Annotated in this window: 109 protein-coding genes and 1 riboswitch (1 of these 110 running past the window's edge); of the genes, 62 read left to right on the top strand and 47 right to left on the bottom strand. The window is 68.2% G+C overall.

Annotated features, from left to right (window positions below; genetic code table 11):
- Positions 1-483, top strand: the end of a protein-coding gene (locus MKD38_RS24475) for an enolase C-terminal domain-like protein (RefSeq protein ID WP_252680875.1). Its footprint begins 615 nt before the window's first position; the window shows 483 of its 1,098 coding nt (coding positions 616-1,098); the start codon falls outside the window, past its left edge; its stop codon occupies positions 481-483.
- 48 nt (positions 484-531) lie between these two features.
- Here the strand turns inward: MKD38_RS24475 and MKD38_RS24470 are convergent, their stop codons facing one another.
- On the bottom strand, positions 532-1,962 hold the full coding sequence (locus tag MKD38_RS24470; RefSeq protein WP_252680874.1) for an aldehyde dehydrogenase family protein: 1,431 nt from the start codon (positions 1,960-1,962) through the stop codon (positions 532-534).
- 45 nt (positions 1,963-2,007) lie between these two features.
- Complete coding sequence (locus MKD38_RS24465) at positions 2,008-2,994, bottom strand: NAD(P)-dependent oxidoreductase (protein WP_371925741.1); 987 nt, start codon at positions 2,992-2,994, stop codon at positions 2,008-2,010.
- A 260-nt stretch (positions 2,995-3,254) separates the two neighbouring features.
- Between MKD38_RS24465 and MKD38_RS24460 the strand changes: the two genes are divergently transcribed.
- Positions 3,255-4,556, top strand: a complete 1,302-nt coding sequence (locus tag MKD38_RS24460) for an MFS transporter (RefSeq protein WP_252680869.1) — start codon at positions 3,255-3,257, stop codon at positions 4,554-4,556.
- 68 nt (positions 4,557-4,624) lie between these two features.
- On the opposite strand, the gene MKD38_RS24455 is transcribed toward MKD38_RS24460, so the two are convergent.
- Together MKD38_RS24455 and MKD38_RS24450 are read right to left on the bottom strand one after the other, a co-directional pair.
- Entirely contained in the window at positions 4,625-4,903 is a 279-nt protein-coding gene (locus MKD38_RS24455; protein WP_252680866.1) for a hypothetical protein, read from the bottom strand.
- A gap of 249 nt (positions 4,904-5,152) precedes the next feature.
- Complete coding sequence (locus MKD38_RS24450; protein WP_252680864.1) at positions 5,153-6,019, bottom strand: LysR family transcriptional regulator; 867 nt, start codon at positions 6,017-6,019, stop codon at positions 5,153-5,155.
- 175 nt (positions 6,020-6,194) lie between these two features.
- Here MKD38_RS24450 and MKD38_RS24445 point away from each other — a divergent pair, with 175 nt between their 5' ends.
- The 3 genes from MKD38_RS24445 to MKD38_RS24435 all read left to right on the top strand — a co-directional run bounded on the left by MKD38_RS24445 (position 6,195) and on the right by MKD38_RS24435 (position 8,828).
- Complete coding sequence (locus MKD38_RS24445; RefSeq protein WP_252680892.1) at positions 6,195-7,484, top strand: DUF3422 family protein; 1,290 nt, start codon at positions 6,195-6,197, stop codon at positions 7,482-7,484.
- Between the two features lie 40 nt (positions 7,485-7,524).
- On the top strand, positions 7,525-7,710 hold the full coding sequence (locus MKD38_RS24440; protein ID WP_252680862.1) for a hypothetical protein: 186 nt from the start codon (positions 7,525-7,527) through the stop codon (positions 7,708-7,710).
- 191 nt (positions 7,711-7,901) lie between these two features.
- Complete coding sequence (locus MKD38_RS24435) at positions 7,902-8,828, top strand: LysR family transcriptional regulator (RefSeq protein ID WP_252680860.1); 927 nt, start codon at positions 7,902-7,904, stop codon at positions 8,826-8,828.
- A gap of 44 nt (positions 8,829-8,872) precedes the next feature.
- On the opposite strand, the gene MKD38_RS24430 is transcribed toward MKD38_RS24435, so the two are convergent.
- From MKD38_RS24430 to MKD38_RS24400, 7 genes are all read right to left on the bottom strand, one after another.
- Entirely contained in the window at positions 8,873-9,853 is a 981-nt protein-coding gene (locus MKD38_RS24430; RefSeq protein ID WP_252680858.1) for a Bug family tripartite tricarboxylate transporter substrate binding protein, read from the bottom strand.
- A gap of 77 nt (positions 9,854-9,930) precedes the next feature.
- The gene (gene tcuB / locus MKD38_RS24425) at positions 9,931-11,142 is read right to left on the bottom strand and encodes a tricarballylate utilization 4Fe-4S protein TcuB (RefSeq protein WP_252680856.1); all 1,212 of its coding nucleotides are present in this window, start codon (positions 11,140-11,142) and stop codon (positions 9,931-9,933) included.
- The gene (tcuA, locus tag MKD38_RS24420) at positions 11,126-12,556 is read right to left on the bottom strand and encodes an FAD-dependent tricarballylate dehydrogenase TcuA (protein ID WP_252680854.1); all 1,431 of its coding nucleotides are present in this window, start codon (positions 12,554-12,556) and stop codon (positions 11,126-11,128) included. The genes tcuB and tcuA overlap by 17 nt, the downstream gene beginning before the upstream one ends.
- Positions 12,557-12,719: 163 nt before the next feature.
- Positions 12,720-13,181: a RidA family protein gene (locus tag MKD38_RS24415; RefSeq protein WP_252680852.1), complete on the bottom strand. Its 462-nt coding sequence runs from the start codon at positions 13,179-13,181 to the stop codon at positions 12,720-12,722.
- A 44-nt stretch (positions 13,182-13,225) separates the two neighbouring features.
- A complete protein-coding gene (locus MKD38_RS24410) occupies positions 13,226-14,674 on the bottom strand; it encodes an aminotransferase class V-fold PLP-dependent enzyme (RefSeq protein WP_252680850.1) in 1,449 nt (482 codons plus the stop codon).
- Between the two features lie 231 nt (positions 14,675-14,905).
- Entirely contained in the window at positions 14,906-15,577 is a 672-nt protein-coding gene (locus MKD38_RS24405; protein WP_252680848.1) for a response regulator, read from the bottom strand.
- Positions 15,574-17,052 (bottom strand): cache domain-containing protein, encoded by a 1,479-nt coding sequence (locus MKD38_RS24400; RefSeq protein ID WP_371925742.1) that lies wholly within the window; start codon positions 17,050-17,052, stop codon positions 15,574-15,576. Before MKD38_RS24400 ends, MKD38_RS24405 begins: the two co-directional genes overlap by 4 nt.
- 559 nt (positions 17,053-17,611) lie before the next feature.
- On the opposite strand from MKD38_RS24400, the gene MKD38_RS24395 reads away from it, so the two are divergent.
- Positions 17,612-19,624: a hypothetical protein gene (locus MKD38_RS24395; protein WP_252680844.1), complete on the top strand. Its 2,013-nt coding sequence runs from the start codon at positions 17,612-17,614 to the stop codon at positions 19,622-19,624.
- 39 nt (positions 19,625-19,663) lie between these two features.
- Here MKD38_RS24395 and MKD38_RS24390 read toward each other — a convergent pair whose 3' ends face one another.
- The 3 genes from MKD38_RS24390 to ampC form a co-directional block, all read right to left on the bottom strand.
- Positions 19,664-21,055 (bottom strand): YncE family protein, encoded by a 1,392-nt coding sequence (locus tag MKD38_RS24390; RefSeq protein ID WP_252680890.1) that lies wholly within the window; start codon positions 21,053-21,055, stop codon positions 19,664-19,666.
- Positions 21,056-21,110: 55 nt separating this feature from the next.
- Entirely contained in the window at positions 21,111-21,548 is a 438-nt protein-coding gene (gene copM / locus MKD38_RS24385) for a CopM family metallochaperone (RefSeq protein WP_252680842.1), read from the bottom strand.
- Positions 21,549-21,684: 136 nt separating this feature from the next.
- Positions 21,685-22,875 (bottom strand): class C beta-lactamase, encoded by a 1,191-nt coding sequence (gene ampC, locus MKD38_RS24380; protein WP_252680839.1) that lies wholly within the window; start codon positions 22,873-22,875, stop codon positions 21,685-21,687.
- A gap of 191 nt (positions 22,876-23,066) precedes the next feature.
- On the opposite strand from ampC, the gene phnC reads away from it, so the two are divergent.
- From phnC to MKD38_RS24360, 4 genes are all read left to right on the top strand, one after another.
- Positions 23,067-23,921, top strand: coding sequence for a phosphonate ABC transporter ATP-binding protein (phnC, locus tag MKD38_RS24375; RefSeq protein WP_252680837.1), 855 nt, complete (start codon positions 23,067-23,069; stop codon positions 23,919-23,921).
- 49 nt (positions 23,922-23,970) lie between these two features.
- A complete protein-coding gene (gene phnD, locus MKD38_RS24370) occupies positions 23,971-24,972 on the top strand; it encodes a phosphonate ABC transporter substrate-binding protein (protein ID WP_252680835.1) in 1,002 nt (333 codons plus the stop codon).
- A gap of 99 nt (positions 24,973-25,071) precedes the next feature.
- Positions 25,072-25,884, top strand: coding sequence for a phosphonate ABC transporter, permease protein PhnE (phnE, locus tag MKD38_RS24365; protein WP_252680833.1), 813 nt, complete (start codon positions 25,072-25,074; stop codon positions 25,882-25,884).
- 5 nt (positions 25,885-25,889) lie between these two features.
- Positions 25,890-26,351: a GNAT family N-acetyltransferase gene (locus tag MKD38_RS24360; protein WP_252680832.1), complete on the top strand. Its 462-nt coding sequence runs from the start codon at positions 25,890-25,892 to the stop codon at positions 26,349-26,351.
- A gap of 2 nt (positions 26,352-26,353) precedes the next feature.
- Here MKD38_RS24360 and phnN read toward each other — a convergent pair whose 3' ends face one another.
- The 3 genes from phnN to phnF all read right to left on the bottom strand — a co-directional run bounded on the left by phnN (position 26,354) and on the right by phnF (position 28,527).
- A complete protein-coding gene (gene phnN, locus MKD38_RS24355) occupies positions 26,354-26,944 on the bottom strand; it encodes a phosphonate metabolism protein/1,5-bisphosphokinase (PRPP-forming) PhnN (protein WP_252680830.1) in 591 nt (196 codons plus the stop codon).
- Positions 26,941-27,666, bottom strand: a complete 726-nt coding sequence (locus MKD38_RS24350; protein WP_252680828.1) for a DUF1045 domain-containing protein — start codon at positions 27,664-27,666, stop codon at positions 26,941-26,943. The genes phnN and MKD38_RS24350 overlap by 4 nt, the downstream gene beginning before the upstream one ends.
- Before the next feature lie 126 nt (positions 27,667-27,792).
- The gene (phnF, locus tag MKD38_RS24345) at positions 27,793-28,527 is read right to left on the bottom strand and encodes a phosphonate metabolism transcriptional regulator PhnF (RefSeq protein ID WP_252680826.1); all 735 of its coding nucleotides are present in this window, start codon (positions 28,525-28,527) and stop codon (positions 27,793-27,795) included.
- Between the two features lie 178 nt (positions 28,528-28,705).
- Here phnF and phnG point away from each other — a divergent pair, with 178 nt between their 5' ends.
- From phnG to MKD38_RS24310, 7 genes are read left to right on the top strand one after another with little or no spacing between them, the layout of a single operon-like run.
- Positions 28,706-29,218 (top strand): phosphonate C-P lyase system protein PhnG, encoded by a 513-nt coding sequence (gene phnG / locus MKD38_RS24340; RefSeq protein ID WP_252680824.1) that lies wholly within the window; start codon positions 28,706-28,708, stop codon positions 29,216-29,218.
- A gap of 1 nt (position 29,219) precedes the next feature.
- Positions 29,220-29,837 (top strand): phosphonate C-P lyase system protein PhnH, encoded by a 618-nt coding sequence (gene phnH, locus MKD38_RS24335; protein ID WP_252680823.1) that lies wholly within the window; start codon positions 29,220-29,222, stop codon positions 29,835-29,837.
- Position 29,838: 1 nt separating this feature from the next.
- Positions 29,839-30,999, top strand: a complete 1,161-nt coding sequence (locus MKD38_RS24330; protein ID WP_252680821.1) for a carbon-phosphorus lyase complex subunit — start codon at positions 29,839-29,841, stop codon at positions 30,997-30,999.
- Positions 30,996-31,898: an alpha-D-ribose 1-methylphosphonate 5-phosphate C-P-lyase PhnJ gene (locus tag MKD38_RS24325; protein WP_252680819.1), complete on the top strand. Its 903-nt coding sequence runs from the start codon at positions 30,996-30,998 to the stop codon at positions 31,896-31,898. The genes MKD38_RS24330 and MKD38_RS24325 overlap by 4 nt, the downstream gene beginning before the upstream one ends.
- Positions 31,895-32,671: a phosphonate C-P lyase system protein PhnK gene (phnK, locus tag MKD38_RS24320; RefSeq protein WP_252680817.1), complete on the top strand. Its 777-nt coding sequence runs from the start codon at positions 31,895-31,897 to the stop codon at positions 32,669-32,671. The genes MKD38_RS24325 and phnK overlap by 4 nt, the downstream gene beginning before the upstream one ends.
- A gap of 5 nt (positions 32,672-32,676) precedes the next feature.
- Positions 32,677-33,414, top strand: a complete 738-nt coding sequence (gene phnL / locus MKD38_RS24315; protein WP_252680815.1) for a phosphonate C-P lyase system protein PhnL — start codon at positions 32,677-32,679, stop codon at positions 33,412-33,414.
- A gap of 27 nt (positions 33,415-33,441) precedes the next feature.
- Positions 33,442-34,668 carry an alpha-D-ribose 1-methylphosphonate 5-triphosphate diphosphatase gene (locus tag MKD38_RS24310; protein WP_252680813.1) on the top strand — a complete coding sequence of 409 codons (1,227 nt, stop codon included), beginning with the start codon at positions 33,442-33,444 and terminating at the stop codon, positions 34,666-34,668.
- Between the two features lie 4 nt (positions 34,669-34,672).
- Here the strand turns inward: MKD38_RS24310 and MKD38_RS24305 are convergent, their stop codons facing one another.
- On the bottom strand, positions 34,673-35,518 hold the full coding sequence (locus tag MKD38_RS24305) for an IclR family transcriptional regulator (RefSeq protein WP_252680811.1): 846 nt from the start codon (positions 35,516-35,518) through the stop codon (positions 34,673-34,675).
- Positions 35,519-35,699: 181 nt separating this feature from the next.
- Between MKD38_RS24305 and MKD38_RS24300 the strand changes: the two genes are divergently transcribed.
- Together MKD38_RS24300 and MKD38_RS24295 are read left to right on the top strand one after the other, a co-directional pair.
- Positions 35,700-36,695, top strand: coding sequence for a Bug family tripartite tricarboxylate transporter substrate binding protein (locus MKD38_RS24300; RefSeq protein WP_252680809.1), 996 nt, complete (start codon positions 35,700-35,702; stop codon positions 36,693-36,695).
- Between the two features lie 29 nt (positions 36,696-36,724).
- Positions 36,725-39,064 (top strand): cytochrome P450/oxidoreductase, encoded by a 2,340-nt coding sequence (locus MKD38_RS24295; RefSeq protein ID WP_252680807.1) that lies wholly within the window; start codon positions 36,725-36,727, stop codon positions 39,062-39,064.
- 11 nt (positions 39,065-39,075) lie between these two features.
- Here the strand turns inward: MKD38_RS24295 and MKD38_RS24290 are convergent, their stop codons facing one another.
- The gene (locus MKD38_RS24290; protein ID WP_252680805.1) at positions 39,076-39,582 is read right to left on the bottom strand and encodes a GNAT family N-acetyltransferase; all 507 of its coding nucleotides are present in this window, start codon (positions 39,580-39,582) and stop codon (positions 39,076-39,078) included.
- 166 nt (positions 39,583-39,748) lie between these two features.
- On the opposite strand from MKD38_RS24290, the gene MKD38_RS24285 reads away from it, so the two are divergent.
- Complete coding sequence (locus tag MKD38_RS24285) at positions 39,749-40,321, top strand: hypothetical protein (RefSeq protein ID WP_252680803.1); 573 nt, start codon at positions 39,749-39,751, stop codon at positions 40,319-40,321.
- A gap of 10 nt (positions 40,322-40,331) precedes the next feature.
- On the opposite strand, the gene MKD38_RS24280 is transcribed toward MKD38_RS24285, so the two are convergent.
- Positions 40,332-41,237: a LysR family transcriptional regulator gene (locus MKD38_RS24280; protein ID WP_252680801.1), complete on the bottom strand. Its 906-nt coding sequence runs from the start codon at positions 41,235-41,237 to the stop codon at positions 40,332-40,334.
- A gap of 197 nt (positions 41,238-41,434) precedes the next feature.
- Here MKD38_RS24280 and MKD38_RS24275 point away from each other — a divergent pair, with 197 nt between their 5' ends.
- From MKD38_RS24275 to MKD38_RS24255, 5 genes are all read left to right on the top strand, one after another.
- Positions 41,435-43,426: an FUSC family protein gene (locus MKD38_RS24275; protein WP_252680799.1), complete on the top strand. Its 1,992-nt coding sequence runs from the start codon at positions 41,435-41,437 to the stop codon at positions 43,424-43,426.
- Positions 43,427-43,448: 22 nt separating this feature from the next.
- A complete protein-coding gene (locus tag MKD38_RS24270; protein WP_111521606.1) occupies positions 43,449-43,667 on the top strand; it encodes a DUF1656 domain-containing protein in 219 nt (72 codons plus the stop codon).
- Positions 43,664-44,572, top strand: a complete 909-nt coding sequence (locus MKD38_RS24265; RefSeq protein ID WP_252680797.1) for an efflux RND transporter periplasmic adaptor subunit — start codon at positions 43,664-43,666, stop codon at positions 44,570-44,572. The genes MKD38_RS24270 and MKD38_RS24265 overlap by 4 nt, the downstream gene beginning before the upstream one ends.
- Positions 44,569-46,062, top strand: coding sequence for an efflux transporter outer membrane subunit (locus MKD38_RS24260; protein WP_252680795.1), 1,494 nt, complete (start codon positions 44,569-44,571; stop codon positions 46,060-46,062). Before MKD38_RS24265 ends, MKD38_RS24260 begins: the two co-directional genes overlap by 4 nt.
- A 171-nt stretch (positions 46,063-46,233) precedes the next feature.
- On the top strand, positions 46,234-46,569 hold the full coding sequence (locus MKD38_RS24255; RefSeq protein ID WP_018004579.1) for a cupin domain-containing protein: 336 nt from the start codon (positions 46,234-46,236) through the stop codon (positions 46,567-46,569).
- Between the two features lie 6 nt (positions 46,570-46,575).
- Here the strand turns inward: MKD38_RS24255 and MKD38_RS24250 are convergent, their stop codons facing one another.
- Positions 46,576-47,460: a LysR family transcriptional regulator gene (locus tag MKD38_RS24250; RefSeq protein ID WP_252680793.1), complete on the bottom strand. Its 885-nt coding sequence runs from the start codon at positions 47,458-47,460 to the stop codon at positions 46,576-46,578.
- Between the two features lie 123 nt (positions 47,461-47,583).
- Here MKD38_RS24250 and MKD38_RS24245 point away from each other — a divergent pair, with 123 nt between their 5' ends.
- Complete coding sequence (locus tag MKD38_RS24245; RefSeq protein WP_252680791.1) at positions 47,584-48,015, top strand: VOC family protein; 432 nt, start codon at positions 47,584-47,586, stop codon at positions 48,013-48,015.
- Positions 48,016-48,036: 21 nt separating this feature from the next.
- Here the strand turns inward: MKD38_RS24245 and MKD38_RS24240 are convergent, their stop codons facing one another.
- The 5 genes from MKD38_RS24240 to MKD38_RS24220 all read right to left on the bottom strand — a co-directional run bounded on the left by MKD38_RS24240 (position 48,037) and on the right by MKD38_RS24220 (position 53,006).
- Complete coding sequence (locus tag MKD38_RS24240; RefSeq protein ID WP_062803140.1) at positions 48,037-48,360, bottom strand: thioredoxin family protein; 324 nt, start codon at positions 48,358-48,360, stop codon at positions 48,037-48,039.
- A gap of 126 nt (positions 48,361-48,486) precedes the next feature.
- Positions 48,487-50,817, bottom strand: coding sequence for an ATP-dependent DNA helicase (locus MKD38_RS24235; RefSeq protein WP_252680789.1), 2,331 nt, complete (start codon positions 50,815-50,817; stop codon positions 48,487-48,489).
- Positions 50,818-50,967: 150 nt separating this feature from the next.
- Positions 50,968-51,441: an RES family NAD+ phosphorylase gene (locus MKD38_RS24230; protein WP_252680787.1), complete on the bottom strand. Its 474-nt coding sequence runs from the start codon at positions 51,439-51,441 to the stop codon at positions 50,968-50,970.
- Positions 51,438-51,953: an Xre family toxin-antitoxin system antitoxin gene (locus tag MKD38_RS24225; protein WP_252680785.1), complete on the bottom strand. Its 516-nt coding sequence runs from the start codon at positions 51,951-51,953 to the stop codon at positions 51,438-51,440. Before MKD38_RS24225 ends, MKD38_RS24230 begins: the two co-directional genes overlap by 4 nt.
- Positions 51,954-52,046: 93 nt before the next feature.
- Positions 52,047-53,006, bottom strand: a complete 960-nt coding sequence (locus MKD38_RS24220) for a DNA-binding protein (RefSeq protein WP_252680783.1) — start codon at positions 53,004-53,006, stop codon at positions 52,047-52,049.
- A 112-nt stretch (positions 53,007-53,118) separates the two neighbouring features.
- Between MKD38_RS24220 and MKD38_RS24215 the strand changes: the two genes are divergently transcribed.
- Both MKD38_RS24215 and MKD38_RS24210 read left to right on the top strand, forming a co-directional pair.
- Positions 53,119-54,240 carry a site-specific integrase gene (locus MKD38_RS24215; RefSeq protein ID WP_252680781.1) on the top strand — a complete coding sequence of 374 codons (1,122 nt, stop codon included), beginning with the start codon at positions 53,119-53,121 and terminating at the stop codon, positions 54,238-54,240.
- 242 nt (positions 54,241-54,482) lie between these two features.
- The gene (locus MKD38_RS24210) at positions 54,483-54,908 is read left to right on the top strand and encodes a hypothetical protein (RefSeq protein ID WP_115700426.1); all 426 of its coding nucleotides are present in this window, start codon (positions 54,483-54,485) and stop codon (positions 54,906-54,908) included.
- Positions 54,909-54,958: 50 nt separating this feature from the next.
- On the opposite strand, the gene MKD38_RS24205 is transcribed toward MKD38_RS24210, so the two are convergent.
- From MKD38_RS24205 to cls, 4 genes are all read right to left on the bottom strand, one after another.
- Positions 54,959-55,141, bottom strand: coding sequence for a hypothetical protein (locus MKD38_RS24205; RefSeq protein ID WP_111521592.1), 183 nt, complete (start codon positions 55,139-55,141; stop codon positions 54,959-54,961).
- Between the two features lie 77 nt (positions 55,142-55,218).
- Positions 55,219-55,539, bottom strand: a complete 321-nt coding sequence (locus tag MKD38_RS24200) for a hypothetical protein (protein WP_252680779.1) — start codon at positions 55,537-55,539, stop codon at positions 55,219-55,221.
- Between the two features lie 331 nt (positions 55,540-55,870).
- Complete coding sequence (locus MKD38_RS24195; protein ID WP_252680777.1) at positions 55,871-56,515, bottom strand: TetR/AcrR family transcriptional regulator; 645 nt, start codon at positions 56,513-56,515, stop codon at positions 55,871-55,873.
- A 124-nt stretch (positions 56,516-56,639) separates the two neighbouring features.
- Positions 56,640-58,076: a cardiolipin synthase gene (gene cls, locus MKD38_RS24190; RefSeq protein WP_252680775.1), complete on the bottom strand. Its 1,437-nt coding sequence runs from the start codon at positions 58,074-58,076 to the stop codon at positions 56,640-56,642.
- A 453-nt stretch (positions 58,077-58,529) separates the two neighbouring features.
- Between cls and MKD38_RS24185 the strand changes: the two genes are divergently transcribed.
- On the top strand, positions 58,530-59,267 hold the full coding sequence (locus tag MKD38_RS24185; protein WP_252680773.1) for a response regulator transcription factor: 738 nt from the start codon (positions 58,530-58,532) through the stop codon (positions 59,265-59,267).
- A 6-nt stretch (positions 59,268-59,273) separates the two neighbouring features.
- Here the strand turns inward: MKD38_RS24185 and MKD38_RS24180 are convergent, their stop codons facing one another.
- Complete coding sequence (locus MKD38_RS24180) at positions 59,274-61,124, bottom strand: EAL domain-containing protein (protein WP_252680887.1); 1,851 nt, start codon at positions 61,122-61,124, stop codon at positions 59,274-59,276.
- A 245-nt stretch (positions 61,125-61,369) separates the two neighbouring features.
- Between MKD38_RS24180 and MKD38_RS24175 the strand changes: the two genes are divergently transcribed.
- The 3 genes from MKD38_RS24175 (at position 61,370) to MKD38_RS24165 (ending at position 64,328) form a co-directional block, all read left to right on the top strand.
- Complete coding sequence (locus tag MKD38_RS24175; RefSeq protein ID WP_252680771.1) at positions 61,370-62,995, top strand: methyl-accepting chemotaxis protein; 1,626 nt, start codon at positions 61,370-61,372, stop codon at positions 62,993-62,995.
- 185 nt (positions 62,996-63,180) lie between these two features.
- A complete protein-coding gene (locus MKD38_RS24170; protein ID WP_252680769.1) occupies positions 63,181-63,777 on the top strand; it encodes an HAD domain-containing protein in 597 nt (198 codons plus the stop codon).
- Between the two features lie 182 nt (positions 63,778-63,959).
- The gene (locus MKD38_RS24165; RefSeq protein WP_252680767.1) at positions 63,960-64,328 is read left to right on the top strand and encodes a 5-carboxymethyl-2-hydroxymuconate Delta-isomerase; all 369 of its coding nucleotides are present in this window, start codon (positions 63,960-63,962) and stop codon (positions 64,326-64,328) included.
- A gap of 247 nt (positions 64,329-64,575) precedes the next feature.
- Here MKD38_RS24165 and MKD38_RS24160 read toward each other — a convergent pair whose 3' ends face one another.
- Positions 64,576-65,034, bottom strand: a complete 459-nt coding sequence (locus MKD38_RS24160) for an HU family DNA-binding protein (RefSeq protein WP_092317021.1) — start codon at positions 65,032-65,034, stop codon at positions 64,576-64,578.
- Positions 65,035-65,381: 347 nt separating this feature from the next.
- On the opposite strand from MKD38_RS24160, the gene MKD38_RS24155 reads away from it, so the two are divergent.
- Genes MKD38_RS24155 through MKD38_RS24145 form a run of 3 tightly spaced genes read left to right on the top strand, consistent with a single transcriptional unit; the run spans position 65,382 to position 67,791 of the window.
- Positions 65,382-65,732 (top strand): PepSY domain-containing protein, encoded by a 351-nt coding sequence (locus MKD38_RS24155; RefSeq protein WP_252680765.1) that lies wholly within the window; start codon positions 65,382-65,384, stop codon positions 65,730-65,732.
- Positions 65,733-65,748: 16 nt separating this feature from the next.
- Complete coding sequence (locus MKD38_RS24150; protein WP_252680763.1) at positions 65,749-66,423, top strand: response regulator transcription factor; 675 nt, start codon at positions 65,749-65,751, stop codon at positions 66,421-66,423.
- On the top strand, positions 66,424-67,791 hold the full coding sequence (locus MKD38_RS24145) for a sensor histidine kinase (RefSeq protein WP_252680761.1): 1,368 nt from the start codon (positions 66,424-66,426) through the stop codon (positions 67,789-67,791).
- On the opposite strand, the gene MKD38_RS24140 is transcribed toward MKD38_RS24145, so the two are convergent.
- Positions 67,792-68,289 carry an Mpo1 family 2-hydroxy fatty acid dioxygenase gene (locus tag MKD38_RS24140; RefSeq protein WP_252680759.1) on the bottom strand — a complete coding sequence of 166 codons (498 nt, stop codon included), beginning with the start codon at positions 68,287-68,289 and terminating at the stop codon, positions 67,792-67,794.
- Positions 68,290-68,490: 201 nt separating this feature from the next.
- Between MKD38_RS24140 and MKD38_RS24135 the strand changes: the two genes are divergently transcribed.
- The 5 genes from MKD38_RS24135 (at position 68,491) to MKD38_RS24115 (ending at position 73,835) form a co-directional block, all read left to right on the top strand.
- Positions 68,491-69,192 carry a Crp/Fnr family transcriptional regulator gene (locus MKD38_RS24135; protein WP_371925740.1) on the top strand — a complete coding sequence of 234 codons (702 nt, stop codon included), beginning with the start codon at positions 68,491-68,493 and terminating at the stop codon, positions 69,190-69,192.
- Positions 69,193-69,219: 27 nt separating this feature from the next.
- Entirely contained in the window at positions 69,220-70,086 is an 867-nt protein-coding gene (locus tag MKD38_RS24130; protein WP_252680757.1) for an arylamine N-acetyltransferase family protein, read from the top strand.
- A gap of 249 nt (positions 70,087-70,335) precedes the next feature.
- The gene (locus MKD38_RS24125) at positions 70,336-71,100 is read left to right on the top strand and encodes an SDR family oxidoreductase (RefSeq protein ID WP_252680755.1); all 765 of its coding nucleotides are present in this window, start codon (positions 70,336-70,338) and stop codon (positions 71,098-71,100) included.
- Positions 71,101-71,197: 97 nt separating this feature from the next.
- Positions 71,198-72,946, top strand: a complete 1,749-nt coding sequence (locus MKD38_RS24120; protein ID WP_252680753.1) for a class I adenylate-forming enzyme family protein — start codon at positions 71,198-71,200, stop codon at positions 72,944-72,946.
- 46 nt (positions 72,947-72,992) lie between these two features.
- Entirely contained in the window at positions 72,993-73,835 is an 843-nt protein-coding gene (locus tag MKD38_RS24115; RefSeq protein ID WP_371925739.1) for an acid phosphatase, read from the top strand.
- A 20-nt stretch (positions 73,836-73,855) separates the two neighbouring features.
- Here MKD38_RS24115 and MKD38_RS24110 read toward each other — a convergent pair whose 3' ends face one another.
- The 3 genes from MKD38_RS24110 to MKD38_RS24100 all read right to left on the bottom strand — a co-directional run bounded on the left by MKD38_RS24110 (position 73,856) and on the right by MKD38_RS24100 (position 75,326).
- A complete protein-coding gene (locus MKD38_RS24110; protein ID WP_252680751.1) occupies positions 73,856-74,338 on the bottom strand; it encodes a CreA family protein in 483 nt (160 codons plus the stop codon).
- A gap of 21 nt (positions 74,339-74,359) precedes the next feature.
- Entirely contained in the window at positions 74,360-74,845 is a 486-nt protein-coding gene (locus tag MKD38_RS24105; protein WP_012355963.1) for an acyl-CoA thioesterase, read from the bottom strand.
- A 199-nt stretch (positions 74,846-75,044) separates the two neighbouring features.
- Positions 75,045-75,326, bottom strand: coding sequence for an HU family DNA-binding protein (locus MKD38_RS24100; protein ID WP_010814166.1), 282 nt, complete (start codon positions 75,324-75,326; stop codon positions 75,045-75,047).
- A 508-nt stretch (positions 75,327-75,834) separates the two neighbouring features.
- On the opposite strand from MKD38_RS24100, the gene MKD38_RS24095 reads away from it, so the two are divergent.
- Positions 75,835-77,037: an ammonium transporter gene (locus MKD38_RS24095; protein WP_252680749.1), complete on the top strand. Its 1,203-nt coding sequence runs from the start codon at positions 75,835-75,837 to the stop codon at positions 77,035-77,037.
- A gap of 214 nt (positions 77,038-77,251) precedes the next feature.
- Positions 77,252-78,121 (top strand): mechanosensitive ion channel family protein, encoded by an 870-nt coding sequence (locus tag MKD38_RS24090; protein ID WP_252680747.1) that lies wholly within the window; start codon positions 77,252-77,254, stop codon positions 78,119-78,121.
- 18 nt (positions 78,122-78,139) lie between these two features.
- Here the strand turns inward: MKD38_RS24090 and MKD38_RS24085 are convergent, their stop codons facing one another.
- On the bottom strand, positions 78,140-79,363 hold the full coding sequence (locus tag MKD38_RS24085) for a Bcr/CflA family multidrug efflux MFS transporter (protein ID WP_252680745.1): 1,224 nt from the start codon (positions 79,361-79,363) through the stop codon (positions 78,140-78,142).
- Positions 79,364-79,751: 388 nt separating this feature from the next.
- Between MKD38_RS24085 and MKD38_RS24080 the strand changes: the two genes are divergently transcribed.
- Positions 79,752-80,339 (top strand): hypothetical protein, encoded by a 588-nt coding sequence (locus MKD38_RS24080; RefSeq protein WP_252680743.1) that lies wholly within the window; start codon positions 79,752-79,754, stop codon positions 80,337-80,339.
- A gap of 67 nt (positions 80,340-80,406) precedes the next feature.
- Here the strand turns inward: MKD38_RS24080 and mdoH are convergent, their stop codons facing one another.
- The 3 genes from mdoH to MKD38_RS24065 form a co-directional block, all read right to left on the bottom strand.
- Entirely contained in the window at positions 80,407-83,031 is a 2,625-nt protein-coding gene (gene mdoH, locus MKD38_RS24075; RefSeq protein ID WP_371925738.1) for a glucans biosynthesis glucosyltransferase MdoH, read from the bottom strand.
- Positions 83,004-84,602: a glucan biosynthesis protein G gene (locus MKD38_RS24070; RefSeq protein ID WP_116380249.1), complete on the bottom strand. Its 1,599-nt coding sequence runs from the start codon at positions 84,600-84,602 to the stop codon at positions 83,004-83,006. Before MKD38_RS24070 ends, mdoH begins: the two co-directional genes overlap by 28 nt.
- Positions 84,603-84,969: 367 nt before the next feature.
- Positions 84,970-85,341: a hypothetical protein gene (locus tag MKD38_RS24065; RefSeq protein ID WP_252680741.1), complete on the bottom strand. Its 372-nt coding sequence runs from the start codon at positions 85,339-85,341 to the stop codon at positions 84,970-84,972.
- A 199-nt stretch (positions 85,342-85,540) separates the two neighbouring features.
- Between MKD38_RS24065 and MKD38_RS24060 the strand changes: the two genes are divergently transcribed.
- Positions 85,541-85,966 carry an RT0821/Lpp0805 family surface protein gene (locus MKD38_RS24060; protein ID WP_252680739.1) on the top strand — a complete coding sequence of 142 codons (426 nt, stop codon included), beginning with the start codon at positions 85,541-85,543 and terminating at the stop codon, positions 85,964-85,966.
- Positions 85,967-86,002: 36 nt separating this feature from the next.
- Here MKD38_RS24060 and MKD38_RS24055 read toward each other — a convergent pair whose 3' ends face one another.
- Positions 86,003-86,590: a surface-adhesin E family protein gene (locus MKD38_RS24055; protein WP_252680737.1), complete on the bottom strand. Its 588-nt coding sequence runs from the start codon at positions 86,588-86,590 to the stop codon at positions 86,003-86,005.
- 106 nt (positions 86,591-86,696) lie between these two features.
- Positions 86,697-87,329, bottom strand: a complete 633-nt coding sequence (ribB, locus tag MKD38_RS24050) for a 3,4-dihydroxy-2-butanone-4-phosphate synthase (protein WP_252680877.1) — start codon at positions 87,327-87,329, stop codon at positions 86,697-86,699.
- 242 nt (positions 87,330-87,571) lie between these two features.
- Positions 87,572-87,730, bottom strand: a riboswitch (FMN riboswitch).
- A 357-nt stretch (positions 87,731-88,087) separates the two neighbouring features.
- On the opposite strand from ribB, the gene MKD38_RS24045 reads away from it, so the two are divergent.
- Positions 88,088-88,612 carry an acyloxyacyl hydrolase gene (locus MKD38_RS24045; protein ID WP_252680735.1) on the top strand — a complete coding sequence of 175 codons (525 nt, stop codon included), beginning with the start codon at positions 88,088-88,090 and terminating at the stop codon, positions 88,610-88,612.
- Here the strand turns inward: MKD38_RS24045 and MKD38_RS24040 are convergent.
- On the bottom strand, positions 88,587-89,480 hold the full coding sequence (locus tag MKD38_RS24040; RefSeq protein ID WP_252680733.1) for a helix-turn-helix domain-containing protein: 894 nt from the start codon (positions 89,478-89,480) through the stop codon (positions 88,587-88,589). The two genes, MKD38_RS24045 and MKD38_RS24040, sit on opposite strands and share 26 nt — an antisense overlap.
- Positions 89,481-89,488: 8 nt before the next feature.
- On the bottom strand, positions 89,489-89,647 hold the full coding sequence (locus MKD38_RS24035) for a hypothetical protein (protein ID WP_252680731.1): 159 nt from the start codon (positions 89,645-89,647) through the stop codon (positions 89,489-89,491).
- 26 nt (positions 89,648-89,673) lie between these two features.
- On the opposite strand from MKD38_RS24035, the gene MKD38_RS24030 reads away from it, so the two are divergent.
- From MKD38_RS24030 to MKD38_RS24020, 3 genes are all read left to right on the top strand, one after another.
- Complete coding sequence (locus MKD38_RS24030; RefSeq protein ID WP_252680729.1) at positions 89,674-90,987, top strand: hemolysin family protein; 1,314 nt, start codon at positions 89,674-89,676, stop codon at positions 90,985-90,987.
- Positions 90,988-91,290: 303 nt separating this feature from the next.
- Positions 91,291-92,619: a GGDEF domain-containing protein gene (locus tag MKD38_RS24025; protein WP_252680727.1), complete on the top strand. Its 1,329-nt coding sequence runs from the start codon at positions 91,291-91,293 to the stop codon at positions 92,617-92,619.
- A gap of 144 nt (positions 92,620-92,763) precedes the next feature.
- On the top strand, positions 92,764-92,895 hold the full coding sequence (locus MKD38_RS24020) for an entericidin A/B family lipoprotein (protein WP_010814145.1): 132 nt from the start codon (positions 92,764-92,766) through the stop codon (positions 92,893-92,895).
- An 84-nt stretch (positions 92,896-92,979) separates the two neighbouring features.
- Here the strand turns inward: MKD38_RS24020 and MKD38_RS24015 are convergent, their stop codons facing one another.
- The 3 genes from MKD38_RS24015 to MKD38_RS24005 are packed head-to-tail and all read right to left on the bottom strand — an operon-like array spanning position 92,980 to position 95,893.
- On the bottom strand, positions 92,980-93,624 hold the full coding sequence (locus tag MKD38_RS24015) for a bifunctional 4-hydroxy-2-oxoglutarate aldolase/2-dehydro-3-deoxy-phosphogluconate aldolase (RefSeq protein ID WP_252680725.1): 645 nt from the start codon (positions 93,622-93,624) through the stop codon (positions 92,980-92,982).
- Between the two features lie 51 nt (positions 93,625-93,675).
- Entirely contained in the window at positions 93,676-94,611 is a 936-nt protein-coding gene (locus MKD38_RS24010) for a sugar kinase (RefSeq protein ID WP_115700364.1), read from the bottom strand.
- Positions 94,612-94,624: 13 nt separating this feature from the next.
- Positions 94,625-95,893, bottom strand: coding sequence for an amino acid deaminase (locus tag MKD38_RS24005; protein ID WP_252680723.1), 1,269 nt, complete (start codon positions 95,891-95,893; stop codon positions 94,625-94,627).
- Positions 95,894-96,123: 230 nt separating this feature from the next.
- Here MKD38_RS24005 and MKD38_RS24000 point away from each other — a divergent pair, with 230 nt between their 5' ends.
- The 14 genes from MKD38_RS24000 to MKD38_RS23935 all read left to right on the top strand — a co-directional run.
- The gene (locus MKD38_RS24000) at positions 96,124-97,029 is read left to right on the top strand and encodes a MurR/RpiR family transcriptional regulator (protein WP_252680721.1); all 906 of its coding nucleotides are present in this window, start codon (positions 96,124-96,126) and stop codon (positions 97,027-97,029) included.
- Positions 97,030-97,031: 2 nt separating this feature from the next.
- Positions 97,032-98,486 carry an N-acyl-D-amino-acid deacylase family protein gene (locus MKD38_RS23995; protein ID WP_252680719.1) on the top strand — a complete coding sequence of 485 codons (1,455 nt, stop codon included), beginning with the start codon at positions 97,032-97,034 and terminating at the stop codon, positions 98,484-98,486.
- A 52-nt stretch (positions 98,487-98,538) separates the two neighbouring features.
- Positions 98,539-98,931, top strand: coding sequence for a RidA family protein (locus tag MKD38_RS23990; RefSeq protein ID WP_012355941.1), 393 nt, complete (start codon positions 98,539-98,541; stop codon positions 98,929-98,931).
- 225 nt (positions 98,932-99,156) lie between these two features.
- Positions 99,157-100,518: a GntP family permease gene (locus MKD38_RS23985; RefSeq protein WP_252680717.1), complete on the top strand. Its 1,362-nt coding sequence runs from the start codon at positions 99,157-99,159 to the stop codon at positions 100,516-100,518.
- 224 nt (positions 100,519-100,742) lie between these two features.
- Positions 100,743-100,949 (top strand): type II toxin-antitoxin system VapB family antitoxin, encoded by a 207-nt coding sequence (locus tag MKD38_RS23980; RefSeq protein ID WP_252680715.1) that lies wholly within the window; start codon positions 100,743-100,745, stop codon positions 100,947-100,949.
- Positions 100,946-101,326: a type II toxin-antitoxin system VapC family toxin gene (locus MKD38_RS23975; RefSeq protein WP_252680713.1), complete on the top strand. Its 381-nt coding sequence runs from the start codon at positions 100,946-100,948 to the stop codon at positions 101,324-101,326. The genes MKD38_RS23980 and MKD38_RS23975 overlap by 4 nt, the downstream gene beginning before the upstream one ends.
- Positions 101,327-101,411: 85 nt before the next feature.
- Entirely contained in the window at positions 101,412-102,329 is a 918-nt protein-coding gene (locus MKD38_RS23970) for an aldo/keto reductase (protein WP_252680711.1), read from the top strand.
- Between the two features lie 11 nt (positions 102,330-102,340).
- Positions 102,341-103,708, top strand: a complete 1,368-nt coding sequence (locus tag MKD38_RS23965) for an NTP/NDP exchange transporter (RefSeq protein ID WP_252680709.1) — start codon at positions 102,341-102,343, stop codon at positions 103,706-103,708.
- A gap of 150 nt (positions 103,709-103,858) precedes the next feature.
- A complete protein-coding gene (locus tag MKD38_RS23960; RefSeq protein ID WP_252680707.1) occupies positions 103,859-105,322 on the top strand; it encodes an MFS transporter in 1,464 nt (487 codons plus the stop codon).
- Complete coding sequence (locus MKD38_RS23955) at positions 105,319-106,869, top strand: FGGY family carbohydrate kinase (protein ID WP_252680705.1); 1,551 nt, start codon at positions 105,319-105,321, stop codon at positions 106,867-106,869. The genes MKD38_RS23960 and MKD38_RS23955 overlap by 4 nt, the downstream gene beginning before the upstream one ends.
- Before the next feature lie 18 nt (positions 106,870-106,887).
- Positions 106,888-108,567: a glycerol-3-phosphate dehydrogenase/oxidase gene (locus MKD38_RS23950; protein WP_252680703.1), complete on the top strand. Its 1,680-nt coding sequence runs from the start codon at positions 106,888-106,890 to the stop codon at positions 108,565-108,567.
- Entirely contained in the window at positions 108,564-110,114 is a 1,551-nt protein-coding gene (locus MKD38_RS23945; protein ID WP_252680701.1) for an FAD-binding oxidoreductase, read from the top strand. The genes MKD38_RS23950 and MKD38_RS23945 overlap by 4 nt, the downstream gene beginning before the upstream one ends.
- 5 nt (positions 110,115-110,119) lie before the next feature.
- Entirely contained in the window at positions 110,120-110,704 is a 585-nt protein-coding gene (locus MKD38_RS23940; RefSeq protein ID WP_252680699.1) for a glycerol-3-phosphate responsive antiterminator, read from the top strand.
- Positions 110,705-110,881: 177 nt separating this feature from the next.
- A partial coding sequence (locus MKD38_RS23935) for an alcohol dehydrogenase catalytic domain-containing protein (RefSeq protein ID WP_252680697.1) occupies positions 110,882-111,098 on the top strand: 217 nt, incomplete at its 3' end.

The following is a 111,098-nucleotide window of genomic DNA, read 5'->3' as shown; positions in this document are numbered from 1 at the left end:
TCGCTTGATGACGGTCTGCGCCGCTGCCATGCCCTCGACAACGAGCGGCTGTACTGGTTCGAGGAGCCCCTCGCCTACAACAACACCAGCGGTCATGCGCAACTGGCCCGCGAGATCAAGACGCCGATCCAGCTAGGCGAGAACTTCTATGGCCCGCGCGAGTTATTAAAGGCAGTGCTGGCCGAGGCGTGTGACTGCGTCATGCTGGACATGATGCGGATCGGCGGCGTGTCGGGGTGGCTGCGGTCTGCGCCGATCGCTTCGGCGGCGGGAATCCCTGTCTCCACGCATCTGTATCCGGAAGTCTGCGCACACCTGATGCGCATCACCGAAACAGCGCACTGGCTGGAATGGCAGGACTGGGCCTATCCCGTGCTGAAGGAGCCCTTTGCGCTTGCAGATGGACAACTGGTGGTGCCGGACAGGCCCGGATCAGGCATCGAGTGGGACGAGAGCGCGGTGAGGCGGTTTCAGTACGACTAACGCTGTCGAGCAGGGTCCGTCTGTCCGAGACCCCCATCCTCAAAGACACTACAGCCGAACGATTACCGACTTCAACTGCGTATAGTGCGCAAGCGCCTCCATGCCCTGTTCGCGCCCATAGCCGCTCTGCTTGAAGCCGCCACATGGGGTCTGCACGAAGCCGCCACTGTACTCGTTCACGACGATCCGGCCGGCGTCAAGGGCAGCGGCGACGCGATGGACGCGACCGATGTCGCGGCTCCAGATACCGGCAGCCAGCCCATAGTCGGAGTCGTTTGCAATGTGGATGGCGTCCGCCTCGTCCTCGAACCTGATGACACAGAGTACAGGTCCAAAGATTTCTTCACGCGCAATCTCCATGTCATTGGTGACACCCAGGTAAACGGTCGGCTCGATGAACCAGCCCTCCCCGGCTTTCGGTGCCTGCGCCATGCGGCCGCCAACGGCCGGTACAAGCCCGAGGCGGTGTGCCAGGTCAAAGCTTTGCTGGACCTTGTCGAACTGGGCGCGGGTGGTCATGGGTCCATAGGACGCTTCGGAGTCGGCCCCAACGCGCACACCAGCGACCGCAGCCAGCAGCTTGTCGACAAAGGCGTCGTGGACCGACGACTGGACCAGCAAGCGCGTGCCTGCCGCGCACCACTGTCCGCCATTCCAGGTGAAGGCCGTGGTGCATCCCTTTGCCGCGGCATCCAGATCGGCGTCCGCGAAGACAATATTGGCCGATTTTCCGCCCAGCTCGAGCGTCAGCGGCAGGATGCGGTCAGCGGCGATCCTGCCCAGCTCCCGGCCCGCGCGCGTGCTGCCCGTGAATGAAATCTTGCGCATGTCGCGATGTCCGGCCATTGCTGGTCCGAGCGCTGGCCCGGTCCCGACCACGACGTTCAGGACACCAGGCGGCAATCCGGCCGCTTCAGCCAGCTTCGCGAAGGCAATCAGCGAACCGGAAGTGAATTCCGATGGCTTGGCAACGACCGCGTTGCCAGTGGCAAGCGCGGGCGCGATGGCGCGGGCGGCCTGATGCAACGGTGCATTCCAGGGGAGGATCACGCCGATCACGCCGAACGGATCGCGTCGCGTGTAGACATGATAGTCCGGTCCGGCGTTGATCACTTCACCGTCCATCGCATTGACGATGCCACCGTAGTACTCGAAGTACTGCGCGATCAGGGCCATCAGTTGCGACATCTCCCGCCCCGGCTTGCCGGTCTCCGCGCTTTCGATGCCGCCCAGCGTGTCGATGCTGTTGCGCACCGCACGGCCGATCTCGACCAGGATGCGGCCGCGCTCGGCGGGTCGCATCGCACGCCAGGCCGGCAGCGCTGCCGTCGCCGCGGCAACGGCGGCGTCGACATCTGGCTTGCCGCTATCCGCCACCTCGGACAGCGCGATGCCAGTGCGCGGGTCTGTCTTCTCGATATACCGGCCGGTCGACGGCGGCACTTCGTTTCCGTTGATGTAGTTCAGCACTCTGTTCATACGCTTCCTCGATAAAGACTCAGGCGGGTTGGTGTTGGTGGCGTTTCAGCGCTTCTCATGGCTGCCCTGGACCTTCCCGATCGTGGCGCCGGCCAGCTTCTCGAGCTGATGGACGACGCGGGTCATGTCGTCGCCACCGGCACCGTCGGCAACGGCCGTATCGAAGAACTGCTTGACGACGGCGGACGCGAACATCGGCGCGCCTGCGGCCTCGGCTTCGCCGAGCGCCAGCCGCAGGTCTTTGCGCATCAGGTCCATGCGAAAGCCGAAGTCGAATTTGCGCGACAGCACCTTGTCGGCAAGCAGGGTCTGGACCGCAAAGCCACGCGCCGTGGCGCTTTTTGAGAGGACGCGGAGGATGGTGTCCGCAGGGATGCCCGCCTTCACACCGAACAGCACGGCCTCTGCCGCCGTCACCAGCGCCGAACCGGCGATCATGTTGTTGACCAGCTTGAGGGTCTGGCCCAGCCCCGGCTGCGCGCCGAGATATGCGATGTCGCCCGCGAATGCCTCGAGCGCCGGCCGCGCAGTGGCGAAGGCGCTGGCATCGCCGGACACCATCACGCTCAGCGAACCCGACTCAGCCCCCGCCACGCCACCGGCCAGCGGCGCGTCCAATGCCTGGATGCCATGCTGCGCCATTGTGGCGGCGAGCCTGCGCGTCACGGTCGGTCCCGTGGTCGAATGGTCGACGAACACTTTCACGGCGCTTGCGCCCGCGATCCCACCTTCACCGGTGGCTACCCGTTCGACGATATCCGGCGTCGGCAAGCAAACCATCACCACCTCGGCGTGGTCGCCAACATCGCGGGCGCTGACACCGCGCGCGGCGCCGATACGCACCAGTTCATCGACCGCCTGGACATTGCTGTCGAATACCGTCACGGGCAATCCGTGCTGCACCAGGTGCCGCGCCATATGCCTTCCCATGGCGCCCAGGCCGATAAAACCGAACGTTGTCATGCCGAGTCTCCTTGCCGCTGCCGCGCGGCCCTGTTGTGGTAATGGCGTGAGGCGCCACCTGCGTGCCACCGATACTAGGAGCCCTGCCGCGCCGCTTCAATCGACATTTCTTACCGGCTCGATTGAGTTCTCCTCAAGCTGGCTTAGCCCGGCTTGGTGGGTTACATCGGTTGCAGAAAACTCAAGCGTCCCGTCAAAAAAAGTCGTTTGAGCCGGTCTCGTCCCGCCACCTACGATGCCCAACGTGCCGGGCTCTGTCGATCCGGACATGCGAGTGCGCCAAGCCGCTGGCGGCGCGAGAACCACAACAGATGATTCAAGGAGACGGCATGGAAACGACCCTGCCAGTAGATGTAGTCGAGCGCCCGCTTCCCCTCACCCGTGCGCAGAAAAAGGCAATTGCAGCGGCGACACTCGGTACGATCGTGGAATTCGCCGACTGGGTGATCTACGCCACCTTTGCCTCATTGTTCTCGCGGCACTTCTTTCCCGCCAACAATGAAATGGCGTCGCTGCTGTCCGCGTTCGCCGTGTTCGCGGTCGGCTTCATCATGCGGCCGGTCGGTGGCGCCGTGCTTGGTGCGTACGCCGACCGGCAAGGACGCAAGAAAGGCCTGACGCTCTCCGTGGCGCTGATGTCGGGCAGCACCGTGGTGATAGCGCTATGCCCGACCTACGCCACCATAGGCATGATCGCGCCCGTCATTCTGGTGATGGCGCGACTGGTGCAGGGATTCGCGGCCGGGGGCGAATTCGGCTCGGCCTCGACCTATCTCGTCGAGACGGCGGCGGCATCGCGCCGGGCCTTCGCCGGGTCATGGCAGTACTTCGGCATCAATGCCGGCGTCCTGGTGGCAGCCCTGATCGGATACGTGATGACGCGCTGGCTCGATACCGAGCAAATGGCGGCGTGGGGCTGGCGGCTCGGATTCGCAGTCGCCGGCCTCATGGGCGTGGTTGCGCTGTGGATCCGGGTGTCGGTGGCGGAAACCGGGGCCTTTCAGCGCAAGGTCGCCCACCGCGCTGCCGCGCATCCCTCGCTGCTGGTCGTCACCAGGCACTGGCGCGCGTCGTTGCGTGTGATCGGCATCGCCATGGCGGGCAACCTTTCGCTCTACCTCTGGCTGGTGTTGTTCCCCACCCTCGCCCATGTACGAACCGGGCTCAGCCTGCAGGCCGCCTTCAGTGCCAGCGTGATATCGATCGTCCTGTCGCTGGTGGCGATCCCGTTGCTTGGCAAGCTGGCCGACAGGATCGGACGCAAGCCTGTGCTGGTGGCATTCGCGGGCGGTTCCGCACTGTTCGCCTGGCCCGGCTTGCATTTCCTCGCCAACGACTTCTGGCTGGCGACCGCGATCGTCAGCGTGGGGATGCTGCTGTCGTGCGGTTTTTCCGCCACGGCGGCGGCGGTCATGGCGGAGCAGTTTCCCGCCGAGGTGCGCGCAACCGGCGTGGCGCTTCCCTATGCCATCTCGGTGACGTTGTTCGGCGGCTCGCTGCCGTACATCATGACATCGATGTCGAATGCGGGCTGGGCACACTATAGCTGGGCCTATATCGCCGTGGTCTGCGCAGCGGGTTGCCTCGTGTACGCCTTCATGCCGGAGACCAAGGGAAAAGCCCTGGACTAGGCCATGCCGGCAAACCTGCCAGCCCGTCGCGCACCGGGATATGGATGCGATGACGGGCTGCGCTGGCGTCAGATGTGGTCGGTGAATGAATCGGGCTTGCCGATGTGGGCACCGTCCGCGTAGGGATCGTACTTGCCGCTGCGGGCGCCATCGGTGTAGAGATCAAATGTCCTGGCACGCGCACCGTCCGCGAACACGTCGAACTGGCGGGCGGGCGACGCGGAGACACCTGTGCGGTCCCTGCCAGCGATCACGACATCTGCTGCGTGGGCGTAGCCAGGCAGCGCGGCACCAGTGGCCAGCACCATCGACGCAACAACAGCAGCACGGGCGAGTTCGGAAATCATGATTGGCTCCTAAGCTTGATGAGAGAACGCTCTTTTTCGGCTTCGCTGGTTGGGGTGCGTCGCCGTTGAGTCCAATGTAGGAGCCTGCCGCTCATCGCACTAGAGTGATGAACCGAGATTGAATATTAACTTTCCGTTGTTAATTCAGGAATCGGCATGGCAAGCCGAAGTCAAGCTTTAGCCGGCGTGCCCGGCGATCCAGCGCCGGGGCCTGAATGGGCCAGCACGCATCCGATGAGACGGTAGACGCTAGGGCTGCACCGTCCCGGCCCGCAAGTCCGACATGATCTGCTCGGCAAGGAAATCGCAGGGCGGCCGCTTCGACTTCGCGCTGCGGGCGAGGATCAGTTCGAGCGGCGGCAGGTCAGGCAGGCCATGAGCCTGGCCGAGCACGGTCAGTTGCGGCGGGATCGCGCAGCGGGCCAGCGCGGCGACGGCCAGGCCGGCCTCGACCATGCTGAGCAGGCCAAGCAGGCTCGGGCTCTCGTACGAGGTTCGATGCGCGATCCGCGCGCGGTCGAGGCTGCGTATCGCGTTCTCGCGCGCCACGCTGCCCGGCATGAACACGGCGATGGGCAGGGGCCGGTCCTCCCACACTTGCGGCCCGTTGGTCATGGCGGCCCATGCCATCGGCTCATGGCGAATGAAGTCGCCGGACAGGCCCTTCACGCGCGTGCCGCAGACCAGGTCGACGGTGCCGTCCTTGACCAGTGGCGCGAGCGCGCTGCTGGGCAGGCCGACGACCTGGATCTCCACTTTCGGGTACGTGGTCGAGAACTTCTTCAGCACCGACGGCAGCAGCGACGACGCGTAATCGTCGGGCACGCCGATCGCCACCTTGCCCGTCACCTCGGGCCGCACCACTGCCGCCCAGGCTTCGTCCCGCAGCGCCAGCATGCGCCGGGCGAAGCCCAGCAGCACTTCGCCCTCGTGCGTCAGCACAATGCTGCGCGGCCGCCGCACGAACAGCGGCCGGCCCAGCGCTTCCTCGAGTGCCTTGATCTGCATGCTGACCGCGGATTGCGAACGGTTCACGGCCTCGGCAGCACGCGTCATGTTGCCGGTCTCGGCGACGGCGATCACCGTGGCCAGTACATCGTGGTCGAGCATCTTCATGGCTATCAGGAAAACTGAACGTAACAATCAATATTATGCGTTTTTCTTCTTGAAAACGGCGTGCGATATTCGCCGGCAACGAACAAGAAAACCTGGACAGCAAACCGGTGCCGCGCCCTGAACGCGGGATTCCGGCATCCGCCCTTCTCGCATGGACAACAACGCCGCTTCGCTACTGGTCGACCACCCGCTGCGCGCCTCCCTCGTCGCCGAACTGCATGCGCGCCCTTTTCTCCGGCTCAGCGGCAGCGTGTCACTGACCCACTACGCCGTCTACTCGGACGGGGATGCTGCGATCCATGAATCTCTCGTTCGCACCTTGTGCGAGCAGACCGGCATGGAGCTGCCCTCGGACGGGGTCACGCACTACGCCGTGCAATCCCCGTTCGGCTGGCATCTGAAATGGGAGCGCCACACCGAGTTCTCCACCTTCACCTTCGTCAGTCCGCGCGACGACACCGATTACTTCAACGACCTTGCCATCGAAGGTGTTCCGGCGGACTGGCTGAGCTTGCTGGCCGGCAAACGCTTCCATGCGGTGCGGATGGAATTGCTGTCGGGACAGGCTGCGGCTGCCGTCAGCGCCAACTTGCGCGACTGGCTCGACGGGCCTGTTCTGGTCGGCAGCGACGTGCTGGGCGGCGGCAAGGTCTATTGCGACTGGCAGGTGCGCGCCGACGGCCATATCCGCATCCTGGCGATCGATGAGGACTTCCGCGAGGAACAGGGCGGCAGGCTGCTGCAGCGGCTCTACGAGATCGAGACCTATCGCATGATGGCATTGCTGGCGTTGCCGGTTGCTCGCAGCCTGGGGCGGGAGCTCGACGACATCCACGCATCGCTGCAGGAACTGATGCGGGCCATGGACACTCGCCGCGCCGGCGAAGACGATGCCGAACTGCTGGACCGGCTTACCGAGCTGGCCGTGCGCGTGGAATCGCTGTCCGGGCACAGCGGGCGCTTCAGCGCATCGCGCGCCTATGAGCGCATCGTGCTGGCGCGCATCCAGGAGTTGCGGGAACAGCGCATCGAAGGCATGCCGACCATCTCCGAATTCATGGAGCGGCGTTTCGGTCCCGCCATGGAGACATGCCGCAGCGTCTGGTCGCGCCACGAACAGATCGCGGCACGGGTTGCGCGCGCGGTCGACCTGCTCCGCACCCGCGTCAACCTGGCGCAGGAGCGGGACGTCACCAGGCTGCTGGCCGGGCTGGAGCGTACCGCGCGCAACCAGCTGCATCTGCAGCATGCGGTCGAGGGGCTATCGGTCGCCGCGATCTCGTATTACGTGTTGTCCATCGCGGCAGCGGGATTGAAGGCACTGCATGTCATCAAGCTGCCGGTGGATCCCGAACTGGCCGAAGGCCTGTTGATCCTGCCGGTGGTGCTGATCGTGTTCGGCGTCATCAAGCGCAGCCGGACCCAAAAGGCCCACGATGGCGCTGTCCACGCAGGCCAAGCCTGAACAGTCGTCGACCTGAAGTGCTTACCATCGAGAAACACCCATGAACGCCATCACCAGCATTGACCCGTCTCCTGCATCTTTGCCTCGAGTTGTCCGCCAGGCGCCGCAGCTTGGCTCGCATCGGGTGATCCGGACCGGCAAGCAAAAGACACCCACGCAAGTGCTGACCGACAACTCGAACGACCGGCCGGACGTCGCAACGATCGCGGTGCTGGGCTACAACTGAAGCAGAAATATCCACTTGGATCTCGGGCGGGTACCCTACTGCAAAACCCGCCCGGACAGTTCCGTTCCCTGCTCCCATCCGCCCAGCCATCCTGCCAGGTGCTACCATTCGGCGGCATGCCGCAGGCAACGACGGCCAGCCAATGGTCCGTCGCCGCGGCGCTCGCATAGTGCGATGCCACCGAATACTCCATGGAACTGCGTCAACTCCGCTACTTCACCAAGGTCTGCGAACTTGGCAGCTTCGGCAAGGCAGCGCTCGAACTGGATCTCGCGACCTCCGCGCTCAGCCAGCAGATCAGCAGGCTCGAGCGCGAACTGTCGACGCGCCTGCTGCAGCGCCAGTCCACGGGCGTGGTGCCGACCGATGCCGGACTTGCCTTTCTGCGGCAGGCCCAGCTGACGCTGCGCCACGCCGACGATGCGGTTCGGGCCGCGCAGCAGGCGCGGCTATCCGGCCATGTCAGCATCGGCCTGGCCTCGACCACCGCCGCGGTGCTGGGCGTGCCGCTGCTGCATGCCATGGCTGCGCGCTATCCCGACGTGCGCGTCCACGTGGTCGAGGCGCTGTCCGGGCATCTGAGCGAGATGCTCAATGCGCGGCGGCTGGACCTGGCCATCGTGTTCCGCACCGAGACCGCGCGCCGCTGGAGCGTGACGCCGCTGCTCGATGAAAAGCTCTATGTGCTCGGGGCTTCAGGCCTGCCAGGACTGCCGAAAGGCCAGCGCGCCCGGCTCGCCCAGCTGGGGGAGCTGCCCCTGATCCTGCCGAGCGCGAGCCACGGCCTGCGCGCCCTGCTCGATGCGGCTTTCGCGCGGGTGCGCGTGACGCCGAACGTGGTGGCGGAAATCGACGGCCTGTCGCTGCTGATGGATGCGGTGCGCGCGGGCTTTGGCGCCACCATCCAGCCAGGCGCAGCGACCGCCCGCCTCAATGATCCGACGCTGGTCCGCTCGCTGGTGGTCGACGCCCAGGTCGGGCGGCACAACCTGCTGGCCAGCCTTTCCGATGATGAGCTGTCACCCGCGGCCCTGGCCGCGCGGGTCGTGCTGGCCGATACCGCGCGCAGCCTGGTGCGCGACGGCGCGTGGTTCGGCGCGACGCTGCACAAGGATTGAGACCGGGACGGCGGCGGCGCTGCCGCCCAGCCTGATCGTCGGCCTCAATCGACCGTAATCTTTCGCTCCCTGACGATCGCGCTCCACTTGGCGCTCTCCTTCTTCATGAACGCAAGCAGCTCCGGGCGCGTGGTCGGCTGCGGCGTCAGGCCATGCTTGTTCAGGGCATCCTTCACGCCGGCATCGTTCAGCACCTTGACGATCTCCTGGTTCCAGCGATCGAGGACCGGTGACGGCGTCTTGCCCGGGGCCACGAAGGCATACCAGTTCAGCGCCTCGAAACCGGGGTAGCCCGATTCCGCCACGGTGGGCACGTTGGGCAGGTACGCAGGCCGCACCGGCCCGGTGGTGGCGAGCGGCACCAGCTTGCCGGCCTCGACCTGCGGCATCGCGGTCGGCGGTGCCGCGAAGTACGACGTCACGCGCTGGCCAAGCAGATCCTGCAGTGCCGGTGCACCGCCCTTGTAGGGAATATGGACCATCTCGATGCCGGCACGCTGGTTGAACAGTTCACCAGCAAGATGGGAGGCGGAACCGGCACCGGTCGATGCGTAGTCCACCGCCCCCGGCTTCTTCTTCGCCAGCGCGACCAGCTCGGCCAGGTTGTTCACGCCGGCGCCCTTGTGCACCACCAGCATATTGGGAAAGTTCACGCCGCCCGAGACTGGAGCCAGGTCCTTGAACGGATCGTAAGGCAGCTTCATCAGATGCGGCGCGATGGTCAGCGGCCCGATCGAGCCGAACAGCAGCATGCTGCCGTCCGCCGGACCGCGCGCCACCAGTTGGTGGGCAATATTGCCGCCGGCACCGCCGCGGTTGTCGACCACGACCGGCTGGCCGAGGTTGTCCGCCAGTTTCTTGGCAATCAACCGCGCAGCCGCATCGGCAGCGCCGCCGGCGGCGAAGCCCACCACCAGCGTGACCGGCTTGCCGCCGGCGATGGGTTGCGCTTGCGCAAGGCGCGAGGAAAGGGGAAAACAGAGCGCGGCCAGCAAGGTGGCGCGCAAGATCAGTCGACGGTCCATTGAATCGGTCTCCGTATTGTCGTTCTGGAAAAGGTCTTTCTGGAAAAGCCTGGGATGGCCATGCGTCGGCCGGTCGGTCAGTCCGCCCCGAGCCCGACCGGGTTCGGGCGGCGTTTCTCCACTGCATGGCGCAGCAGTGCGGCACTGCGGAACACACCGTGGGCAAACTTGCCGTAGGGCATGGTGGCGAACAGTGCCATTACCGCGCCCAGGTGCAGGCATAAGAGCATCGCCATTGCCGGCGTGGCGCGGCCCAGCCACAACGCCAGGCCGCTGGTGGCAGTCAGGAACAGCAAGGCGATGAAGCCCAGGTCCATCGGCCGCTGGCCTTGCGCCAGGTGCAGGCGGTGGCGTTGCAGGTTGAGCCAGCCGAGCCCTGCGGTGCCGATCGCGAGACTGGCGCCGCCGACGGCACCGAGCACCTTGGGCAGGCTCGGCAGTTCGTATGGCGCGTGCCAGCCGAAGGCATAGTGATAGACCGTCGCCACGGCGGTGGCGCCAAAGCACAGCGCAAAGCCATAGAACGTCAGGTGATGGAAACGCCGGCGCGACAGCGTGAAGGCATCGTCGGCATTGTTGCAGCCGGCACCGTGGCCGCCGTCGAGGTACTTCAGCCGCAGCACGGCGGCTCCTGCCTCTGCCGCCGCCGGCGCGCTCACTGGCGCACCGCTGGTTGCAGGGGTGACTTCGCGCCAGAACCTGCGCACGCCCATCGCCAGCGCAAGCACGACGAAGCCGAACACCGGCGCAAACATCGACACCAGCAGGTTATGCGGGAACAGCGCGTAGAAGTTGCCGCTGGCAGGACCGCCCCACAACGTACCGTTGAACGCCACGGCCAGCAGCAGGAACAGGGTCAGCGCGAGCGCCAGGGCCAGCGACACGGTCAGGCCATTGCGCCGGTACAGCTTGCCCAGCGCTGGCGGCCAGGCATAGTCCTGGTAGGTCTGTCCACGGACCTCCGCCATTGCCACCGGGATGTTGACCGCGAACTCGTGCGGCGGCGCGTACTGGCAGGCATGCAGGCATGCCCCGCAGTTGTGGCACAGGTTGGCCATATAGTGCACGTCGGCACGGCCGAACTCGAGCCGCCGCGTCATCGCGGGAAACACCGCGCAGAAGCCTTCGCAATAACGGCAGGCATTGCAGATCTGCAGGATGCGCGCGACTTCGCCTTCGGCCGCCGTCAGCGGCAATACGGGGTGGATCGGAATCACGCGCCGGTCAGTGCCGCCCACGCCTTGCGCGTCGGCACGAGCCTGATCGACCAGTTCAGCCAGCGATGGCATTGGACTGCTCCATTTCGAAATCGGGATGTCGGAAGCCGCAGGCCCGCGCGGCGCCCACGCCGGCGAGGCGGCCAAAGGCCGTGCCGATCGCCATGCCGACGCCGGCGGTATAGCCCTTGCCCAGCACGTTGCCGGCCATCATCTCGCCGGCGACGAACAGGTTCGGGCTGGGACTGCCATTGAAGTGGACCTGAGCGCTCTCGTTGACCTTGAGGCCCAGGTAAGTGAAGGTCACGCCGGGACGCAGCGCATAGCCGATGTAGGGCGGCGTGTCGAGCGGGCGCGCCCAGTGCGTCTTGGCCGGGGCGATGCCCCCGGTGGCGCAGTCGTCCAGCACCGTGTGGTCGAACGTGCCGGGCCGGCAGGCGGCGTTGAAGGCTTCGACGGTCCGCACGAAGCTGGCTTCCGGCACGCCAAGCTTGCGCGCCAGTTCGCCGAGCGTATTGGCGCTGGTGCCCGGGAACACCGGCGGCATGAAGCGGCCGATGGCCTTCTGGTCGATGATCGAATAGCCGATCTGCCCCGGCTGCTGCGCGACCAGGCGGCCCCAGATGGCATAGCGCTTGGGCCAGAAGTCCTCGCCCTCGTCGTAGAAGCGTTCGCCGTCGCGATTGACGACCACGCCGAGCGAGACGCAATCGATCCGCGTGCAGATGCCGCCGTCATAGAGCGGAGCGCGCGCGTCGATCGCCACCATATGTGCCTGGGTCGGATCGCCGATCGCATCGGCGCCGGCGTCGATCATATGGCGCAGCAGCACGCCCTGGTTGAAACGCGTGCCCCGGATCAGGAAGTTGTCCGACGGCCACTCGCCGCGTTCGTTCTGGCCCCAGGCTTCGCGCAGCCAGTCCCGGTTCGACTCGAAGCCGCCGGCGGCCAGCACGCAGGACCTGGCCTCGATGCGTTCGCCGGCGGCCGTCACGGCCGCGACGAAACGGTCGCCGTCGCGCTCGATGGCAACCACCTGGGTGTCGTAGCGGATTCCGATACCCAGGGCCTCGGCACTGCGGAAATAGGCGTTGACGAGCGCCTTGCCGCCGCCCATGAAGAAGGCATTGGTGCGCGCCACATGCAGCGCCCCCGACAACGGCGGCTGGAAATGCACGCCGTGCCGGCGCATCCAGCCCCGGCAGCGCGACGACGCGCGGATCGTCATGCGCGCCAGCCGCTCGTTGGTGATGCCACCGGTGACCTTCAGCAGGTCCTGCCAATACTCCTCTTCCGGGTAGGCGTCGACCAGCACATCCTGCGGCGCATCATGCATGCAGCGCAGGTTGCGGGTGTGCTGCGAATTGCCGCCGCGCCATGCGCGCGGCGAGCCCTCCAGCAACAGCACCGAGGCACCCGCCTCGCGCGCCATCAACGCGGCGCACAGCGCGGCATTGCCGCCGCCGATCACCAGCACATCTTTCATGGGGGAATCTCCTTGTGGGCTCGACTGTAAGCAGGGCCCGAAGGAGACGAAAGATGGTGGTGATTAAGGCGTGTTCAGTTTTTGTGAAGGGTCGGAGGGCACAAACGCCAACAGCGGGGACGGCCCAAACCGTACCCCGCTGCCCTCTTCCTCCGAAACCTCCTCAGGGCTTGACCGCGATCGCCCCGATCTCCACGGCAACGTCGCGCGGCAGGCGTGCGACCTGGACCGTCGCGCGTGCCGGCGCGACGCCGGTGAAGTAGGTCCCGTAGACCTCGTTCATCTTGGCGAAGTCGTTCAGGTCCTTCATGTAGACGGTGGTGGAGACGACGTCGGCCATGGTCATGCCGTCGGCCGCGAGTACGGCCTTGAGGTTGTCGAGCACCAGCCGGGTCTGGGCCTCGATGGGAGCATCCTTGAGCAATTCGCCGGTCTTCGGGTGAATCGGGATCTGGCCGGCAAGGTACAGCACGCTGCCGGCGCGGACCGCCTGGGAGTAAGGGCCGATGGCCTTGGGGGCGTCGGTCGAAGCGACGGCGCGCAGCGTGCCGCCGTGCTGGGCGCAGGCCGAGAGCGAGACCACGCCGCACAGCGCCGCGGCCATCAGAGCGATAGATCGTTTCATGGGCTTGACTCTTGTCGTGTTGAAACGGGGCCGGCCAGGCCTTGTCAGGCCATGGCGCCGGACAGGGTCCACATCGAATCCACCAGCCGGTCGATGTCGTTCGCGTCGTGCCACAGGTGCGTGGAGATGCGGATGCCGTAGTGCTGGGCCGGCGCGCCGATGACCTCGAAGTTCACCGAGCGGATCACGAAGCCCGGGGCAAAGTCGCTCAGCATGCGGTTGACGAACGTCGTGGCCTTTTGCTGGTTCATGGCGTCGTCGCGATTGCGGAACGGGTTGAAGCAGGTCAGCGCGGACAGCAGCTTCGGATCGTCCTTGGGCGAGTACAGCGACTCGATGCCCCAGCGCTCGACGATTTTCTCCTTCAGGTAGGACGACAGTGTCAGGTCGTAGGTCTCGATCTTCTTCCTGCCGATGGTGTCCCACATTTCGCAGGCGCGCGCCAGTGCGCGGAACATCGGCACGTGCAGGCTGCCGCAGGACGTGACCGTGGCGGCGATGTCATAGGCACCGCGCGGCTGCCTGACGTAGGAGCTGGTATGGATCGGATACCACTCCGGCAGCGGCAGCGGATTGGACGGGCGCATCTTGTTGCGGATCACCAGGATGCCGGTGGAGCCCGGGCCGCACTGCCACTTGTGGCCGGCGCCGGACATGAAGTCCATGCCCAGCGCGCCGTAGTCGTACGCCATCATGCCGGGCAGGTGGGCACCGTCGACGATGCTGATCAGGCTGTGGGCCTTCACCACTTGCATCAGGTCGGCGATCGGCAGCATGGTGCCGGTCTTGTAGGTGGGCGACGACCACATCATCGCGCGCACCCGCTTGCCCTGCCCCTTGAGCGCGCGGATGCGCTCGTCGAACAGCTGGACATAGGTGCTCGCGGTCTGGTTGTTGCCGACCGGCAGCGCAATGGTCGAGACTTCGATGCCGTAGCGGTCCACCGCGATATTGAGCGGGGTCAGGCCCCCGCCGTGTTCGTGGTTGGTGGTGACCACCACATCGCCCGGCTCCCACTTGATGCCGAGGATCGCATGGCACATACCCGATGAGGTATTGCCGGAGAATGCCACTTCATCGCCATCGACGCCGAAGCCCTTGGCCACTGCGGCGCGCAGGTCCGCCAGGTTGCCGTAGCCGCTCGATGAATCGGCGGCCTTGGCCAGGTTTTCCTGGCCGAAGACATCGAGTACCACCTTGGGCATCGAGCCGCCGGTGCCGATGTTCATGTAGACCTTCTCGGGCTTGAGCACGAACATGCCCTGCACCTCGGTCCAGAAGGCTTCGTCCTGCGCCAGCTGCGAACGCAGGTCGGATGATGCCGCCGCGGCGTCGTCCGAACAGGCGCTCATCAGCGGCGCCAGCGCCAGCGAGCCGGCACCGTAGGCCAGCATGCGTAGAAAATCGCGCCGCTTTGGCGTCCAGGTCGCCATGTCTTCCGGATGCGGTGGCGTCGCGACAGCCGCTCTCTGTTTTTGCTTCAGCTCGTCCATGGTGCTCTCCCGTTGTGTCCCACGTTCGGCGCATCGGCCCGTCAGCGTGCTTGCATGCCTGGCGCCTGTTCTGGAAAAAAGTCTACGCAAACATCCGCGGCAACAGCAGCACGACTTTCCCCTACGCAGTAATACAGAGAGCCCGTTTTGCGCGGCGATGATGGTGCGCACCACCGCCCTGCCGCGGTGCAAGCGCACCAGGCATGAACACATCGCACGGCTAGAGAGCAATCAGCAGTCCGCGGCCAGTGCGGCGTCGGCCAGCTGGATCGCGTGCAGGTCGGAGAAGTGCACCGCGTACTTCACCAGCTCGGCGCGGCCGCCAACCTGGAGCTTGCGGCGCAGGTGCAGCCGGTGCGTTTCGACGGTGCGCACCGACGTGCCGAGCCGCTCGGCGATCTCCTTGTTGGAGCGGCCCTCGGCCAGCAGCTTCAGCACCGTGGCTTCCTTCGGCGTGAGCGCGCGGCGCGACGATGGCGGCGGCTCGTCGGTGTGCAGGAAGGCCTGCAGTTCGGCGTTGAGATAGGTGCCGCCGGCTGCGACCGTGCGGATCGCGGTCACCAGTTCCTGCGCGGGCGCTTCCTTGAGGACGTAGGCGGCGACGCCCAGGGCAAAGGCGCGCCGCACGTATTCGGGGTCCTTGTGCATCGACAGCGCGATCACGCGCACCGACGGAAAGCGTTCGGCAAAGCGCGTGGCCAGCTGCAGGCCGTTGGCATCGGGCATGTTGATGTCCGAGACCACCAGGTCCGGACCATGCCGCTCGGCCAGGACGATGGCTTCCTCCACGCTCGCCGCCTGGCCCACCACCGTCATCTCCCCGGTGGCCTCCAGGCGCAGGCGGACGCCGTCCAGCACAAACGGATGGTCATCGACCAGCAGCACACGAAGGTTTGGGGTCATGCGGCAGGCCTCCTTGCAGGGGAATGATGGCCCAGGCGTCGTCCGGGCCGAGTTGTGGTCCTGATGCTGGTCTGTGTTTCGGGCGCCGGCGCCGGCAGGCGCAGCCAGGCCTCGACGCGCGTGCCGCCGGGGCCGGTGTGCACGGCGAAGTCGCTGCCTTCCAGGCTTTCGATGCGCTCGCGCATATTGCGCAGGCCGATGCCGCCCTTGCCGTCGGCGCGGACCTTGTTCAGGTCGAAGCCGCGGCCGTTGTCCTCGATCGTCAGCGCCACGTGATGGCCGCTGCCGGCCAGCGTGACCTGGACCCAGCCGGCCTGCGCGTGCGTGAGGGCGTTGTTCAAGGCCTCTTGCGTGACCCGGAACAGCGCGGTGCGCTGGGCCTGCGACAGCGCGGGGATGGCGCCCTGCTCGATAAAGCGCACCTCCACGGCGCGCTGCGGGTGCAGCTGCTCGACCAGCATACGCAGCGCGGCGGCCAGGCCCAGGTCGCTCAGCAAGGCCGGATGCAGCCCGTGCGAGACCCGCCGGATCTCGACCAGGGCTTCCTGCAGGCGGCCCAGGCCTTGTGCCAGCAGTGCCTGCGGCGCGTGGCGACGCGCTGGCGGACGCTCCTTGTCCGGGTCGGTTCCGGGGTCCTGCTCGAGATGAACCTGGGCGGTTTCGAGCAGGTACTTGGACGACACCAGCACCTGCACCACGCCGTCATGCAGTTCGCGTGCCACGCGGGCGCGTTCCTCTTCCTGCGAGCTCACCACGCGCCGCGCCAGGCGCCGCAGCTTCTCGCCCGAGATGCGCGAGTTGCGCAGGTTCCAGGCCAGTCCGGCCAGGCTGATCAGCATGACCGAGCCGATCGCGAAGGCGGTCAGCCGGATCTGCGTATCGCGCAGCGTGCGGGCGGCGTTGGCATCGAACGCGGCCAGTTCACGCTCGATGTCGTCCACATAGAGGCCGGCGCCGATGACCCACCCCCATTTGTCGGCGGTCCTCACATACGACATCTTGGGTGCCTCGGTACGCGACGACGGCTTGATCCAGTTGTACCGGACAATGCCGCCGCCGGCTTGCGCCTGCCTGATCAGCATCCTGGCCTGGTCGCTGCCGGTATCGGCCGGGTCGCAGAAATCGACCCCGTCGATGCCCATGCTGCCGGGGTTCAGCAGCACGTTGCCGAGGCGGTCGTAGACAAAGAAGTAGCCGTCATTGCCGAAATGCATGCGCGAGAGCGCAGCGAGCACCTGTTGCTGCAGCGCGGCCTCCTCGCCGCTGGCCTGGGCGATGCGAACCAGCGTCGCGTGCCCGAGTTCGACGTAGTGGCGCAACTCCTTTTCCTTGCTGGCCACGTAGACGGCCTGGACCTGTTTGCGGTCCTGGCGGGAATGGCTGACCATCTGGTACGAGACCATCCAGGTCACCAGCAGAAACACCACCAGCATGAAGGCCGCCGACAAGGCGACCGTTCTCATGCGGATCGTCATGCTTTGCACGCGCGGGGGCAGTTGGATCATCGCGGGGGCCCAGGGGAGCCGGTCATACTCGGGCTGGCGGGCCGACTGCAAGGCCGCCGACGAAAACACCGAGGCGGCGTTGGCCAGAATGCCGACGCCGCCACGACAAATCGATTCCTCCCAGTTCGATTTATCGAAACCTTGCTGTGCGCGCGTTTTGGTCCTGTGTTTCGGTCCCGCACTTTGCCAGCCGGTTTCTCGACCCCTGATGCAGCCGGCGAACCAATGGCTCAACCGATATGCATGAGGAAACCTATGACGTTTTGTGGCAAAAAGCAAGCAGCGTGCCGGAGGCCGCCAACGCATGATGCAAGCGCGCCGCAAGGTCGATTGGGGCGATTACCGATAACAATGCAGACATGGAGTGCAGGCGCGCGAGCCAATGCACCAGAAATATGTGCTGGCGTACTAAGCCGCGCCCGGAAAGCTGCCAAAGTCCAAACCTGGCGGATCTTTGCGCCCCACGATTTTCCTTTGCGCCGCATAGAGACTGATGCCTGGGAAACGCTTGCCATCGCACCACACTGCCATGCGTCGGGCCGTGAACCTGACGCTGGCTGGCTGCGCCGTCGTGCTGGCGCTGGCGGGCTGCGAACGCGACGCGGAGCGCCGCACCACGGCGCCGGTGCCGTCGGGCACCGCATCGGTGGCGGTGGCCGCCAAGCCGGTGCCCGCGCAGGTGCCCGCGGAACGCCCGCCGCCCGCACCGGCAGTACCGGCAGCTCCGCCGCGGCCATGGTTCGACGACATTCTCGATGCCGACGGCAAGCTGGTGCGGGAAGCCTATCTGGCCATCGCCTCCGATTACAGCAGCGACGAGGCCATCGCCTATCGTTACGGCCCGGCCAATACCCGGCCGGTGGCGACGGCGCCAACCCACTGGCAGCCGGGCGACAAGACCTTCTATCCGCACGGCAATGCCTGCTACCAGAAGGAATTTCCCAAGTCCGAACTGGATCACAACCTGAAGATCATCTATCAGCTGGGCCAGCTGGATTGCTCCCGCAACGATTACGGCAGCAATATGGGGGATGTCATTTATCGCGCCGATGCGGCGTCGGACCCTGGCGTCACCTCGCTGCTGACGCTCGCCCTGAGTGCCGGGACGGTTGCCGAGAAACCGCAGCTGCCTTGGGTTTACGGGCATGTCGCGACCGACCCCCAGTTGAACAACCACATTGCGGCCAATGGCGGCGAATTGCCCAGGCGCCCGATTGCCATGGGCCGCTGCAGCGAGCACGATTGCGCCCAGGCCTTGATCGCGTTCCAGAACGGGCTGATTGCGTCGGTCGGCAGCAATACAGCCTCGCACTCGGCGGCCGTGAAATTGCCTGCCGGCAAGGTGCCCACGGCGATTGCGATCACCACCAATTCGGAATTCGCGCTGGTGACGGTCTGGGATACCGTCAGCTTCAAGGGCCAGGTGGCGGTGCTGGCGCTGGGCAGCCTGGCCGATGGCAGCAAGGTGGGCGGGCCCTATGATCCCAGCGCGGGCTCGTGGCCAGGCCTGTACCCCGGCCTGCGCAACATGTCCAACTTTGTCTTTATCAAGCTGCTGGGCTTTATCGACTTGCCCGGGATGTTGGCGCCGACGGATGTATCGGCGGTCACGGATTTTGGCGTGATGCAGGACAACAGCACGCAGGGCTGGCTGATCGACCCGGTCGGACGCCGCGGCGCCAGCCTGACCAAGACGGAGCTGAACCCCGCCACCAGCAGCGTGAACCAAAGGAGCTTCACGCGTGCCGGCATCAACGGCAAGCTGGTATCGCGCGCCGGCGTGGCGGCGGTGATCTCGAAGTCCGAGAAGAAGGTGATCTTCCTGGACCTGAAGCCGCTGTTCGACAAGGTCAACCGGGCCTACTTCGAAGGCAGCCATGCCGCGCTGCAAGCGACGCTGGCCAACACCGGGCTTGGCGATGGCCAGTGGCCGCCGGTATTCGCCGTCGACAACTATGCGCCGACCATCGTCAAGTCGGTCCGCCTGCCGCAAAAGCCCACGGCGGTCAGGATCTCGATCCTGCCGATTCCCGGCCGCGCCTGGGTGGCGACCGAGGAAGGCAAGATCCGCGCGTTCTCCGTGGCGGGGCTGCAGTCCGGCCGCAATCCGGACCCCCGGCTGATCGAGGAAATGCTGAGCGTGCAGGTCGGCAAGAATCCCACCAGCATGAAGCACCATGTCAACGTGGGACTGGGCAATTCCAACACCAGGCTGTGGGTGGTATCACGCGGCGCGCAGAAGATCCAGCTGGTCGACATGGTCGGCCTGACTGTCGAGAAGACGCTGCAGGACTCGCGCATCGTCGACCCCATCACGGTGGACGAGACCCAGCAGAACCCGTTGCTGACCAGCGTGATCACCATTGCGGATTACACCGGCAGGCAGGTGATGAACTACCGCTACGCGCCGATTGCGCTGCAAGGCGGCAATACCCCGCTGCATATCGGCGTCGGCAAGTCGGGCAATGCGCCGTTCGAGTTCGGCGGCGCCTATGACTTGCCCGGCAAGCCCTTCGATTTCACCCAGAGCAATGTGCCGTGAGCGCCCTGCCCCGTGCTGCTCCGCGGCTTGTGACCGCGCTCACGGCGCGCTGACCAGTACCGCGCTGGCCGGGTCCGGCGGCGCGCTGCCCTCCATCACCACCAGTTGCACCGGTGATGGCGTCTGCGGCGACAGCGTCGGCACGACCTCCCGCAGCGGCCCGATCGCGGTGCCGTTGGCCATGCCGGCCGGGTTGGTCCTGAAGCTTGCCACCGGCGTCTTCTGCCCGCCCACATAGACGCTGTATTGGGTTTCCGGCTTCAGCTTGAACAGCGAGACCTCGAGCGCGTCGACCACGCCCAGGTTGCGCGCTACCACAAAGCCTTTGGCGTCGCCGCCGCGGACCGGCTTGAGCCCAACGTTGAGCGGCTCGGTGTTCGCTCGCGGCACCAGGTTGCCGGTGCCGGCGCCGCCTGGCACCGCGTTGCTGACATAGACCAGCGCCTGCGGCGCCTGGCCCACCGGCACGCGCGCGATGACGCGGTTATCCGCGGTGTCGATCACGTCCACCGCGTCGCCGTTCTCCAGGCCGACATAAACGCGCGAGCCGTCGTCGGCGGCCCAGATGCCATGCGGCAGCGCGCCGACCGGAATGGTTGCGACCAGCGTGGGGGTGGCGTCGGTGGTGAACACCTTCACCACGTTCTCGCCACCGACCGTGACGTAGGCGAACGTGCCGCGCGCAGTGCGGGCGAAGGCCAGGTGGTTGGTGATGAAACCGGTGTCGAACACGCCCTTCACCGCCAGCTTCTCGGTATCGATGCGCGTAACCTTGCCCACGTCCTTGTGCGTCATCCAGACTTCCTTGAAGTCGGGCGTGAACTGCAGGAACGGCGAGAACGGGCTGGCCACGTCCAGCCGCTTCACCACCTTGCGGGCCCTGACGTCGATCACGTCGACCACCGGATTGAAACTGGACACGACGAAAGCGAGCTTGCCCGCCGGGTGGAACAGCACCATGCCCGGTCCCGCCGTGGTCGGGATGCGGCGGGTTTCGCGGAACGTGGCGGGATCGATGACCGAGATGTAGTCCTCGCCGCGCACCACCACCCATACCTCCTTGCCGTCGGCGGTAAAGAAGCCCTCGTGCGGCGAGCGGCCGATATAGGCGATGCCCTTGACCCGGTTGGTGGCGGTATCGATGAACGCGACAGAGTTGGAACCATTGGAGATCGCGATCAGGGTCCGGTGGTCCGGGGAAAAACCCAGGCCGTGTACGTTGAGTTCGCCCTTGTACAGCGGTGACAGCACGTCGGGCCGTGCATTGCCCAGCCGGATCTGGCCCAGCAGCTTGTTGGCGGCGGGGTCGATCACCGACACGGTGTTGCTGTTCTGGTCCGCGGTGTAGACGCGGTCCTGCGGTTGCGGGGCGGCGCTGGCCAGTGGTGCGCCGAGGGAAATGGCGAGGGCGACAAGCGTGTTCTTCTTCATGGCGGTAAGAGAGCTGGATGCGGTTGGCATGAGGCGCGCGACAGGCATGGGCCGGTCAACGCGGCGGCGTGGACTGGGACGGCTGGGCCTGCTGGCGCTGCAGCCACGCCTGCATCAGCCGTATCTCGTTCTGCTGCTCGGTGATGATGCCCTGCGCGAGGTTGCGCAGCGCCGGATCCTTGCCGTACAGCAGCAGCGCCTTGGCCATGTCGATCGCGCCCTGGTGGTGCGGGATCATCATGGCGACGAAGTCATGGTCGGGGATGCCGTTGGTGGGGGCTTGCGTCATGCCGTGGTGCATCACGCCCATGGCGTCATCGATCAGGCCGGCATAGGGCTTGGCGGTACTGGCGACGAAGGGCGGCGGCGCCGCCTGGCCCGGGTGCTGGTGCGCGTCCTGGGCCGGCGCGGCCACGCTTGCGGCCAACAGGCACAGTGCCGCCAGGGCGCGTACCGCGGTGCCGGCGCCACGGCGTGGGGATCTCCGTTGCATCGCAGGGTCTCCGGTTGGCCCGGCCAGGGTGTGCCTGGACCGGGATGGTTTCCTGCGTATACACGCGAGGCGCCCCAACTATTCCGTCACTGACGAAAAATTCTCCTGGGCCTTCGCCGCTACTGAAAACGTCCCTTCAAGGCTTGCCCTCCCCAGCCGGCTGTCCGTCCAGATAATGCAGGACCTTGAACGCTGCCTTCACCCGCTCCGCGACCGGGTAGTTCTTGTTCGCCAGCATCACGATGCCGATGCGCTGCGACGGCACGTAGGCGACATAGGCGCCGAAGCCATTGGTCGAGCCGGTCTTGTTGACCAGCATGCCGCCGCGCGCCGCCTGCGGCGGCTCCAGTCGCGCCACCGGGTTGGCCTCGAACACCACCTGCTGCGAGCTGCCCGCCAGCACGCTGTCGCGCTGCGCCGGCCACGCGTACATTTCCCACGCCAGCCCCTGGACCATCTCGCCGACCTTGAAGTACCCGGTGCGGGTGGTGGCCAGCGCGCGCCGCAGGGTCTCGTCCAGTCCGCTGCTGTCGATATTGGCCAAGACGAAGCGCATCATGTCGGCCGACGTGGTCTTGACGCCGTAGGCTTCGGCGTCCAGAACGCCCGGGGTGACGCGGACCGCCTTGCCGTCCCTGGCGTAGCCATAGGCATAGTCCTTCCTGCGCGCCTTCGGCACCGTAATGTAGGTGCTGCGCAGCCCCAGCGCGGGGAACAACGTCTGTTCCATCAGCGCCTCGAACGGCTGCCCCATGCTGCGCGCGGCCAGGTAGCCGAACAGGCCGATGCTGGGATTCGAGTACTGCCGGTGAGTGCCAGGAGCGTACCGGGGACGCCAGTTGCGGAAATAGTCGACCATCTTGCCGGTATCGGTGACGCCCTCCGGAAACTGCAGCGGCAACCCGCCGGCCGCATACGTACCCAGGTCCAGCAGGCTGGTCGCGCCCACGCTGCTGCCCGCGAGTTGCGGCAGGTATTTCGCCGCGTTGTCGGTCAGCGACAGGTAGCCGCGGGCCTGCGCATAGGCGCCCAGCGTCGCGGTGAAGGTCTTGCTGACCGAGCCGATCTCGAACAGCGTATCGGCGTCGACCTTGCGGCCGCCTGCCTTGGCGACGCCATAGTGGAAGTCGTACTGCCTGCCGCCGGCCGTGACGCTCACCGCCATGCCCGGCACATCGTGCGCCTGCATCACCGGCTGGATCGCCGCGTCGACGATACGCCTGAGCGTGGCCGCATCGACATGCTCGGCGGCATGGGCACCGGCGCCGCAAAGCAGCGCCGCGGCGGCGGCAATGGCTTGCATCGCCTTTTGAAGAGTCTTGTTCATATCAAATCGGCTGACCGTGGCGCGCCGGCAAACAGCGCGGCGGGCACGGGAAATAAACGAGACTTTACCGGTTCCCCGACCTCGCCCGCACAAACCAGTGTCCGATGACCGTTCCGGATCGCTCCGCCAGTCATCGTTCTGTCATCCACCCCCGCCAGAATGCGCAGGTCATTCAAGTCAGGGGAGTCGACATGACGCACGCGATTGAAGTCCGCGGCTTGAGCAAATCGTTCCGGGCGGACCGCAAGGCGCTTGACGATGTCACGCTGCAGATCGCACGGGGCGAGATGGTCGCGCTGCTGGGCGCGTCCGGATCCGGCAAGTCTACGCTGCTGCGCCACGTCGCCGGCTTCGTCACCGGCGACGCCGGCGCCGGCGAGATCCTGGTCAACGGCCGCCACGTGCAGCGCAACGGCCGGCTGGCCGGCAACGTACGCCAGGTGCGGCGCGAGATCGGATTCGTGTTCCAGCAGTTCAACCTGGTGGGACGCCTGCCGGTGATCACCAATGTGCTGGTTGGCATGCTGGCGCGCGTACCGAAGTGGCGCGGCTTGCTGCGTTGGTTCAGGGCGGATGAGATCCGCCGCGGGCTCGATGCGCTTGCGCAAGTTGGTATAGACGACTATGCCTTTCAGCGGGCCTCGACGCTGTCGGGCGGCCAGCAGCAGCGCGCCGCGATTGCGCGCACGCTGGTGCAAAACGCCAGCGTGATCCTGGCCGACGAGCCGATCGCCTCGCTCGATCCGGAATCCTCGCGCCGCGTGATGTCGCTGCTCAGGCAGATCAACCGCACCCGCAAGGTGGCGGTGGTGGTGTCGCTGCACCAGGTGGACGTGGCCATGCGCTACTGCCCGCGCGTGGTCGCGCTGCGCCACGGCAAGGTGGTCTATGACGGCCCTTCGGCCGCGCTGACGCCGGCCATGCTGCGCGATCTCTACGGCACCGAAGCGGGCGAACTGCTGCGCGATGCCGCGCCTGAAGACGACGAAGGCGCCGCGCCCATGCCGGCCCCGGCGCTGGTCACGATGAACCTGGCGGCCGCCTGAGCGGTTGGCGCCGACCAATTCCCCAAACCGCTTTCCACCGGAGTTGCCCATGCTTCGCAGAACCTTCATCGCCGTCGCGGCCTCGGCCGCGATTGCCCTCCCCGCCCTGCCCGCCTTTGCCCAGGACGCCAGGAGCCTGAACATCGGCTTTATCTCGACCGAGTCGTCGTCGAACCTGAAGACCGCCTGGCAGCCGCTGATCGACGACCTGAGCAAGACCCTGGGCGTGCCGGTCAAGCCGTTCTTCGCCTCCGACTATGCCGGCATCATCGAAGGCATGCGCTTCAACAAGGTGCAGATCGCCTGGTTTGGCAACAAGTCGGCCATGGAAGCGGTGGACCGCGCCAGCGGCGAGGTCTTTGCGTCGGTGATCGACAAGGACGGCAATCCGGGCTACTGGTCGGTGCTGGTGGTGAACAAGGACAGCGACCTGAAGAGTGTCGAAGACGTGATCAAGCGCGGCAAGGACCTGACCTACGGCGCCGGCGACCCCAACTCCACCTCGGGCACGGCGGTGCCGGGCTTCTACCTGTGGAGCGCCAACAAGGTCGAGCCGAAGACGCTGTTCAAGGCCGTGCGCATCGGCAACCATGAAACCAACCTGCTGTCGGTGCTGAACAAGCAGGTCGACGTGGCCGTCAACAACACCGAGAACATGGAGCGCTACCGCATCAACACGGGCAAGAACGCCTATGACCAGGTGCGCGTGCTGTGGAAGTCGCCGCTGATCCCGGCCGACCCGATGGTCTACCGCAAGGACCTCGCGCCCGAACTGAAGAAGAAGATCCAGGCCTTCTTCGTCAACTACGGCAAGGGCACCGACGCGGCGCGCGAAAAGCAGGTGCTGGCAAGCTTGACCTACCAGGGCTTCCGCGCCTCGAACGATGCCCAGCTGGTGCCGATCCGCCAGATCGAACTGGCGCGCGAAAAGGCCAAGATCGAATCGGACACGACGCTGGCCGCCGCCGACAAGGAGAAGCGCCTGTCCGACGTGAGCCGGCGCCTGGCGGAACTGGACAAGGCCGCGGGCAGCGCCACCAGCACGCAGTAAGGCCTGCTGCCCACACCGCACCCTGTATTACCGAGGCGGGCGGCCGTATCGCCGCCCGCCTCGCATCGACTTCATTCCCCGCTGTATCCGGACCGCTCCATGACCGTCACCGCCACGCCTGGCCTGCCTCCCACGCCCCGAAGCAACGTGCGCCCGCCGCGCACGCCCCTTGCCGTACCGCTGACCTGGGCGGTGCTGCTGGCCCTGCTCGGCCTGTCGTGGCAAGGCGCCGACATGCGTCCGCTCGACCTGCTGCGCGATTCCGACAACATGGCCAGGTTTGCGGCCGATTTCTTCCCGCCCGATTTTCGCGACTGGCGTCACTACCTGGACGAGATGCTGGTCACGGTGCAGATCGCGCTATGGGGCACAGCACTGGCCGTGGTGATGGCGGTGCCGCTGGGGCTGCTGTGCTCGGCCAACATCGTGCCGGCCTGGGTCTACCAGCCCGCGCGCCGCATCATGGACGCGTGCCGCGCCATCAATGAAATGGTGTTCGCCATGCTGTTTATCGTCGCCGTGGGGCTGGGCCCGTTCGCCGGCGTGCTGGCGATCTGGATCCACACCACCGGCGTGCTGGCCAAGCTGTTTGCCGAAGCGGTCGAAGCCATCGACCCGCGCCCGGTCGAAGGCGTGCGCGCCACCGGCGCCGGCCCGGTCGAGGAAATCGTCTACGGCGTGATTCCGCAGGTGCTGCCGCTGTGGCTGTCGTTCGCGCTGTACCGCTTCGAGTCCAACGTGCGCTCGGCGTCGGTGGTGGGCATCGTCGGCGCCGGCGGCATCGGCACCGTGCTGTGGGAAATCATCCGCAGCTTCCAGTACGGGCAGACCTGCGCGGTGATGATCATCATCATCGTGTTCGTCTCGGCCATCGACATCCTGTCGGCCCAGATCCGCAAGGTCCTGGTCTGAACGCCATGCCGACCACCGAAGCCTCGCTGGCCCTGCGCGAAGTGCGCGGCTCCGACGCGGAGTTGCTGCACCTGTCCGCGCTGCTCGCCGCGATGGACGGCGAGGCGCCGCTACCGCTCGCCACCATCCGCGAGCGCTATGCCACCATGCGCCGCTATCCGGACTACCGTTGCTACATGATGGTGGGCGCGGATGAGGTGCCGCTCGGCACCTTCAGCCTGCTGGTGTTCCCGGTGATGGTCCACGACGGGCGCCCCGAGGCGATCGTCGAGGCCGTGGTGGTGGCGCCGGCCGCGCGCGGCATGGGCATCGGCAAGGCAATGATGCGCGAGGCGATGCGGCTGGCGCGCGAGGCCGGCGCGGCCAAGCTGGCGCTGTCATCCAATGCGCGACGCCTGCGCGCCCACCAGTTCTATCGCCAGCTCGGTTTTACCGAGCATGGCATCAGCTTCAGCATCGGGCTCTGAACTCAGGCCCGCCGCGCCGCTGGAGGTGCAGCGCCCACCAGTTGCGCCAGGGCCGCCACCGCGGTATCCAGCCCACCGCTATTGTCGATCTCGACCAGCCGGCATCCTGGCGGCACGGCGAATGCCTGCCGCGCGCGGGCCAGCCGTTTTGCAATCGCGTCTTCCGCCTCGCGTCCGCGCTGGCGCAGGCGCGCGGCCAGCACTTCCGGCCGCACCCGTACATGCACCGCGCATAGCTTCGGGTAGCGTGCCACCGCCTCCGGCAAGTACTCGCGCGAGCCGTTGACGATGACCGTCAGGCCGCGCGCCAGCCACTGCTCGATCTCGATGCCGATGCCGTAGTGCAGGCCGTGGCTATGCCAGTCCAGCGCCAGGCAGCCCAGCGCGCGGCGGCGCTGGAATTCCTCGGGCGTCAGCGCCACCGAGGCCTCGTTGGCGTCAGCGGCGCGCGTGATGTAGCGATGCGCGATGACGATGCGGTGATCCGCGCTCAGGCGCTCGCGCAGCGCGCGCAGCAGCGAGTCCTTGCCGCTGCCGGACGGGCCCATCAGGTAGAACAGGCCGTGTCCGTCGGCCACGTTTGCCGCGCTCATGCGCCCAGATACGCCGCGCCGGCGCCGTCCGCGGTGCTGCCGTCGAAGCCGTAGTGGCGGGCGACCACAAAGTCCTCGCCCCGGGCCGGCTGCACGAACACGCTGATGCGGTCCACATGCAACGGCGCTTGCAGCAGCTTGCCGCTGGCCGCTGCGAGCTGCGCGATCGCGGCGCGCTGGCTGGCGGCATCGAGCATGCCGGTCAGCGTGATATGGAACACGAAGGTGCCGAACACATACGGGTAGCCCCATGCGTCGAGCATGCGGCGCTCTTCGGCGCTCAGCCGGTCCGGCACGCGCCTGGCCAGTTCCTGTGCCGACGGCGGCGCGCGCAAGGGATCGAAGGCCAGCACGCAGGCGTCGGCCAGCGCCTGCATCGGCGGCGAGCCGCCATCGGCAAGCGTCCACGCGACAAAACCCCGGAGCGCGCGCAACGCCAGCGGTGCGTCGAACGGCGTTTGCCGGCGCGCAAGGTCCCGCGCGGCGGCATCGACCATCGCCCCGTTGGCGCCGTCGGCAAGCCGGAACGGCGGCTTCAGGGTGGCATGCAGGCCGTAGTGGGCCGGCGCGCTGACCCACTCCGCCGGCGCGGCGGGCATGTCGCCGGGCGGAGGCAGCATGGCGCCGGTGTCGGCGTCGCGCCCCAGCCAATGATTGCCGAAGGTGGCGAGGGGGCCGGATGGCGACAGGTAGATGGCGTAGCGGTACGCGGCTTGAGTCATGCGGCAAGGTTACCAGCGGCGTCACGCGCGCGCAGGCGCAGACTGCCCCGGTTTGGTGGGGTTGACCGCAGACAGTAGCGCAGGCAGATGACAGCCGGATGTCTAGACCAATTCCGCGCGGGCGCCTCAGTCATGGTCGGACACCGTCAGCTGCACCCAGTCGCCGGCGAAGCGCACCACGCTGTACTGCACCGGGTTGCCGTCGATATCGACGTTCAGCGCCTCGACCTGCAGCACCGGGCGCGTCTTGGGCTGATTCAGCATCCGCGCCACCGGCGCGCTCGGCATCGCCGCGGTAATGCGCGACCACTTGCGGGTGTAATCGGCAATGCCGTAATGGGCCAGCGCGCGCGATACGGATTGCTTGGCGCGCAGCGCCTCGTCGATGCCGGGAAAGCGCTTGAGGTCGAAGTAGTGCTCGGCCACGTCGATGGTGCGGTCCTCGGCCTTGCCGATCATCTGCGCATGCAGCAGCTCGGCGGTGCGCGCCAGCCCCAGTTGCTTCGCGACGTCCGGCGCGCGCACCACCTGGCTGGCGATGACTTCGGTATGGCCGCGCACGCCCTGCGCCGCCAGGTTTTGCGAGAAGCGTGTGCGGCGCCCGATGGCGTAGTCGATCGCGTGCTCCTGCACGAAGGTGCCGCGGCCCTGCTCGATGCGCACCAGCCCGCTCAGCTCCAGCTCGCCCATGGCGCGGCGGATGGTGTGGCGGTTCACGGCGAAGCGGTTGGCGAGCTCAGGCTCCGGCGGCAATTGCTCGCCCGGCAGGTACAGTTTCTTGCGGATGTCGTCCGCCAGCGCCTCGCCAATCTGGCGCCACACCGCGACGCCCGAACCCCGTTCCACTTCTCGATCAGACATCTTGCGCTGTCCTCTTGTCATCAAGCGTTAACCCATGCCGTGCGATTGTGCCTGAGTCATGCCGCGCTGGCAGCGTGCCCGAGCAATTCCCTGCCCCGTCATGAAACGTTCATTTGGCTGTGGTCTAGTGGCTGCGTGTTCCAGCAACGACATCTAAACGTATAGACGTATAGGGGTGATGATGCAAAGCGAAACCGCACGGCCGGGTCCGCCCGCCGCTCATGCCGCCCGCGCCGCCTGGCTGCGGATCCTGGCGCTTGCGCCGACCGATGCGCTCGACGGCGCCTTCCAACGGCTTGCGCAGGCGCAGGCCCTACCCGCCTACCGGCTGCTGCGCAAGCCCGAGGCCGGCATGGCCATGGTGCGGGGCCGTGCCGGCGGCACCGGAGCCCAGTTCAATCTTGGGGAAATCACGGTGACGCGCTGCGCGATCGTGCTGGAGGATGGCGGCGCCGATGTCGACGGGGGCGCTGCCGCTGGCATCGCCTATGTCCAGGGCCGCAGCGAGCGCCATGCCGAGCAGGCCGCGGTGCTGGACGCGCTGCTGCAGCGTCCGGCCTGGCACCAGCGCGTGCAGGACCTGGTGCTTGCACCGCTGGCCGACGCACACGCCAGCCGCGCCGCGCACGCCGCGGCCACGGCCGCGCAGACGCGCGTCGAGTTCTTCACCATGGTCCGCGGAGAAGACTGAGATGCACACCCATCAACCGATGCTGTCCACGCCGGCCGCCGCGCTGCTGCCCGGCTTCGACGATCCGGTCGACGACGCCCAGCAGGTGTTCCGCGCCGCGCTGCAGGCGTTCGCCCATCCGGGCCAGCTGCAGACGCTGCAGGCCCGCAGCGGCTTGCCCCAGGGCCTGTCGCCGGCGCTGGCCGCGCTGCTGCTGACACTGGCCGATGCCGATACGCCGGTCTGGCTCCCCGCCGCCGTGCCGGCCGCGGCGCGCGCGTTCCTGCGCTTTCACTGCGGCTGCCGGCTGACGGAAGCGCCCGGCGCCGCGGCCTTCGTCTGCGTGCCGGCCGGCCATGCCATGCCGGCGTTCACGGACTGCGCGCAGGGCGACCCGGCCTTCCCGGACCGCTCGGCCACACTGCTGGTGGAAGTGGCCTCGCTGACCGACGGCGAGACCCTGACGCTGCGCGGCCCCGGCATCGAGCACACGCAGCCGCTGCGTGTTGCCGGCCTGCCCGCGGACTTTCGCGCGGCCTGGCGTGCCAACAACGCCGGCTTCCCGCTCGGCGTGGACCTGCTGCTGTGCAGCGGCGACCGGTTCTGCGCGCTGACGCGCACCACCATCGTGGAGGACTGACATGTACGTAGCCGTCAAGGGAGGCGAACGCGCCATCCTCAATTCCTACCGGATGCTCGACGCCTATCGCCGCGGCGATACCGCGGTGCCGGAACTGACGCTGGCACAGATCCGCGAGCAGATGCCGCTGGCGGTGTCGCGCGTGATGGCCGAGGGCTCGCTGTACGACCCGCACCTGGCCGCGCTGGCGCTCAAGCAGGCCGCCGGCGACCAGATCGAGGCGATCTTCCTGCTGCGCGCGTACCGCACCACGCTGGCGCGCTTCGGCTATACGCAGCCGCTCGATACCGGCGCGATGCGCCTGCAGCGCCGGATCTCGTCGACCTTCAAGGATGTGCCGGGCGGCCAGGTGCTGGGGCCCACCTACGACTACACGCAGCGGCTGCTGGATTTCTCGCTCGAAACCGGCCGCGCGCCGCAGCCCCTGCCGACTGAGCAGGACCCGCTCACCGCCGCGATGCCGCGCGTGACCAGCCTGCTGGAAGCGGACGAGCTGGTCGAGACCGACGAGATTCCCGCCGGCGACTCCGCCCCGCCCGACCTGACGCGCGAGCCGCTGACCTTCCCCGCCGGCCGCGCCGCGCGCCTGCAGAACCTGGCGCGCGCCGACGAGGGCTTCCTGCTGTCGATGGGCTACTCGACCCAGCGCGGCTACGGCAATTCGCACCCGTTCGCGGCCGAGATCCGCTACGGCACGGCCGAGGTGGAGTTGTTGGTCGAAGAACTCGGCTTTGCCGTCACCATCGGCGAGATCGAGCTGACCGAATGCCAGATGGTGAGCCAGTTCGCCGGCAATGCCGACGAGGCGCCGCGCTTTACGCGCGGCTATGGGCTGGTGTTCGGCTACAACGAGCGCAAGGCGATGTCGATGGCGCTGGCCGACCGCGCCATGCGCGCCGAAGCGCTGGGCGAGGCCGCCGACGCGCCGGCCAACGATATCGAATTCATGCTGTACCACAGCGACAACGTCGAGGCCTCGGGCTTCGTGCAGCACCTGAAGCTGCCGCACTACGTGGACTTCCAGGCCAACCTCGAGCTGCTGCGCCGGCTGCGCGCCGAGGGCACCCATGCGCCGGACCGCGCCGTGCCCGCGACCGTCGCGGCACCGTCGCAACCGCAACCGCAACCGCAATCGCAGCCGCAAGAGGAGACGCTGGCATGAGCGCCGCCGCCATCACCATGGCCGCGGGCATCGCCCGCGACCAGCACTACAACTTCGGCTATCTCGACGAATCGACCAAGCGCATGCTGCGCCGCGCATTGCTGAAGGCGGTGGCGATTCCCGGCTACCAGGTGCCGTTCGGCAGCCGCGAGATGCCCTTGCCGTATGGCTGGGGCACCGGCGGCATCCAGGTGACCGCCGCGATCATCGGCAAGGACGACGTGCTCAAGGTGATCGACCAGGGCTCGGACGACACCACCAACGCCATCAATATCCGCCGCTTCTTCGCCCGCGTCACCGGCGTGCCGACCACCGAGCGCACCACCGAGGCCAGCATCATCCAGACCCGCCACCGGATTCCGGAAACGCCGCTGCGCGCGGGCCAGACCGTGGTGTTCCAGGTGCCGATCCCGGAGCCGCTGCGCTGGCTCGAGCCGAGCGAAGGCGAGACCCGCACCATGCACGCGCTGGCGGAATACGGCGCGATGCACGTCAAGCTGTACGAGGACATCGCCCGCCACGGCCACATCGCCACCACCTACGACTACCCCGTGATCGTCAACCAGCGCTACATGATGCGGCCTTCGCCGATCCCGAAGTTCGACAACCCCAAGCTGGACCGCAGCCCGGCGCTGATGCTGTTCGGCGCGGGCCGCGAAAAGCGCGTCTACGCGGTCCCGCCCTACACCGCGGTCCAGAGCCTGGATTTTGCCGACCACCCCTTCACCGTGGAGTCGTGGTCCAACTGCTGCGCGCAGTGCGGCGCCACCGACAGCTACCTGGACGAGATCATCACCGACGACGCCGGCACGCGCCGCTTCGTGTGCTCGGATACCGAGTACTGCGCCGGCCGCCAGGCCGCGCAAGCCGTCGACACCGCTGCCGGAGGTGCGCAATGAGCGCCGCGCCGCTGCTGTCGGTGCGTAACCTGACGCGCACCTGGGACGGCCTGCACGGCTGCCATGACGTCAGCTTCGACCTGTATCCGGGCGAAGTGCTGTGCGTGGTGGGCGAGTCGGGCTCGGGCAAGAGCACGCTGCTGCAGGCGCTGTCGATGCAGGCGCCGGCGCAGCGCGGCACGGTCAGCTACGCCATGCGCGAGTCCGGCCTGACCGACCTCGCCACCTTGTCCAGCGCGCGCCTGCGGTTGCTGGCGCGCACCGACTGGGGCTTCGTGCGCCAGCATGCGCGCGACGGCCTGCGCATGCAGGTCAGCGCCGGCGCCAACATCGCCGAGCGGCTGATGGCCGTGGGCGAGCGCCACTACGGCAACCTGCGCGAAGTCGCCGGCAGCTGGCTGGAGAAGATGGAGATCGACCTGGCGCGGCTGGACGACGTGCCCGGCACCTTTTCCGGCGGCATGCAGCAGCGGCTGCAAATTGCTCGCAACCTTGTCACGCATCCGCGCCTGGTGTTCATGGACGAGCCCACGGCGTCGCTCGACGTGTCGGTGCAGGCGCGGCTGCTGGACCTGCTGCGCCGCCTGGTGGCCGACCTGGACCTGGCCGCGGTGCTGGTCACGCACGACCTGGCCGTGGCCAGGCTGCTGGCGCACCGCACCCTGGTGATGCAGGGCGGGCGCGTGGTCGAGCAGGGCCTGACCGACCAGGTCCTCGACGATCCCCAGCATCCGTACACGCAGTTGCTGGTTTCTTCCATCCTGCAGGGCTGAGCACGATGCACGCAGAACAACCACAGAAGCTGGTCGAGGTGCGCGGCCTCGGCAAGATGTTTACGTTGCACAACCAGGGCGGCATCCGCCTGCCGGTGTTGCGCGCGATCGATTTCGATGCCGCGCGCGGCGAATGCCTGGTCCTGTCGGGGCCGTCGGGCACCGGCAAGAGCACGCTGTTGCGCTGCCTGTATGGCAACTACCTGGCCACCGAGGGCAGCATCCGGTTGCGCGACACCAGCGCCGACGGCGCGCCGTGGGTCGAGCTGGGCCGCGCCAGCGAGCAACGCGTGCTGCAGCTGCGCCGCGACGTGATCGGCTATGTCAGCCAGTTCCTGCGCGCGATCCCGCGCGTGGGCGCGCTCGACGTGGTGGCCGATCCGCTGCGGCAGCGCGGCGCCGGCGAGGACGAGGCGCGCGCCCGCGCGGCCGAACTGCTGGCGCGGCTGAACCTGCCGCGCCGCCTGTGGGACTTGCCGCCCGCCACCTTCTCTGGCGGCGAGCAGCAGCGCGTCAATATCGCGCGCGGCCTGATCGGCGGCCATCCGATCCTGCTGCTGGACGAGCCCACCGCCTCGCTCGATCCCGACAACCGCGCCGTGGTGGTCGCGCTGATCCGCGAAGCGCTGGCCGAGGGCCGCGCGCTGATCGGCATCTTCCACGACGAAGCCGTGCGCGATGCCGTGGCCACGCGCCTGCTGCCGCTGCAATCCGCTACCGCCACCACTACCGCCCTCGCCTGAACCGAAGCGCCCCGAACGGAGCCAGACATGCCTGCGACCTACCTCACCCACGCCACCCTGGTGCTGCCGGACCGCGTGCTGCATGACAGCGCGCTGCTGATCGAGAATGGCCGCATCGCGGCGATCGAGCCGGCACCCGCGGCCGTGCCCGCGCACGCCACCGTGGTCGAACTGCATGGCCACACCGTGATGCCAGGCCTGGTGGACGTGCACTGCGACGCCATCGAGAAAGAGGTGGAGCCACGCGCCAGCGTGTTGTTCCCGCTGGACTTTGCCGTGGCGCAGGTCGACCGCCGCAACGCCGCGGCCGGCATCACCACGCCCTATCACGCGCTGTCGTTCGCCGGCAACCAGTTCGGCGTGCGCAACGTCGACACCGCGGCCACGGTGGTGCGCACGATCGCCGCCTACCGTCGGCACAGCCTGGTCGACAACCGCATCCACTGCCGCTACGAGGTCACCGACGCCGGCGCCGTGCCGGTGCTGGAAGCGCTGATGGCCGAAGGCGTGGTCGACCTGCTCTCGGTGATGGACCACTCGCCCGGCCAGGGCCAGTTCAAGACCATGGACGCCTACCTGGCCTACATGATGGGCAACCACGGCATGAGCCGCGACGCCGCCACCGATGCCGCGCGCCAGAAGGCCGCCGCGCTGGAGGGCGCGCACGAGCGCGTCGACCGGCTGGTGGCCACGGCGCACGCACTGGGCATTCCCACCGCCAGCCATGACGACGATTCGCCCGAGCGCATCGCCGCCATGCACGCGCTGGGCGTGCGCATGAGCGAGTTCCCGATCAACCTGGAGACCGCGCAGGCCGCCCGCGCGCGCGCGCTGCCGACCATCCTGGGCGCGCCCAACGTGCTGCGCGGCAAAAGCCAGAGCGGATCGATGCGCGCCATCGATGCGATCCGGGCCGGCGCCGGCACCATCCTGTGCTCGGATTACCAGCCCTCCACGCTGATTGCCTCAGCGTACGCCGCCGGACGACAGGCCGGGCTGCCGCTGGACCAGGCCCTGGCGCTGGTCACGGTCCACCCCGCCGATGCCTGCAAGCTGGCCGACCGCGGCCGCCTGGCGCCGGGGCTGCGCGCCGACGTGATTGCGGTTTCCGAGGTGGCGGGCCAGCCGATGGTCACGCACACCTGGTCGGCCGGGCGGCTGGTGTTTGCGGCGGGTTATCCGTCGCTGCGGCCGGCTGGCGATGCGGCCATGTCGCGCCGGCCGGGTGCCGCACGAGAGCACGCGACCGCCTGACCGCTCAGCCCTCCGGGTTGAACCCCAGCGCCACGCTGACCGCGCGCGCCTCGCGCCGCACGGCGCTGCCGATGGGGCCGTCGATGGCGGGGTCGAAGCCGCCGGTGGCGCCCAGCGCGGTCAGCACTGCGCACACGCGCCCGGTGTAGTCGCGCACCGGCGCGGCCACCGCGCTGATGCCGGTCAGGTTGGTGTCGCGCACCCAGGCGCAGTCATCGGCCTGCACCGCGCGGCGCAACGCGCCGATGGGGTCGCCGGCATCGAGCTGCGCCAGCCGCGCCGGGCTGGCGGCCGCCAGTTCTTCCCTGGCCTGCGCCTGTACGCCCTTTTCATCGAGCAGCCCCAGGAACACGCGCCCGGTCGCGGACCACAGCAGCGGCATCACCGAGCCCGCGCGCACGTTCACCGTCACCGGCAGGCCCGGTTCCTCGAAGCGCATGATGGTCGGGCCCTTGTTGCCCATCACCGCGACGAAGCAGGTTACCTCCAGGTTCTCGCGCAGGCGCATCAGCGATGCCTCGGCGAGCCGGATCGGGTCGGCCTGGCGCATTGCGGCCATGCCGATCTGCAGGGCCTCGAAGCCCAGGTGGTACTGCTGCGTGCCCGGCTCCTGCGCCACTAGCTCTTCTTCCACCAGGCTGACCAGGTAGCGATGCACCTTGGCCGGGCTTTCGTCGATATGCGCGGCCAGCGCGGTCAGGCTGGCACGCCCGCCCAGGCGCGCCAGGCCCTTCAATACGGCCATGCCGGTGACGGCCGACTGCACGCGCTGGCGTCGTTCCCGGGTGCGGGTCGTGGCGGCTTCAGTGGCGGTTTCAGGTGCGGATGCAGGAACTTTGGATCGGGGCATGGTGGGACGGGAGCTACCCGACGTATGCGGGTCTTCACGGCGACAGCGGACGATGCCACACCGTGGTGGCGGGCGCTTCAAGGTTAACCCGCATTCAATCGTTACGCAATGCGTATATGATTTACGCAAAACAGAATACACCGGGCCAGGACCCGGTCCATCCCTTCAGGAGACAAGAACCATGCCCCGCCCCCGCCTTGCCCTTGCCGTGCGCTTTGCCATCGGCGCGCTGACCTTGCCGGTGCTGGCCGCGAGCGCCGCCCACGCCGCCGATCCCTATCCCGCCAAGCCGATCCGCTGGATCGTGCCGTACGCCGCCGGTGGCGGGTCTGACTTCCTTGCCCGCACCATCGGCCAGGGGCTGTCGGCCAAGGTCGGGCAACCGGTGGTGGTGGACAACAAGCCCGGCGGCAATACCGCCATCGGGGCGGCCGAGACCGCGCGCGCCGCTGCCGACGGCTATACCGTGCTGTCGGCCGACAACGGCACGCTGGTGTTCAATCCCGTGCTGTACAAGTCGCTGTCCTACCATCCCGCCAGGGACCTGGCCCCGGTGACGCTGCTGGGCCGCTTCCCGATGATCCTGGTGGTGGGCGCCGCCAGCCCGGCCAAGAGCGCCAAGGAATTCATCGCGCAGGCCAAGGCCACGCAGGGCGGCATCAACTACGGCTCGGCTGGCGCCGGCAGCCCGCACCACCTGGCGATGGAGCTGCTGAAGGTGGAAGCCGGCCTGCCGATGACGCATGCACCATACCGCGGCGCCGCGCCGGCGCTATCGGACGTGGCCGCAGGCCAGGTCGCCGCGATGATGGTCGACTACGCCGCCGGCGCCGGCTTCATCAAGGGCGGCAAGGTGCGCCCGCTGGCCGTGGCCAATGCCACCCGCCTGCCGCAGCTGCCCGACGTGCCGACCTTCGCCGAGCTGGGCTATGCGCGCGTCGAAGCCGCCGCGCTGGTGGGCATGGTGGTGCCGGCCGGCACGCCGCCGGAGGTGATCAACACGCTCAACAAAGACGTGGTCGCGGCCATCCGCGAGCCGGCGGTCAACAAGCGGCTGGTGGACTTTGGCGTCGAGCCAGTGGGCAATACGCCGGCGCAGTTCAGCGAGCTGCTGCGCAGCGAGTCCGGGCGCTGGACCAGGCTGATCCGCGACCTGAAGATCACGCTGGACAACTGAGTCCGGCCGCAACACCAGGAGTACGCAGCATGACCATCCCCTCCCCCGGCGCCGCGCGCGGCTGCCCGATCGACCACAGCACCCTCACCGCGCCCAACGGCTGCCCGGTCAGCCACGACGCGGCGCAGTTCGACCCCTTCGGCGACGGCTACCAGCAGGATCCGCCCGAATACGTGCGCTGGTCGCGCGAGCAGGAGCCGGTGTTCTACAGCCCGCAGCTGGGCTACTGGGTGGTCACGCGCTACGACGACATCAAGGCGATCTTCCGCGACAACCTGACCTTCAGCCCGTCGATCGCGCTGGAGAAGATCACCCCCACCGGCGACGAAGCCAACGCCGTGCTGGCGAGCTACGGCTACGCCATGAACCGCACGCTGGTCAACGAGGACGAGCCCGCCCACATGCCGCGCCGGCGCGCGCTGATGGCGCCGTTCACGCCCGCCGAGCTGGCGCACCACGAGCCGCTGGTGCGGCGCCTGACGCGCGCGTATGTCGACCGCTTTATCGACGATGGCCGCGCCGACCTGGTCGACCAGATGCTGTGGGAAGTGCCGCTGACGGTGGCGCTGCATTTCCTCGGCGTGCCCGAAGAGGACATGGACCTGCTGCGCCAGTACTCCATTGCCCATACCGTCAATACCTGGGGCCGGCCGAAGCCGGAGGAACAGGTCGCGGTGGCACACGCGGTTGGCAACTTCTGGCAGCTGGCCGGCTGCATCCTCGACAAGATGCGCGAAGACCCGTCCGGGCCCGGCTGGATGCAGTATGGCCTGCGCAAGCAGACGGAACTGCCCGAGGTGGTGACCGACTCCTACCTGCATTCGATGATGATGGCCGGCATCGTCGCCGCGCATGAGACCACTGCCAACGCCTCGGCCAACGCCATCAAGCTGTTGCTGCAGCATCCCGACGCGTGGCGCGAGCTCTGCGAAGACCCCGGGCTGATTCCCAATGCGGTCGAGGAATGCCTGCGCCATAACGGCTCGGTGGCGGCGTGGCGCCGGCTGGTCACGCGCGACACCGAGGTGGGCGGCATCCGCCTGCCGGCGGGCAGCAAGCTGCTGATCGTGACCTCGTCGGCCAACCATGACGAGCGCCATTTCGCCGATGCCGACCTGTTCGACATCCGCCGCGACAACGCCAGCGAGCAGCTGACCTTCGGCTACGGCTCGCACCAGTGCATGGGCAAGAACCTGGCGCGCATGGAGATGCAGGTGTTCCTGGAAGAGCTGACACGCCGGCTGCCGCATATGCGCCTGGCCGAGCAGACTTTTACCTATGTGCCCAACACCTCGTTCCGCGGGCCGGAGCATCTGCTGGTGGAATGGGATCCCGCACAGAACCCCGAGCGCCGCGACGCGGCCCTGCTGGCGGTGCGCCAGCCGGTGCGCATCGGCGAGCCGTCGGCGCACACCATCGCCCGCACGGTGGTGGTCGAGCGTGCCACGCCCGCCGCCGACGGCGTGCTCCGGTTGCGGCTGGTGGCGCCCGACGGCAAGCCGCTGCCGCGCTGGGCCCCGGGCTCGCATATCGACGTGGAATGCGGCGACACCGGGCTGTCGCGCCAGTATTCGCTGTGCGGCGATCCGGACGATGCGGCGGCGCTGGAGATCGCGGTGCTGCGCGATTCCGCCAGCCGCGGCGGCTCCGCGTGGGTCCACGGCACCGTCAGGGCCGGCGACCGCCTGCGCATCCGCGGCCCGCGCAACCATTTTCGCTTCGATGAGCAATGCCGGCGGGCTATCTTCATCGCCGGCGGCATCGGCGTCACGCCGGTGAGCGCGATGGCGCGGCGCGCCCGCGCGCTTGGCATCGACTACGACTTCCACTATTGCGGGCGCTCGCGCCAGGCCATGGCCATGCTAGATGAACTGCTGGCGCTGCACGGCGCGCGGTTGCATGTCCACGCCAGCGACGAAGGCCGGCGCGCCGACTTCGGCAAGCTGCTGGGGCAGCCCGACGCGGACACCCAGATCTATGCCTGCGGCCCGCAGCGCCTGCTGGATACGCTGGCCGAATGCTGCGCGGCGTGGCCGGCGGACGCGCTGCGCGTCGAGCATTTCGTTTCGCGGCTGGGCACCCTGGATGCGTCGAAGGAGCAGCCCTTCACCGTGGAACTGAAGGACTCCGGCCTGGTGCTGGAAGTGCCGGCGGGACAGACCCTGCTGGGCGCGCTGCGCGGCGCCAATATCGACGTGCAGAGCGACTGCGAGGAAGGCCTGTGCGGCTCGTGCGAGGTGCGCGTGCTGGCTGGCCAGGTCGACCACCGCGACGTGGTGCTGACGCGCGCCGAGCGCGACGCCAACCAGCGCATGATGGCGTGCTGCTCGCGCGCGTGCGGCGGCGGCCGGCTGGTGCTGGAACTCTGAGCGCGCCGGCCTCAGGCGGTGGCGTTGAAGGCGTCGTGATAGCTGACCGTGCCGACCGGACAGGCGCCGTCGAAGGCCAGCGCCTGGAAGTATTCCGGCGGCACGCCCGGCAGCACCAGTCCGGGCTGCGCGGCAAAGCCGAAGCGCCCGTAGTAGGCCGGCTCGCCCAGCACCACGCAGCCAGCGGCGCCCTCGCGGCGCAACGCCTCCAGTGCCGCGCGCACCAGTTGCGCACCGATGCCCTGCCCCTGCCGCGGCGGCACCACCGACAGGGGCCCCAGCCCATGCCATCCTGACGCGCCGGAAGAGATCATGACCGGCGAAACCGCGACGTGCCCGACCAGCGCATCGCCGTCCTGCGCCACCAGTGATACCGTCAACTGGCCTGCCCGGCGCAGCGCATTGACGATGAACGCCTCGGTCTGGCTGGCATGCGGTGCGGTGCGGAAGGCCGCAGTGGTCAGCCGGGCGATGGCGTCGGTGTCGGTGGGCACTTCGGGACGGATTTGCAGGGACATGGCGTGCGGCGTGGCGAACGGATCGATCGAGCGGCGATTCTACCCCTGGCATGCCTGGACCGGCACGGCAAGCGCGCCGTTGCGCCGTAGGACAAAGCCTGACAACGGCCGCAAGGACACAGGGCTAAAGTAGCAGCGCACCCGCCGCCCCCGTCCTGTCCGCGTCATGCCCCCAGACCCCGCCGCCGCCCACGCCGCCGTCCACGCCTTTGCCACCCCTGCTCCCTGCCGCTGGCGCCGCACCGCCGTCCGCCTGGGTGTGTCGTTGCTGGCCATGGCACTTGCCGTTCCCGCCACGCAGGCCGCCACCGTAGCCACGCCGCCGCTGTCGGAGCTTGCCACGCTGCTGCTGGGCACGGTGCGCGGCAAGCCGACCGGCATGCACGGGGTCACGCGCCTGACCACCGGCGACGCCGACCGGCAGCTGCGCCTGGCCTGCCAGGAGCTGATGCGCGCTGGCCCGGTCGACCTTGACGACACCACGCGCTTCGACGGCTGCGTGGCGCGGCCCGGCAAGATCGTCGACTTCCATCTGAAAGTCTCCGGCATCGATGCCAGCCGCGACGACACCCGTGATTTCATGGCCACGGCCAAGCCGATCCTCGAGCGCGGCATCTGCCGCAACCCGGACGTGCCGGTGCTGGGCAAGCTGGGGATCCGGCTGCGCTATCACTATGCGGCCGGACCGAAGCCGCTGGTGCTGCTCGACATCCCGCCCGACCAGTGCCGCGGCAAGTGAGCCGGCGGACTCAGGCCGCCCGCCCGTTCCCCAGCACCTCTTCGCACACCGCCAGCCACGCCCGCGCCGCGTGCGACAGGTAGCGCCCCGGCGACCAGATATGGGCCATGGTCCAGTCCACCGCGGGTTCGGTCAGGCGCGCCATGGCCAGCGTGTCCTGCGCCTGCAGGCGCTCGGCCAGCGGCTGGGGCAGGAAGGTGGTGCCCAGCCCCGCCGCCGCCATCGACGCCAGGAAGTCCCAGTGGCCGCTGCGTGCCACCACGCGCGGCTCGATGCGGGCTTCGACAAAGGCCTGGCGCAGCTTGCGCGTCAGCGAGAAATCCTCGGTCAGCATCACCAGCGGCTCGTCGCGCAGCGCCGCCAGCGACACGGTGCGCCCGCGTACCCAGGCCGCCTTGCGCGGTCCCACCGCCCAGATCGGATAGCGGCCGAACTGGCGCGTTTCCAGCGCCAGGCCACTGTCGCCCGGCAGCACGGTGGCGCCCACCTCCAGCTCGCCACCGGCCACCAGTTGCTCCACCACCTGCCCGCCGTGCTCGTCCAGCGTCAGTGACAGGTTGGGATAGCGCTGCCGGAACGCGCTGACCGCCGGCGAAAAAAACAGGTTGACCATCGGCGGGATGCCGACCGTCAACTGCCCCCGTCCCAGCGACGACAGGTCGGCGACCTCCAGCGTCAGCCGGTGCACCACGCCCAGCGCCTCCTGGCCGCGCTCGTAGACCACGCGGCCGACGTCGGTCAGGCGCACGCTCTTGCCTTCGCGGATCAGCAGCGGCTGGCCGACTTCATCCTCGAGCTGGCGGACCATCTTGCTGATGGTCGACTGGGTCACGAACAGCGACGAGGCGGCCTGGGTAAAGCTGCGCAGCCGCGCGGTCTCGACGAAATAGCGCAGCGCGCGGATATCGATGGGCATGTTGGCGTGGAGCGCGGACGCCCCGGTCCATGAAGAATACGAATGGGAAGGTGAATATTAAATCATGAATGGAATGCGAAAGGTGCGGCTACACTTCGCTCCCACCCTGTCGCCCCTGCCCAAACCGCGCCCTTAATGAAGCACGGAGCGGCAGGCGGTGGCAAAGCGCCCCCAACCTTCCTTCAAGACCCCGCTCCATGGCTAGCTGGCCGAATGCACGACAGTGGCTGTTCTCGCTGAAGGCATTCGCCGCCGCGATGCTCGCGCTCTACATCGCGCTGGCGCTGGGACTGGCGCGCCCGTACTGGGCCATGGCGACGGTGTACTTCGTCTCGCATCCGCTCACCGGCGCGACCCGCTCCAAGGCCGCGTATCGCGTCGCCGGCACGGTGCTGGGCGCCGCCGCCGCGGTGGCGACGGTGCCGCAACTGGTCAACATGCCGATCGTGCTGATGGGCGCGATCGCGCTGTGGATCAGCGTGCTGGTGTACCTGTCGCTGCTGCAGCGCACGCCGCGCAGCTACGTGTGCCTGCTGGCGGCCTACACGCTGCCGATCGTCGCCTTGCCGGCAGTCAGCCAGCCGGCGCAGATCTTCGACATCGCCGTGGCACGGATCGAGGAAATCGTGATCGGCATCGTCTGCGCCGGGCTGGTGGGCTCGGTGGTGTTTCCGGCCAAGGTCGCCCCGGCGCTGCGCGCGCGTGCCGATACGTGGCTGGCCGATGCCGGGGCGTGGGCCTCGGACATCCTTGTTGGCAGCCCGCGCGCCGACCACAGCCGCCACCGGCTGGCCGCCGGCATCCTGCAACTGGACCAGCTGATCAGCCAGCTCGCCTACGACACCGAAGGCAGCCACACGCTGCGTCACGCGCGCGCGCTGCGCCGGCGCATGACCATGCTGATGCCGCTGCTGTCGTCGCTGGACAGCGTGCTGCAGGCGCTGCGCTGCCATGCCGGCGGCATCCCTGCTGACCTGCGCGAGGCGCTGGCGGCGACGGCTGCATGGCGCGCCGGCGATGCTGCCACGGCGCCCGCCGCCGCGCCCGAAGGCTGGCGGATGCCGCCCGGACCCGACCCGAGCGGCTGGCATGATCGCCTTGCCGCCACGGCGGCCGACCAGCTGCAGCGCCTGTACGCCCTGTACGGCGAATGCCGCGCGCTGCAGCAAGGCATCGGCGACAAACGCAGCGGCACGCCGCTGCCACGCGGCGAACCCGCTGCGGAAGCTGCCGGCCATCACCATGACCACGGCATGCTGCTGTTCGGCGCGGTGTCCAGCGGGCTGGCGGTGTTCTGCGCCGGGCTGCTGTGGATCTTCTCGGGCTGGGAGGACGGCGCCGGCGCGGTGGTGGTGGCTTCGATCGCCTGCTGCTTCTTTGCCGCGGTCGACGAGCCGCGGCGCATGGCCGGCGCCTTCATGCGCTGGAGCGCAATCTGCCTGCTGATCTCGTCAGGCTACCTGTTCCTGGTGGTGCCGCATGCGCACACTTTCGAAGCGCTGGCCGCGCTGCTGGCGCTGCCCTATCTCGGCATCGGCCTGCTGATTTCGCGGCCGGGGTTCCAGCTGATCGCGATGCTGCTGTCGGTCAACACCGCAGCGTTTGCCAACGTGCAGGCGGTGTTCGACGCGGACTTCCTCGCCCTCTTCAATACCTGCCTGGCCAGCGCCGCGGCCATGGTGTTCGCACCGCTGTGGTCAGTGGCGGCACGCCCGTTCGGCGCGCGCGCGACGGCACGGCGGCTGGTGCGCGCCAGCTGGCACGACCTGGCGCAGGCCGCCACGCTGCGCGCCAGCGATGGCGATGCGCGGCTGGGCGCGCGCATGCTGGACCGGCTGGGCCAGCTGGTTCCGCGGCTGGGCGCAGCCGGCGATCCCTTGTCCACCGACGGCTTCCATGCGTTGCAGGTCGGCTATTGCGCGCTGGCGCTGCGCAAGGCTTTGCTGGACCTGCCGCCGCCGGCGCGCAAGCCGGTGCGCCGGGTGCTGGCCGCGGTGGCGCGGCATTTCCGCGCGCATCTGCGCGCGGGCAGCCGCGTACCGGTGCCGGCGGACCTGTCCGCGGCCGTGGGCGAGGCCATGGCCGCGGTGGCGGCCAGCGGTCGCGCCAGCCAGCGCGGCACGCTGGGCGCGCTGGTGGTGCTGCAGGTCACGCTGCTTCCGCCTCCCGCCATGACCTTGTCCCGCTGATCCCACCTTCTTCGCTGCGCCCATGCTTAGTGAAATCGACCTCTACGGCGTGTTCGTGCCTGGCGTGCTGGTGCTGGCCGTGCTGGCCTTTGCGGTGGCCACGGCAATCCGCATGGTGCTGGCCGCGCTGGGCTGCTACCGGCATATCTGGCACCGCTCGCTGTTCAACCTTTCTCTCTATGTGATCGTCCTGGGCGCCGTGGCTGCCGTATTCGCCGCGGTGCCCGGACTGCCGTCATGACCTTCCGACCCCGCTCCTTGCTTCCCGTGCTGCCGACGCTGCTGGCCGCCATTGCCGCGCTGCTGGTGCTGCGCCACCTGTGGGACTACTACACCGCCGCGCCCTGGACCCGCGACGGCCATGTGCGTGCCGACATCGTCCAGGTGGCACCCGACGTCTCGGGACTGGTCACGCGCGTGCTGGCGCGCGACAACCAGTACGTCCAGGCCGGCGAAGTCCTGTTCGAGATCGACCGCGACCGCTACGCGCTCGCCCTGGAACAGGCGCTGGCGACGCTGGCGACCCAGCGTGCCGCGCTGGCGCAGGCGCGGCGCGAAGCCGCACGCAATCGCGACCTGGACGGCGTGGTGTCCGCCGAAGTCGCCGAGCAAGGGCGTGCGCGCGTCGAGCAAGGCCAGGCCGCACTGGCGCAGGCCGAAGCCGCGGTGCGGCTGGCCCGGCTGAACCTGCAACGCACCAGCGTGCGCAGCCCGGTGGCGGGCTATCTCAACGACCGGCTGCCGCGGCTGGGCGACTACGTGACGACCGGGCGACCGGTGCTGTCGATGGTCGATGCCGGCTCCTTCCACGTCGAAGGCTATTTCGAGGAAACGAGGCTGCACCGCATCCACATCGGCAGCCCGGTCGACGTGCATATCATGGGCGAGCCCCGTCACCTGCGCGGCCACGTGCACAGCATCGCCGCCGGCATCGAGGACCGCGACCGCAGCGCGGGTTCCAACCTGCTGCCCAACGTCAATCCCACTTTCAACTGGGTGCGGCTGGCGCAGCGCGTGCCGGTGCGCATCGTGCTGGAAGACGTGCCTGCCGACGTGCGCCTGGTCTCCGGGCGCACCGCCACCGTGGCGGTGCGCGAGCCGGCCGCAGTCAACGGCGCCGCGCGCCGCGCGGGGCCGCGATCGTGAGGCCGCGCCGTGGCTGGGTGGCGTGCCTGTGCGCATGCCTGAGTGCCTGCACGACCGTCGGACCGGACTATCGCGTGCCCGAGCGCGCGGCGGTACGCGATGCCATGGCCAATGGCCCATTGCAAGGTGCGCAGGCAACGCACGTGGCGATCGCCCCCGTGCCCGACGACTGGTGGCGCCTCTATGACGACGAACGGCTCGACCGGCTGGTCACCAAGGCGCTGGCGGCAAATACCGATATCCGCGCCGCCAGCGCCAACTTGCGCCGCGCGCTGGCCCTGCTGCACGAAGTCGAAGCCGAAAACCTGCCACAGGGCAACGCCGGCGCCGGCGTGTCGCGTGCGCAGCTGTCGGGGGAGAGCTTTTTGCAGCAGGCGCAGCCACCGGTGTTCAACCTGGGCGACGTGGGCCTGGGCGCGTCCTACCTGATCGACTTCTTCGGCAAGCTGGCGCGCGCCGACGAGGCCGCGCTTGCCGGTGCCCAGGCCAGCGAGGCGACACTGGACATGGTGCGCGTCACCGTCGCCGCGCAGACCGTGCGCGCCTACGTGCAAGGTTGCGCAGCCACGCATGACCTGCATGCCGCCACGCAGCAGCTGGCGGTGCAGCAGCGCACGCTGGATGCCACCCGCCGCCTGTTCGCCGCGGGCCGCGCCGGGCCGGCCGAGGTGGCGCGCGAACGTGCCCGCATCGAAGCACTGCGCGCGGCGCTGTCGCCGCTGCAGGCCGCACGCAGCGCCGCGCGCTACCGGCTGGCGCTGCTGCTGGGCCAACCGCCAGGGGCACTGCCAGAGGCCGAAGTCGCCTGCGATGCCGAGCCCGTGCTGCGCGCGCCGCTGCCAGTCGGCGACGGCGCCGCGCTGCTGCGCCGGCGCCCCGACGTGCGCCAGGCCGAACGCGAGCTCGCCGCCGCCACCGCGCGCATCGGCGTGGCTACGGCCGACCTGTATCCGTCGATCCGCATCGGCGCCAGTGCCGGACTGACCGGCGTGCTGAGCCATCTTGGCAGCGGGCCCACGGCGCGCTGGAGCGTGGGGCCGCTGCTGAGCTGGACCTGGCCCACCAATGGCGTGCGGCACCGCATCCACGGCCTGGAAGCCGCCGCGGATGCCGCGCTGGCGCGTTTCGACGGCGTGGTGCTGCGCGCGCTGCAGGAAACCGAGACCGCGCTGTCGGCCTACACGCGCGAACTCGAACGCCACGCGGCCCTGCATGCCGCGGGCGAGCACGCCGCGCAAGCCGCGCGGCAGCAGCGCCGGCTATGGGAGGCGGGGCGCCTGCCCTACCTGGCGCATCTCGATGCCGAGCGCGACCTCGCTGCCGCGCAGGCCGCGCTGGCGGCCTCCGCGGGCCAGGTAACCACGCGGCAGGTCGAGCTTTTCCTGGTCCTCGGCGGCGGCTGGCAGACCGCGCGCAGGATGGCCGCCGTGCCGCGCATCAAAGATGAAAAAGTGACTGAATCATGGACAGTTAAATCATCACAGGAATAGCTTCGGGTACTACATTTCCTTCCGTTGCGCGCGAAATACCCACGCAATCTGGCGCCGACACCACGCTGCGTGCTACTGATGCGCGCGCTCCGGTGCTAGATTGAGAAGGCGTGCCGCCGCCCGGCGTCGGCGCGCCTGACAAGCCACCCCACCAGACGCGAGGAGCCGCGCATGTCCCTTCCCCACCTAGCTTCCGGACAGATCGCCAGCGTGCTGCCCCTGGGCGTGCGGCTGGACCAGACCGCCACCCAGGCCCTGTTCAAGGAAGGCCCCCTCGAAGTGATGCGGCTGGTGCTGAAGGCCGGCAAGCATGTGCCCCCGCATGCGGTGGACGGACCCATGACCGTGCAATGCCTGGAGGGCGAAGTGCGCGTGCGCGTCGACGGCAGCGAACGCCAGCTGCGCCAGGGCGACCTGCTGTACCTTGGGCCTTGCGTGCGCTACGACGTGACGGCGGTGTCGGATGCCTCGGTGCTGGTGACGATGGTGTTGCCGGGCAGCCTCTGAGCCACCCTAAGCCTCGATCGGCTGCCAGCGCGCGCTCGCCGCCACGAAGGCATCGATCAGCGCCGCGACTGGCGCGCGGCGCAGCGCCGATTCACGCACCAGCACGCCAACCTCGCGATAGAGCGGCCCACCCGGCAGTGGCACCTGCACCACGCCGGCCGCCTCGCGCAGCGGCACCAGCTCGGCCGGAATGATGGCGCAGCCCAGGCCCGCTGCGACCATCTGCAGGATCACCGCCGGCTCGTCCAGTTCCATCCCTTCCCTGACCCAGAGCCGTTGCCGCTTCAGGTAGCGGTCCACCAGCTGGCCGCCGGTGCTGTGGCGGTTGTAGCGGATAAACGGCAGCGCCTCCACCAGCGCCCGCAACTCCTGCGGCGAGCCGGCTGGCCCGATGCCGACGAAGCGCTCGCGCACCAGCGGAACCCACTTCAGGTCGGGCGGCAAACCCAGGCGCGGCCGGATCAGCACGGCCACATCGAGCTCGCGCGCATCGACCTGCGTCAGCAGCTGGGTCGACATGCCGGGCACCACGTTGACGTGCGAATCCGGGAAGCGCTGGCGGAAGTGCCGCATTGCCTCGGCCAGCAGGGTGGCCTGCACCGTCGACACCGCGCCCAGCTCGACCGGCGCGGCATCGGCGTGCGGGCCGGCGCGGTCCTTCATCGCGGCATAGAGCTCGACAAAGCGCCGCGCCTCCGGCAGCAGCCGGCGCCCGGCCTCGCTGAGCGCAACCGATTTGCCGGTGCGCTCGAACAGGCGGCAGTCCAGTTCCTCTTCAAGGCGCCGGATCTGCATGCTGACGGCCGACTGGGTCAGCGCCAGCCGCGCCGCCGCGGCGGAAAAGGACCCGGTTTCGGCAGCCGTCAGGAAGGTCTGGAAGTAGCGGATCATCTATCGAAATTTTTGATGCTCAGGGCAAAAATGATTCGCTTCATATTACGGGTTGTGCTGACTACAATCAACGCGCAGGCCGGTTCGGGCCCGCTCAAAACCTTCCCCTCCATAAGAAGCCCCATGAGCACGACTTCCACGATCCCCTTGTTTCACCTGGCGTTTCCCGTGCGCGACCTGGCCGAGGCGCGCAGTTTCTATGGCGGGTTGCTGGGCTGCCCGGAAGGCCGCAGCTCCGAGGCGTGGGTGGATTTCAACTTCTATGGCCACCAGGTGGTGGCACACCTGTCGCCCGAGGAATGCGGCCACCGTGCCACCAGCGCCGTCGATGGCGACAATGTGCCAGTGCGCCATTTCGGCGCGATCCTGCCGATGGACCAATGGGAGGCGCTGGCCGGTCGCCTGCGCGCGGCCGGCACGCAGTTCGTGATCGAGCCGCACGTGCGCTTCAAGGGCCAGGTCGGCGAGCAGGCCACCATGTTCTTCCTCGACCCGTCGGGCAACGCGCTCGAGTTCAAGGCCTTTGGCGACCTGAGCCAGGTGTTCGCGAAGTAAGCGGGCGCCAGAGCGCGGCGGTCAGGCAATGCGGCGCATCGCCTCGCGGATGGGTTCTGCTTCCGTCGGGCGCACCAGCCTGGCCACTTCCTGGCCGTCGCGCAGGAACACCAGCGTCGGCCACAGCTTGATGCGGAACGACCGGCCCAGCGGGCGTCCGCTGCCGTCTTCGATCTTCAGGTGGCGCAGGTCCGGATGCACGGCAAAGGCTTCGGCCAGCGCCGGCTGGGCCCGCTGGCAGTAGCCGCACCACGGTGCGCCGAACTCCAGCACGGTGGCGCCGGACAGCGTGTCCACTTCGGTGCGGGTCGGCTCGGTGGCGGCGTAATGTTGGGTCATCGGCATGGTGTTTCCTTTCAGTTGGCGCGTGACGGTCTGCTTGCCAGATTCGTTCCAGGCCAGCGCGCGACCGACCACCTGAGGCGGACTACGGCGCCAGCATGCCGCATCTGCGGCGCCAGCGTGTAATTTCTACGCCGCCGGCGCGATTTCCCACCATGACGGCAGCAGCTCGCGCACCTCCGCCGCGGCAAAGCGGTCGTCGATCAGATACAGCACGCCCTGGTCCTGCTGCGTGCGAATCACCCGGCCGGCCGCCTGCACCACCTTGCGCAGCCCGGGATACAGGTAGGCATAGGTGTAGCCCCGGCCGAACGCCTGCTGCATGCGCGCGCGGAACTGCTCGTTGACGGCGTTGAACTGCGGCAGCCCCAGCGTCGCGACGAAGGCGCCGATCAGGCGCTCGCCCGGCAGGTCCACGCCCTCGGCAAAGGCGCCGCCGAGCACCGCAAAGCCGATGCCCTCCCCGCCTTCGGCAAACGCATCCAGGAACGCCGCCTGCGCGGCTTCATCCATGCCCCGCGCCTGGACCCAATGGGGGATGTCGGGGTGCGACATGGCGAATCGGGCGACGGCCTGCTGCAGGTATTCATGGCTGCTGAAGAAGGCCAGGTAGTTGCCCCGGCGCGCGCGGAACTGGTCCGCGATCAGCGCGACGATGGCCGGCAGCGACTGCTCGCGACGTGCATAGCGGGTGGAGATGCGTGCGGCAATCCTCACCGACAGCTGCTCGGCGCGGAACGGCGATGGCACTTGCACGCGCGCGCAATCGGCCGGCAGGCCCAGCGTGTCGAGGTAATAGTCCGCGGGATCGAGGGTCGCGGAAAACAGCGTGACCGAATGCGCGGCGGCAAGGCGCGGGCGCAGGAACGGGGCCGGGATGACGTTGCGCAGGCAAAGCCGGGCGTGGTGGCCGCGGCGCCGCGGCACGCGCTGGATATCGAACAGCGAATGCGCATCGAGCTGTTCGGCCAGGCGGGCGAAATGCAGCGCGTCAAAGTAGAAACGCTGCAACGCCGGATCGTGCGCGCCGGGATGCTCGGTCATGTAGGCCAGCGCCGCCGCACAGCATTCTTCCAGCGCGCGGCGAAAGGCCGCGGGCACTTCCGGCAGGACCTCGTAGGCATCGTCACCCTGACAGGCGAGGGAGTTCCACTGGCGCGCCAGCCGGGCCAGCGGCCGCGAAACCGGCGCCGGCGCGCCGCGGCGCAGCTCGCGCAGCGCTTGCGGATCCAGCTCCGCCGTGTACATCGCACGGCCGCGCTCGACCAGGTTGTGGGCTTCGTCCACCAGCACGCTGGCGCGCCAGCCATTGGCCACGGTCAGCGCATACAGCATCGCGCTGCGGTCGAAGTAGTAGTTGTAATCGGCCACCACCACGTCGCTCCAGCGCACCAGCTCCTGTGCCAGGTAGTAAGGGCAGATGGCATGTTCGCGCGCCAGTTCGCGCACCGCGGCGCGGTCGCGCACCGGCACGGCGCGCGCCGCTTCGCGCGCGGCCGGCAGGCGGTCATAGAAGCCGCGCGCCAGCGGACACGATTCGCCATGGCAGGCCAGTTCCGGATGCTCGCAGGCCTTGTCGCGCGCAGTCAGTTCGAGCACGCGCAGCGGCTGCGCGCCATGGCCGCGCAGGGCCGCGGCGGCATGCAGCGCCACCCCGCGCCCGGTGGAGCGCGCCGACAGGAAGAACACCTTGTCGAGCTTCTGGCCCGGCATGGCCTTGAGCACCGGGAACAGCGTCCCGACTGACTTGCCGATGCCGGTGGGCGCCTGCGCCAGCAGGTGGCGGCCGGCGCGGTTGGCGTTGTAGACCGCCTGCGCCAGTTCGCGCTGGCCCGGGCGAAAGCCCTGGTGCGGAAACGCCAGCTGCGCCAACGCGGCATCGCGCGCCTGCCGGTGCGCCAGCTCGGCCTGGGCCCAGTGCAGGAAACGCTCGCACGACTGGACGAAGAACGCCTCGAGCGCCGGCGCGTCGAAGTGCGCCACCACCGGGTGCTCACGCTGGCTGACGATGTCGAAATAGACCACCGCGATCTCCAGCCCGGGCAACCCGAGCTTGCGGCACAGCAGGCAGCCATAGATCCTGGCCTGGGCCCAATGCAGGTGGCGGTGGTTGTCCGGCACGGCGGCATCGCCGCGAACCGTCTTGATTTCCTCGAGCCGGTTGGCAGCGGGATCGTAGCCGTCGGCACGGCCACGGACATGAAGCGGACCGAAATCCGCGGACAGCGCCACTTCCGCCTGATAGCCAGCGCCGCGACGGCTGGTCACCACGCCATGCCCCGCCACCCCTTCCTGCGCCGACGGCGTCGGCACGAAACGCAGATCCAGGTCGCCCGCCTTGGCGGTGAACTCGCACAGCGCGCGGACGGCGACGACGTACGCGGGCTGCGCCTGCGCAGTGGCCGGTGCGGGCGGTGCGGGCGTGGCGGGAGGGGGCGCGGTGACGGCGGACACAGACAATGGGCACGGCGGAAACTGTACAAATATACAGTAGCGGCCTGGCCGAGGACGCACTTCCCGCGCCGCGCGCATAAAGAAAGAGCAAATCGACCACCAGCGGCAAGATCCAGAAACACCTGCTGCGCGCTGGCGGCGCGGCGTGATCGTGCCTCAGGCCAGGCGCGCGTCGTACTGCCAGCGGCGCACCTTGGTATACGCCAGCCGCCTGGCATCCGCATGCAAGGGATTGACCAGCACGTTGTACTCTTCGGGAATCACGATGGAAGGCACCAGCAGCAAGGCGCTGGTGCCCGCGCTGACACAGGCCTCGCCGGTGTCGAGGCTGGTCTTGCCGGCGGGAATGGCATCCCAGCCGACCGGCGCGCTGGCGGCCGTCAAGTGCCGCGCCGCCGCCCACAAGTCATCGGGAATGTCGATGCGGACCAGGTAGCGGTTCAGCGGCAGGCCGGCCGAGCCCAGGTGGACCAGCGTTTCCAGGCAAGCCAGCGCGATGCTCGAGGCCGCGTAAATCAGGGGCGTTCCTTGCCGGTTCCAGCGCCCTCCGGTCGCCTTGGCACCGGCGCCGCTGGCATCGTCCGCGGTGTAGACGGGCGTGTCGGTCGCGATGCGCCAGGCCTGCCTCAAGCGTAGGCCCCGCTCTGCATCCTGGCCACCAGGTCGGAGACGATGCGCTGGCCCGCGACGGTATCCATCAACTCGGCGGGGCGTTGCCCGCCCAGCGCCGGCGACGGCTGCTCCAGCCACTGCGCTACCCACTGCGCCGCATTGAAGCCGCGCGCATCGCCCGAGCTTTCCACCAGCGCCTGTACCTGGCCAACCAGCCGTACCATGCCCAGCACGCGTTCGCTCTGCTCGCTCGACAGGTTCTGGTGCGCGCGCGCCTTGCGGTCGACGGTGGCACGCGGCAAGTCCAGCGTCTTGATCAGCTGTTCCTTGCTCGTACCCATGGATTCGGCCAGCCGGTTGAGGTCGGAAGCCGGCACGCCCTCACGGATGGCGTGGATCACCGACATGGCGCCTTCGGTCGACAGCGTGGCCTCGTAAACCGCCAGGTAGCTATTGACGCTGAGTTCGCGGGCGGCCCGGCGTTGGTGTGCAAGCGGATCATGGCCTTCGGGCGTGAGCATGCGCGGCATGGCAGACCTCATCAAATGAGCCTTCAGTATAGCTCAATTGATTTACCGCCAGCATGCCTTGCGCTGCGCTTTTTGCCGGAAAGCCTGGCTGACCTAGAGCCTGCGGGCACGCCGTCGCCCCTTGCCGGCGGACAGCGCGATGCGAGCCGGACGGCTCCGCCGGGGCGGCGTTGCGGCAGCCGTGGGGTCGGCAGGCGCCGCCCCAGCTTGCTCCCGATACTCCGCAAGCAGGTGTTCCCGCTGGCGCACCCGTTCCTCGAGCACTGCAATCGACTGGCCGAGCCGGCTCATCTCGCTGCCCTGGCGCGACGCCGCCTCCGCGGCCCGGCTCAGTCGCTCGACCGCCGCCTTGCGTTCGGCCTCGAGCAGCTTTTGCGCTTCCCTGGCGGCCACCCGCGCCGCGTCGAGTTCCAGCGCCATGCGGCGCTCGTTGGCGGCGGTGCGTTGCATCAGCGTTTCACGCTCCTGGTCCCATGCCGCGCGCCGGGCATCGAAATCGTTCTGCATGGCATGGCGCGCGGCCAGCGCGGAGGCATGCTCGGCGCGCAGCGCTGCGGCTTGCTGCTGCCATGCGGCCGCAGCGGTTTCGGCACGCGCGGCGCGCTCTCCCGCCTCGTCGCGCGCGCGCGTCAGTTCCGCCATGGCAGCCTCCGCGCCTTCGAGCCGCGCCTGCATGACCTGGCGTTCCTGCGCCAGGGCTTCGCGCTCCTGCTGCAGCGCCGTGCTGGCTTCCAGCAGTGCGGCTTCCCGCTGCGCCAACGCGGCCTCGGCCGAGACCCTGGCGCTTTGCAGCGCCGCCTCCCACAGGTAGCGCGCGGCTTCCGTGACGGGCTCGGGGCAGCCTGGCGCCGGCGCGAACCCCTGCGGATCCTGGATCCGCCCGCCTAGCGCGGCAAACCACGCATCCAGGTGCGGGCTCACCGTATTCGGCGAGCCTCGCCCAAGATGCAGGCGGATGCGTTCGATGGTCGGCCGCTGCCCGGCCTTGAGCAGGCTGTCGGCGGCTTGCCAGACGTCGTCGCGGGTGATGCCTCGGCTGCGGAGCGTTTCCATGGGTGACATGTGGCGGTAACTGGAAAATCACAAATAAGGTTCGATAATGAATGCTTATCGGCTTTTATTCGCCGCATTGGTATGATATATTACAGCATACATCATATTTAATATGATAAAGATCCGAGACGCCCACGAGGCATACTTCCCACCGATTCCCTCCGATGTCGACTTACCGGCCCCGCTCCGCACGTCCCAACTGGATCCTCTCGCCGAGCAGGCGGCCAACGCGTTGCGCCAGGAAGGCGAATCCCGAAACACGGTGGCAAGCTACCGGTCCGCATTGCGCTACTGGTCTGCCTGGTATGCCCTGCGCTACCGGCAGCCCGTGCGGCTTCCGCTTGCGCCCGCCGTCGTTATCCAGTTCATCGTCGACCACGCCACGCGCCAGACGCCGCAGGGTCCTGTCTGCGAGATGCCCGCGGCGATCGACCAGGCGCTGGTCGCTGACGGATGCAAGGCACGACCCGGCCCGCCCGCGCTGTCCACGCTGACCCACCGGCTCGCGGTCATCGCCAAGGCCCACCAGTTGCAAGGCCTGCCCAACCCCTGCGCCGATGCCGGCGTGCGAGAGCTGATGGCCAGCACCCGGCGCGCCTACGCGCGTCGCGGCCTTCGCCAGGCACGCAAGGCTGCCTTGACGCGCGCGCCGCTGCTGCGCCTGCTCGATACCTGCGATGGCTCGCTGGCCGGGTTGCGCGACCGCGCGCTGCTGCTGTTCGCGTGGGCCAGCGGCGGGCGTCGCCGCTCCGAAGTCGCGCGCGCCACCATGGACAACCTCACCCGCGTGGGGCCCGGGGACTTTGTCTATGTGCTGGGCTGGTCGAAGACCAACCAGTCGGGCAGCGAGCACGCCGATACCGCCAAGCCCGTCACCGGCGCCGCCGGGCAGGCGCTCGAGGCATGGCTGGCCGCAGCGGGGATCGAACACGGCCCGCTGTTTCGCCGCATCCGGCGCGGTGGACATGTGGGAGAAGGCTTGTCGGATGCGGCGGTCAGCCGCATCGTCAAGGCCCGTTGCGCGCTGGCTGGGCTGGACGGCGACTATTCCGCGCATTCGCTGCGCTCGGGCTTTGTCACGGAAGCGGCGGCGCGGCAAGTGCCGCTGGCTGAAACCATGGCCATGACCGGACATGCCAGCGTATCGACGGTGGTCCGTTATTTCCGCGCTGCGGATGCACGGCGCTCGCGCGCGGCCGACCTGCTGGCACCGGATGCCACCGACAGCCCCTGAGCGACTCGCCATGTCCGCCAACCATGCGCCGCGGCCGGCGCAAATACGGGTATTTCGCTAGCCGGCGCCTCTGGCTCGCCCCGCGGGGCCTGCCTATACTGGCAGGCGCGCGGGACAGTGCCGGCACAGGCCGGACGCCGCGCACGGAACATCCGGCAGACAGTCACCGCCGCGCAAGCGCGGGCGGTACAGGCGTGCGACGACGCGCCGCTGCCTGGACCCGATCAAGTGGAAACGCGGAGATGGGCATGCCCAACGAACAATTCCTCGCCACGCAGGAAACGCGCCGCTCCGGGCTGAAGGCCTTGCGCGCGGCCCTGCTGCAGGTTCACAAGGAAGTCATCGGCTATGACCGGGCCCAGTATGAACGCCTGAACGGTCCGATTCCGGCCGGCCTGTTTGTCCAGCTGGTGACTGAAGACAACTACTTCCGCTGGCTCGACCCGCTGTCGCGCCTGATCATCGAGATCGACGAAGAGCTCGAGGCCAAGGAACACCACGACGACACCTGCCGTGCCGTCGGGCGCGCCGCCGAAAAACTCTTCAGCGACGGGGCCGAGCCCGCGTTCCGCAAGCGCTACCAGGAAGCGCTGCAGGACGAGTCCGGCGTCATCGTCGCGCACGGGCGGCTGATGTCCGTCATCGGGCAACTGCGCCAGCTGCCCTAGCGCGCCCGCGCTTCCGGGACGCCCTGGCCCGGACGCCTTATTTCCCCGCTTTACTTGCCCGGCTTCGACTTGCCGGGCCGGCGCGGCACGTCGGTGTCGACCGCGACCGGGTCGCTGGCGGGGAAGGTATCCTTCAGCGCCTCATCCAGTTCGCGCTCGATCAGTTCGTCGCTGGATGGCTGCTGCGCTGGCTTCGTCGGCTGGGGCTGGTGCTTCTGTGCGGGCTTGCTCATGGCGATAAGGCTCCGTTGGCGACCGTGAACCGATGGTAACCCTGGCGGCCCGGCATTGCCATGCGGACGCCCACCCGTCAGTGGCCTCTGCCGCCACCTCCTCTGCCGCCGCCTCGCCCGCCACCATGCCAGCCACCGCGCCCGTGATGGCGATGGCCATGCCAGTGATGACCGCGTCCACCGCCGCCATAGATGAAGGCGAAGCTGCCATAGGCCGGCCACGGACGGTAGTACGGATAGCCGTATGCCGGATACGCGGGATAGGCCGGGTAGGTCTGGTAGTACGGCGTCGACACCGTATAGGCGGGATATGCCGGATACGGGTCGCCGGCATACGGGTACGCAACGCATCCTGCCAGCGCGGTCGCGACGAGGATCACTCCGATTCCGTATTGCATGATGCCCCTCCTCACCGTCAGCGCGCAGCCTGCCAGACCTGGCAGGCACGCAAATTAGACCGCGCAGCCAGCCCTGCATTCCGGTGAACCGCACCAGCCCTACGCGCCGCGCCAAGCCATGGCCGTGCGGGTGCCTATATCGGGACAAAACAAAGACATATTTAAGAAGTGTCCGATATTCAGATGAGAAACAACGGAATACATTGTTCTTGCACCCGACCCTGGGTGCCCGATAGAGCCAGGTTGCCCCCCTTCCTGGCTCCTTACGTTGCCACGATGGTCCCCGCCATCGTGGCATTTTTTTATGGCGCGTTTATGCCGCAATTTCGGGCTACAGACCCTTCTCGACCATCTCGAGCACGCGCTGGCCCAGGATCTCCGCCTGTTCGCTGGCGCGGCTGCGCAGCGGGCCGTCGATCAGCAGGATCGCCAGGCCGTGCACGGCCGACCACGCCAGGTATTCGGCGCCCGGCCGGCGCTCGGCCGGCAGCACCCCCGCCTCCACCAGCTGGTCCAGCGCCGCGCCCAGCAACTGGAACGGGTTCAGGCCGCTGTTGCCCGCCTTGGCCGGGTCGGCGTCGTCCTCGACGTCGTCCGGCACCGAGAACGCGGTGCGGAACAGGCCGGTTTCCGTCAGGGCAAAGCGGAGGTAGCCGGTGCCGACCGCACGCAGGCAGGCGCGCGCATGCGCGGCGGCGCCGCGCCCCGGGCGCAGCCCGCCGATCTCGGCCTCCATCGCGATCGCCAGCGAGGATAGCGCCGAGGCGCGCACCGCCTGCAGCAAGTCTTGCCGGCTGGCGAAATGGCGGTACGCGGCATTGGGCACCACGCCGGCGCGCCGCGTCGCTTCGCGCAGCACGATGGCGTCAGGGCCGCCCTCGCGTGCCAGGGCGATGCCGGCGTCGAGCAGCGCGCGGCGCAGGTCGCCATGGCGGTAGGTCGCCCGTGCGGGCGGTGCGGAGGCTTCCCGGTTCATGCGGGCCTCCCGGAAAACGAATGACAGTTCATGATGTGCAGAGTCTTATAGTGAACAGTGTACACAATCAAACTGTCACAAGCTTGTTGCATCGAGGATGGCAGGGGTGCTGGCAGGCCGCGGCTCAGAGGATTGGCGCGAACAGCGTGGCGACGTGCATCGCCACGCGCAGCGGTGCCGGCGCGGCGAGGAATTCATCCAGCCCGACCCGACGGGCCTGCGCGAAATCGGCCTCGAGCATTGCCGCCACCTGCGCCGCAAAGCCCTCGTCGGCAGTCATCACCATCAGCTCGAAATTGAGCCGGAACGAGCGGTTGTCCAGGTTCGCGGTGCCAATGGCGGCGGCCTCGTCGTCGATCAGGATCACCTTCTGGTGCAGGAAGCCGGGCTGGTAGCGATAGATCTTGATGCCCGCGGCAATGGCCTTGTGGGCGTACAGCGTGGAGGCGGCATAGACCACCAGGTGGTCCGGTCGCGCCGGGATCAGGATGCGCACGTCCACGCCGCGCAGCACCGCCAGCCGCAGCACCGCGAACACGGCCTCGTCCGGAACGAAATACGGCGACGTGATCCACAGCCGGTGGCGCGCCGACTGGATCGCCTCGACAAAGAACAGCGAGCAGGTTTCCTGCGCATCGGCCGGCCCCGACGGCACCACCTGGCAGGTCATGCTTCCGCCCGCCTCTGGCGGCGGCATCAGCAGATGCGGCACCTCGCGCGCGGCCCAGTACCAGTCTTCGGCAAAGGCCATCTGCAAGTCCAGCACGGCGCTGCCGCGCAGCGCGATATGGGTATCGCGCCAGGGCGCCAGCGGCGGACGCTGGCCCAGGTATTCGACGCCGACATTGTGGCCGCCGATGAAGGCTTCGCAGCCGTCGACGACCACCAGCTTGCGGTGGTTGCGAAAATTGAGCTGGAACCGGTTGACGAAACCGCGATGCGTGGAGAACGCCCTCGCCTCGACCCCGGCATCGAGCAGCGTTCGCACGTAGCGGCGCGACATGGCGTGGCAGCCGATGCGGTCGAACAGGAAGTACACCTTGACGCCAGCCTGCGCGCGCTCGCACATCAGCGCCTGCAGGCGCCGGCCGAGCGCATCGTCGTGGACGATGAAAAACTGCACGATCAACACCTGCCGGGCGCGCGCCATCGCCGCGAAGATCGCCTCGAAGGTCTGCTCGCCGTCGATGAGCAGGCGCACATCGTTATTGGCCAGGCAGGGCATGCCGGTCAGCCGCGGCAGCGCGCGCATGCAGGCCTGCACCGGCGCGTGGACCACGCAGGCGCTGCGCGCCTCGCGCTCGCGCGGGGTCATGCCGTGGCGGATTTCGCGCAGCCGGTCGTCGTTGAAGCGGCGCGCGTCGACATAGCCGGCGAAGGTGCTGCGCCCGAAGATCAGGTAAGGCACCAGGGTGAAGTACGGCATCATCAGCAGCGAGCCGGCCCAGGCAATCGCGCCCGGCGCGGTGCGCACCGTCATGACGGCATGCAGCGCGGCCACCACGCCTACGACGTGAAAGGCCAGCACGATGATGGCGATGACACTCGGGCTCTGCAGCATCGGTGGGCTTGTGTCCGCTGACCGGGGTCGCGATGCGCGCTATTTTGGCACAGCACGGTCCGGATGTTGGCGCCCCGCCGTGTGCCGCCAGCCGGAGCTGCCTTCTTTTTTGGCACGCCGATGGCATCACGGTGCCAGGCCGCTGTCAGGGCAGCATGCCCCTGTTTGTCCACAGGAGCTGTGGACAACTTTCGGTAGCGCCCGGCAGCTTGCCGCAACCTCGCGATCGACTCCGCTTCGCTCACGGGTAACGCGAGAATCGACAGATATTTCAGCAATGTCTGATTGTTTTTCGGACCGCACTTTTAATACGCTTTCTGGCTAGGCAACGCGGTGCCATCGAGGTGTCGTGGCCAGGGCTGTCCGACCGCGGCCCCGGCGTTCATTGCCGGCTTTCGCCTTACGGTTCGTATCCTGCCCTGTGGTCCGCCTCCGATGAATATTGCGCTGCTCATGAGCTTTTCGCCCCAACTCCGTACCGTGGCCGAGCTGCTGGAGGGCGCCGGCTTCCGTTGCCGCGTGTTCGAGACCGGCCGCGAGCTGATCCACCGCATCAGCCAGGAGCTGTACGACATGCTGCTGATCGACGATACCCTGCCCGACCTGCCGGCGCTGGAAGTGGTGCGCGCGGTGCGCACCGCGCGCTCGCGCGATGTGCCGATCATCCTGCTGGCTGCCGACAACAGCGAAGACAAGCTGGTCGACGCGCTCGATGCGGGCGCCGACGACTACGTTTGCCGCCCGCTCAATGCGCGCGTGCTGATGGCACGCATCACGGCATTGCGCCGGCGCGTGACCGGCGAGCGCGTGCGCCAGGGTTTGGTGGTGCAGGCCGGTCCCTACCAGCTCAACAGCATGGGTCGCTTCGCCACGCTGCACGGCGAGCGCATCGCCATGACGCCGAAGGAATTCGACCTGGCCATGATGCTGTTCTCGAACGTGGGCCGCGTGCTGGCCGCCGAGCGCATCCAGCAGGCGATCTGGCGCCATGAGCTGCCACCGCTGTCGCGGGCGCTGGCGGGCCTGATCTCGCGGCTGCGCAAGACACTGCGCATCGGCGTGGCCAACGGCATTGTCATCACGGTGGTCTACGCGCACGGCTACCGGCTCGACGTGCTCGAAGAAAGCATCGCGCCCAGGCTGCCGAAGCCGCCGACGCGGACCACCATGCCCGGCCCCTCGGGCAACTGAGCCGCGCTACGCCGGCAGCGTCTCCGCCAAGGCCAGGAAGTCGAGCACGGCCATGCCGTCGGCGGAGCGCTTGGCCTCGCGCTTGGCCGCTGCCGCCGCGGCGCCGATCTGCTGGCTGCCCAGGCGCTGCAGGCCGGCCACGCCCTCGCCGCTGACGCATACCACCCCCACCGCCATCGATACCGGAGGAAAGAACACCGGCCGCCCGTGCCGGTCTTCGCCGTGCATGCCGCCGGCGGCGCGGTCGGGCGGCGCATACATGGCGCGCGCGGCATCGTTGAAGCGCAGGATCGCGGCACGCATGCGCTCGGCCCAGTCGGCGCTCTGGTACAGCACCAGGAAATCGTCGCCGCCCACGTGGCCCAGAAAGTCGCGCGCCGGGTCGCATGCCTCGGCCAGGATCGCGGCCGCGCCCTTGAGCATCTCGTCGCCTTTCCAGTAGCCGTACTTGTCGTTGAACGGCTTGAAGTGGTTCAGGTCGACGTAGCAGGCATGGAACTCGCTGGCGGCCTCGATCAGGCGCTCGATGTGCTGGTTCAGCGGGATATTGCCCGGCAGGAAGGTCAGCGGGTTGGCGTAGCGCGCCGCTTCCATGCGCACCTCGGTGATCGCCCGGATCAGGTCGGCGCCGGTGCCGAGCCCGATATAGCGGCCCTGGTCGGTGATCACGAAGCCGTCAGCGAGCGAGCGCGTGTTCTCGCCCGACAGGATCTGCGCCATGTCCTCCAGGCTGGCACGCTGGTCGAAGCAGGCCGGATCGCGGCTGGCCATGGCGATGCAGGCCTTCTTGCCATAGAGCTCGCGATGGAACGGCGCCGCGTAGCGGTCGATAAACGCCTGGCGGCCAATGATGGCCAGCGGCCGCCCTTCGTCATTGACCACCGCCACGGCTTGCAGCTCGGGCTGGTCCTGGAAGGTGCGCAGCACCGCATCGTTGCTGGCCGAGGGCGATACCGTCGGCGCCGGCCGCAGCAGCCGTCCCGCGGTGACGCCGGACCAGCCCGAGCGCACCATCTGCGGAAACACGGCAATGCGGCGCGACGCCAGCGCCTGACGTACATGCAGCGCGGCCCGCGCCGCCGGTTGCGCCACCGGCCGTCCCACATAATAGCCCTGGGCTCCGGTCACGCCCAGGTCGCGCACCACCGCCAGTTCATCTTCGTCTTCAATGCCTTCGGCAATCACGCGCCCGCCAAAGGCACTCGTCATGCGCAGCAGCGCGCGCAGGATCTCCAGCCGGCGCGAGCACGACGCGATGCCGCGCACCAGCGACTTGTCGATCTTGACGAAATGCGGCGACAGGTGCGCGAGCAAGTCCAGGTTGGCGTGCCCAGTGCCGAAATCGTCCAGCGCGTACTGCATGCCGAGCTCGCGCAACACCGCCATGGCCACGCCAAAGCTGGCGGCATCGCCGATCGGGGTTTGTTCGGTAACCTCGATCACCAGCCGCGACGGTGCAATGCCGGCTTCGAGCAGGGCCGCCATCAGCCGCCCCCGGTCCGCCAGCAGGTGGCGCAAGGTCTGCGGGCTGAAATTGAGGAAGAGCTTGCCGGGCAGGTCGAAGCCGCGCCAGGCAACCTGCGCGGTGCGCGCCGCTTCCACCTCCAGCGCAATGGTGGCGGGAACGCCCTGCGCCAGCCGGAACAGCGCGTCCGGGGCCGCCCACGGCGAGCCCACGGGCCCGCGGAGCAGCGCTTCGTAGCCGAGGATGGCGCCGCTGTCCGCCTGCACGATCGGCTGGAACACGGCGTGCAGCGGCGGCAGGCGCGCCGGGGCAAGCACGGTCCCGCCCGGGGCGACGCTGGCAGCGTGGGGTGCATGGTCGTGCTGGGGCGTGGCGACGGTCAGGCCATTCATAGTGAGCAAGCAGGGGATGGTGCGGAAGCGATCAGGGCGCAGCGCGGCCCACATTGCATGACATCCACATGACAGCACGATGACAGTCCATATTGGAACAATGTCACGTTGACGTCACGTTGATCGACGACGATCCCCTGCGCCGCGGCGACCGTCCCGTACCGAGGACGGCGCGCGCGGCGAATCGGGTCAAGCCCGGGTTGCGCAGGCTGGTCACGCCGGTGCGCCCGTCTGGAGTCCTCTCCGTGTTGCAAGTTTTCAAGACATCCCTGCCCGGCCAGCGTCGGGCAGTTGCCCCCGTGCGCTGGCTGGCGCGGCTGGGCCGCCTGCCGCTGGTGGCGCGCCTGTGCGCCGCCTTTGCCCTGGTCTACCTGTTCGGCGCCGCGGTCGGCCTGACCGGCATCGCCAACCTGGTCTCGATCAAGGCGCGCACCGATACCCTGTACCAGCACGACATGCACGGCGCCATCTCGGCGGAGCGGGCGCAATCGGCACTGGCCGCGCTCGGGCGCGCGCAACTGGCGCTGACCATGGCCACCAGCAGCACCGAGCGCGACGGCGCCGCCGACGAGATCGCGGCAGCGCTGTCGCAACTCGATGCGGCACTGGCCGGCGTGCAGCGAGCCGTCCCGGCCCAGGCGGCGCCACTGCTGCGCGAGCGCCAGCGCGCCAGCGAGCTGGCCCAGGCCTACGTGGCGCTGCTGCGCAAGCAGCCGCTGGATCCGCTGCAGTTCGACAGCGCGGTCTCGGTCGATGGCCATTTCGTTACCGAGCAACTGCAGCGGCTCAGCAGCCAGGTCGAGGCCGTACGCCGCCAACAGGAGCAGCAAGCCGCCGCCACTGTTGCCAGCGTCGCCGCCAGCCAGCTGCGCGCGCAGGCCTGGATGGCGGCCCTGCTCGGCGCCAGCCTGCTCGCCGCCGTCGCGCTGGCGTGGATTGCCGCGCGCAGCCTGCGCGCCGAACTCGGCGGCGAGCCGCGCGATGCCGCCGACATCGCCCGCCGCATTGCCGCCGGCGACCTGACCGCCCCGATCGCGCTGCGCCGCTCGGACCACAGCAGCATGCTGCACCATGTGGCCAGCATGCGTGACCAGCTGGCCGGCGTGCTGGCACGGATCCAGGCCAGCGCCCACGAGGTCACCGCGGCCAGCCAGCAGATCGCGGCGGGCAACCAGGCCCTGTCGGCACGTACCGAGCAACAGGCCAGCGCGCTCGACGCGACCACCGACAGCATGCAGGCGCTGGCAGCGCACGTCGCCGCCGCGCACGCGCAGGCCACCGAATCGAGCGAGATGGCCAGCGCCGCCCGCGCCGCCACCGACGACGGCGCAGCCGTGGTGAAGCGCATGCGCGCCGCCATGGATGCCCTGCACGGCCATTCGCGCCATATCGCCGAGATTGTCGGCGTGATCGAAAGCATCGCGTTCCAGACCAATATCCTGGCGCTGAACGCCGCCGTGGAAGCGGCGCGTGCGGGCCCGGCGGGCCGCGGCTTTGCCGTGGTGGCGCAGGAAGTGCGCGCGCTGGCACAGCGCAGCGCCGAGGCGGCGCGCGAGATCGGCGGCATTGTCGGCAATGCCACGCATGAGATCCAGCAAGGCGCCAGCCTGAGCGGCAGCGTGGTGGCGGCGATGGACCGCATTGCCGCCACGGTGGGCCACAGCCATGCGCTGGCCGAGGGCTTGCGCACGCTAGCGGACGAGCAGGCCGACAGCGTGAAGGGTGCGGGGCAGGCGGCGGCGCAACTGCGCCAGACGGCCCGGCAGAATGCTGCGCTGGTCGACGAACTGGCGGGCCAGGCGGCGCGGCTCGACCAGCAGGCCGCCGCGCTGGCCAGCGACGTGGCGCGCTTTCGTTTCCAGCAGCCGTGACCGGGTAGTCGCGGCCAAGATGTGTCGGGTCGAAACATTTGTCATGACGACGTAACCGGCATTTACGTCTTACGCGACAAAGTTACAGATATGTTGCAACTGAACCAGCCCCGGTAACGTGACAGCCCGGTTGCGGCGAGTAACCTTGCTTCACACCAACTGAACTGGCACCCGCACAGGAAACCATGGCTGAACGACTCATCATGCTGGACGTACCCGGCGTCCTGTACTCCGACCGCTCCCGCGCCCGCCTTGGCGGCCTTCCGGATTCGGGCACGCCGCGCGACGTCAGGTTCTTCGACCCGGTCGCGCTTGGTTTCGTGCGCAGGCTGTTCGGCGTGGCCGGCGCCCGTGTGGTGGTATCCGATGCCTGGCGCCGGGGCACGCCGGCTGCCATCCTGCAACAGCTGGACCTGCAGGTCGAAGCCATGACGCCGCCGGTCGCGGGCGGCCACGGTGCCGAGATCGAAGCGTTTTTCGCCCAGGGCGCGTGCCCGGTGCATTATGTGATCCTGTCCTGCGCCACGGCCGAGTCGATGCCCGAGGCGCTGCGCGAGCATCTGGTCACGGTCGACCCGACCGTGGGCCTGACCCTGGAGAACTTCCGGCTGGCGCTGGATATCCTCGGCGTGGCCTGCCCGTCGACGGTGATGCCGGCGCCCAAGCTAGATGCGGGCCTCAAGGCAAAGCTGGCGCAGCTGCAGCAACTGGCACGGGACAACCCCGCGCGCTTCGGCGGCACGCCGGCACCGGCACGCGAAGTGACGGCCGTCCACGCCTGAGCCGCCGCTGCCATGCAGTCCCCGACGGGGCGCCCACGGGCGCCCCGTTTTGCATCCGACGATCCTGAACGCGCGATGCAAAGGGCCCGGGCTTCGTCGCTCCAGCGTATACCCGTCGCAGTGATCCCGTATCATGCTCGCTGTCGCCGGCCCCATGCCGGAGCTTTGTGCCAGGACCCGCCATGCCTCACCTCGTCATCGAACTGACTGAAAACACCCGCCTGAACTGCTCGCAGGAAGAACTGCTGGATGAGGCCAATGCCGCCCTGCTGGCTTCCGGCCAGTTCCAGGAGGCGGATATCAAGTCGCGCTGCATCACGCTGTCAACCTACCGCCAGGGCATCGATGCCGTCGAGCGGGCCTTTGTCCATGCGCGCCTGTCGATCCTGGACGGGCGCGATACCGCCGTGCGCCAGGCGCTGGCGCAGGCGGTCTGCGATGTGATTGCCGAAGCCGTGCGCTCGGGTGGCGGCAACGGCCAGAATGTGCAGGTGTCAGTGGAAGTGTGCGAGATGGCGCGGGCCACCTATGCCAAGCAATTGGTGGCCTGATCCGCCGCACGGTCGGGCGGCCGCCCAATAAAAAACCCGCGGCCATTGCGGCCGCGGGCGGAAGCTTCAGGAAGACTCCGGAAGCTCTGTCATGGGGAGCGCCCCCGCACCCATGACGTAGTGGATTCTAGGTGGCGGACATGGCCACCGATTTGACCTGGATTAAACGCTGTCGGATTGGTGCCGGCGGCCTTAAAAAAAAAGAGCCGGCAAGCGGCTCCTTTTCTTTCTGGACAACTGGCGCAGATCAGGCTGCGGCGTCCTTCAGCTTCTTCAGCGGACGGACCTTGACCTTGACGCTGGCCGGCTTGGCCGGGAACCAGCGCTCTTCACCGGTGAACGGGTCCTTGCCGAAGCGCTTCTTCTTGGCCGGCACTTGCTGTGCCGTGACCTTCAGCAGGCCGGGCAGCGTAAATTCGCCAGCGCCCTTCTTGTTCAGCGCGCTGACAATGGTGTTTTCCAGGTGGGCCAGCACCGTCTTCACGGTCTTGGCTTCCAGTTCCGTCTGGGCTACCAGGTGAGCGACCAGGCTCGACTTGTTGAAGGTGTCCTTCAGCGGGCGCGCAACGGGCGCAGCGGCGGGAGCAGCCTTCTTGGCCGGCGTGGCCTTCTTGGCGGCAGCCTTCACGGGTGCCTTGGTTGCCGCAGCCTTCTTGGCGGCGGGCTTGGTTGCAGTCTTCGCGGTCGGTTTCGCTTTGGTCGCCATATCGATATTCGTAGGTTGAACAGATGGATGCCGGCAGGTGTTATGCATTGCTTCTGAGCGTTGCGCAATCGCCTGATCGACGCCCACTGAATCATAGCGGAAAGTGCCGTAAGTCAAGGGGTTTTCATGCATGCGACACGCAAAACCCGGTGAAAACCCCGGGTTTTGTCGCGGCTTTGCCTCAGTGCAAGCGCGAAAACGGCCTACGTCCCCCCGTTTTGGCGTGCGCGGCCGCGCCGCCAGGCCTCGCGCGCAACGCTGCGCGCGCCTGCGAACGCTACCGTTCGCGCTCGCATCGAGCGTTCCGTTCAGCCCGCGTTCAGCTGTTTTGATGCAAACTCCGAGCCATGACCCCTTGTTTCCAGGCCCTTCTGCGCCCGCGCGCGCTGGTGGCCGCCGCGCTGCTGGCACTGGCGGCGGTCCCCGCCGCGCGCGCCGACAAGGATGCCGATCGCGCGCGCGCCGCGGTGCAGTCCGGCGAAATCCTGCCGTTGTCGCGCATCCTCGAGACCGTCTCGCGCCAGTACGCCGGCGACGTCATCGGCGTCGAACTCGATCACGACGACGGCATCTGGCAGTACGAGGTCAAGCTGCTGCTGCCCGGCGGCTCGGTGGCCAAGCTCGAATACGATGCACGCACCGCCGCCCTGCTCAAGGCCAAGGGGCGCGGGCTGGAAGGCGCGCGCCGCAAACCCTGACCCGGCAACGACAACCATGCGCATCCTGCTGGTCGAAGATGAAACCGCCCTTGCCGCGCAGGTCCGTGCCAGCCTGGCCGACGCCGGCTATGCCGTCGACACGGCTGCCGATGGCCTGGACGCCTGGCACCTGGGCGCCGAAGAACCCTACGACGCGGTCATCCTTGACCTCGGCCTGCCGCGGCTGGACGGACTCTCGGTGCTGCGCCGCTGGCGCGCCGCGCAGGTCAACGCGCCGGTGCTGATCCTGACTGCGCGCGACAGCTGGACCGAGAAGGTCGAAGGCATCGATGCCGGCGCCGACGACTACCTGGCCAAGCCCTTCCGCATGGAAGAGCTGCTGGCGCGCATCCGGGCGCTGATCCGGCGCGCGCACGGCATGCCCGCGCCGGAACTGCAGTGCGGCCCGGTGCGGATGAATCCCCGCGCCGGCACGGTCATCGTGGACGGCGCGCCGGTGGTGCTGACCGCTCATGAATTCCGCGTGCTGGACTACCTGATGCACCACCCCGGCGCGATCGTCAGCAAGACCGCGCTGACCGAACACATCTACGCGCAGGACTTCGACCGCGACAGCAATACCATCGAGGTCTTCGTCGGCCGCCTGCGGCGCAAGCTCGGCGTCGATGTCATCGAAACCGTGCGCGGCCAGGGCTATCGGCTGCGCCCGCCGTCGCAGGCGCGATCCTAGATGCCGGTGCACCTGCGTCGCTCGCTTGCGTTGCGCCTGCTGGCGGTGGCGGCGATCTGGCTCGCCGCGGCGCTCGGGGTCAGCGGCTGGCTGCTGTCGGCCCTGTTCGAGCGCCACGTCAACCAGACCTATGTGCGCCAGCTCGAGCACCAGCTCGCCAGCCTGGCCGCGGCGCTGGACTGGAGTGCCGAGGGCAAGCTGGTCCTGCACCGCAGTCCCGCCGATCCCCGCTACGAACTGCCCTATTCCGGCGCCTACTGGCAGGCGCGGGCCCCCGGCACGCTGCTGCGCTCGCGCTCGCTGTGGGATACGGAGATGCCGGCGACGGCGCTGCGCCGTATTTCCGATGCGTCCGGTGCCTCGGACGCCTCGGATGGAATCGCCGAGGTGCGCTCCGGTCCGAACCGCCAGTCGCTGCTGGTGGTGTCGCGGCAACTGGTGCTGGCGTCGGCCGATACCCCGGTGGAAATCTCGGTGGCGCTGGACCGCACCGAACTGCGCGCGGCGCGCCGCAGCTTCAACCAGACGCTGGCCTGGTCACTGACGGCGCTGGGACTGGGGCTGATGCTAGCGGTGGCGGCGCAGGTGCGGTTCGGGCTGGCGCCGCTGGCACGGCTGCGGCGCGCGCTCGCCACCATGCAGGCGCGGCGCGAGGCGAGCCTGGGCGGCGCCTGGCCCGCCGAGGTCGAACCGCTGGTGACCGAAATCAATGCCCTGCTGGCACACAATGCGCAGGCGCTGGAGCGCTCGCGCCGCCAGGCCGCCGACCTGGCGCATGCGGTCAAGACCCCGCTGGCGGTGCTGGCCAACGAAGCCGCGGCATTGCCTGGCGCCGCGGCGCTGGCCGTCTCGGGCCAGGTCGAAGCGATGCGGCGCCAGGTGGACCGGCACCTCGCGCGCGCCCGTGCCGCCGGCGCGGCCGGGGCCCGCGGCGAGCGCATCGACGCCGCACCCGCGCTGCGCGAGCTGGCGCGCGCGCTGGCGCGGCTGCATCGTGAACGGGCCCTGGAGCTGACCGTCGACGGTGGCGGGCATTTCGCCGGCGACCGTCAGGACCTGGTCGAGATGCTCGGCAACCTGCTCGACAACGCCTGCCAGTGGGCGCGCACCCGCGTGCGCGCCACGCTGCGCGAGGACGCTGGCGTGCTGGAAATCCTGGTCGAGGACGATGGCGCGGGCATGCCGCCCGAGGCGCGGGCGCTGGCGACCGCGCGCTTTGGCCGGCTCGACGAGGCCGCCGCCGGCAGCGGCCTGGGCCTGGCCATCGTCACGGAAATCGCCGCCCTGTATGACGGCAGCCTGGCGCTGGCATCGAGCCCGCTGGGCGGTCTGGCGGCGTGTCTGCGGCTGCCGGCGGGGCAACCCTGATCAGTGCGCGCGGGCGGCCATGGCATCGCGCGTATCGCGCGCCAGGCCCATTGCAAAGGCCGTCTCGGCAACCAGGAACAGCGGGCCGATCAGCAGCCCGACCAAGTCGTCGACGAAGGCGGGCTTGCGCCCCTCGTAATAGTGGCCGATGAACTGGATCACCCATCCCACCACGAACAGCCCGACGCCGAGCGCGAGCCACCAGCTCGTCGGCATCGCCGCGATATGCGCGCCAGCGTAGAGGAACACCGCGAGGATCAGCGCCATCGCCACGCCGAAGCCCAGCGACAGGCGCAGGTAGAACAGGCACGACAGGATATACAGCAGCATGGCCGGCGTCAGCACGGCGCTGCCATCGCCCAATGCCAGCGCCGGCCGCGCCAGCAGCGTGGTCACGGCCAGCACGATCATCGGGATGCCGATGAAATGCGTGAAGACATTGCGCGGATCGCGATGGTAGGCGGCGTAGTTGGCGAGATGTTCGATCAGGGTTTTCACGGGGCGTCTCCTGGACTGCGCTGTGGTGCGCGCGCGGCGGGCGCGAGGTGGATTTATAGTAGTGGGCGCGCACCGGCCGGTCTGTCAGGTTTTTGACATTCCACCAGGTGCCCGGACATGGAGACCCGCATGCGGCCGGCGCGCCCGCCACACCCCGCTCTGCTCGCCCCACACGACCCCAAGATGCAGCCCCCAGACACAATGTCCAGCCCGATGTTGCCATGCAGCGACCCGCTCGCCGCGGTGCGCGCGGGCGCGTGGTTCAGCCAGTTGCCGCCGGCGCTGCGGCAGGCGCTGCTGGACGACGGCAGCCTGCGTCGGCTGGTCGCCGGCGAGACCCTGTTTGCGCGCGGCGACCGCTTCGATGGCCTGTATTGTGTTGCCAGCGGCACCATGCAGATCCACGCCAGCGGCGAATCGGGCAAGGCCGCGGTGCTGGGCCTGCTCGAACCCGGCACCTGGTTCGGCGAGATCTGCCTGTTCGATGGCCTGCCGCGCACCCATGACGCGCGTGCGAGCACCGCCGCCACGCTGTGGCATGTGCCGCGCGCCGCCCTGGCGCAGCGCCTCGCGCAGCAGCCGGCATGGTGGCAGGCGTTCGGGCAACTGCTGGCGGCCAAGACCCGCGAGGCCTTCCACTACGTCGAGGAAGCGCAGCTGCTGCCGCCGCCGGCACGCGTCGCGCGCCGGCTGGCGGCAATCGCGCATGGCTACGGCAACCTGCCGGACGGCAGTGCCACGCGGCGCGTGCGCATTGCGCAAGAACAGCTGGCGCAGATGCTGGGCCTGTCGCGCCAGACCGTGAACCACGCGCTGCGCGAACTGGAGGCGCACGGCCTGCTGCGCCTTCAATATGGCGGCATCGAACTGCTCGACCTGCCCGCGCTGGAAACGCTCAACTGACCGCACCGTACCGGAGCCCCATACACCATGACTATCCTGGACGCCGCCCAACTGGACGCCTGGCTGGCGCGCCTCGGCATCGCCGCGCCACCCTCGCCGACGCTGCAGGCGCTGGACGCGGTGCTGGCCGCGCACCTGGCCAGCATTCCGTTCGAGAACGTCGACCCGCTGCTGCGCCGCCCGGTGCGCATCGACCTCGACGCCGTGTTCGACAAGCTGGTCACGCGCCGGCGCGGCGGCTACTGCTTTGAACTCAATACGCTGCTCAGCGCCGGGCTGGGTGCGCTGGGCTACGAGGTCACGCCGCTGGCCGCGCGCGTGCGCTGGGGCGTGCCGGACGACGTGCCGACCATGACCTCGCACATGCTGCTGCGGGTGGAGGTAGCGCATCGCAGCTATCTGGTCGATGTGGGCTTCGGCGGTCCCACGCCGTTCCGTGCGATGCCGCTGTCCGAACCGGCCGACGATGGCTTTCCCTACCGGCTCGCGCCGTCCCCGGCGCAAGCCGGCACCAGCGCATTCCACAGCTATGACCTGCAGGCACGCGGCGATGCGGGATGGATCCCGGTCTACCGTTTCGACCTGACGCCGCAGCCACCGATCGACTTCGAGGCACGCAACTGGTATGTCTCGACGCACCCGGACAGCGTCTTCCTGCAGCGCCTGATGGCCGCGCGCACCGATGGCGGCACGCGCGTGACGCTGGCCAATGGCGAACTGGCCGAGCGCGCCCCGGACGGCAGCGTGCGCCGCACGCACCTGCAGCATGCCGACGCCGTGGTGCAGGCCCTGTCGGAGCGCTTCGGCATCGTGCTGGACGACGAGTTGCGCCAGGGCCTGATGGCTGCGCTGCCTGACCTGCTGGCGCCTGCGACGGCATCCGCCGGCGGCTGAATTGCAGCTGCCTAGCAGCGGCTGCGCACTGCAGCATCGGGCTCCATGCACCGCGCGCATTGCCGGCAGAAAGAATGCTGATAAGGCCTGTAACCGCCACCCGGCGCTGTGGACGCGGCCATGGCCGCGCCACATAATGTCCCGGCGATGCTGCCTGCGGGCGCGTCCGCAGCACAACAGCGCGGCACCCCGCCGCCAGCACAAGCCGGCCAGCATCGCTGACGCCGGCGCAGCCATACAGGAGACTCCATGTCATTGTTCGATCTGACGGGCAAGGTTGCCATCGTCACGGGCTCTTCGCGCGGCATCGGCCGCGCCATCGCCGAGCAGATGGCCGTACAGGGCGCCAAGGTCGTGATTTCCTCGCGCAAGGCCGACGCCTGCCAGGAAGTGGTGGATGCGATCAACGCCCGCCATGGCGCCGGCACCGCCATTGCAGTCCCGGCCAACATCTCTTCGAAGGACGACCTGCAGCGCCTGGTCGACGAGACCAACCGCGCCTTCGGCAAGATCGACGTGCTGGTCTGCAATGCCGCCTCCAACCCGTACTACGGGCCGATGAGCGGCGTCTCGGACGACCAGTTCCGCAAGGTGCTGGACAACAACGTCATCTCCAACCACTGGCTGATCCAGATGGTGGCGCCGCAGATGATCGACCGCAAGGATGGCTCGATCATCATCGTGTCGTCGATCGGCGGCCTGCGCGGCTCGCCCACCATCGGCGTCTACAACATTTCCAAGGCCGCCGACTTCCAGCTGGCGCGCAATCTCGCGGTCGAGTTCGGGCCGCACAATGTGCGCGTGAACTGCATCGCGCCGGGGCTGATCAAGACCGACTTCGCGCGCGCGCTGTGGGAAGATCCCGAGCGCTACAAGCAGTCCACCCAGGGCGCCCCGCTGCGCCGCATCGGCGAACCCGTCGAGATCGCCGGCGCGGCCGTGTTCCTTGCCTCCGCGGCCAGCACCTTCATGACCGGCCAGGCCATGGTGGTGGACGGCGGCGTGACCATCTGAGCCTTTGACGCAAGCGTTGCCAGGCGGCCGGCGCTGATAGCGCTGGCCGCTTTCCTGCATTTCCCTCAACCTGCAGTGCAGTTCCGGGAGGCAGTCCATGTCGAGCAATCCGCAGTCGGCCGGCACCTGGCCGGTCATGTCGCTGGCCGAGGCCCACGCCCGCCTGACCGCGCCGGGCGCGCCGTTCGAAACCGAGACGCGCGTGATCCGCGGCATCCCCACCACGGTCTGGAAGAACGCGCCGCCCACGCTGCGTGAGCTGTTGCTGGCCACGCGCGCGTTTGCCGAACGCACCTTCGTGGTGTATGAGGACGAGCGCGTCTCCTACGATGCGTTTGTGCGCGCCGCCATCGCCATGGCCCACGCGCTGGTGCGCGACGGCGTGCGCAAGGGCGACCGGGTGGCGCTGGCCATGCGCAACCTGCCCGAATGGCCGGTGGCGTTCTACGGCGCGCTGCTGACCGGCGCCATCGTGACCCCGCTCAATGCGTGGTGGACCGGCCAGGAGCTGGAATATGGCCTGGCCGATTCCGGCAGCCGCATTGCCATCGTCGATGCGGAGCGGCTCGACCGCATCCTCGAACACCTGCCGGGCTGCCCGGCGCTGGAACGCATCTACGTCTCGCGCGCGGGGGCTGCGCCGGCCGAGCCGCGCGTGACGGCGCTGGAAAGCGTGATCGGCCCTTCGGCGAACTGGGCGACTCTGCCGGAGCAGACGCCGCCCGCGGTCGACATCGACCCCGACGACGACGCCACCATCTTCTACACCTCAGGCACCACCGGCAAGCCGAAGGGCGCGCTCGGCACGCATCGCAATTCCACTTCGGTGGCGGTGGCTGGCGGCTTCAGCCCGCTGCGCAACCTGCTGCGCCGCGGCGAGCCGATCCCGGCGCCGGATCCGGCCGCGCCGCAAAAATCGATGCTGCTGGCGGTGCCGTTCTTCCACGTCACCGGCTGCATGGCGGTGCTCAACGGCGCCATCGCCACCGGCGGCAAGATCGTGCTGCTGCACCGCTGGGACGCGCTGCGTGGCATGGAACTGATCGAACGCGAGCGCTGCACCGCGGCCGGCGGCGTGCCCACCATCGCATGGCAGATCCTGGAGCATCCCGAGCGCGGCCGCTTCGACCTGTCGTCGCTGGAGAACATCAACTACGGGGGCGCGCCGGCCTCGCCCGAGCTGGTCCGGCGCATCCGCGAGGTCTTCCCGATGGCCGCGCCCGGCATTGGCTGGGGCATGACCGAAACCTCGTCCACCTTCACCAGCCACAGCGCCGAAGAGTACGTGATGCGCCCGGACAGCAGCGGCCCGGCGCTGCCGATCGGCGAAATGAAGGTGGTCGACGGCCGCGGCCAGGCGCTGCCGCCGGGGGAAACCGGCGAGCTGATGGCGCGCGGCGCCAATGTCGTGCGCGGCTACTGGAACAAGCCCGAGGCCACCGCCCAGACCTTTGTCGACGGCTGGCTGCGCACCGGCGACATTGCCCGGCTGGACGATGAGGGCTACGTCTACATCGTCGACCGGATGAAGGACATGCTGATCCGCGGCGGCGAGAACATTTACTGCATCGAGGTGGAAAGCGCGCTGTACGAGCATCCCGCGGTCATGGACGCGTCGGTGGTCGGGCTGCCGCACCGGACCCTGGGCGAGGAGCCGGCCGCCGTGGTGAGCCTGAAGCCGGGCATGCAGACGAGCGAGACCGAGCTGCAGGATTTCGTGCGCGAGCGGCTGGCCGCGTTCAAGGTGCCGGTGCGTATCCTGATTTACCACGAGATGCTGCCACGCAATGCCAATGGCAAGATCATGAAATCGAACCTGCGCAAGCTGTTCGACGCCGCTGCGTAAGCCAGGGCAGCACCGCATCGATCCGATCCCTCACCAGGAAGACAAATTGACGGACCAAGCCAAGCCGGATTCCTCCCTCCCCCGACCCATGCGGGCGCCTGGCGCGGCAGCGCTCGCCGCGCTGCTGGCCGGCTGCGCCGCCGGCGGCACCAACCTGGCCGCGGTGCCGGAGCTGCGTCCCGGGGTGCCGGCCGGCTACCTCGCCGCCGATGCCCGCCCCGACAGCCTGAAGCTGCTGTCGGCGCCGCCGGCGCAGGGGTCGGCCGCGCTGGCGCTGGACCAGGACTCCGCGCGCCAGGCCGGCCCGCTGCGCGGTTCGCCACGCTGGCAACTGGCGTCCGACGATGCCGTGCTGACGTTCCCGCAGGCCGCCAGCACCTTCTCCTGCGCGCTGGGCGTGCCCGTCAGCGAGAAGGACACGCCTTACCTGAACATGCTGCTGCGCCGCAGCCTGGTCGATGCCGGCCTGTCTACGTACAAGGCCAAGGACCATTACAAGCGCACCCGCCCGTTCGTGGCCACCAAGACCTCGATGTGCACGCAGGCCGAGGCCGCCAAGCTGGAGAAGGATGGTTCCTACCCGTCCGGCCACAGCGCCATCGGCTGGGCCTGGGCGCTGATCCTGACCGAGATCGAGCCGGCGCGTGCCAATGAACTGCTGGCGCGCGGCCAGGCCTTCGGGCAAAGCCGCGTGGTCTGTAACGTGCACTGGCAGAGCGATGTCAACGCGGGCCGCACCATGGCGGCGGCCACGGTGGCACGGCTGCATGCCGATCCCACCTTCCGTGCCGACCTGGAACGGGCACGCAGTGAAGTCGCTGCCGCACGCGCCGCGGGTGCGCGGCCATCGCGCGATTGCCAGGCGGAGACCGCGGCGCTGGCGCCGTAACTCCGGGATGTAAGGCCGGCCTATTTTACCGGAATCACCGTGCCGGCCGGCACCGGCACGGCGGTCACGCTGTTCTGCGGGCTGCCGCTGACGATGCGATCCGAATACGTCAGGTAGACCAGCGTATTGCGCTTGCGGTCGACCGCGCGCACCACATGCAGCGCCTTGAACAGGATCGACATGCGCTCGGAGAACACATTGTCCTGCTGCTTGATCGGCGCCTTGAAGCCGATCGGACCCACCTGCCGGCACGCGATCGAGGCCTCGGGCGGGTCTTCCGCCATGCCGAGCTGGCCCTTGATGCCGCCGGTGCGGGCGCGCGACACGTAGCAGGTGATGCCGTCCACCTGCGGGTCGTCATAGGCTTCGATCACGACCTTGTCGGAGCCGGTCATGCGGAAATTGGTGCTGACGCTGCCGATCTCCTCGGCACTGGCACCCGCGGCTGCGCCGGCGCAGGCGGCGGCGAGCAGGATGCTAATGAGTGGGTGGCTGGACTTCATGGCTGAATCGCGCATCGGCACTCAGTTCACCGACGACTTGATGTCGCCGTGGCGCTTTTCCATTTCCTGGCGCAGCGCGCGGCGCTGCTGCGCGGCGGCAAAGCGCTGGCGCTCGACCTCGTCGCGCGGCTCCAGCGGCGGCACCTCGGCCGGGGTGCCGTTATCGTCCACCGCCACCATGGTGAAATAGCAGCTGTTGGTATGGCGCACGAGCTTGCTGCGGATATTCTCGGTCACCACCTTGATGCCGATCTCCATCGAGCTGCGGCCGGTGTAGTTGACCGATGCCAGGAAGGTCACCAGCTCGCCCACGTGGATGGGCTGGCGGAACACCACCTGGTCCACCGACAGCGTGACCACGTAGCGGCCGGCGTAGCGGCTGGCGCAGGCATACGCCACCATGTCCAGGTACTTGAGGATGGTGCCGCCGTGGACGTTGCCGGAGAAGTTGGCCATGTCCGGCGTCATCAGCACGGTCATGGAAAGCTGGTGGGACAGGTCATTCATGATGCGGGATACGAAGATTGCGGGGGCGGGATTGCCGGCTGCGGGCGCCGGCAGTTTAACCCGGATCGCCGCGCCGTTGCCGGCGGACATGGCGCGGCGTTGGCAATTGGTCTGCCGGCGCATCGGACCCAACGGGCGCGTCCGGCACATAAAAAAAGCGGCCTGCCAGGCCGCTTCTTTCGCTATGGACGCAAACTGCTTATTTTTTCTTGTTCACGGCGTCCTTGAAACCCTGGCCTGCCGAGAACTTGACCGTCTTGGCGGCCGGAATCTTGATGGTTTCGCCGGTGCGCGGATTGCGGCCGGTACGGGCAGCGCGCTTGCCGGCGCTGAAGCTGCCAAAACCCACCAGCGTTACAGAATCGCCCTTTGCCACTGCCTTCTTGATACTGTCCAGCGCTGCGTTGAGCGCACGCTCGGCGGCGGCATTGCTCAATTCTGCTTCCGCGGCGATGGCCGATACCAGTTCACCTTTATTCATGGCTGATTTCCCTTGTTGGTCGTCGTCACCGATGTGCGTGCCTCGCGGCAGGCCATCGATCGGCGCAGTCTAATCTGCCCTTCGCGCGTTGAGCAATCCCCAGTGGCACCAATGCGACAAAAAAACCCGCAAATCCTTGCTTGAGGCCGGTTAGCGGGCAATTTCCACTGCTGTTCGCGCTTGCCAGGCGCCGCTTTTTGCCGGGCCGGAGCCGCGCCGGGAGCGGGCGCGCGCAATCGTGCCCTCAAAGCTAAACAGCATAGGACAGATTCCCCCAAATGGGGCGCCGCACCACAACGAATCGCCAGACGCCCCTTGCCGGCTCCATTCTGGCGCAGAGGCGCCCTGCTGCCGGCAGCGTCCCGACGGCACCGGGCCTCGGGGAATCGGCCGCGTGCGGCATGCCGGTGCGGCTTTTTACCCGGCACGGTGCAAGCGGCACCAGCATGCAGCGGTCTGTGGAACGCTTTTTGCATACTGGTGCGCCCATTTTGAGCATGAGGTCACTATGGACAACTGGAAGACCGGCACCGACGCGCTGTTTATCCTGCTAGGCGCCATCATGGTGCTGGCCATGCACGCCGGCTTTGCGTTCCTCGAACTCGGCACGGTACGCAAGAAAAACCAGGTCAATGCGCTGGTAAAGATTCTGGTGGATTTCGCGGTCTCCACCATCGCCTATTTCTTTATCGGCTACACCATCGCCTACGGCGTGCAGTTCTTTTCCGGCGCCGAAACGCTGGCCCAGAAGAACGGTTATGAACTGGTCAAGTTCTTTTTCCTGGCAACCTTTGCCGCGGCCATTCCGGCGATTATCTCCGGCGGTATTGCCGAACGCTCGCGTTTCAATCCGCAACTGGTCGCCACCTTCGTGCTGGTGGGCTTTGTCTACCCATTTTTCGAGGGCATGGTGTGGAATCAGCGCTACGGCGTGCAGGACTGGATCGCGCGCGTCGCCGGCGCGCCCTTCCACGACTTTGCCGGTTCGGTGGTGGTGCACGCGCTGGGCGGATGGATTGCGCTGCCTGCGGTGCTGCTGCTGGGGGCGCGCCGCGGCCGCTACCAGAAGGACGGCCGCATCAGCGCGCATCCGCCCTCGAACATCCCGTTCCTGGCGCTGGGCGCCTGGATTCTTGCGGTGGGCTGGTTCGGCTTCAACGTGATGAGCGCGCAGACCGTCGACAAGATCAGCGGCCTGGTGGCGATCAATTCGCTGATGGCGATGGCCGGCGGCACGCTGGCCGCCTGGATGGCCGGACGCAACGATCCGGGCTTCGTCTATAACGGGCCGCTGGCCGGCCTGGTGGCGGTATGCGCGGGCTCGGACCTGATGCATCCGCTGGGCGCGCTGGTCACCGGTGCCGTGGCCGGCGTGCTGTTCGTCTATATGTTCACGCTGGCGCAAAACAAATGGCATATCGACGATGTACTGGGCGTGTGGCCGCTGCACGGGCTGTGCGGTGCCTGGGGCGGCATCGCCGCGGGCATCTTCGGTGCGAAGGCGCTGGGCGGCCTTGGCGGGGTGTCGCTCGGCGCGCAGCTGCTCGGCACCTTGCTTGGCATCGTGGTGGCGCTGGCCGGCGGCACGCTGGTCTATGGCACGCTGAAGCGGCTGGTGGGCATCCGCCTCGACGCCGAGGGCGAGTTCAACGGCGCCGACCTGACGCTGCACCGGATTTCCGCGACCCCCGAGCGCGAAACCAACTGGTAATACCCGCCAGCACAATTCCGATATAAACAGACAAGCCGTGCAAGGCGCCTTGTCTTAACAATTATTTGCTTGCACTTCCGCGCACGGCCTCTCAATAATTGCCGTGCCCGGGAATTGCGCGCAACGCGCAGGGGCTCGCACGCCGCAGCCGGCTGGTTCGGGGGATGTTGGGTCGGCGGCTGCCCGGTTACACCAACACGAAAGGAATATGCCGATGGACGCCTCTACCTTCGACAACCTCAAGACCCTGGTGGTCTCCTACGCCACCGAATTCGGCGTCAAGATCCTCGCGGCCCTCGCCTTCTGGGTCATTGGCCGCTGGCTGATCCACTTTGTCGTGCGCCTGGTTCAGAACGCGCTCGGCAAGCAGAAGGTCGATCCGACGCTGCTGCGCTATGTCGGTTCCATCGTCACCGTGACGCTGAACGTCGTGCTGGTGATCGGCATCCTTGGCTACTTCGGCATCCAGACCACCACCTTTGCCGCGCTGATCGCCGCGGCCGGCGTCGCCATCGGCATGGCTTGGTCGGGGCTGATGGCAAACTTCGCCGCCGGCGCCTTCCTGGTGGTACTGCGGCCGTTCAAGGTGGGCGATTTCGTCACCATCGGCGGCGTGACCGGAACCGTGCGCGAAATCGGCCTGTTCGCCACCATGCTGGATACGCCGGACAATGTCCAGACCGTGATCGGCAACAACAAGATCTTCAGCGACACCATCCAGAACTTCACCGCCAATGCGTTCCGGCGCGTGGAACTGAAAGCGCAGCTGGCCGGCAGCACCGACGTGGCCGAGGCAGTGGCGCTGCTGAAGAGCCGTATCGCCGAGATCCCCAACGTGCTGGCCGAGCCGCCGGTCGACGTCGAAATCCTCGAGTTCACGCTGGTCGGCCCGGTGCTGGCGGTGCGGCCCCATTGCCATAACGACCATTACTGGCAAGTCTATTTCGACACCAATCGCGTCATCCGCGAGTGCTTCGGCCAGGCCGGCTACGCCGCGCCGATGCCGGCGCACATGGTGGTGGTGCAACAGGCTGGGGTGCCGCACGCCGCCGCGGAGCAAGCCGCGGCACAGCAGGCTGCCTGAACTGGCGCGGCGGCGGTTTCAGTGAGTGGTCGGGCGCGCGCGTGCGCCCGAGCGCCCGTAATGGCGCATCAGCACCGCGCCGGCGCCGCAGGCCGCCATCACTACGCCCAGCGGCAGCGCGCTGCCGTCGCGCCACACGCTGACCGCCGCGCCGCCGAGCGTGCCGAGCGAAAACTGCAACGTGCCCATCAGCGCCGAAGCCGTGCCGGCGCGATGCCCCTGGTGCGCCAGCGCCAGCGCCGAGGCATTCGGCGAGACGCAGCCCAGCGCACCGATAAACACGAAGAAACCGCCCAGCAGCACCGGCAGCACCGCCATCCCCGCCAGCGCGGCCAGCGCCAGCACCAGCCCCGCGGCCAGCGCCGCCAGCAGCGTGGCCCCCAGCACCTGGTCGAGCGAACGCCCGCGCACCAGCCGGGCATTGAGCTGCGACATCGTGATCAGCCCGAACGCATTGGCGCCGAACACAAAGCCATAGTGCGACGGCGCGATGCCGTGCAGTTCGATCAGCACAAAGGGCGAGCCCGAGATATACGCAAACATGCCCGCCGAGCCGAAGCCGGCCGACAGCGAATAACCCAGGAATTCCCGGTCGCGCAGCAGTTCCGCGTAGCTGCGGGCCACGGTGCCGAGCCGCAGCGGCGCCACATGGCCGCGGTCCAGCGATTCCTCCATGCGCAGGTGGACCAGCAGCAGGATCAGCAGGCCGGCCCCCGCCAGCACCCAGAAGATGGCGCGCCAGCCCGATACGGTCAGCACCGCGCCGCCGATGATCGGCGCCAGGATCGGCGCCACCCCCATCACCAGCATCAGCGAGGAAAACGCCCGCGCCGATTCATGCGCCTCGAGCCGGTCGCGGATCACCGCCCGGGCCATCACCATGCCGGCGCAGCCCCCCAGTGCCTGCAGGAAGCGCCATAGCATCAGCGATTCCACGTTGCGCGCCAGCGCGCAGCCCACCGCGGCGATGACGTAGAGGCATAGCCCGACATAGAGCGGCGGCTTGCGCCCAAAGCGGTCGCTGAAGGGACCATAGAAGGCCTGCCCGATCGCCAGCCCGATCAGGAAGGTGCCCAGCGTCAGCTGGACCTGCCCGATGTCGACGCCCAGGTCGCCCGCCAGCGTCGGGAAACTCGGCAGGTACATGTCGATCGACAGCGGCGCGATCGCCATCAGCGAGCCGCAGATCAGCAGCCAGGCAGGGAAACGCGGCGTCGGCGCGGCGCTTGGGGAATGAGGCATGGGGACAGTATCCGAGGGCGATGGCGCTGTCGTGCGCGGCCGTGCGGCACCGGCAGCCCCGTCGAAAGACGCAATTGTTGCACAACATAACCAATGCAGCCGCGAACCCGAGGACTTGCCCTGCGGCCGATGGAGAAGAAAAACCGGCCTGCCAGATTTCATCGCCAAGTCGGGTCCGGCAAAGCTGGCAAACCAGGCAGGATTGGTGAATAGTGGTGTCAGGCCCCGTTGTCCATGGGCCTTGGATGGCGGCATCGCTACGACCCTTGCGGGGCGCGACTTTCATGCGCGCCGGGGTGGAGGGTACAATGCCAGCCTGTCGGCGTAAGACTCGCCGTCGGCCTCGCAGAGAGGGACGACAGTACAGGTCCCCGCAACATTAGCCTGCATGAGAATACGACAAACGCCGCTTTCCGCTTCGCTAGGCACTGCCATACTCGCGGTCGTGCTGCTGCTGCCGCTGCCCCAGACGGCCAGGGCGGCACCGGCGCAGTTGCGCAGTGCCAGCGTCCCATTGCTGGTTCCCGCGCCCGATGAAGCCGACCCGGTGGCGCGCATGCTCAAGGGCGCGGCCACCGGCCAGAACACCGGCGCGGCCGGCGTGCCGGAACTGCTGCGCAATGCCACCCGCCCTGACAACGTACTGGCGCGCGCCTGCCGGCAACTGAACGATGCCCTGCCGATCGAGATCGACGGCGAGACCCGCCTGCGCCGCTGCCAGTCGGTCCCGGGCAAACACGTATTGTTCCAGCTGGAACTGACCAACTATCGCGGGCCGATGCTGGACCTGGCCAGTTTCGAGGTCAACTACGCCGCGCCGCTGCAGCGTAATATCTGCGCCAACCGCGATGTCGAGATCCTGACCAAGCTGGGCGTCAGCATGTTGTTCCGCTACATGACGCGCAAGGACCGCGGCGAGCGCCGCATCGGCGACGTCTATATCAACGGGCCGATCTGCAGCGCTGCGTTGCGCTGACCGCGCGCGCCAGTACCAACAAAAACGGCCCGCTGATGCGGGCCGTTTTTGCTTCAGGCAACACGCCTCATGCCGCGCGCGGGCGCAGCGGCACCACGTTGGCGGCGCGCCGTACCAGCATGCGCGTATCCTTCCAGCCGGCGTCGGCCAGCGGCGAGCCCCACACCAGTTCATGCAGGCGCGCCAGCGCGAACGGATTGCCTAGCAGCACGTGCTTCTGCGCCGGCGTGAGCGCGCGCGGCCCGTGCGTCAGGGCATGCTCGATCAGGCTCTCGTGGCGCTTGCGCGCCGATTCCGGCTGCGCCACGCGTGGCGTCGCGGTGGCGCACATCAGCGCGTTGGTGACCGGGTCCACCACGGCGTCGACGAAGTTGGGCGTTTCGGCGGCGTTTTCGACATGCTGCTGCGTTTCGACGATCTCGCGCGGCACCAGCGTTTCTTCCGGGATCATGAACAAACCCGCGTTGCGCGAAGCGCGACCCAGCGAGACCCGCGACAGCATCACCGACAGCGGGATCGACAGCGCCAGCGAGCCGACAATCGGCAGCAGCCACAGCACGTAGGACGGGTTCAGCCAGTACACCAGCCCACCCCACGCCAGCCCCAGCGCGGTATGCCAGCCGTGACGGCGGAACGCTTCGCCCCAGGTGGTCTCGGCGTCTTCACGCGGCGGCGATTTCCACGAGATGCCCCAGCCGCTGTACGCGGCGACCACGAACTTGGTATGGAACAGCATGCGCGTGGGCGCCAGCAGCGCGGACAGCAGCACCTCGATCAGCATGCTGGCAAAGAGCTGCACCGCGCCGCCGTAGCGCCGCGCCTGCTTCATCAGCAGCGCCACGCTGGCGAGCTTGGGCAGGAACAGCAGCGTGGCCGTGGCCGAGAACAGCGCCAGGGCCTTTTCCGGATGCCACTCGGGCCAGGTCGGGAACAGCTGGTATTGCTGCGTGAAGTACTCCGGCGGCACCAGCGCGTGCTTGGCCAGCATCGCCGTCGACAGCAGCAGGAACAGCAGCCACAGCGGCGCCGACAGATACGCCATGATCCCGGTCAGGAACACCGCGCGGTGCACCACGTGGAAGCCCTGCTTGAGCCACAGCCGGAAGTTCATCAGGTTGCCCTGGCACCAGCGGCGGTCGCGCTTGACCTCGTCGAGCAGGTTGGGCGGCAGTTCTTCGTACGAGCCCTCGAGGTCGTAGGCAATCCACACGCCCCAGCCGGCACGGCGCATCAGCGCGGCCTCGACAAAGTCGTGCGACAGGATCTCGCCCGACAGCGGGCCGCGGCCCGGCAGCGGCGCCAGCGCGCAGTGTTCGATGAACGGCTTGACGCGGATGATGGCGTTGTGGCCCCAGTAGTGCGACTCGCCCAGCTGCCAGTAATGCAGCCCGGCGGTGAACAGCGGTCCGTACACGCGGGTGGCGAACTGCTGCACGCGTGCATACAGCGTTTCGCGGCCCACCGCCAGCGGCGCGGTCTGGATGATGCCGGCGCCGGGGTTGGCTTCCATCAGCCGCACCAGCGTGGCCAGGCAGTCGCCGCTCATCACGCTGTCGGCATCGAGCACCACCATGTAGCGGTACTTGCTGCCCCAGCGGCGGCAGAAATCGGCCACGTTGCCGGTCTTGCGCTTCACGCGGTGGCGGCGCCAGCGGTAGAAGATGCGGCCGAAGCCGCCGACGGCGCGGCACAGTTCCATCCAGGCATCGTGCTCGGCGGTGCGCAGGTCCGGATTGCCGCTGTCCGACAGCACGATGAAATCGAAGTTGGACAGATGCGGCGTGCGCGACAGCGATTCATAGGTGGCGCGCAAGCCCGCGAAGACGCGGGTCACGTCTTCATTGCAGATCGGCATGATGATCGCGGTGCGCGCCTCGGCCGCGATCGGCGCGTCGGGCCGGTCCGGCACCGCCGAGCGCGAGATCAGATGCTTGTCGCCGCCCTTGGCCAGGACCAGGAAGCCCATCATCGCGGTCCAGAAGCCGGCCGACACCCATGAGAACAGGATGGCGAACAGCACCAGGATGGCAATCTCGAGCGGATCGGCGCCGTGGTACGGCAGCACGTTGGTCATGAAATACGTGGCCAGCACGGTCTGGACCGCGACCAGTGCCAGCAGCACCCAGCGCCGGTGCGAGCCGGCGGGATGCCATTTGCCTTCGGCGTCGGGGCCATCGTGCAGGGTGTCCCAGGTCTCGGGCACCGGCGGGCGCCCGAGCATGCGGCGCCAGGTGTTGCGCAGCCAGCCGGTGACGATATGCGGCGGCCACTGGCGCGGCACCATCGAGCTGCGCTCGGGCGCGGGGCCGGTGTCGGCCTTCACGGTGCCGTCTTCACGGCGGCGCAGCAGCGGCGCGCCGCCGGCCTGCGGATTGCCGTAGGCCATGGCGAAGCGCCGCGGCACCGAGGCATAGGCGCTGCTGCCGTGCGCCGGCGGCGCTTCCTTGCCGGCCAGGCGCGACTGCAGGTGCGTGATCGCCTCCTGCGCGTCGCGGCCATCGGTCGTGACCGGGATCACCGGGGTCACCGAAGCCAGCGGCGTGGCGGGTGCCGCCGTGGCGGCCATGCTGGCGCTGTCGGCCAGCAGTTCGCTGCGCACTTCAGGCGATACGGGCAGGCGGTCGAGATAGCGCTCGCATGCCGCCGCCTGGGCCGGTCGCTGCTTTAGGCGGGGGGTAAGATGTAGCTCCACGTCTCGGACAGGGTTGTATTGCCGTTGCGAAGATAGCCGCGCAACTCTACCGGCTTGGTTTCGTCCTTGCGGCGCATCAGCATGGTCATGCGCCAGCCGCCGGTCGCGTCATTGCGCTGCACCGACGTCTTCAACAGCTCGCCGTTGGCATCGGCCGAAACCACCGGGTCGATGCGCACGTCCGCCGGCAGCCTGCGGAAGGCGGGGCCTTCGAAGTCCACCACCAGCGAAAAGCTCGTGTCCTCCTTGCTGCGGGTCTGGCCCTGGCCCATGCGGGTCTGGGTCACCCACGACAGCGGCGGCTCTTGTTCGCCATCCTTCTGCCACAGCAGGCGGTACTCATAGTCGAAGGCCTGCTTCGGCTTGGGCGGGTTGTCGGGCACCCAGTACGCGACGATGTTGTCATTGGTCTCGTCCGGCGTCGGGATCTGCACCAGTTCCACCCGGCCCGAGCCCCAGTTGCCGCGCGGCTGCACCCAGCCGCTGGGCCGGCGCTCATACCACGCGCCGATCTCCTGATAGCTGTTGAAGCTGCGGTCGCGCTGCATCAGCCCGAAGCCCTGCGGATTGGTCGCGGCAAACGACGTCACCAGCAGCCGCTTGGGATTGACCAGCGGACGCCAGACCCATTCGCCGGTGCCGAGGTGGATCGACAGGCCGTCCGAGTCATGCACCTCCGGCCGGAAATCCTGCGCCGGCGCCGGCTGGTTCTCGCCGAACAAATACATGCTGGTCAGCGGCGCCAGGCCAAGCTTGGTCACGTTCTCGCGCAGGTAGAGGCGCGACTTGACCTCCATCGCGGTCTCCGCGCCGGGCTTGATGGTGAAGCGGTACGCCCCGCTCATGCGGCGCGAATCCATCAGCGCATAGATGGTGATTTCCTTGGCATTGGCGCCAGGGCGTTCGATCCAGTATTCGACGAAGCGCGGGAATTCCTCGCCCGAGTTGAGCGCGGTATCCACCGCCAGCCCGCGCGCCGAGAGCCCGTACCACTGGTCCTTGCCGAGTGCGCGGAAGTAGCTGGCGCCGAGGAACGACGCCAGTTCGTCCTTGCGCTTGCCCTGGTTCAGCGGATACAGGATGCGGAAGCCGGCGTAGCCCAGCCCTTTCAGCTTGGCGGCATCGACCTTGTGCGGGCCGTAGTTGAACGCGGAGGGGTCGAAGCGGAATTCGCGCACGCTGTTGCCCACCACTTCATGGATGCGCACGGGCTGGTCGAACACCATGCCCTCGTGGAAGAACGACAGCTCGAACGGCGAACGCGTGCCGCGCCAGGCAAAGCGCTCGGGCTTGTATTCGATCTCGCGGTAGCGCTCGTAGGTCAGTTCGCGCAATTCGCGCGGCAGGTTCTGTGCCGGCGCCTTGTAGGGCGACGCCGCCAGCTGGCGCGCGCGCGACGCGACGGTGTCGAAGTCGAACGCATGGGCCGCCATCGCACACAGCGCCAGCGCCCCGCCGCCGAGCCAGGCCGCGATGCGCGCTCCGGCGCGCGCGGCGCGGCGGCGCGCCCCCGGCCCGGCAGCGGGCAAGGTAAACGGTACGGCTATTCGTGGCGTGGCGATCTGTGACATGTATGCCAGGGTGAGCGGTTGAATCGGAGTGGCCGGCATCGGCGGCCTGTACGATGAAGGACACGGCAAGAGATAAGCCCGGCGCCGAGTGGCGAGGCCCAGACGCGGGGCAGGTTGCCCGCGGGGCACCATGTCCGGTGTGTTGCGATGCGCAATAAACCATAGCAATTCGAGACGCAAAAGTCACGTTTCGATCACGCAAGGTTTGAAACAAAATGTTGGCCAGGTAGCCCGAAAGCCGCTCCACGCATGGCTTTGCGGGCGATCAGGTCACATCGCCGCGAGCCTCGGCACGGTCAGCCCCGCTCGGCAGCCCCGGTCGCGCACCGATGCGGGCCGGAACGCGTCCGGCCCCTTTAATACACTGTTACTTTTTGGCGCCTTCGCTGTAGGGATCGAACTTGCCGCTCTTGGCGCCTTCGGAATAAGGATCGAACTTGCCGCTGTTCATGCCGCCCTGGCTGAACGAGTCGAACGACTTCTGCGCCCCGCCCTGGATCGGCTCCATCTGGTCGGGCCTGGCGCCCGGGTTCAGCGCGGTCACGTTGTCGCTTTTTGCGCCGTCGGTGTAGGGGCTGAACTTGTCCTGCCTGGCCCCATCGGTGTAGGTACTGAACTTGTCCTGCTTGGCACCGTCGGTGTACGGACTGAACTGGTCGGCCTTGCCCGCGGTCTGGGCGTGCACCGTGCCGAAGGCGCAGGCGACGGCCAGGCCGATTGTGAGATAGCGCAGCATCATGGGATCTCCTCTCGCAGCAATGGGCGCCCGTCGTGCAGCGGCACGATGGGACAGAAATCAACGCTAGGTCAGGGGCAGGCGGGTGTCAACCGCGGCCCGGTGGCGGCAATTGGCGAGACGCGTCGGCAATCGCGGTCTCCGCCGCGCATTGCGCTTACAATGCCACTCGAACGCCACCATGTAGCTACAAGGAACCGTCATGCTGACTCGGCAAACCTCATCCTCCGGCAGCCTCGCACGCCCCGCCTTGCGTGCCGCACTCGCAGGCGCGCTGGGGGCCGTGCTGCTCTGCGCCACGCCGGCGCATGCGTACTTCGACAACTACCTGAGCGGCACTATCATCGGCACGCTCAACGACAAGGAAGGCGCGTCGCTGGCCAAGTCGGTGCGTACCGCGCTGAACGATACGGCCGATGGCCAGTCAGTGGCGTGGACCTTTCCGGCCGCGGGACGGCGCCAGCAGATCGACGGCACCATCACCCCGGTCGAGAGTAAGACCGACAAGGGCCAGCCGTGCCGGCGCCTGAAGTCAGACCTCAAGCGCGGCAGTGCCGAAGAGCACTGGAGCGGCTGGTTCTGCAAGCAGTCCAACGGGCAATGGAAGTCGCGCCACGTGGGCGAATAAGCCAGGCTGCAGCAGGCTGTGCCGCGTGGCCCCGGCTTAGCGGCACAGCTTGCGCAGCAGTTCCCCGGCGATGGTGCCGGGGCCGGCCACCTGGAAGGTGCCGGATTGCGGCGCGCGGATGGTGTAGAGCGATTCGCCGCGCGCAAAGCGCTTGCTGTAGAGGGTCTGCTCGACCACGGCAAACATCGAGGTGGCGCAGTTCAGCACCATGCGCTTGAGCGAGGAACGGATCGGTTCGCCGCTGGCGGTGCGGATCACGCCCGACGGCGAATTGCGCATCACCACCACGCCAACCTGCGTGCCCTGTCGGCGCACCGCCGACTGATCGAAATAAGAAATCACGCCATTGGCGCCCATCAGCGGCAGCCAGCGCTGCGGGTCGGGCGCGCCGGGATCGGGCGCGGCCACCAGGCGGCAACCCTCCTTGGGTGTGGAGCGGAACACGGTACCGGTGCCAGCGACCTGGCACTCGTAGAGGCCGGCGGCAGCGGCTGGTCGGGACACAGAGGCCGGCGCCACGTCAGTGGCAGGCACAGCGCCGTCATCGGCGTGCGCCTGCGGCAGGGCCAGGCCGAACACGCAGCCGGCCAGCGCGGCTGCGTGTCGAAACATGCGGAACATCATGGAATTACCCTCATGTAGACGGGAAAAAGCGATCCGCATTGTCGCACAGGATGCATGCATTGCGGCGCGCGGGTACGCCCCGATCCATGCATCCCGGCGACCATCGTCAGCCGTGCAGGCGCCGCCAGGCGACCAGGTCCTCGATGGTCAGCACCGGCAAGCGGTACATCCCGGCAAAGGCCAGCGCTTGCGCGCGCCGCGCCATGGTGCCATCCGGGTTCATCAGCTCACACAGCACCGCGGCGGGCGACAGCCCCGCCATGCGCGCCAGGTCGACTGAACCTTCGGTATGGCCGCGGCGCTCGAGCACGCCGCCGTCGCGCGCCACCAGCGGGAACACATGGCCGGGGCTGACCACGGCATCGGCGCCGGCGTCCTCGGCAATCGCCGCGCGGATGGTGGTGATCCGGTCGGCCGCGCTGACCCCCGTGCTGACGCCCTCGCGGGCCTCGATCGACACGGTGAAGGCAGTGCCGTACTGGCTGCGGTTGTGCTCGACCATCGGCCGCAGGCCCAGGCTGCGCACCTTGTCCGTCGGCAGGCACAGGCACACGATGCCGCTGCATTCGCGGATCATCATGGCCATGTTGGCCTGGGTCAGGCGCTCGGCGGCAAGGATCAGGTCGGCCTCGTTCTCGCGGTCGTCGTCATCGAGCAGCACTACGGGCCGGCCCTCGCGCATGGCCTCGAGGGCCCGCTCGATGCGCAACTCCAGCGCGCGCGGGTCGGCGCCAGCCATCGTATCGACAGTGGCACCAGGGTTGGCATCCGCGAACACCGCGGGGGCAATGGCTTCGGTGGAAAAGCTAGACATGAAACGCTCCTGGTTCAGCATCAATGGGCGTTCCAGGGGAAGGGTCAACGGAACTGCAAGGTCCGCACGCCATACTGCCGGCACGCGCGCGAACCGCCGCGCCCTGCGCGCGCAAGGCCCGGCAAACCACGTGGCCAGGCAGGCGCCAGGCCACGCAGGCAAGCTCCGTCCATCTTCTTTCATCCGGACTATGACCGTCGGCCCTGGCTTCTCACCAGGTCTGCTGACCTCGCACGGGAATGCGAGCGCTCGCGGGCTCGCCGGACACGCGCTGCGCGTCGCGGCATACCGCCGGTGGGGACTTCCACCCCGCCCTGAAGACGTAACGTAACCGGGCCGGCAAGACGGCCGGCACCGGCCCGCGCATGTTAGCACGATTGTTCTTTGTCACTGCGCGCCGCGCCCCGAGCCCGTACTCCGCGGCGGACAACGCCGTGGCGCCGGCCACCTTTTGGCCTCGGCAACGTGCCTTCCCGTGTACTACAAATAGGGTAAGGAGGCAGCGCCGGGGGGCTGCAAGCGCCGGTTTTCCCATGGCTTGCCTGACAACAACGCAGCATCTTTTCAGCGTGCTTCCCATGCGCCGACCCGACCAAGAAGCCAGACAAGACAGCCATGCGAGTTGCATCCCCCTCCTTCCAACCTTCTCCGCGCGGCGGCGACGACGGCCGCGCCGCGCCGCCATGGCGGCGCTGCTTGCACTGGCCGGGGGCCTGAGCACCGCCGCGCGCGCGGCACCTGCGATCCAGCTCGGCTACGGCTTCGACGACAGCCATCACGTGCAAAAGGCGGAGATCGCCATGCTGTGGGATTCGGGCCTGGCGTGGGGCAACCCGCAGGGCTGGCAGGTCGATCTGCAATGGGAGGTCAACGTTGCGCGCTGGCTCAGCGACAGCAATAACAATCCGAACGATCTGTGGGAGTTTGGCGCGTCACCGGTGGTGCGGATCGCCTGGTGGCGCCACACCTGGGTGCCGTTCCTGGAGTTGTCGGTGGGCGCGCGGCTGCTGAGCGGCACGCGCACCTCCGACGATCACGTGATCTCCAGCGCGTTCCAGTTCTCGGAATACGCCGGCCTTGGCGTGATGCTAGGCAAGGACCGCAATTTTGCCGCCGGCTACCGCATCCAGCATCTGTCCAATGGTGGCATCAAGGAGCCCAACCCTGGCACCACCTTCCACGTCATCTACCTGCGCTACCGCTTCTGACCGGCCGCTCATGCGCCCCGCCCTGTGTTTCAAACAGGACGCGCGTGGCGTCGTCGGCCGGGAAGAAGCATTCGATGCGCAGTTCCTGCAGCGTGACGTCCTGCGGAATGCCGAGCGTGGTCAGCGTCGAGAACAACGACGCGCGGAACGTCCCCGCATGCAGCACCACCGGCAACAACGGCGGCGGCGGGCCGTCGCTGCCGTCGTCCTCGGGCAGCAGCACGCCGCCGGGGCCGACCATGTCCGGATGCCAGTCGGCGATGCGCGCGAACAGCGCGCGCGCGGTCTGGTCGTGCGCCTGCACCTGCAGCTCCTGCCAGACACGCCGCAACAGGTAGCGGCCGACCTGGCGCGCGTTCTCGATTACCGGCCACAGGCCGTCGGGGTCGAACACCGTCAGCATCAGGTTGATCCGGTGCGGGTCGTCGGCAAGCGATGCCGGCGGGCGGCCGCCGAGCAAGGTGTCAAACATGCGCCGGTAGGCGGCATTGGCGTCGACCAGGTTCCAGAAGCGGTCCAGCACCACGGCCGGGTACGGCTCCTGCTTGGCCAGGATCAGGGCGATCGCCTGCTGCACCATCTGCAACGGCGGCGCGGTCAGCGCGTGTTCGCTGTAGGCCGGGGCGAAACCGCTCGCCAGCAGCAGCCGGTTACGCTGGCGCAGCGGCACGCCGAGGCGCTCGGCCAGCGCCAGCACCATCTCGCGGCTGGGACGGGCACGCCCGGACTCGAGGAAGGAGATGTGGCGCTGCGAGACCCCGGCGGCCAGCGACAACGCCAGCTGGCTGTAGCCGCGCTTGCCGCGCCAGTAGCGCAACAATCCGGGGAAGTCGAGAGTGGCCTCGGAGGCAGGGGTGAGCGTTTCCATGCGGGCTATTACAGCATGGCGGCGGCCTTGCCGCGAATACCTTGCAGGTAATCGCAGCGATCCATTGACGTAGCCGATGGCCCGAAAGGCGCCACTGTGTGCGGCGCGGGCAGCACAGCGAGGATGTTGTGCAACAGGCGAATGGTATGCTTGATCTTTTCAGACACCCGGCGCGCAGAGGGCGCGCACCCTGATGGAAATTGCCATATTACTGGCGCTGATTCTGCTGAACGGCCTGTTTGCGATGTCCGAGATTGCACTCGTTACAGCCCGCAAGGCACGCCTGCAACGCCAGATCGAGAACGGCGACCGCGGCGCCATTGCCGCGGCCAAGCTGGGCGAGGACCCGACCCGCTTCCTCTCGACCGTGCAGATCGGCATCACCTCGATCGGCGTGCTCAATGGCGTGGTCGGCGAATCGACGCTGGCGCAGCCGCTGGGCGTGTGGCTGCAGGGTTTCGGCATCTCGGAAACCACAGCTGGCTATGTAGCCACCGCCATCGTGGTGGCCGGCCTGACCTATTTTTCCATCGTGCTGGGGGAACTGGTGCCCAAGCGCCTGGGCCAGATGGCGCCCGAGGCCATCGCGCGCATGGTGGCGCGCCCGATCGGCTGGCTGGCGGTGGCCTCGACCCCGTTCGTCAAGCTGCTGTCGAGCTCGACGCGGCTGGTGCTGCGGCTGCTCGGCACCCAGGTCGACCGCGGCCCCGGCGTGACCGAGGAAGAAATCCATGCGCTGCTGGTGGAAGGCTCCGAGGCCGGCGTGATCGAGCAGCATGAGCACACCATGGTGCGCAACGTGTTCCGGCTCGATGACCGCCAGCTCGCGTCACTGATGGTGCCGCGCGGCGACGTGGTCTACCTGGATGTGGAAGCCACGATGGACGAGAACCTGCGCCGCATCGAGGAGTCCGACCACTCGCGCTTCCCGGTGGTGCGTGGCGGCATGCACGACATCATCGGCGTGGTCAGCGCGCGCCAGTTGCTGGCGCGCCGGCTGCGCGGCGAGGAAGCCGACCTGCAGTCGGCGGTGCAGCCCGCGGTATTCGTTCCGGAAAGCGTGACCGGCATGGAGCTGCTGGAAAACTTCCGCGCCTCGGGCGGGCAGATTGCCTTTGTCATCGACGAATACGGCGAGGTGATGGGCCTGGTGACGCTGCAGGACCTGATCGAGGCCATCACCGGCGAATTCAAGGCCGAGGCCGCCGGCGAGCAATGGGCGGTCCAGCGCGACGACGGCTCGTGGCTGCTCGATGGCCTGATCCCGATCCCCGAACTGAAAGACCGCATCGGCCTGCGCCAGGTGCCCGAGGAAGAAAAGGAGCGCTACCACACGCTGTCCGGCATGCTGCTGTTGCTGCTGGGACGCCTGCCCCAGATTGCCGACACGGTGCAATGGGGCGACTGGCGCTTCGAGATCATCGACATGGACGGCAAGCGCATCGACAAGGTGCTGGCCGAGCGCCTGCCGCCGCAGGAAGGGCCGGAGGAAGAAACCACTGGCTGAGTACCGCAGGCCGGCATCACCGTTACGCCGTGGCGTCAATCGCATCTTCCCTGGATCGAAGGCGCCGCGTTGATCCAAATCAAATGCAGTTGCGGCCAAATCACTTTGGCGTAATCGGCAACGCCCCTCCCTCTTCCGTTCGCTTATGATCTGGCTTCGCGGCCCGCAGGCGGCCGCGGCACGCATGGCTGCCCCTGGCGATGACTGCGACCGCAGCGCGCCTGCGGCCTGCCGAAGAACCATTTCAGACACGGGGAGACGCGAGCGCCGCAAGCCAAGGTCCGGCGGCCCGCAAGATCATGCATGGATCCTGATGCCGACGACCTCGTCGAGAGCGCTGCCAGCAGCGGCAGCGGGGCGATGCAACCGTCCGCGCTGGTAGGCGCGCTGACCGCGCGCCGCGCCCGGGCCGGTCCGCCGGCGGCGATCCTGGCGATCCGCCTGGACCGCTTTGCCAGCGCCGGTGAAACCCTCGGGGCTGGCCGCTCCGCCAGGCTGCGCGGCATCGTGCAGGCGCGCATCGCCTGCCTGCTGCCGCCGGGCGCGTTCATGCACTGGATGGCCGCGGCCGACCTGGTGGTCATCACCGCGCTGCCCGCGGGCGTGCCGGATCCTGGCCAGGTTGCCAGCCGCGTGGCCGACGACCTGTCCCGGCCGTTTGCACTGGACGGCTTCGAGCTGCACCTGTCCTGCAGCATTGGCGTGGCCAATGACCATGCCGACATTCCGGCCGAGCGCAGCCTGCAGCAGGCATTCGACGCCATGCTGCGCGTCAACCGCCAGGGCGGCGCCGGCCTGGCGCGTGCCGACAAGCCGCTGTCCCCGCCCGCTGCCCCATTGCTGGCGGCGCTGCCCGACGCACTCCAGCGCGGCGAGCTGAGCCTGCAACTGCAACCGCGCGCCGACCTCGCCGGCGCTACCGTCAGTGGCTACACGGTGCGGCTGCGCTGGCAGCATCCGGTACTCGGCCGCGTGGCGCCGCAGGACTTCCTGCCCGGCGTCGAAGCACTCGGACTGGTCGGCCGCATCGGCAACTGGCTGCTGGAAAGCGTGCTGCCGCTGGTCCGTGCCGCGGAGACCATCGCCCCGCTGCAATTCACCCTGCTGGCTTCGAGCGCCCAACTGCATCGGCCGCAAATGGTCGAAGCCCTGGCGCAGGCGCTCGATGCGGGCGGCATCACGCCAGAGCACTTGTGCATCGAACTGCCGGCCAGCACCGTGCCGACCGACGCCGAACTGATCGACCGCTTTGCCACGCTGCGCCGGCGCGGGCTGCAGCTGGCGCTGGGCGATTTCGACGACAGCCCGGCTTCCCGAGAGGCGCTGGCGGCGCTGCATCCGGACGCCGTCACGCTGGACGCAAGGGGCCTCGGCCATGCGCGCGAGGTCCGCTGCCGTGCCGACAGCCTGCGCGAAGCCTGCCGCGCGGCGCGGCGCGCCGGCGCCTCGGTCTGCGCCAAGGGCATCGAAACCCGCCAGCAGCTGGAAGCGGTGCGCGCCTGGGGCTGCCACAGCGTGCAGGGCTACCTGCTGGCGCAGCCGTTTCCGGCCGTCTGGCTGCTGCAGACCCATGCGGCGATCCAGCAACGCGCCAGGGCCTTGCTGGCGCCGCCGGCCTGCCCGCCAGCCTGACCGCCAACTGCGAACCGCGCGGTTGCACGATTTACAAATTGCGACATACCAGCTATCAAAGCCGCGCCCAGCAGCGGTAAAATCTGCGTCAATCCCAAACTCGGAGAATCGCTCGATTCTCGACCCTATCGAAAGGAGCCCGGCGTGAAGAAAGGTTGGATCTGGTGCGTTTTGTTTGCCACTCTGTTGGCCGGTTGCAACACGATGGCGGGGCTCGGCCAGGACATTCAGCGCGGCGGCCAGAAGCTGGAAAGCTCGGCAGACCGCCACAAGTAAGCCGGCCCGGCTGCATCGACAGCAAAACGGCACGCCCGATGGCGTGCCGTTTTGCTTTGCAGCTTTGCTTTGCTGCGCGCCGGCTCAGGGCTTGCCGCGCAGGGCCCTGGCCTGTTCGGCCAGCGCGCGGATGCGGCCCCAGTCGCCACCGGCGACGGCATCCTTGGGCACCACCCAGGAGCCGCCCACGCACACCACATTGGGCAGTGCCAGGTACGACGGCGCCAGCGCGGCATCGATGCCGCCGGTCGGGCAGAAGCGCAGCTGCGGCAGCGGCCCGCCCAGCGACTTCAGCATCGGTACCCCGCCCGCGGCCTGCGCCGGGAAGAACTTCAGGAAGGTGAAACCGGCTTCCAGCGCCGCCATGGCTTCGCTGGCGGTGGCAACGCCCGGCAGCAGCGAAATCCCCGCGCCTCGCGCGCCCGCGGCCAGCGTCGGCGTCAGGCCGGGCGAGACCGCAAACTGGGCGCCCGCGTCGCGCACCGCGTGCAGTTGCTCCACGTTCAGCACCGTGCCGGCGCCGACGCAGGCTTGCGGCAGCGCCGCGGCGACGGCACGGATCGCTTCCAGCGCCACCGGGGTGCGCAGCGTGATCTCCAGCAGCGGCAAGCCACCGGTCACCAGCGCCTCGCTGACATGCAGGGCCTCGTCGACCGAGTGGAATTCCAGCACCGGGATCACCGGCACATCGGCAAGGCGTTGAAGCAGCGGGGAAGTCTGGTTTGGCATGGCGATCTCGCGGTATGGGGGTTCAGGAAAACATCAGGGTCGGGCAGCGGCTCAGGCGATCACCGATACCGACTGCGCCAGCCGCGCCAGCACGGTCTGCGCATCGGGAATCGGCGCCACCGCGCCATAGCCGGTGGTCGACAGCGCTGCCGCCACGTTGGCATAGCGCGCGGCCTCGAACGGGTCGGCGCCCGCGGCCAGCCGCGCGACGAAGCTGCCACCGAAGCAGTCGCCCGCGCCCGTGGCGTCGACCGGCTTGACCGGATAGGCCGGCACCAGGCTGCGGGACTCGGGCGTGGCGATGTACGAGCCCTCCTCCCCCAGCTTCAGCGCGACCAGGCCGATGCCGCAGCCGAGCAGATAGTCGGCGATGGCGTCGCGGTCGTCCAGCCCCGTCAGCACGGTGATGTCGTCCCAGCTGGGCAGACATACGTCGGTCATCCGGAACGCTTCGCGCATGATGCCGCGCGCGCGCGCCAGCGACCACAGGCGCAGCCGCAGGTTGGTGTCGAGCGTGACCTTGGTGCCGGCCTTGCGCGCATGCTCCATCGCATCCAGGCCGGCATCGCACGCGCTGGTGCTGATGGCCAGGCTGATGCCCGACAGATGCAGGTAGCGCGCCGCGGCGATGGCGCCGAGCGGCAGCTGTTCATGCTGGTAGCGACTCGCGGCCGAGCCTTCGCGCAGGTAGTCGAAGCGATGGCCATGGCTGTCGTGCGAGACAAAGTAGACGCCGGTGGGAGCACTCGCGTCGACGTGCACATGCCGCGTGTCGACCCGCTCCTGCGTCCACAGTGCGCGCAGGCGTTCGCCGAAGGTATCGGCTCCGACCGCGCAGATATAGCCGGTGCTCGCGCCCTGGCGCGCAGCGGCAATGCAGAAGTTGGAGGTGTCGCCGCCAAAGCCCTGCAGGTAGCGCGACGGATCGTCCGGCTGCTGGTTGAATTCAACCAGCGGCTCGCCATAGGCCAGGATATCGATGCTCATGGGGCCGTTTGCCTCAGAAGAAGGTTTGCACGATGTCGATCACGCGCAGGTCGCGATCCAGCACCGGGATATGGCGCCACTTGTCGAAGGTCAGACACGGGTGCGAGATATCGAAGGCGATCATGTCGCCGACCTGGATGTCGTCGCCCGGCCGGATCTGCAGGTAGGCATGCTGGTCCATCATGCCGGTGACCTCCCAATGCGCGGGCACGTCCACCGGCGTCTCTTCACCGGGACGGTAGCGGCGCGCCGGGATCGGCATGCCGGCGTCGAAGGCGGCATCGCGCTTGCCCATGCCGATGATGACGCGGTCGGGTTCCGGAATCGACTGGACATAGGCCCACAGCTGCAGCGCCGGCAGCAAACCCTCGCGCATTTTCTGCGCGACCGGGTTGCTCGCCAGGATGCGCTGCTGGGCCGCGCGGTAGATGCCCACATCGTGCGTCAGGTAGCAGCCGGGACGCAGCACGATGTCGATCGGCGCGCCGATGTCGGTGCGCGCGAATTCCTCGGCCACCACGTCGTACCAGGCCGAGCCCGCGCCCGACATCACCACCGGGCTGCGGCCGAAGCGGCCTTGCGCGGCCAGTTGCTTCGTTACCGCCACGGTGCGCTGCAGGAACTTGCGGATATCGGCCTCTTCCTTCAGCACGCCCTCGTAGATTTCCACGCCGGCCAGCGACAGCGCGTCGGGCCAGCGCGCCAGCGCGTCGAGCACGGCCTGCTGCTGGGCATCGTCGCGCACGCCGGTGCGCCCGCCTTCGACGCCCAGCTCGAGCAGCACCTGCAGCGTCTGTCCACGCTGCTGGAAGAACCTGCCGAGCTGATCGACCAGTTCGGCCGAATCCACCAGCGCGAAGAATTCAAAGTCGGAATCGCGCAGCAGGTCCGCGATGATTTCCATATTGCGGCGGCCGACCAGCTGGTTGGCCATGAGCACCCGCTTGACGCCATGCGCATGCGCCGCCGCGGTCTGGTGCGCGGTGGCCAGGGTGATGCCCCAGGCGCCGGCGTCGAGCTGCCGGGCAAACAGCTTGGGCGCCATGGTGGTCTTGCCATGCGGCGCCAGCTGCACGCCGTATTCGTTCATGAAGCGTCGCATCCACTCCAGGTTGTGCGCCAGCCGGTCTTCATACAGCACCGCGGCAGGCAGGCTCAGTTCTTCCTGCAACAGGTTCCAGCCGGTCTGGCCGGCCGCATCCGGAGCAAGCGGAGCCTCCATCCGGCCCAGCGCCTTGTTGAGCGGATCGATCACACCAGCCTGATACTTTATTTCACGCATGCCTGTCATCACCCTGAAAAAATCTGATTGACGTAATGATAGCCCTGAAAATAAGATATTTCATCCTTGTTATAAAGTAACACACAGCGCTGCGGCGGCAGCCGCGCGGTACCAGGAAAGGTTCTCACCCTCAGGCGCCAGTCACTGTTATAGCCCCTGCCCGCGCCGACTGCAGATTTCGTCACATCACGATTCGAACCCGCTTCGCCACCTCGCCCCCATCACCCACCATGACCGCGCCCTTCGACATCCTGACCCGCATCGCCGAGCGCGGTCCCGCGCTGCGCCTGGCCGAGCAGAAGGTGGCGCAGGTGGTGCTGGAAGACCTGGCCGGCGCGGCGGCGGCGAGCATCAATGAACTGGCCCGCCAGGCCGGCGTCAGCGAGGCCAGCGTGACGCGCTTTGCCAAGGCCATCGGCTGCCGCGACGTGCGCGACCTGAAGCTGCGCCTGGCCCAGGCCGCGGCGGTGGGCGCGCGCTTCCTGCAGCCCGGCAACGTTCCCGCCGCTGAAGCCGCGCCTGCCACGCTTGCCGACAACATCCACGCCGACATCCTCACCGCGCTGGAAGCCAACCGCGGGCTGCTGGATACCCAGCGCATCGAGCAGGCCGCGCGCCTGTTGCTGGGCGCACGCATGGTCTACGCTTTTGGCATGGGCGGCGGCTCGTCGTTCATGGCCGATGAAGCGCGCCACCGCCTGGCGCGCCTGGGCCTGCCGGTGGCCAGCTACCAGGACGCCCTGCTGCAGAAGATGGTGGCGGCCACGCTTGGCCGCGACGACGTGGTGCTGGCCTTCTCGGCCAGCGGCCGCGTGCCGGAGATGCTGGCCAGCTGCGATATCGCGCGCGAGTACGGCGCCCGCCTGGTGGCCGTGACCGCGCTGGGATCGCCGCTGGCCGCGCGCGCCGACGTGCTGCTGCCGGTGCGCACGCTGGAGACGGATTTCATTTTCAAGCCATCGGCCTCGCGCTACGCCATGCTGATGGTGCTGGACGTGCTGGCCACGCAGTGCGCACTGTTGCAGCCGGACCAGAGCAAGGAGCGCCTGCGCCGGCTCAAGTACGTGCTCGACAGCCACCGCGGCGACAGCGGCCCTGGCAAGGGCCCCGACAGCCGCCAGCCGCTGGGAGACTGACCATGCCACACTTGTTCGATACCCTGATCCGCTGCGTCACGCTGATCGACGGCTCCGGCGCGGCCCCGCGCCTGGCCGACGTGGCCTTGCGCGATGGCCGCATCGCCCGCATCGATGCCCCCGGCGCAATCGATCCCGATGCGGCCGCGCACGTGGTCGAGGGCGATGGCCTGGTGCTCGCGCCCGGCTTTATCGACGTCCACACGCACGACGACACCAACGTGGTGCGCCAGCCGGAGATGACGCCCAAGCTATCGCAGGGCGTGACCACGGTGGTGGTCGGCAACTGCGGCATCAGCGCCGCGCCGGTCATGCTGGCGGGCGATCCGCCCGACCCGATGAACCTGCTCGGCCATGCCGACGCCTTCCGCTACCCGGATTTCAAGGCCTATGTCGATGCGGTCGAGGCCGCGCAGCCCGCGGTCAACGTTGCCGCGCTGGTAGGCCATACCGCGCTGCGCAGCAACCATATGGACCGCTTCGACCGCGCCGCCACGCCGCACGAAATCGAGGCAATGCGCGCGCAGCTCGAAGAAGCGCTGCAGCACGGCGCGCTGGGCCTGTCGACAGGCCTGGCCTATGCCAACGCCTTCAGCGCGCCGACCGAGGAAGTGCTGGCGCTGGCCGAGCCGCTGGCCAAGGCCGGCGCGCTCTACGCCACCCACCTGCGCAGCGAGTTCGCCGAGATCCTCGACGCCATGGACGAGGCCTTCCGCATCGGCCGCCATGCGCGCGTACCGGTGGTGATCTCGCACCTGAAGTGCGCCGGCGTGGCCAACTGGGGCCGCAGCACCGAGGTGCTGGACGCGCTCGACGGCGCGCAGCGCTGGCAGCCGGTCGGCTGCGACTGCTACCCCTACACCGCCAGCTCGTCCACGCTGGACCTGAAGCAGGTCACCGGCGACTTCGACATCATGGTGACCTGGTCCGAAGGCGCGCCCGAGATGGGCGGCCGCCTGCTCGCCGACATCGCCGCCGAATGGCAGGTCGACCTGCACGAAGCGGCGCGCCGGCTGATGCCCGCCGGCGCGGTCTACCACTGCATGGAAGACGCCGACGTCGACCGCATCCTGAGCCACCCGGCCACGGTGGTCGGCTCGGACGGCCTGCCCAACGACCCGCTGCCGCACCCGCGCCTGTGGGGCGCGTTCCCGCGCGTGCTGGGCCACTACGCGCGCGACCGCGAGCTGTTTCCGCTGACCGTGGCCGTCAACAAGATGACCGGCATGTCGGCCGAGCGCTTCGGCCTGCACCAGCGCGGCTTCGTGCGCGAAGGCTACTGGGCCGACCTGGTGCTGTTCGACGCCGCCACCATCCGCGACGCCGCCAGCTTTACCGGTCCGATGCAGCCGGCCGAGGGCATTGCCTCGGTCTGGGTCAACGGCGAGCTGTCATGGCAGCAGCGCCAGAGCACCGGCGTGCGCGCCGGCCGGTTCCTGCCCCGCGGTGCGGACTGACCCGCACGCACCGCCGCTTCCCTACCCTATCCAACTCATTCCAGGAGTACCCATGGACATCAAACGATTCGGCGTCGAAGGCGGCACCGGTACCGGTGGCCAGCACATGCCCTTTGCCCGCGCGGTCGCGGCCGATGGCTGGCTCTACGTCTCCGGCCAGGTGCCGATGGTCAACGGCGAGGTCATCGACGGCGGCATCGTGCCCCAGACCCACCAGGCCATCAAGAACGTGCTGGCGATCCTGGCCGAGGCCGGCTACGGCCCCGAGCATGTCGTGCGCTGCGGCGTATGGCTGGACGACACCCGCGACTTCGCCTCGTTCAACAAGATCTTCAAGGAATACTTCGGCGCCAACCCGCCCGCGCGCGCCTGCGTGCAGTCGAGCATGGTGGTCGATTGCAAGGTCGAGGTCGACTGCATCGCCTACAAGAAGCCGGCAGCCTGAGCCGGCTGCCCGCCTGATTCACTGCTTCCGCACTGTTTGCTCCCCTCTCCCGCGCGCGGGCGAGGGGCCGGGGGAGAGAGCCGGCGTCACCACAAAGTGAGCCGCCAAGGTGCTTGCCACGCATGCTCTCTTCCCCACCGCCTCTCCCGCAAACGGGAGAGAAAACAAGAAAGCCAAACCTCTGCTGCCGCCACAAGCGGCTCTTTTTCCACGCAAGGAGACAATATGGGTCCCGTCACCGGAACCACGCTCTTGGTGTATGCGCTGATCGCAGTGATTGCACTGGTGGTGCTGATCGCGCGCTACAAGCTCAACCCGTTCATTACCCTGGTGGTCGTTTCGGTGCTGCTCGGCTTTGCCGTGGGCATGCCGATGAGCGAGATCGTCAAGTCCTTTGAAGCCGGTGTCGGCGGCACCCTGGGGCATATCGCGCTGGTGGTGGGCCTGGGCACCATGCTGGGCAAGATGATGGCCGAGTCCGGCGGCGCCGAGCGCATCGCCAACACGCTGATCGATTTCTTCGGCGCGAAGAACGTGCATTGGGCCATGGCCACCATCGCCTTCATCGTCGGCCTGCCAGTGTTCTTCGAAGTGGGTTTCGTGCTGCTGGTGCCGATCGCCTTCAACGTCGCCAAGCGCACCGGCACGTCGATGGTGCTGGTCGGCATTCCGATGGTGGCCGGCCTGTCGGTCGTGCACGGCCTGATCCCGCCGCACCCGGCCGCGCTGCTGGCGGTGACCGCATACGGCGCAGATATCGGCAAGACCATCATGTACGCGCTGATCGTGGGCATTCCCACCGCCGCGCTGGCAGGCCCGCTGTTCGCCCGGCTGATGGACCGCTACGTCAAGCTGCCAGAATACAACCCGCTGGCCGAGCAGTTCACCGAAGAGGATGAGCGCGTCAAGGAATCGCACGAGCTGCCAGGCTTTGGCATCACGGTGTTCACCATCCTGCTGCCGGTGGTGCTGATGCTGATCGGCAGCTGGGCCGACCTGTTCACCACGCCCAAGACCTTCGCCAACGACTTCCTGAAGCTGATCGGCAACTCGGTGATGGCGCTGCTGATCGCCGCGCTGGTGAGCTTCTACACTTTCGGCAAGGCGCGCGGCTTCAATCGCGAGACCATCCTCAAGTTCACCAACGAGTGCGTGGCGCCCACCGCCATCATCACGCTGGTGGTCGGTGCCGGCGGCGGCTTCGGCCGCATCTTGCGCGACTCGGGCATCTCCACCGCCATCGTCGACGTCGCCACCGGCGCCAATGTCTCGGTGCTGGTGCTGGGCTGGCTGGTCGCGGTGATGATCCGCATCGCCACGGGCTCGGCAACGGTTGCCATGACCACCGCCGCCGGCATCGTCGCGCCGATTGCCGCCAGCGTGCCCGGCACCCGCCCGGAACTGCTGGTGCTGACCACCGGCGCCGGCTCGCTGATCCTGTCGCACGTGAACGACGGCGGCTTCTGGCTGGTCAAGGAGTACTTCAACATGACCGTGGCCCAGACCTTCAAGACCTGGTCGGTCTGCGAAACCATCATCTCGGTGGTGGCGCTGCTGCTGACGCTGGGCCTGGCCACGCTGATCTGACGGCGGACCGGGGCCGACCGCGGGCCGACGGGGCCGCGCCGCGGCGGCTCCGGCGCCATGCCTGCCATGGCCGGCCCGGAATGCGACATCTCTCATCGACGCCCTGCCATCGGCAGCCAATACTGCTGCGTGTCGGCGGCGCTCGGCTTCGCAAGCGATTGCGGCCTTGCCCTGATTCCGTTTTTGATGCATATTGACATCAAAACTGATTCAAGGAGCCAGCGATGCGCACGACAGTCACGATCGATGACGCCCTGTATGAACAAGCACTGGAGATGGCGGACCCTGGTATGGACAAAGCAGACCTGTTTCGCGAGGCAATCAAGACTTTCGTTCGGGTGCAGGCTGCCAAGCGCCTTGCGGCCCTGGGCGGCGCAGCGCCCGACATGCAAGACGTACCGCGCCGCAATCCCGAACCCGACGCCAAATGAACGTGCTCGTCGACACTTCGGTGTGGGTGGGCCATTTCCGGCAGCGCAACGACGCCCTGATCCGCCTGATGGAAGCGGACCAGGTGCTGACCCATCCCCTGGTCGTGGCCGAACTGGCCTGCGGCACGCCACCGGCGCCCCGGGCACAGACGCTCGGCGACATCGGGCTGCTGCAGGCTGCCAGGCAGGCAACGCTGGCCGAAGTCATCGCACTGGTTGAGCGCGAGCAACTGTATGGGCTGGGCTGCGGCCTGGTGGATGTCACCTTGCTGGCTTCGACCCTGATCACCCCCGGTGCCCGCCTGTGGACGATGGACCAGCGCCTGAGCGCCTTGTCCGTCCGGTTTGGCGTGGGATATCGTCCTCGCCTGCACTAGGGATTCCGCCGCGCACGCAACGGTTTACACGGCCGGGCTCAACGCCTAAGGTCAACCAGTCAGTGACTCGCCGGGAAACCCTCCCATGTCGATCGACCGTCGCTCATTCCTCGGCCTGGCCGCGGGACTGGCCGCCACCGGCATCGGGCCAGCGCCGCCGGCCCATGCCGCCACCGTTGCCGCGCCCCTGCGCCGCACCATTCCCGGCACCACCGAAGCCCTGCCCGTGATCGGCATGGGCACCGCCGACACCTTCAACGTCGGCACCGGCCCTGACGAACGCAAGCCGCTGGCGGAGGTCATGGGGCTGTTGCTGCAGACCGAAGGCTCGGTGGTCGACACCGCGCCCAGCTACGGCAGCGCCGAAGCCGTGACCGGCGACCTGCTGCGGGCGGCCAATGCGCGCAACCGGGTGTTCCTCGCCGCCAAGATCTCGGCACCTTCCGGCGCGCCGGCGCAGGCGCAATGGCAACGGTCACTGGCCAACCTGCACGTCGACAAGGTCGACCTGCTGCAGATACACAACCTGATCGACTGGCAGGGCAACCTGCGCTGGCTGCGCCAGCTGAAGGAACAGGGCCGCATCCGCTACCTGGGCATCACCCATTACCGCGACGACGCCCACGAGGCGCTGGAGAGAATCGTGCGCGCCGAGCGTGTGGATTTCGTCCAGATCAACTACTCCGTGGGCGAGCGCAATGCCGAGCGCACGCTGCTGCCGCTGTGCGAGGCGCGCGGCGTGGCGGTGCTGGTCAACCGGCCGTTCCAGGACGGCCGCCTGTTCCGCGTGGTCAAGGACCGCGCGCTGCCACCATGGGCCGGCGACATTGACTGCGGCTCATGGGGCCAGCTGTTCCTGAAGTTCGTCGTCAGCCATCCGGCCGTGACCGCCGCGATCCCGGCCACCTCCAAGCCGCGCAACATGGCCGACAACCTCGGCGCCGCGCTGGGCCGCATGCCCGATCCCGGCCAGCGCGAGCGCATCGCGGCGCTGCTGCGCTGAGCCGCCCCGCCGTGGACAAGCCCGCGCGCGACAAATCCACCGGTGGCCTGGCCCGACTGTGGCACGGCTTCGGCGTGCGCAGCGGCGAAGCCGGCGCCGTGGTGGCCGGCTTCCTGTTCTTCTTCTGCCTGTTCGCCAGCTACTTCATGCTGCGCCCGGTGCGCGAGACCATGGGCATCGCCGGCGGCGTGAAAAACCTGCAATGGCTGTTCACCGCCACCTTTGTCGTGATGCTGGCGGCGATCCCGCTCTACGGCGCGGTCTGCGCATGGCTGCCGCGGCGCCGCTTCGTGCCCTGGGTCTATGCCTTCTTCATTGCCAACCTGCTGGCCTTTGCGCTGGCCACGCGCGTCCTGCCCGACAACGTCTGGCTGGCGCGCATGTTCTACGTGTGGCTATCCGTGTTCAACCTGTTCGTGGTGTCGGTCGCCTGGAGCCTGATGGCCGATGTGTTCCGGCCCGAGCAAGCGCGCCGCCTGTTCGCGCTGCTGGCCGCCGGCGCCAGCGCGGGCGGCCTGGCCGGGCCGGTGCTGGGCGGCTGGCTGGTGCCTCACATCGGCCTGACCGGCCTGATGCTGCTGTCGGCCGCCCTGCTGGCCGCCACGCTGCCAGGCGTGGGCTGGCTGTTCGGCTGGCGCCGCCGTGCCGGCGCGGGCGTGGGGCCGTCGGACCAGGCTGTTGCCAGCGCGGAGCAGGATCCGGCCAATCCGATCGGCGGCGGGCTGCTGGCCGGGCTGTCGTTGCTGCTGCGCTCTCGCTATCTGCTCGGCATCGCCCTGTTCGTGATCCTGCTGGCCACCGCCAGCACCTTCCTCTACTTCGAGCAGGCCCGGCTGGTCGCCGAGGCCTTTCCCGAGCGCACCCGCCAGACCCAGGTGTTCAGCGCACTGGATGCCGCGGTGCAGGCACTGACCATCCTGGTACAGCTGTTCTTCACCGGCCGCATGGCGCGCCGCTATGGCGTCACCGTGCTGCTGACCGCGGTGCCGCTGGCCGTTGCCGCGGGCTTCGTCGTGCTGGCCCTGCTGCCCACCTTCGGCGTGCTCGCCGGCGTCATGATCCTGCGGCGCGTGGGGGAATACGCACTGCTGCGCCCGGGCCGCGAGATGCTGTTCACCGTGGTCGATGCCGAGACCAAGTACAAGGCCAAGAACGTGATCGACACCGCCGTCTACCGCGCCGGCGATGCGGTCAGCGCCTGGGTCAAGACCGCGATCGATGCACTGTCCGGCCATCCGGCGACGGTGGCATTGGCGGGCGCGTTGCTCGCGGTGGGCTGGGCGGTCCTCGGCTGGTGGCTGGGGCGGCGGCATGCCGGCCAGCTTGACCCGGCAGATGCCAGCCGTGGCCATGCGGCGCGCAATGTGCCGGCACGCTAGCCCCAACCATCAAGGGTTTTCCCGGTTGACGCTCCCCCTGCGAAGTCATACATTGGCCTCGCAGATCCAGATAGAGACCATCTGTAAGATGGTCTCTTCGCGCCTTGCGGTTGCCGCGGCCTCTTACAGAACAAGTAAAAGGAGACCGCCGTGCAATCCTCTGCCATCAAGCTTCGTGGCATCGATGACGTCATTGCCTACATCGATTCCTGCCCTGGGATACGCGGCAGGGCCGGTGTCATCTGGTGGCTCGCCCTGGGCGGGCTGTTCCTCGACGCATTTTCCAATTCCGCGCTGAGCGCAGGCCTCGGGCCGATGACGCGCGATCTCCAGCTCGCGCCCGCCAGGGTTGCGCTGCTGACGTCGTTTGCATCGTGGGTGGCCATTGCCTTCAACCCGATCGGCGGCTGGATGGCCGACCGCTGGGGCCGTGTCCGTCCGCTGATCCTGGCCAAGGTCCTGGCGGTTGCCGGTGCGCTGTTGGTGGTGTTTGCGCCCGGATTCGAGGTGATCCTGGCCGGGCGTTTCTTTGTCGGCGCGGCCTATGGCATCGACTTTGCCATCGCCATGGCCGTGCTGGCGGAATTCACGCCGGTAAAGCTCAAGAGCCGGCTGAACACATGGCAGGGCATGTGGTACACGGCCGTCTGCGCCAACCTGCTGCTGGCGCTGCTGTTCTACTCGCGGGACGTCGGCGACGCGATCTGGCGCTACTCGGTCGCCGCCACGGCGGTGTTCGGCGTGGCCATCCTGCTGCTGCAGGCCCTGTTCCTGGTCGAAAGCCCGACCTGGCTGGCGCGCAAAGAGCGGCTCGAGGCCGCCGCCACCGCCATGACGCGCATCTACGGGCGCGCCTTCGTTGCCGCGCCGCCGGCGGAGCGAATCCGCGTCCTCAACCAGGCGCGCCGCGGCCTGGCCAACGTGCTGCTGATCTTCCGCGGCACCTATCTGCCGCGCACCATGCTCGCGGCCACCGTGCAGATCGGACAGTCGATCCAGTATTTCGCGATCGGCTGGTACCTGCCGCTGATCAGCGCCGCGCTGTTCGGCAAGGACTTCGTCTACGCGACCATCGGCGCGCTGGTGTTCAACGTATGCGGCATTGTCGGCGGCTTCCTGTCGCCGCTGGTCGGCCGCACGCTGGGCCTGCGCCGCGCCTCGGCATTCGGCTTCGCGGCGGTGTTCGCCATGCTGCTGATCCTGGGGCTGTTCAACGGCAAGATGCCGATGTGGGTGGCCGTGGTGGTGCCGTCGCTGTTCATCCTGTTCCACTCTGCCGGGCCAGGCGCCAATGGCAAGAGCCTGTCGTCTTTGTCCTTCCGCAGCGAACTGCGCGCGGGCGCCAACGGCATCATCGGCGCGCTCGGCGCCATCGGCGCGGCGCTGGGCCTGCTGGTGTTCCCGCTGTTCCGCGCGCAGTACGGGCTGGAGACCACCTTCCTGATCCTGTCGGTGGTGCCGCTGCTGGCCAGCCTGGTCTGCTTTTCGATCCGCTGGGACCCGACCCGTACCACGATCCATCCCGATAACGAAGCGGATGCGCCACAGTTCAAGAGCGATATTGCCGACGCGTCGGCCCTGATGCATCCCGTCATCGAAAAGGCCCGGCCATGACCCAGCACAGCGACGTCATCCTTGCGATCGATGAAGGCACCTCGGGCACGCGGGCCGCGGTGGTGTGTGCAGACGGCCATGTGCAGTGCCTTCACTACGCCACGCTCGAGATCCACAGTCCCTGCCCTGGCGTGGTGGAGCAGGACGCCAACGCCCTGCTCGAGCGAACCCTCGCGGTTTGCCGCGCCACGCTGGCCCAGGCGGCCGGCGAAAACCTGAACGTAGTCGCCCTTGCCATCGCCACCCAGCGCGCCACCGCGGTGTTGTGGGACACCCGCACCGGGCGCGCGCTGGTACCCGCGATGGTATGGCAGGACACGCGCTATGCGGCCGAACTGAGCCGGCTTGCGCCGGCTTGGGACCCGATCCTGCGCCAGACCGTCGGCCGCCCCAGCGGCGTTCGCTCGCCATACCTGTGGGCCGCGCGGCACCTGCGCGACACACCGGCGGTGGCCGAAGCCTTCCGTGCGCGCAGGCTGGCGTTCGGCACCATCGACACCTGGCTGCTGTGGCACCTGTCGACAGCGCGCGCATGCCTGACCACGCCGACCAATGCCACTTCCTGCAACGCCTACGTGCTGACGGAGCATCGCTACCAGCTCGATTGGATCGATGCGCTCGGCTTCCCGCGCGAACTGCTGCCGGAATTGCGCCAGGATGCTGACGACTTTGGCCGCACCCGGCCCGAAGTGCTGGGGATCGACGTGCCGATCCTGGCTTGTGCGGGCGACCAGCTCGCCGGCGCCATCGGCCTGGGATGCCTCGATGCCGGGCAGGCGATGTGCCTGCACGGCACCGGCAGCTTCGTCGACCTGATCGTCGGTCCGCAGCTGCCCGCCCGCACCGGCATGTCGGACAGCACCCTGACCATGACGGCGCGCCGGCAGTCGGGCATATCGCATTTCTCGGTCGAGACCTTCGTCGCGACCACCGGCTCGGCGCTCGACTGGGTCTGCGGCAAGCTGGGCTGGTTCGACAACGCCCGGCAGATCAGCACGCTGGCCGGCACGGTGGCGTCGGCGCGCGGCGTGACCTTTATCCCGGCGCTGACCGGCCTGCGCGTGCCGCGCATGCAGCCCGAGGCGCGCGCGGCGCTGAGCGGCATCTCGATGGCAACGACGCGCGCCGAGATGGCGTTTGCCATCCTGGAAGGCATTGCGCAGTCCGTGGCCTCATGCATCGACGCCAACCAGGACATTGCCGGCGTGCCGGTGTCGGCGCTGGTGGTTGGTGGCGGCTTGTCCGGCAGCGATGCGCTGCTGCAGATGCAGGCCGACCTCAGCGGCATTCCCGTCCAGCGCATGAAAGAGACTGACCGCGCCAGCCTGCGCGGCATCGCCTATCTTGCCGGCGCTTCGGGCCTGTTGTGGGACTCGATGCAGCAGGCGCGCGCGACCACCACGCCCGAGGCGGTATTCGAGCCGGCAATCAGCGCCGCTCAGCGTGCCCAGCGGCGCGCGCACTGGCAGGCGCGCGTGGCCTCCGAACTCGACCATGCCGATGCGCTCGCGGCCAAGCCGGCCGGGATGCGCACCCAGACCCATTAACCAGGAGCAACCACAGACATGGTGATTTTTCCCTCCCGCAGCGCAAACCGCGAGCGTGCCGCCATGACCGGCACGGAGCCGTTGCGGCTGGTACGCGCAGACCTGCTCGACCGCCTGGGCACGGACGCGTTCGACATCCTCGTGGTCGGGGGCGGTGTCACCGGCGCCTACGCCGCGCTCGATGCCAGCCTGCGCGGCTATCGCGTGGCGCTGGTCGAAAAAAGCGACTTCGCCGCGGGGACCTCGTCCAAGTCGTCGAAGATGGTGCACGGCGGCCTGCGCTATATCGAACAGGGCAACCTTGGCCTGGTGCGTCATTCGCTGCTCGAGCGCCAGCGCCTGCGCCGCAACGCGCGCCACCTGGTGCAACGGCTGCCGTTCCTGTTTCCGGTGCTCGAGCGCAACGGCGTCTTCGACAAGCGCCTGGCCAAGGCCTTCGAGAGCCTGCTGTGGACCTACGACCTGGCCGGCGGATGGCGCGAGGGCATCCTGCACCAGAAGCTGACCAAGGCAGAGGTGCTGTCCCACTGCCCGACCTTCAACGAGGAACACCTGACCGGCGGCTACCTGTACTTCGACGCGCGCGTCGACGATGCCCGCCTGACGCTGAACCTGGCGCGTACCGCGGCGTTCCACGGCGCGGCGGTGCTCAACCATGCCACCGCCACCGCGATCACCCGCGACGGGCATGGCAAGGTGGATGGCGCCATCGTCCATGCCGGCGAGCGCGAGATCCGCGTGCGCGCGGGCGCGGTCATCATGGCCACCGGAGTCTGGCTGCGCGACTGGACCGGCCGCAATCCGGGCGAAGCCAGGACGCTGCATATACGCCCGGCCAAGGGCGTCCACATTGCCATCCCCTGGCTGAAGATCCGCAACGACTGCACCGTGACGATCCCGGTGCCGGGCCGCAACCGCCGCGCCACCATCACACGCTGGGGCAACGTGTCCTACCTCGGCACCACCGACGAAGACTATGACGGCGACCTCGACAACGTGCTGTGCACGCGCCAGGAACTGGATTTCCTGCTCGAAGGCGCGCGCTCCGCGCTCAAGGTGGACCTGTTGCCGCAGGACGTGGTGGGCAGTATCGCGGGTTGCCGCCCGCTGGTGGCTCCGCCCGGCGGCAAGACCCTGGAAATCCGGCGCGACCATGAAATCCATACCGCGCATGACGGGCTCGTGACCATCGTCGGCGGCAAGCTCACCACCTCGCGCCACATGGCCGAGCAAACCATCGACGCGGCGCAGAAGGTCATCGGCAAGCGCGGCAAGTGCCGGACCCGCTCGGCCTATCTGCTCGGCGCGGCCGGCTATGACGCGCAAGCCATCGTCGCGTCCGGCGGCATGGCCGCGCACCTGGGCGAGCGCTATGGCACCGAAGCCCGCTTCGTCAGCGACATCCTGCAGGCCGATCCCGCCCTCGCCAGGCCGATCGTCGAGGGCCTGCCCTATACCGAAGCCGAGATCGTCTATGCCGCGCGCCACGAGCTGGCCGGCACGGTCGACGACGTCCTGTCACGACGCATCCGCGCGCGCCTGATGGCACGCGATGCCTCCGCCCGCGCCGCGGCTCGGGTGGGCCAGATCCTTCAGGCCGAACTCGGCCTGTCCGATGCCGCCGTGGCGCAGCAGGTCAGCGCATACCTCGCCGCCGTCGCGCACGAAAAATCCGTCCTCATGGGAGACTCAGCATGATCAGCAAGGAAGCCATCAAACGCGGCTACAACCGCGGCCAATACGTCATCGGCGCCCATACGCCGCCCGGGTACGCGGCGACTATCCGCGACACCCCGGATGCGCCCGGCCTGCAGCGCGATGCGGTCGCGCTTAGCGCCGCAGATCTCGCGGCCCTGCGCGAGGTTGCCGACGAAGTGCTGACCGCAACCGCCGACGTGGTGGCATGGACCCGTGACTGGTGGGCCGGCTCCATGATCACCGAGACCGCCGGCAAGCCCGCCACGCCGCGCGCTGTCATCGTGCGCGTCTCCAGCGTCGAACAGGTGCAGGCGGTCATGCGCATCGCCAGCGCGGGCGCCATTCCGGTCACCGTGTCGGCCGGACGCAGCAACGTGACCGGAGCGGCCCTGCCCGTGCGCGGCGGCATCGTGCTCGACGTGTGCGCGCTCAACCGCCTGATCGGGATCGACAAGGCAAGCCAGATCGTCGAGGTCGAAGCCGGCATGTTCGGCGACATCTTCGAGCAGACCGTGCAGCGCGAATTCGGCATGACCATGGGCCACTGGCCGTCTTCGTACGCGATCAGCACGGTTGGCGGATGGGTCGCCTGCCGCGGCGCCGGGCAGCTGTCCACGCGCTACGGCAAGATCGAAGACATGGTGTTCGGCATGGACGTGGTGCTGGCCGACGGCAGCCTGGTGACCGTGGGCGGCTATTCGCGCGCGGCCGTGGGCCCGGACCTGCAGCAGCTGTTCATCGGCTCCGAGGGCATGCTGGGCGTGATCGTGCGCGTGCGCCTGAAGCTGCATCGCCTGCCGGACTACGGGCGTGCCATCGCCTATGGCTTCAGCAGTTTCGCGATCGGCCTGGACGCCTGCCGCGAGATCATGCAGCGCGGCGCCAACCCGGCCGCGCTGCGCCTCTATGACGCGCTCGAAAGCGGGGTCCAGTTCGGCCTGCCCGACACCAATGTGCTGCTGGTCGCCGACGAAGGCGCGCGCGAGATGGTCGATGCCGTGATGACCATCAGCGAGCGTGTGTGCCGGGAACTCGGCGAGGAACTCGACAGCGCCGCCATCTTCGAGCGCTGGCTCGACACGCGCTACCTGACCGGCAAGAGCGCCGAGGGCTTCAAGCGCAGCCCCGGCTTTGTCGCCGACACGCTGGAAATGTGCGGACCCTGGCGCGACCTCGCCGCGATCTACGCCGACGTGGTCAAGGCAATCAATGCCGTGCCGGGCACACTGGCCGGCTCCGCGCACCAGTCGCATGCCTACATCGACGGTGCCTGCCTGTACTTCTCCTTGCGCGGCGAGGTGGCGGTGGAAGACCGCCAGAAATGGTACCGCCAGGCGTGGGATGCGGCCAATGCGGTGCTGATCCAATACAATGCGGCACTGAGCCACCATCACGGGATCGGTCTGCTGCGCGCACCCTACATGGCGTCGTCGCTGGACACGGCGCTCCCGCTGCTGGCGGCGGTCAAGCAGGCACTTGACCCGCAGCATCTCCTGAACCCCGGCAAGCTGGGTCTCGGCGACCGGCTCGCCAATGAAGCGAAGTAATCCGCATGGACAGGTCCCTCGGTGCGCGCCTGACGCGGCATCCCGTCATCGGCACGCTCTACGGTGTCGACCAGATCGACGCCATCCTCGCTAGCGTCGCCGAAGTCTGCATCGTCGCCAACGTTGAATTGCGCAAGCTGCAGCGCGTGATCGCGACGCTGGCCGACGCCGGCAAGTATGTCATCGTCAATATCGACAGCTGCGAGGGCCTGTCGCAGGACAAGGGCGGCGTCGACTACCTGGCCGACATCGGGGTGACCAGCCTGGTCTCGACACGCGTGGCCACCATCCAGCGCGCCAATCGCGCCGGCATGGTGACGATGCAGAAGGTCTTCGTCACCGACCGTTCCACCTGGCCGCGCAGCGTCAAGGCGCTCGAGCAGAGCGACCCGAACCTGGTGCAGCTGATGCCGGCGCCGATGCTGTCGCACCTGCCGGAAGCGGATCGCAAGGCGCTGCCACCGATCGTGACCTCGGGCTTTGTCTGCAACCGTGCCGATATCCGCGAGGCGCTGGCACATGGCGCCGTCGCAGTGTCGACCAGCGACCGCAAGCTGTGGAGCCTGGACGCGAAGGCGCTCCAGCCGTGAAACCGTCGCCGGGCATCGCCCGGCGGGTTTCGCTGACCGCTGATCGGCCAAAGCTGGCCTGCCACCGCAGGAAGATCGTATAGTCATGTCCTCGGACCGGGCTTGCCGGCTCGCGCGGCGTTCGCCGCCGCGCCACCCCGCAAGCCGCCCCAAATTCGTGATTCCGGAGGACCCCCAATGAAAACCAAAGCCGCCATCGCCTGGAAAGCCGGCGCCCCGCTGACCATCGAAGACGTCGACCTCGACGGCCCGCGCGCCGGCGAAGTGCTGGTGGAGGTGAAGGCCACCGGCATCTGCCACACCGACTACTACACGCTGTCCGGCGCCGACCCGGAAGGCATCTTCCCGGCGATCCTGGGCCATGAGGGCGCGGGCATCGTCACCGACGTCGGCA

This window comes from Cupriavidus sp. WGlv3, from assembly GCF_023952475.1.
GTDB classification, from domain to species: domain Bacteria; phylum Pseudomonadota; class Gammaproteobacteria; order Burkholderiales; family Burkholderiaceae; genus Cupriavidus; species Cupriavidus phytorum.
This window is presented reverse-complemented; position numbering and strand designations above follow the sequence as displayed.

What these genes read in the sequence shown, in the direction of transcription:
- MKD38_RS24430 (WP_252680858.1), bottom strand. Translation starts at nt 9,853, where the DNA reads ATGGACCGTCGACTGATCTTGCGCGCCACCTTGCTGGCCGCGCTCTGT.
- MKD38_RS24180 (WP_252680887.1), bottom strand. Translation starts at nt 61,124, where the DNA reads ATGAATGGCCTGACCGTCGCCACGCCCCAGCACGACCATGCACCCCAC.
- phnK (WP_252680817.1), top strand. Translation starts at nt 31,895, where the DNA reads ATGAGCGCCGCGCCGCTGCTGTCGGTGCGTAACCTGACGCGCACCTGG.
- MKD38_RS24200 (WP_252680779.1), bottom strand. Translation starts at nt 55,539, where the DNA reads ATGCAATACGGAATCGGAGTGATCCTCGTCGCGACCGCGCTGGCAGGA.
- MKD38_RS23970 (WP_252680711.1), top strand. Translation starts at nt 101,412, where the DNA reads ATGTCGATCGACCGTCGCTCATTCCTCGGCCTGGCCGCGGGACTGGCC.
- MKD38_RS24400 (WP_371925742.1), bottom strand. Translation starts at nt 17,052, where the DNA reads ATGACGATCCGCATGAGAACGGTCGCCTTGTCGGCGGCCTTCATGCTG.
- MKD38_RS24295 (WP_252680807.1), top strand. Translation starts at nt 36,725, where the DNA reads ATGACCATCCCCTCCCCCGGCGCCGCGCGCGGCTGCCCGATCGACCAC.
- MKD38_RS24010 (WP_115700364.1), bottom strand. Translation starts at nt 94,611, where the DNA reads ATGAGCATCGATATCCTGGCCTATGGCGAGCCGCTGGTTGAATTCAAC.
- phnD (WP_252680835.1), top strand. Translation starts at nt 23,971, where the DNA reads ATGCTTCGCAGAACCTTCATCGCCGTCGCGGCCTCGGCCGCGATTGCC.
- MKD38_RS24290 (WP_252680805.1), bottom strand. Translation starts at nt 39,582, where the DNA reads ATGTCCCTGCAAATCCGTCCCGAAGTGCCCACCGACACCGACGCCATC.
- MKD38_RS24120 (WP_252680753.1), top strand. Translation starts at nt 71,198, where the DNA reads ATGTCGAGCAATCCGCAGTCGGCCGGCACCTGGCCGGTCATGTCGCTG.
- MKD38_RS24040 (WP_252680733.1), bottom strand. Translation starts at nt 89,480, where the DNA reads ATGGAAACGCTCACCCCTGCCTCCGAGGCCACTCTCGACTTCCCCGGA.
- MKD38_RS23975 (WP_252680713.1), top strand. Translation starts at nt 100,946, where the DNA reads ATGAACGTGCTCGTCGACACTTCGGTGTGGGTGGGCCATTTCCGGCAG.
- MKD38_RS24135 (WP_371925740.1), top strand. Translation starts at nt 68,491, where the DNA reads ATGTCCAGCCCGATGTTGCCATGCAGCGACCCGCTCGCCGCGGTGCGC.
- ampC (WP_252680839.1), bottom strand. Translation starts at nt 22,875, where the DNA reads ATGAACAAGACTCTTCAAAAGGCGATGCAAGCCATTGCCGCCGCCGCG.
- MKD38_RS24270 (WP_111521606.1), top strand. Translation starts at nt 43,449, where the DNA reads ATGCTTAGTGAAATCGACCTCTACGGCGTGTTCGTGCCTGGCGTGCTG.
- MKD38_RS24015 (WP_252680725.1), bottom strand. Translation starts at nt 93,624, where the DNA reads ATGCCAAACCAGACTTCCCCGCTGCTTCAACGCCTTGCCGATGTGCCG.
- phnH (WP_252680823.1), top strand. Translation starts at nt 29,220, where the DNA reads ATGCACACCCATCAACCGATGCTGTCCACGCCGGCCGCCGCGCTGCTG.
- MKD38_RS24395 (WP_252680844.1), top strand. Translation starts at nt 17,612, where the DNA reads ATGCGTCGGGCCGTGAACCTGACGCTGGCTGGCTGCGCCGTCGTGCTG.
- MKD38_RS24275 (WP_252680799.1), top strand. Translation starts at nt 41,435, where the DNA reads ATGGCTAGCTGGCCGAATGCACGACAGTGGCTGTTCTCGCTGAAGGCA.
- phnN (WP_252680830.1), bottom strand. Translation starts at nt 26,944, where the DNA reads ATGAGCGCGGCAAACGTGGCCGACGGACACGGCCTGTTCTACCTGATG.
- MKD38_RS24125 (WP_252680755.1), top strand. Translation starts at nt 70,336, where the DNA reads ATGTCATTGTTCGATCTGACGGGCAAGGTTGCCATCGTCACGGGCTCT.
- MKD38_RS23995 (WP_252680719.1), top strand. Translation starts at nt 97,032, where the DNA reads ATGCCACACTTGTTCGATACCCTGATCCGCTGCGTCACGCTGATCGAC.
- MKD38_RS24160 (WP_092317021.1), bottom strand. Translation starts at nt 65,034, where the DNA reads ATGGCGACCAAAGCGAAACCGACCGCGAAGACTGCAACCAAGCCCGCC.
- phnG (WP_252680824.1), top strand. Translation starts at nt 28,706, where the DNA reads ATGATGCAAAGCGAAACCGCACGGCCGGGTCCGCCCGCCGCTCATGCC.
- MKD38_RS24225 (WP_252680785.1), bottom strand. Translation starts at nt 51,953, where the DNA reads ATGCCGCGCATGCTCACGCCCGAAGGCCATGATCCGCTTGCACACCAA.
- MKD38_RS24215 (WP_252680781.1), top strand. Translation starts at nt 53,119, where the DNA reads ATGATAAAGATCCGAGACGCCCACGAGGCATACTTCCCACCGATTCCC.
- MKD38_RS23985 (WP_252680717.1), top strand. Translation starts at nt 99,157, where the DNA reads ATGGGTCCCGTCACCGGAACCACGCTCTTGGTGTATGCGCTGATCGCA.
- MKD38_RS24100 (WP_010814166.1), bottom strand. Translation starts at nt 75,326, where the DNA reads ATGAATAAAGGTGAACTGGTATCGGCCATCGCCGCGGAAGCAGAATTG.
- tcuA (WP_252680854.1), bottom strand. Translation starts at nt 12,556, where the DNA reads ATGAAAGATGTGCTGGTGATCGGCGGCGGCAATGCCGCGCTGTGCGCC.
- MKD38_RS24080 (WP_252680743.1), top strand. Translation starts at nt 79,752, where the DNA reads ATGAGAATACGACAAACGCCGCTTTCCGCTTCGCTAGGCACTGCCATA.
- MKD38_RS24350 (WP_252680828.1), bottom strand. Translation starts at nt 27,666, where the DNA reads ATGACTCAAGCCGCGTACCGCTACGCCATCTACCTGTCGCCATCCGGC.
- MKD38_RS24070 (WP_116380249.1), bottom strand. Translation starts at nt 84,602, where the DNA reads ATGTCACAGATCGCCACGCCACGAATAGCCGTACCGTTTACCTTGCCC.
- MKD38_RS24105 (WP_012355963.1), bottom strand. Translation starts at nt 74,845, where the DNA reads ATGAATGACCTGTCCCACCAGCTTTCCATGACCGTGCTGATGACGCCG.
- MKD38_RS24455 (WP_252680866.1), bottom strand. Translation starts at nt 4,903, where the DNA reads ATGATTTCCGAACTCGCCCGTGCTGCTGTTGTTGCGTCGATGGTGCTG.
- MKD38_RS24240 (WP_062803140.1), bottom strand. Translation starts at nt 48,360, where the DNA reads ATGCCGATGACCCAACATTACGCCGCCACCGAGCCGACCCGCACCGAA.
- tcuB (WP_252680856.1), bottom strand. Translation starts at nt 11,142, where the DNA reads ATGCCATCGCTGGCTGAACTGGTCGATCAGGCTCGTGCCGACGCGCAA.
- MKD38_RS24265 (WP_252680797.1), top strand. Translation starts at nt 43,664, where the DNA reads ATGACCTTCCGACCCCGCTCCTTGCTTCCCGTGCTGCCGACGCTGCTG.
- MKD38_RS24325 (WP_252680819.1), top strand. Translation starts at nt 30,996, where the DNA reads ATGAGCGCCGCCGCCATCACCATGGCCGCGGGCATCGCCCGCGACCAG.
- MKD38_RS23940 (WP_252680699.1), top strand. Translation starts at nt 110,120, where the DNA reads ATGGACAGGTCCCTCGGTGCGCGCCTGACGCGGCATCCCGTCATCGGC.
- MKD38_RS24310 (WP_252680813.1), top strand. Translation starts at nt 33,442, where the DNA reads ATGCCTGCGACCTACCTCACCCACGCCACCCTGGTGCTGCCGGACCGC.
- MKD38_RS24440 (WP_252680862.1), top strand. Translation starts at nt 7,525, where the DNA reads ATGAACGCCATCACCAGCATTGACCCGTCTCCTGCATCTTTGCCTCGA.
- phnL (WP_252680815.1), top strand. Translation starts at nt 32,677, where the DNA reads ATGCACGCAGAACAACCACAGAAGCTGGTCGAGGTGCGCGGCCTCGGC.
- MKD38_RS24470 (WP_252680874.1), bottom strand. Translation starts at nt 1,962, where the DNA reads ATGAACAGAGTGCTGAACTACATCAACGGAAACGAAGTGCCGCCGTCG.
- MKD38_RS23945 (WP_252680701.1), top strand. Translation starts at nt 108,564, where the DNA reads ATGATCAGCAAGGAAGCCATCAAACGCGGCTACAACCGCGGCCAATAC.
- MKD38_RS24065 (WP_252680741.1), bottom strand. Translation starts at nt 85,341, where the DNA reads ATGATGCTGCGCTATCTCACAATCGGCCTGGCCGTCGCCTGCGCCTTC.
- MKD38_RS24155 (WP_252680765.1), top strand. Translation starts at nt 65,382, where the DNA reads ATGACCCCTTGTTTCCAGGCCCTTCTGCGCCCGCGCGCGCTGGTGGCC.
- MKD38_RS24005 (WP_252680723.1), bottom strand. Translation starts at nt 95,893, where the DNA reads ATGCGTGAAATAAAGTATCAGGCTGGTGTGATCGATCCGCTCAACAAG.
- MKD38_RS24110 (WP_252680751.1), bottom strand. Translation starts at nt 74,338, where the DNA reads ATGAAGTCCAGCCACCCACTCATTAGCATCCTGCTCGCCGCCGCCTGC.
- MKD38_RS23990 (WP_012355941.1), top strand. Translation starts at nt 98,539, where the DNA reads ATGGACATCAAACGATTCGGCGTCGAAGGCGGCACCGGTACCGGTGGC.
- MKD38_RS24130 (WP_252680757.1), top strand. Translation starts at nt 69,220, where the DNA reads ATGACTATCCTGGACGCCGCCCAACTGGACGCCTGGCTGGCGCGCCTC.
- MKD38_RS24305 (WP_252680811.1), bottom strand. Translation starts at nt 35,518, where the DNA reads ATGCCCCGATCCAAAGTTCCTGCATCCGCACCTGAAACCGCCACTGAA.
- MKD38_RS24165 (WP_252680767.1), top strand. Translation starts at nt 63,960, where the DNA reads ATGCCTCACCTCGTCATCGAACTGACTGAAAACACCCGCCTGAACTGC.
- MKD38_RS24205 (WP_111521592.1), bottom strand. Translation starts at nt 55,141, where the DNA reads ATGAGCAAGCCCGCACAGAAGCACCAGCCCCAGCCGACGAAGCCAGCG.
- MKD38_RS24250 (WP_252680793.1), bottom strand. Translation starts at nt 47,460, where the DNA reads ATGATCCGCTACTTCCAGACCTTCCTGACGGCTGCCGAAACCGGGTCC.
- MKD38_RS24055 (WP_252680737.1), bottom strand. Translation starts at nt 86,590, where the DNA reads ATGATGTTCCGCATGTTTCGACACGCAGCCGCGCTGGCCGGCTGCGTG.
- MKD38_RS24390 (WP_252680890.1), bottom strand. Translation starts at nt 21,055, where the DNA reads ATGAAGAAGAACACGCTTGTCGCCCTCGCCATTTCCCTCGGCGCACCA.
- copM (WP_252680842.1), bottom strand. Translation starts at nt 21,548, where the DNA reads ATGCAACGGAGATCCCCACGCCGTGGCGCCGGCACCGCGGTACGCGCC.
- MKD38_RS24210 (WP_115700426.1), top strand. Translation starts at nt 54,483, where the DNA reads ATGGGCATGCCCAACGAACAATTCCTCGCCACGCAGGAAACGCGCCGC.
- MKD38_RS24000 (WP_252680721.1), top strand. Translation starts at nt 96,124, where the DNA reads ATGACCGCGCCCTTCGACATCCTGACCCGCATCGCCGAGCGCGGTCCC.
- cls (WP_252680775.1), bottom strand. Translation starts at nt 58,076, where the DNA reads ATGCTGCAGAGCCCGAGTGTCATCGCCATCATCGTGCTGGCCTTTCAC.
- MKD38_RS24220 (WP_252680783.1), bottom strand. Translation starts at nt 53,006, where the DNA reads ATGGAAACGCTCCGCAGCCGAGGCATCACCCGCGACGACGTCTGGCAA.
- MKD38_RS24415 (WP_252680852.1), bottom strand. Translation starts at nt 13,181, where the DNA reads ATGAAACGATCTATCGCTCTGATGGCCGCGGCGCTGTGCGGCGTGGTC.
- MKD38_RS24090 (WP_252680747.1), top strand. Translation starts at nt 77,252, where the DNA reads ATGGACGCCTCTACCTTCGACAACCTCAAGACCCTGGTGGTCTCCTAC.
- MKD38_RS24060 (WP_252680739.1), top strand. Translation starts at nt 85,541, where the DNA reads ATGCTGACTCGGCAAACCTCATCCTCCGGCAGCCTCGCACGCCCCGCC.
- MKD38_RS24095 (WP_252680749.1), top strand. Translation starts at nt 75,835, where the DNA reads ATGGACAACTGGAAGACCGGCACCGACGCGCTGTTTATCCTGCTAGGC.
- MKD38_RS24330 (WP_252680821.1), top strand. Translation starts at nt 29,839, where the DNA reads ATGTACGTAGCCGTCAAGGGAGGCGAACGCGCCATCCTCAATTCCTAC.
- MKD38_RS24285 (WP_252680803.1), top strand. Translation starts at nt 39,749, where the DNA reads ATGCCCCCAGACCCCGCCGCCGCCCACGCCGCCGTCCACGCCTTTGCC.
- MKD38_RS23980 (WP_252680715.1), top strand. Translation starts at nt 100,743, where the DNA reads ATGCGCACGACAGTCACGATCGATGACGCCCTGTATGAACAAGCACTG.
- phnC (WP_252680837.1), top strand. Translation starts at nt 23,067, where the DNA reads ATGACGCACGCGATTGAAGTCCGCGGCTTGAGCAAATCGTTCCGGGCG.
- phnE (WP_252680833.1), top strand. Translation starts at nt 25,072, where the DNA reads ATGACCGTCACCGCCACGCCTGGCCTGCCTCCCACGCCCCGAAGCAAC.
- MKD38_RS24195 (WP_252680777.1), bottom strand. Translation starts at nt 56,515, where the DNA reads ATGAACCGGGAAGCCTCCGCACCGCCCGCACGGGCGACCTACCGCCAT.
- MKD38_RS24025 (WP_252680727.1), top strand. Translation starts at nt 91,291, where the DNA reads ATGGATCCTGATGCCGACGACCTCGTCGAGAGCGCTGCCAGCAGCGGC.
- MKD38_RS24280 (WP_252680801.1), bottom strand. Translation starts at nt 41,237, where the DNA reads ATGCCCATCGATATCCGCGCGCTGCGCTATTTCGTCGAGACCGCGCGG.
- MKD38_RS24145 (WP_252680761.1), top strand. Translation starts at nt 66,424, where the DNA reads ATGCCGGTGCACCTGCGTCGCTCGCTTGCGTTGCGCCTGCTGGCGGTG.
- MKD38_RS23950 (WP_252680703.1), top strand. Translation starts at nt 106,888, where the DNA reads ATGGTGATTTTTCCCTCCCGCAGCGCAAACCGCGAGCGTGCCGCCATG.
- MKD38_RS24410 (WP_252680850.1), bottom strand. Translation starts at nt 14,674, where the DNA reads ATGGACGAGCTGAAGCAAAAACAGAGAGCGGCTGTCGCGACGCCACCG.
- phnF (WP_252680826.1), bottom strand. Translation starts at nt 28,527, where the DNA reads ATGTCTGATCGAGAAGTGGAACGGGGTTCGGGCGTCGCGGTGTGGCGC.
- MKD38_RS24360 (WP_252680832.1), top strand. Translation starts at nt 25,890, where the DNA reads ATGCCGACCACCGAAGCCTCGCTGGCCCTGCGCGAAGTGCGCGGCTCC.
- MKD38_RS24085 (WP_252680745.1), bottom strand. Translation starts at nt 79,363, where the DNA reads ATGCCTCATTCCCCAAGCGCCGCGCCGACGCCGCGTTTCCCTGCCTGG.
- MKD38_RS23955 (WP_252680705.1), top strand. Translation starts at nt 105,319, where the DNA reads ATGACCCAGCACAGCGACGTCATCCTTGCGATCGATGAAGGCACCTCG.
- MKD38_RS24435 (WP_252680860.1), top strand. Translation starts at nt 7,902, where the DNA reads ATGGAACTGCGTCAACTCCGCTACTTCACCAAGGTCTGCGAACTTGGC.
- MKD38_RS24405 (WP_252680848.1), bottom strand. Translation starts at nt 15,577, where the DNA reads ATGACCCCAAACCTTCGTGTGCTGCTGGTCGATGACCATCCGTTTGTG.
- MKD38_RS24045 (WP_252680735.1), top strand. Translation starts at nt 88,088, where the DNA reads ATGGCGGCGCTGCTTGCACTGGCCGGGGGCCTGAGCACCGCCGCGCGC.
- MKD38_RS24030 (WP_252680729.1), top strand. Translation starts at nt 89,674, where the DNA reads ATGGAAATTGCCATATTACTGGCGCTGATTCTGCTGAACGGCCTGTTT.
- MKD38_RS24185 (WP_252680773.1), top strand. Translation starts at nt 58,530, where the DNA reads ATGAGCTTTTCGCCCCAACTCCGTACCGTGGCCGAGCTGCTGGAGGGC.
- MKD38_RS24255 (WP_018004579.1), top strand. Translation starts at nt 46,234, where the DNA reads ATGTCCCTTCCCCACCTAGCTTCCGGACAGATCGCCAGCGTGCTGCCC.
- MKD38_RS24150 (WP_252680763.1), top strand. Translation starts at nt 65,749, where the DNA reads ATGCGCATCCTGCTGGTCGAAGATGAAACCGCCCTTGCCGCGCAGGTC.
- MKD38_RS24460 (WP_252680869.1), top strand. Translation starts at nt 3,255, where the DNA reads ATGGAAACGACCCTGCCAGTAGATGTAGTCGAGCGCCCGCTTCCCCTC.
- MKD38_RS24450 (WP_252680864.1), bottom strand. Translation starts at nt 6,019, where the DNA reads ATGAAGATGCTCGACCACGATGTACTGGCCACGGTGATCGCCGTCGCC.
- MKD38_RS24170 (WP_252680769.1), top strand. Translation starts at nt 63,181, where the DNA reads ATGGCTGAACGACTCATCATGCTGGACGTACCCGGCGTCCTGTACTCC.
- MKD38_RS24245 (WP_252680791.1), top strand. Translation starts at nt 47,584, where the DNA reads ATGAGCACGACTTCCACGATCCCCTTGTTTCACCTGGCGTTTCCCGTG.
- ribB (WP_252680877.1), bottom strand. Translation starts at nt 87,329, where the DNA reads ATGGCTGGCGCCGACCCGCGCGCGCTGGAGTTGCGCATCGAGCGGGCC.
- MKD38_RS24300 (WP_252680809.1), top strand. Translation starts at nt 35,700, where the DNA reads ATGCCCCGCCCCCGCCTTGCCCTTGCCGTGCGCTTTGCCATCGGCGCG.